The 115,343-nt window shown below is 40.1% G+C and carries 105 protein-coding genes and 1 tRNA gene (2 of these 106 cut by a window edge); 66 read left to right on the top strand and 40 right to left on the bottom strand.

All coding sequences use genetic code 11. The features are described from left to right. The 5 genes from H5120_RS08050 to H5120_RS08070 form a co-directional block, all read left to right on the top strand. Window positions 1-1,602 carry the 3' portion of a hypothetical protein gene (locus tag H5120_RS08050; protein ID WP_182674054.1) on the top strand. The gene continues 1,110 nt to the left of window position 1, outside the view, so only the last 1,602 of its 2,712 coding nucleotides appear in the window; the start codon falls outside the window, past its left edge; its stop codon occupies window positions 1,600-1,602. Further along, entirely contained in the window at window positions 1,595-3,637 is a 2,043-nt protein-coding gene (locus H5120_RS08055; RefSeq protein WP_182674055.1) for an integrase, read from the top strand. The genes H5120_RS08050 and H5120_RS08055 overlap by 8 nt, the downstream gene beginning before the upstream one ends. Window position 3,638: 1 nt before the next feature. Further along, the gene (locus H5120_RS08060) at window positions 3,639-4,025 is read left to right on the top strand and encodes a DUF6262 family protein (RefSeq protein ID WP_182674056.1); all 387 of its coding nucleotides are present in this window, start codon (window positions 3,639-3,641) and stop codon (window positions 4,023-4,025) included. A 229-nt stretch (window positions 4,026-4,254) separates the two neighbouring features. Then, the gene (locus H5120_RS08065) at window positions 4,255-4,833 is read left to right on the top strand and encodes a hypothetical protein (protein ID WP_182674057.1); all 579 of its coding nucleotides are present in this window, start codon (window positions 4,255-4,257) and stop codon (window positions 4,831-4,833) included. A gap of 109 nt (window positions 4,834-4,942) precedes the next feature. After that, entirely contained in the window at window positions 4,943-5,344 is a 402-nt protein-coding gene (locus H5120_RS08070) for a hypothetical protein (protein ID WP_182674058.1), read from the top strand. A 97-nt stretch (window positions 5,345-5,441) separates the two neighbouring features. Here H5120_RS08070 and H5120_RS08075 read toward each other — a convergent pair whose 3' ends face one another. Next, window positions 5,442-6,839 carry a heavy metal sensor histidine kinase gene (locus H5120_RS08075; protein ID WP_182674059.1) on the bottom strand — a complete coding sequence of 466 codons (1,398 nt, stop codon included), beginning with the start codon at window positions 6,837-6,839 and terminating at the stop codon, window positions 5,442-5,444. After that, a complete protein-coding gene (locus H5120_RS08080; RefSeq protein WP_010388408.1) occupies window positions 6,829-7,515 on the bottom strand; it encodes a heavy metal response regulator transcription factor in 687 nt (228 codons plus the stop codon). Before H5120_RS08080 ends, H5120_RS08075 begins: the two co-directional genes overlap by 11 nt. Before the next feature lie 166 nt (window positions 7,516-7,681). Between H5120_RS08080 and H5120_RS08085 the strand changes: the two genes are divergently transcribed. The 8 genes from H5120_RS08085 (at window position 7,682) to H5120_RS08120 (ending at window position 14,162) form a co-directional block, all read left to right on the top strand. Next, window positions 7,682-9,505, top strand: a complete 1,824-nt coding sequence (locus tag H5120_RS08085; RefSeq protein WP_182674060.1) for a copper resistance system multicopper oxidase — start codon at window positions 7,682-7,684, stop codon at window positions 9,503-9,505. Beyond that, window positions 9,502-10,365, top strand: coding sequence for a copper resistance protein B (locus tag H5120_RS08090; RefSeq protein WP_182674061.1), 864 nt, complete (start codon window positions 9,502-9,504; stop codon window positions 10,363-10,365). Before H5120_RS08085 ends, H5120_RS08090 begins: the two co-directional genes overlap by 4 nt. 22 nt (window positions 10,366-10,387) lie before the next feature. Further along, the gene (locus H5120_RS08095) at window positions 10,388-10,795 is read left to right on the top strand and encodes a copper resistance CopC family protein (protein WP_010554094.1); all 408 of its coding nucleotides are present in this window, start codon (window positions 10,388-10,390) and stop codon (window positions 10,793-10,795) included. A gap of 11 nt (window positions 10,796-10,806) precedes the next feature. Beyond that, entirely contained in the window at window positions 10,807-11,715 is a 909-nt protein-coding gene (locus tag H5120_RS08100; protein WP_182674062.1) for a copper resistance D family protein, read from the top strand. Window positions 11,716-11,738: 23 nt separating this feature from the next. Next, window positions 11,739-12,227, top strand: a complete 489-nt coding sequence (locus tag H5120_RS08105; RefSeq protein WP_165723891.1) for a DUF4440 domain-containing protein — start codon at window positions 11,739-11,741, stop codon at window positions 12,225-12,227. 10 nt (window positions 12,228-12,237) lie between these two features. Then, the gene (locus H5120_RS08110) at window positions 12,238-12,756 is read left to right on the top strand and encodes a DUF411 domain-containing protein (protein ID WP_024591412.1); all 519 of its coding nucleotides are present in this window, start codon (window positions 12,238-12,240) and stop codon (window positions 12,754-12,756) included. A 133-nt stretch (window positions 12,757-12,889) separates the two neighbouring features. Next, window positions 12,890-13,402: a DUF305 domain-containing protein gene (locus tag H5120_RS08115; RefSeq protein WP_010388415.1), complete on the top strand. Its 513-nt coding sequence runs from the start codon at window positions 12,890-12,892 to the stop codon at window positions 13,400-13,402. A gap of 28 nt (window positions 13,403-13,430) precedes the next feature. Then, complete coding sequence (locus H5120_RS08120; protein ID WP_002963060.1) at window positions 13,431-14,162, top strand: MauE/DoxX family redox-associated membrane protein; 732 nt, start codon at window positions 13,431-13,433, stop codon at window positions 14,160-14,162. A 477-nt stretch (window positions 14,163-14,639) separates the two neighbouring features. On the opposite strand, the gene cadR is transcribed toward H5120_RS08120, so the two are convergent. Beyond that, window positions 14,640-15,029 (bottom strand): Cd(II)/Pb(II)-responsive transcriptional regulator, encoded by a 390-nt coding sequence (cadR, locus tag H5120_RS08125; protein ID WP_182671357.1) that lies wholly within the window; start codon window positions 15,027-15,029, stop codon window positions 14,640-14,642. Between the two features lie 81 nt (window positions 15,030-15,110). Between cadR and H5120_RS08130 the strand changes: the two genes are divergently transcribed. From H5120_RS08130 to H5120_RS08160, 7 genes are all read left to right on the top strand, one after another. After that, the gene (locus tag H5120_RS08130; protein ID WP_182671358.1) at window positions 15,111-15,746 is read left to right on the top strand and encodes a cation transporter; all 636 of its coding nucleotides are present in this window, start codon (window positions 15,111-15,113) and stop codon (window positions 15,744-15,746) included. After that, window positions 15,743-16,102 carry a DUF3703 domain-containing protein gene (locus tag H5120_RS08135; RefSeq protein WP_058549645.1) on the top strand — a complete coding sequence of 120 codons (360 nt, stop codon included), beginning with the start codon at window positions 15,743-15,745 and terminating at the stop codon, window positions 16,100-16,102. Before H5120_RS08130 ends, H5120_RS08135 begins: the two co-directional genes overlap by 4 nt. After that, window positions 16,095-16,979 (top strand): cation diffusion facilitator family transporter, encoded by an 885-nt coding sequence (locus H5120_RS08140; RefSeq protein WP_058549644.1) that lies wholly within the window; start codon window positions 16,095-16,097, stop codon window positions 16,977-16,979. Before H5120_RS08135 ends, H5120_RS08140 begins: the two co-directional genes overlap by 8 nt. 87 nt (window positions 16,980-17,066) lie before the next feature. Further along, the gene (locus tag H5120_RS08145) at window positions 17,067-17,462 is read left to right on the top strand and encodes a hypothetical protein (protein WP_182671361.1); all 396 of its coding nucleotides are present in this window, start codon (window positions 17,067-17,069) and stop codon (window positions 17,460-17,462) included. A gap of 73 nt (window positions 17,463-17,535) precedes the next feature. Next, window positions 17,536-18,858, top strand: coding sequence for a TolC family protein (locus tag H5120_RS08150; RefSeq protein ID WP_182671362.1), 1,323 nt, complete (start codon window positions 17,536-17,538; stop codon window positions 18,856-18,858). Further along, window positions 18,855-19,793: an efflux RND transporter periplasmic adaptor subunit gene (locus H5120_RS08155; RefSeq protein ID WP_182671363.1), complete on the top strand. Its 939-nt coding sequence runs from the start codon at window positions 18,855-18,857 to the stop codon at window positions 19,791-19,793. The genes H5120_RS08150 and H5120_RS08155 overlap by 4 nt, the downstream gene beginning before the upstream one ends. 53 nt (window positions 19,794-19,846) lie before the next feature. Then, window positions 19,847-22,960, top strand: coding sequence for an efflux RND transporter permease subunit (locus tag H5120_RS08160; RefSeq protein WP_182671364.1), 3,114 nt, complete (start codon window positions 19,847-19,849; stop codon window positions 22,958-22,960). Window positions 22,961-23,375: 415 nt separating this feature from the next. Here H5120_RS08160 and H5120_RS08165 read toward each other — a convergent pair whose 3' ends face one another. The 3 genes from H5120_RS08165 to H5120_RS08175 all read right to left on the bottom strand — a co-directional run bounded on the left by H5120_RS08165 (window position 23,376) and on the right by H5120_RS08175 (window position 25,862). Then, window positions 23,376-23,825, bottom strand: coding sequence for an antitoxin Xre/MbcA/ParS toxin-binding domain-containing protein (locus H5120_RS08165; RefSeq protein ID WP_182674063.1), 450 nt, complete (start codon window positions 23,823-23,825; stop codon window positions 23,376-23,378). A gap of 82 nt (window positions 23,826-23,907) precedes the next feature. After that, window positions 23,908-25,341, bottom strand: coding sequence for a DEAD/DEAH box helicase (locus H5120_RS08170; RefSeq protein ID WP_182674064.1), 1,434 nt, complete (start codon window positions 25,339-25,341; stop codon window positions 23,908-23,910). Then, window positions 25,338-25,862: a hypothetical protein gene (locus tag H5120_RS08175; RefSeq protein WP_182674065.1), complete on the bottom strand. Its 525-nt coding sequence runs from the start codon at window positions 25,860-25,862 to the stop codon at window positions 25,338-25,340. Before H5120_RS08175 ends, H5120_RS08170 begins: the two co-directional genes overlap by 4 nt. A 100-nt stretch (window positions 25,863-25,962) precedes the next feature. Between H5120_RS08175 and H5120_RS08180 the strand changes: the two genes are divergently transcribed. Next, a complete protein-coding gene (locus tag H5120_RS08180) occupies window positions 25,963-26,196 on the top strand; it encodes a helix-turn-helix domain-containing protein (protein ID WP_182674066.1) in 234 nt (77 codons plus the stop codon). A 9-nt stretch (window positions 26,197-26,205) separates the two neighbouring features. On the opposite strand, the gene H5120_RS08185 is transcribed toward H5120_RS08180, so the two are convergent. From H5120_RS08185 to H5120_RS08200, 4 genes are read right to left on the bottom strand one after another with little or no spacing between them, the layout of a single operon-like run. Continuing rightward, entirely contained in the window at window positions 26,206-26,706 is a 501-nt protein-coding gene (locus H5120_RS08185) for a Mov34/MPN/PAD-1 family protein (RefSeq protein WP_182674067.1), read from the bottom strand. Then, window positions 26,690-28,468, bottom strand: coding sequence for an E2/UBC family protein (locus H5120_RS08190; protein WP_182674068.1), 1,779 nt, complete (start codon window positions 28,466-28,468; stop codon window positions 26,690-26,692). Before H5120_RS08190 ends, H5120_RS08185 begins: the two co-directional genes overlap by 17 nt. A 7-nt stretch (window positions 28,469-28,475) precedes the next feature. Further along, complete coding sequence (locus H5120_RS08195; RefSeq protein ID WP_182674069.1) at window positions 28,476-29,777, bottom strand: CBASS cGAMP synthase; 1,302 nt, start codon at window positions 29,775-29,777, stop codon at window positions 28,476-28,478. Between the two features lie 30 nt (window positions 29,778-29,807). Next, window positions 29,808-30,863, bottom strand: coding sequence for a CBASS cGAMP-activated phospholipase (locus H5120_RS08200; RefSeq protein ID WP_182674070.1), 1,056 nt, complete (start codon window positions 30,861-30,863; stop codon window positions 29,808-29,810). A gap of 681 nt (window positions 30,864-31,544) precedes the next feature. On the opposite strand from H5120_RS08200, the gene H5120_RS08205 reads away from it, so the two are divergent. From H5120_RS08205 to H5120_RS08235, 7 genes are all read left to right on the top strand, one after another. After that, window positions 31,545-32,234 (top strand): DNA-3-methyladenine glycosylase I, encoded by a 690-nt coding sequence (locus H5120_RS08205; protein ID WP_182674071.1) that lies wholly within the window; start codon window positions 31,545-31,547, stop codon window positions 32,232-32,234. 166 nt (window positions 32,235-32,400) lie between these two features. Further along, window positions 32,401-32,571 (top strand): hypothetical protein, encoded by a 171-nt coding sequence (locus H5120_RS08210; RefSeq protein WP_404936369.1) that lies wholly within the window; start codon window positions 32,401-32,403, stop codon window positions 32,569-32,571. An 11-nt stretch (window positions 32,572-32,582) separates the two neighbouring features. Then, on the top strand, window positions 32,583-33,992 hold the full coding sequence (locus H5120_RS08215; RefSeq protein WP_182674072.1) for a YdiU family protein: 1,410 nt from the start codon (window positions 32,583-32,585) through the stop codon (window positions 33,990-33,992). Between the two features lie 390 nt (window positions 33,993-34,382). Continuing rightward, window positions 34,383-35,444, top strand: a complete 1,062-nt coding sequence (locus tag H5120_RS08220; protein WP_182671867.1) for an OmpA family protein — start codon at window positions 34,383-34,385, stop codon at window positions 35,442-35,444. Between the two features lie 292 nt (window positions 35,445-35,736). Continuing rightward, a complete protein-coding gene (acnB, locus tag H5120_RS08225) occupies window positions 35,737-38,334 on the top strand; it encodes a bifunctional aconitate hydratase 2/2-methylisocitrate dehydratase (RefSeq protein WP_039488618.1) in 2,598 nt (865 codons plus the stop codon). A gap of 200 nt (window positions 38,335-38,534) precedes the next feature. Further along, window positions 38,535-39,167: a 2OG-Fe dioxygenase family protein gene (locus H5120_RS08230; RefSeq protein WP_182674073.1), complete on the top strand. Its 633-nt coding sequence runs from the start codon at window positions 38,535-38,537 to the stop codon at window positions 39,165-39,167. Window positions 39,168-39,178: 11 nt separating this feature from the next. After that, window positions 39,179-40,414, top strand: coding sequence for a cysteine desulfurase-like protein (locus tag H5120_RS08235; RefSeq protein ID WP_182674074.1), 1,236 nt, complete (start codon window positions 39,179-39,181; stop codon window positions 40,412-40,414). 21 nt (window positions 40,415-40,435) lie between these two features. Here H5120_RS08235 and H5120_RS08240 read toward each other — a convergent pair whose 3' ends face one another. Then, window positions 40,436-41,140: a 2OG-Fe(II) oxygenase gene (locus tag H5120_RS08240; RefSeq protein WP_182671869.1), complete on the bottom strand. Its 705-nt coding sequence runs from the start codon at window positions 41,138-41,140 to the stop codon at window positions 40,436-40,438. Between the two features lie 33 nt (window positions 41,141-41,173). Between H5120_RS08240 and H5120_RS08245 the strand changes: the two genes are divergently transcribed. The 7 genes from H5120_RS08245 (at window position 41,174) to H5120_RS08275 (ending at window position 52,161) form a co-directional block, all read left to right on the top strand. Further along, a complete protein-coding gene (locus H5120_RS08245) occupies window positions 41,174-41,572 on the top strand; it encodes a thioesterase family protein (RefSeq protein WP_182671870.1) in 399 nt (132 codons plus the stop codon). A gap of 200 nt (window positions 41,573-41,772) precedes the next feature. Beyond that, complete coding sequence (locus tag H5120_RS08250) at window positions 41,773-42,747, top strand: aldose epimerase family protein (RefSeq protein WP_182674075.1); 975 nt, start codon at window positions 41,773-41,775, stop codon at window positions 42,745-42,747. 187 nt (window positions 42,748-42,934) lie between these two features. Continuing rightward, window positions 42,935-45,682, top strand: a complete 2,748-nt coding sequence (locus H5120_RS08255; protein ID WP_182674076.1) for a TonB-dependent receptor — start codon at window positions 42,935-42,937, stop codon at window positions 45,680-45,682. A gap of 192 nt (window positions 45,683-45,874) precedes the next feature. Further along, the gene (locus tag H5120_RS08260) at window positions 45,875-47,401 is read left to right on the top strand and encodes a tryptophan halogenase family protein (RefSeq protein ID WP_182674077.1); all 1,527 of its coding nucleotides are present in this window, start codon (window positions 45,875-45,877) and stop codon (window positions 47,399-47,401) included. Window positions 47,402-47,413: 12 nt separating this feature from the next. Beyond that, window positions 47,414-48,175, top strand: a complete 762-nt coding sequence (locus tag H5120_RS08265; protein ID WP_182674078.1) for a SapC family protein — start codon at window positions 47,414-47,416, stop codon at window positions 48,173-48,175. 53 nt (window positions 48,176-48,228) lie between these two features. After that, a complete protein-coding gene (locus H5120_RS08270; RefSeq protein ID WP_182674079.1) occupies window positions 48,229-49,707 on the top strand; it encodes an SLC5 family protein in 1,479 nt (492 codons plus the stop codon). A 321-nt stretch (window positions 49,708-50,028) separates the two neighbouring features. After that, window positions 50,029-52,161, top strand: a complete 2,133-nt coding sequence (locus H5120_RS08275; RefSeq protein ID WP_182674080.1) for an alpha-galactosidase — start codon at window positions 50,029-50,031, stop codon at window positions 52,159-52,161. 160 nt (window positions 52,162-52,321) lie between these two features. On the opposite strand, the gene recG is transcribed toward H5120_RS08275, so the two are convergent. The 3 genes from recG to asnC are packed head-to-tail and all read right to left on the bottom strand — an operon-like array spanning window position 52,322 to window position 55,648. After that, on the bottom strand, window positions 52,322-54,403 hold the full coding sequence (gene recG / locus H5120_RS08280) for an ATP-dependent DNA helicase RecG (RefSeq protein ID WP_182674081.1): 2,082 nt from the start codon (window positions 54,401-54,403) through the stop codon (window positions 52,322-52,324). 58 nt (window positions 54,404-54,461) lie between these two features. Continuing rightward, on the bottom strand, window positions 54,462-55,148 hold the full coding sequence (trmH, locus tag H5120_RS08285; RefSeq protein WP_007580009.1) for a tRNA (guanosine(18)-2'-O)-methyltransferase TrmH: 687 nt from the start codon (window positions 55,146-55,148) through the stop codon (window positions 54,462-54,464). 41 nt (window positions 55,149-55,189) lie between these two features. Further along, complete coding sequence (gene asnC, locus H5120_RS08290; protein ID WP_024595831.1) at window positions 55,190-55,648, bottom strand: transcriptional regulator AsnC; 459 nt, start codon at window positions 55,646-55,648, stop codon at window positions 55,190-55,192. Between the two features lie 197 nt (window positions 55,649-55,845). Between asnC and asnA the strand changes: the two genes are divergently transcribed. Further along, complete coding sequence (asnA, locus tag H5120_RS08295; protein WP_182674082.1) at window positions 55,846-56,841, top strand: aspartate--ammonia ligase; 996 nt, start codon at window positions 55,846-55,848, stop codon at window positions 56,839-56,841. 39 nt (window positions 56,842-56,880) lie between these two features. Here asnA and H5120_RS08300 read toward each other — a convergent pair whose 3' ends face one another. The 5 genes from H5120_RS08300 to gmk all read right to left on the bottom strand — a co-directional run bounded on the left by H5120_RS08300 (window position 56,881) and on the right by gmk (window position 62,558). Beyond that, window positions 56,881-58,488, bottom strand: a complete 1,608-nt coding sequence (locus tag H5120_RS08300) for a DUF342 domain-containing protein (RefSeq protein ID WP_182674083.1) — start codon at window positions 58,486-58,488, stop codon at window positions 56,881-56,883. Window positions 58,489-58,639: 151 nt separating this feature from the next. Beyond that, window positions 58,640-59,032, bottom strand: a complete 393-nt coding sequence (locus H5120_RS08305; RefSeq protein WP_002958826.1) for a RidA family protein — start codon at window positions 59,030-59,032, stop codon at window positions 58,640-58,642. 12 nt (window positions 59,033-59,044) lie between these two features. Beyond that, a complete protein-coding gene (gene spoT / locus H5120_RS08310) occupies window positions 59,045-61,150 on the bottom strand; it encodes a bifunctional GTP diphosphokinase/guanosine-3',5'-bis pyrophosphate 3'-pyrophosphohydrolase (RefSeq protein ID WP_002958827.1) in 2,106 nt (701 codons plus the stop codon). Between the two features lie 387 nt (window positions 61,151-61,537). Continuing rightward, entirely contained in the window at window positions 61,538-61,813 is a 276-nt protein-coding gene (gene rpoZ / locus H5120_RS08315; protein ID WP_002958829.1) for a DNA-directed RNA polymerase subunit omega, read from the bottom strand. Between the two features lie 124 nt (window positions 61,814-61,937). Continuing rightward, on the bottom strand, window positions 61,938-62,558 hold the full coding sequence (gmk, locus tag H5120_RS08320; RefSeq protein WP_024596677.1) for a guanylate kinase: 621 nt from the start codon (window positions 62,556-62,558) through the stop codon (window positions 61,938-61,940). A gap of 239 nt (window positions 62,559-62,797) precedes the next feature. Between gmk and H5120_RS08325 the strand changes: the two genes are divergently transcribed. After that, window positions 62,798-64,273, top strand: a complete 1,476-nt coding sequence (locus H5120_RS08325; protein WP_182674084.1) for an NAD(P)H-hydrate dehydratase — start codon at window positions 62,798-62,800, stop codon at window positions 64,271-64,273. Between the two features lie 22 nt (window positions 64,274-64,295). Here the strand turns inward: H5120_RS08325 and H5120_RS08330 are convergent, their stop codons facing one another. The 5 genes from H5120_RS08330 to H5120_RS08350 all read right to left on the bottom strand — a co-directional run bounded on the left by H5120_RS08330 (window position 64,296) and on the right by H5120_RS08350 (window position 68,107). Beyond that, a complete protein-coding gene (locus H5120_RS08330) occupies window positions 64,296-64,727 on the bottom strand; it encodes a VOC family protein (RefSeq protein WP_182674085.1) in 432 nt (143 codons plus the stop codon). Window positions 64,728-64,927: 200 nt separating this feature from the next. Continuing rightward, window positions 64,928-65,341 (bottom strand): nucleoside diphosphate kinase regulator, encoded by a 414-nt coding sequence (rnk, locus tag H5120_RS08335; RefSeq protein WP_010555031.1) that lies wholly within the window; start codon window positions 65,339-65,341, stop codon window positions 64,928-64,930. A gap of 193 nt (window positions 65,342-65,534) precedes the next feature. Beyond that, window positions 65,535-67,184: a chaperonin GroEL gene (gene groL, locus H5120_RS08340; protein WP_182674086.1), complete on the bottom strand. Its 1,650-nt coding sequence runs from the start codon at window positions 67,182-67,184 to the stop codon at window positions 65,535-65,537. 48 nt (window positions 67,185-67,232) lie between these two features. Then, on the bottom strand, window positions 67,233-67,520 hold the full coding sequence (locus H5120_RS08345; protein ID WP_002958836.1) for a co-chaperone GroES: 288 nt from the start codon (window positions 67,518-67,520) through the stop codon (window positions 67,233-67,235). A gap of 110 nt (window positions 67,521-67,630) precedes the next feature. Then, window positions 67,631-68,107, bottom strand: a complete 477-nt coding sequence (locus H5120_RS08350; protein WP_182674087.1) for an FxsA family protein — start codon at window positions 68,105-68,107, stop codon at window positions 67,631-67,633. A gap of 178 nt (window positions 68,108-68,285) precedes the next feature. Here H5120_RS08350 and cutA point away from each other — a divergent pair, with 178 nt between their 5' ends. From cutA to accC, 5 genes are all read left to right on the top strand, one after another. Continuing rightward, on the top strand, window positions 68,286-68,606 hold the full coding sequence (cutA, locus tag H5120_RS08355; RefSeq protein WP_002958839.1) for a divalent-cation tolerance protein CutA: 321 nt from the start codon (window positions 68,286-68,288) through the stop codon (window positions 68,604-68,606). Beyond that, a complete protein-coding gene (locus H5120_RS08360) occupies window positions 68,606-70,435 on the top strand; it encodes a protein-disulfide reductase DsbD (RefSeq protein ID WP_182674088.1) in 1,830 nt (609 codons plus the stop codon). The genes cutA and H5120_RS08360 overlap by 1 nt, the downstream gene beginning before the upstream one ends. A gap of 228 nt (window positions 70,436-70,663) precedes the next feature. Beyond that, window positions 70,664-71,116 carry a type II 3-dehydroquinate dehydratase gene (gene aroQ, locus H5120_RS08365; protein ID WP_002958841.1) on the top strand — a complete coding sequence of 151 codons (453 nt, stop codon included), beginning with the start codon at window positions 70,664-70,666 and terminating at the stop codon, window positions 71,114-71,116. A gap of 38 nt (window positions 71,117-71,154) precedes the next feature. Beyond that, a complete protein-coding gene (accB, locus tag H5120_RS08370) occupies window positions 71,155-71,619 on the top strand; it encodes an acetyl-CoA carboxylase biotin carboxyl carrier protein (RefSeq protein WP_002958842.1) in 465 nt (154 codons plus the stop codon). A gap of 26 nt (window positions 71,620-71,645) precedes the next feature. Further along, a complete protein-coding gene (accC, locus tag H5120_RS08375; RefSeq protein WP_002958843.1) occupies window positions 71,646-72,986 on the top strand; it encodes an acetyl-CoA carboxylase biotin carboxylase subunit in 1,341 nt (446 codons plus the stop codon). A 208-nt stretch (window positions 72,987-73,194) separates the two neighbouring features. On the opposite strand, the gene H5120_RS08380 is transcribed toward accC, so the two are convergent. Then, complete coding sequence (locus tag H5120_RS08380; protein ID WP_024596672.1) at window positions 73,195-73,896, bottom strand: FadR/GntR family transcriptional regulator; 702 nt, start codon at window positions 73,894-73,896, stop codon at window positions 73,195-73,197. Window positions 73,897-74,095: 199 nt separating this feature from the next. Here H5120_RS08380 and H5120_RS08385 point away from each other — a divergent pair, with 199 nt between their 5' ends. Both H5120_RS08385 and H5120_RS08390 read left to right on the top strand, forming a co-directional pair. Then, complete coding sequence (locus H5120_RS08385; RefSeq protein ID WP_149601989.1) at window positions 74,096-74,854, top strand: SDR family NAD(P)-dependent oxidoreductase; 759 nt, start codon at window positions 74,096-74,098, stop codon at window positions 74,852-74,854. A 3-nt stretch (window positions 74,855-74,857) separates the two neighbouring features. Next, window positions 74,858-75,808 (top strand): 2-dehydro-3-deoxygalactonokinase, encoded by a 951-nt coding sequence (locus H5120_RS08390; RefSeq protein WP_182674089.1) that lies wholly within the window; start codon window positions 74,858-74,860, stop codon window positions 75,806-75,808. A 59-nt stretch (window positions 75,809-75,867) separates the two neighbouring features. On the opposite strand, the gene glpD is transcribed toward H5120_RS08390, so the two are convergent. The 7 genes from glpD to galE form a co-directional block, all read right to left on the bottom strand. Further along, the gene (gene glpD / locus H5120_RS08395; RefSeq protein ID WP_002958847.1) at window positions 75,868-77,373 is read right to left on the bottom strand and encodes a glycerol-3-phosphate dehydrogenase; all 1,506 of its coding nucleotides are present in this window, start codon (window positions 77,371-77,373) and stop codon (window positions 75,868-75,870) included. A gap of 210 nt (window positions 77,374-77,583) precedes the next feature. Continuing rightward, window positions 77,584-79,083: a glycerol kinase GlpK gene (gene glpK / locus H5120_RS08400; protein WP_033013631.1), complete on the bottom strand. Its 1,500-nt coding sequence runs from the start codon at window positions 79,081-79,083 to the stop codon at window positions 77,584-77,586. Between the two features lie 207 nt (window positions 79,084-79,290). After that, window positions 79,291-80,613 carry a dienelactone hydrolase family protein gene (locus tag H5120_RS08405; RefSeq protein ID WP_182674090.1) on the bottom strand — a complete coding sequence of 441 codons (1,323 nt, stop codon included), beginning with the start codon at window positions 80,611-80,613 and terminating at the stop codon, window positions 79,291-79,293. A 29-nt stretch (window positions 80,614-80,642) separates the two neighbouring features. After that, the gene (locus H5120_RS08410; protein ID WP_182674091.1) at window positions 80,643-81,647 is read right to left on the bottom strand and encodes a Gfo/Idh/MocA family protein; all 1,005 of its coding nucleotides are present in this window, start codon (window positions 81,645-81,647) and stop codon (window positions 80,643-80,645) included. Between the two features lie 19 nt (window positions 81,648-81,666). Next, window positions 81,667-82,815, bottom strand: coding sequence for a galactokinase (galK, locus tag H5120_RS08415; protein WP_182674092.1), 1,149 nt, complete (start codon window positions 82,813-82,815; stop codon window positions 81,667-81,669). After that, window positions 82,805-83,869 (bottom strand): UDP-glucose--hexose-1-phosphate uridylyltransferase, encoded by a 1,065-nt coding sequence (locus H5120_RS08420; RefSeq protein ID WP_182674093.1) that lies wholly within the window; start codon window positions 83,867-83,869, stop codon window positions 82,805-82,807. The genes galK and H5120_RS08420 overlap by 11 nt, the downstream gene beginning before the upstream one ends. A gap of 1 nt (window position 83,870) precedes the next feature. Then, window positions 83,871-84,884 (bottom strand): UDP-glucose 4-epimerase GalE, encoded by a 1,014-nt coding sequence (galE, locus tag H5120_RS08425; protein ID WP_149601995.1) that lies wholly within the window; start codon window positions 84,882-84,884, stop codon window positions 83,871-83,873. A 261-nt stretch (window positions 84,885-85,145) separates the two neighbouring features. Between galE and H5120_RS08430 the strand changes: the two genes are divergently transcribed. After that, the gene (locus H5120_RS08430; RefSeq protein WP_182674103.1) at window positions 85,146-85,982 is read left to right on the top strand and encodes an SDR family NAD(P)-dependent oxidoreductase; all 837 of its coding nucleotides are present in this window, start codon (window positions 85,146-85,148) and stop codon (window positions 85,980-85,982) included. Further along, the gene (locus tag H5120_RS08435; RefSeq protein ID WP_182674094.1) at window positions 85,982-86,338 is read left to right on the top strand and encodes a putative quinol monooxygenase; all 357 of its coding nucleotides are present in this window, start codon (window positions 85,982-85,984) and stop codon (window positions 86,336-86,338) included. Before H5120_RS08430 ends, H5120_RS08435 begins: the two co-directional genes overlap by 1 nt. A 62-nt stretch (window positions 86,339-86,400) precedes the next feature. Here H5120_RS08435 and H5120_RS08440 read toward each other — a convergent pair whose 3' ends face one another. Continuing rightward, entirely contained in the window at window positions 86,401-86,643 is a 243-nt protein-coding gene (locus tag H5120_RS08440) for a YdcH family protein (protein WP_182674095.1), read from the bottom strand. A 549-nt stretch (window positions 86,644-87,192) separates the two neighbouring features. Between H5120_RS08440 and H5120_RS08445 the strand changes: the two genes are divergently transcribed. The 8 genes from H5120_RS08445 to speD all read left to right on the top strand — a co-directional run bounded on the left by H5120_RS08445 (window position 87,193) and on the right by speD (window position 95,029). Then, window positions 87,193-87,774 carry an aminodeoxychorismate/anthranilate synthase component II gene (locus H5120_RS08445; RefSeq protein ID WP_024596662.1) on the top strand — a complete coding sequence of 194 codons (582 nt, stop codon included), beginning with the start codon at window positions 87,193-87,195 and terminating at the stop codon, window positions 87,772-87,774. Window positions 87,775-87,817: 43 nt separating this feature from the next. Then, complete coding sequence (locus H5120_RS08450; RefSeq protein ID WP_002958858.1) at window positions 87,818-88,978, top strand: HDOD domain-containing protein; 1,161 nt, start codon at window positions 87,818-87,820, stop codon at window positions 88,976-88,978. Between the two features lie 378 nt (window positions 88,979-89,356). Beyond that, on the top strand, window positions 89,357-90,562 hold the full coding sequence (locus tag H5120_RS08455) for an aspartate aminotransferase family protein (RefSeq protein ID WP_002958859.1): 1,206 nt from the start codon (window positions 89,357-89,359) through the stop codon (window positions 90,560-90,562). 85 nt (window positions 90,563-90,647) lie between these two features. Beyond that, window positions 90,648-91,664, top strand: coding sequence for an arginine N-succinyltransferase (gene astA, locus H5120_RS08460; RefSeq protein ID WP_002958860.1), 1,017 nt, complete (start codon window positions 90,648-90,650; stop codon window positions 91,662-91,664). 15 nt (window positions 91,665-91,679) lie between these two features. Continuing rightward, window positions 91,680-93,149 carry a succinylglutamate-semialdehyde dehydrogenase gene (astD, locus tag H5120_RS08465; protein ID WP_182674096.1) on the top strand — a complete coding sequence of 490 codons (1,470 nt, stop codon included), beginning with the start codon at window positions 91,680-91,682 and terminating at the stop codon, window positions 93,147-93,149. Window positions 93,150-93,281: 132 nt separating this feature from the next. After that, window positions 93,282-93,629 (top strand): DUF3802 family protein, encoded by a 348-nt coding sequence (locus H5120_RS08470; protein ID WP_002958862.1) that lies wholly within the window; start codon window positions 93,282-93,284, stop codon window positions 93,627-93,629. Window positions 93,630-93,714: 85 nt separating this feature from the next. After that, on the top strand, window positions 93,715-94,128 hold the full coding sequence (locus tag H5120_RS08475) for an OsmC family protein (protein WP_182674097.1): 414 nt from the start codon (window positions 93,715-93,717) through the stop codon (window positions 94,126-94,128). An 88-nt stretch (window positions 94,129-94,216) separates the two neighbouring features. After that, window positions 94,217-95,029, top strand: a complete 813-nt coding sequence (gene speD, locus H5120_RS08480) for an adenosylmethionine decarboxylase (protein WP_024597058.1) — start codon at window positions 94,217-94,219, stop codon at window positions 95,027-95,029. A 103-nt stretch (window positions 95,030-95,132) separates the two neighbouring features. Here the strand turns inward: speD and H5120_RS08485 are convergent, their stop codons facing one another. Next, window positions 95,133-96,416, bottom strand: coding sequence for an aromatic amino acid transport family protein (locus H5120_RS08485; protein WP_182674098.1), 1,284 nt, complete (start codon window positions 96,414-96,416; stop codon window positions 95,133-95,135). A gap of 453 nt (window positions 96,417-96,869) precedes the next feature. On the opposite strand from H5120_RS08485, the gene H5120_RS08490 reads away from it, so the two are divergent. Then, complete coding sequence (locus H5120_RS08490; protein ID WP_182674104.1) at window positions 96,870-97,667, top strand: alpha/beta fold hydrolase; 798 nt, start codon at window positions 96,870-96,872, stop codon at window positions 97,665-97,667. Between the two features lie 236 nt (window positions 97,668-97,903). Beyond that, entirely contained in the window at window positions 97,904-98,680 is a 777-nt protein-coding gene (locus tag H5120_RS08495) for a hypothetical protein (protein ID WP_182674099.1), read from the top strand. A gap of 127 nt (window positions 98,681-98,807) precedes the next feature. Here H5120_RS08495 and cysQ read toward each other — a convergent pair whose 3' ends face one another. Genes cysQ through cysG form a run of 6 tightly spaced genes read right to left on the bottom strand, consistent with a single transcriptional unit; the run spans window position 98,808 to window position 105,770 of the window. Beyond that, window positions 98,808-99,578, bottom strand: a complete 771-nt coding sequence (gene cysQ, locus H5120_RS08500; RefSeq protein ID WP_002958869.1) for a 3'(2'),5'-bisphosphate nucleotidase CysQ — start codon at window positions 99,576-99,578, stop codon at window positions 98,808-98,810. Window positions 99,579-99,587: 9 nt separating this feature from the next. Next, window positions 99,588-100,181, bottom strand: coding sequence for an adenylyl-sulfate kinase (gene cysC, locus H5120_RS08505; protein WP_010555008.1), 594 nt, complete (start codon window positions 100,179-100,181; stop codon window positions 99,588-99,590). Window positions 100,182-100,213: 32 nt separating this feature from the next. Then, complete coding sequence (locus H5120_RS08510; protein WP_182674100.1) at window positions 100,214-101,938, bottom strand: SLC13 family permease; 1,725 nt, start codon at window positions 101,936-101,938, stop codon at window positions 100,214-100,216. A 31-nt stretch (window positions 101,939-101,969) separates the two neighbouring features. Beyond that, window positions 101,970-103,394, bottom strand: a complete 1,425-nt coding sequence (gene cysN / locus H5120_RS08515; RefSeq protein ID WP_182674101.1) for a sulfate adenylyltransferase subunit CysN — start codon at window positions 103,392-103,394, stop codon at window positions 101,970-101,972. Beyond that, entirely contained in the window at window positions 103,394-104,293 is a 900-nt protein-coding gene (cysD, locus tag H5120_RS08520; RefSeq protein ID WP_002958873.1) for a sulfate adenylyltransferase subunit CysD, read from the bottom strand. The genes cysN and cysD overlap by 1 nt, the downstream gene beginning before the upstream one ends. Window positions 104,294-104,342: 49 nt before the next feature. Further along, window positions 104,343-105,770: a siroheme synthase CysG gene (gene cysG, locus H5120_RS08525; protein ID WP_024603341.1), complete on the bottom strand. Its 1,428-nt coding sequence runs from the start codon at window positions 105,768-105,770 to the stop codon at window positions 104,343-104,345. A gap of 450 nt (window positions 105,771-106,220) precedes the next feature. Between cysG and deoC the strand changes: the two genes are divergently transcribed. The 10 genes from deoC to rpoC all read left to right on the top strand — a co-directional run. Then, on the top strand, window positions 106,221-106,964 hold the full coding sequence (gene deoC / locus H5120_RS08530; protein ID WP_182674102.1) for a deoxyribose-phosphate aldolase: 744 nt from the start codon (window positions 106,221-106,223) through the stop codon (window positions 106,962-106,964). A 148-nt stretch (window positions 106,965-107,112) separates the two neighbouring features. After that, window positions 107,113-107,189, top strand: a tRNA-Trp gene (locus H5120_RS08535). Window positions 107,190-107,321: 132 nt separating this feature from the next. Next, complete coding sequence (gene secE / locus H5120_RS08540) at window positions 107,322-107,699, top strand: preprotein translocase subunit SecE (protein WP_002958877.1); 378 nt, start codon at window positions 107,322-107,324, stop codon at window positions 107,697-107,699. Window positions 107,700-107,703: 4 nt separating this feature from the next. Continuing rightward, the gene (gene nusG / locus H5120_RS08545) at window positions 107,704-108,267 is read left to right on the top strand and encodes a transcription termination/antitermination protein NusG (protein WP_002958878.1); all 564 of its coding nucleotides are present in this window, start codon (window positions 107,704-107,706) and stop codon (window positions 108,265-108,267) included. Between the two features lie 214 nt (window positions 108,268-108,481). Further along, complete coding sequence (gene rplK, locus H5120_RS08550) at window positions 108,482-108,910, top strand: 50S ribosomal protein L11 (RefSeq protein ID WP_002958879.1); 429 nt, start codon at window positions 108,482-108,484, stop codon at window positions 108,908-108,910. Window positions 108,911-108,913: 3 nt separating this feature from the next. Next, the gene (gene rplA, locus H5120_RS08555) at window positions 108,914-109,618 is read left to right on the top strand and encodes a 50S ribosomal protein L1 (protein WP_002958880.1); all 705 of its coding nucleotides are present in this window, start codon (window positions 108,914-108,916) and stop codon (window positions 109,616-109,618) included. A gap of 323 nt (window positions 109,619-109,941) precedes the next feature. Further along, window positions 109,942-110,436 carry a 50S ribosomal protein L10 gene (gene rplJ / locus H5120_RS08560; protein WP_002958881.1) on the top strand — a complete coding sequence of 165 codons (495 nt, stop codon included), beginning with the start codon at window positions 109,942-109,944 and terminating at the stop codon, window positions 110,434-110,436. A 76-nt stretch (window positions 110,437-110,512) separates the two neighbouring features. Beyond that, complete coding sequence (gene rplL / locus H5120_RS08565) at window positions 110,513-110,875, top strand: 50S ribosomal protein L7/L12 (protein WP_002958882.1); 363 nt, start codon at window positions 110,513-110,515, stop codon at window positions 110,873-110,875. A gap of 271 nt (window positions 110,876-111,146) precedes the next feature. After that, window positions 111,147-115,172 (top strand): DNA-directed RNA polymerase subunit beta, encoded by a 4,026-nt coding sequence (gene rpoB, locus H5120_RS08570; protein WP_149602005.1) that lies wholly within the window; start codon window positions 111,147-111,149, stop codon window positions 115,170-115,172. Between the two features lie 104 nt (window positions 115,173-115,276). After that, on the top strand, window positions 115,277-115,343 hold the start of the coding sequence (gene rpoC / locus H5120_RS08575; RefSeq protein WP_149594507.1) for a DNA-directed RNA polymerase subunit beta'. 4,109 nt of this gene lie beyond the right edge of the window; 67 of the gene's 4,176 nt are visible here — the first part of the coding sequence; the start codon lies at window positions 115,277-115,279; its stop codon lies beyond the right edge, outside the window.

Raw genomic sequence — 115,343 nt, forward strand, 5'->3', positions numbered from 1 at the left:
GATAAAAATAGATACATCCAATGCGACTTTACTTCGATAAAATCTATTTCTGAGCGTGTTTATGATGACTTTGTTCTGTTGTTAAATGACTTCAAAGCGAATATAGATCAAAAGAATATTGCAATGATTTCGGTATATCATAACTATCAGCAGTTAAAGGCTTTGTTAAACAAGTATAGTGATTCCTTCACACAGGCACATCTTGATGTATTGATTTTGCATGGTATTAAAGGTTTTGCTACTAACAATGGATTCATTCAAAAACATTTACTTGCAGAGTTACAATCAAGTGCTAATGACAATTCATTAGCTCGCAAAACTGCATTAACTTACCGCTCTAGCTTAGTCTGGTTAATGCGGGAGTTCGACATTCCGTTCAATGATATTTATCCCATCAAAGTAACCAAAATGGCTAAGCATAATCAGCGGCTTAATAGTGATAGTTTCTATTCTGAGACGGAATGTAGAGAGTTAGCTTTTTACATTGAGAAGCTATTACGTGATGAAAATACTAGTGTTTATCGGAAGATTTTATTGTGTTTTGGTAAGGTGATATTAAAAACAGGTTGGAATATTAACCCTTTGCTCAATTTGGAATGCGAGGATATTATTGAAACAGTATCTCCCATATCTAATAAAACTGAGTATGCCGTGGTACTTCAAAAAGCACGAGGAGGCTATCGGAATGATACATATTCATTTGATAAAAGGGATTTAAAAAACGATACCATAAAAAGTGCTATTTCAGATCTGTTGATTGTCCGAGATGAATTAACCGCAGATATAAGGTTACAAACACGGCACGGTAAATATTTATTTATCTATCCTCAGCGTGGTCAAGTCTTCAAACTAGAATATTCATCTGTTAATCAATTATCGAGCATATTAAGAAAATCAGGCTGTCGTATCAATTTTGTCGCACAAAAAATACGTAAAGGTGGAGTTAATCATATATACCGAGAGGTAAATAAAAACATCAAGAAATATACAGATACGGTAAAGCATTCATTTGACGTATTTGAATCATATTACCTTCGTATTGATCCCGACCAGTCACGCTATTCACTTAATCAAGCAACAAAAATAATGGGGGATTATTTTACGGGCAAAGAAATATCATCTGAAATTCATATAATTACCGACGAGTCTGCAAATCAGCACCAAGTAGTACCATCAGGTACTTGTGCAGCTAAAGCTGATAACAAAGAAGCAAATCGTTACGAGAAAGAGCATCGCAAACTTCGCCAAATCACAGGTGATAAAGGTAGCAACGTATGCGCAGATTTTTTAAGTTGTGTGTGGTGTAAATACTTTCGGGTGGTTGTTGATGCTGAACATATTTGGAAACTTTTGAGTTATAGAAATTATATCTTGTTGGGCATGGAGATGTCAGTCGAAAATCCTAATGATAGTAACGATCAGATTATAAACATTAATATTTTAAAACAACGTGTAGATGACATTATCGAAAACCTAAGACAAAGAAATAGTAAAGCTGTTAAAGATGGATTTATGCTATTAAAAGAACAAGGATTACATCCTGATTGGGAGTTTGCTTGCCCATCTATGGCAATGTTCAGAGAGGAAAACAATCTTGGCTGATATTCACGATATAATTACACGGGCGATTACAGTTGATTGCAGCATTTCAATCAAACCACTATCAAAGGTAGAAATTGAAAGATTATCAAAGTTAGTCGTATGGGATATGAAGGCACCTCATAACAAACCAATGTACTTCGGGGGTAATTACTTTAAGCGAGTTGATACAGATAAAAGTGCTATCTTAATTGATACTGGCTTAATGGAGTTTGATTTTGAGCTCAAAGCAATAATGATCGCTGCATTACATTTAGGTACTGTTGAGGGGAGCATACCGTATAAATGGTTTTCAGTAGCTACACGGGTGCGCGCATTAAGAACATTTTGTGTTTTTCTTCAATCTAAAAAATACAAAAGCTTTCGAGAGCTAAATAATGTAGAAGAGCTAAAACTAAGGAATATTCTTCAAGATTTCCTATACCTTCCTAAACTACAAGGAGGTATGCATGTAGGTAAATACACGTCTGCAGCTAAGTCACTTCGTGAAGCACTCACTTTTCTATATGTCTATGGTCTAGTCAATAAAGAGCCTTTATCAGCATTAATCGATGAACTTACTTTATCCAAAATTACGAAGCATGAGACAGAAAACCGATTAAAGCACTCGATAATTCCAACGAGTATTATGAAGTCAATCATTTCTACTTCAACAGAATACATTCAAAAGGCAAAAGACGATTCTAAAAAGTTTATTGATATTCATTCAAAAGCCAATAGCAGAATAAAGTTCAGTAAAGCAAAAAGGTTATGCCATATCTCAATTAAACAAAATAAAGATTTGATGAATGATTTAAGAGAGATAAAAAAGCGTATAAAAGACCTAAACCTCCATGTCTATACTCTAGTGGTAGCGTTTACTGGGATGCGTGACAATGAAGCATACGCACTGAAAAACCACAGTCATGCAAAAAGAGTTGAGACTGGAGAGCTTGTATATACGATAAGCAGTCATTTATCTAAGACAACAGAGGGCTTAGTAAAGCTCGACTGGGTAGCCAATCAAATCATTTATGATGCTGTTAATTTATTGAGTAGAGTTAACGAAGTTTATTTGGAAAGAGCAAGACTAATACTCAAATATCATAAGAACATCTTATCTGAACAAGATACTCGCAAACTGCTACGAGGTATTGAAAATAATCGTCTATTTGGGATTCAACATACGAGTCACACAGTTAGATTTATCCATGCAGCTAGAGGATCAGATACAGGAGGTTCAGTTTCATTAGAACGCCACAAAATTAAAGTGACCGCTCAGGATATAGAACAGCTTGAAAAGATGGGCTGTAATTATCAATCTGTTAGTCAAAATAGTGGTAAACGCGGCTTAAAATATAAAGTTGGTGATTTTTTTAATTTAACTGCTCACCAGTTTAGACACACCTTTGCATGGTTTATTATTGCGAATCGTTTAGGCGATCTGGATGATATTAAATATCAATTCAAGCATATCAAACGAGTGATGTCATTGATTTATTCTGAGCGTGGTTACGAATCGTTAAATGAATTACGTACAGTGATTGAATACTTTGAAAAACTAGTCAATAAACAGGCTATTGAAGATATTGTTGGTTCAGCAAAGAAAGCTCAAATTACAGGAGGCGGAGGTGATAGACTTTCTAAACTTCTTACAAAGCTTAATTCAAATGAAGATCACGTAATTTACACTTCAGCACAGCAGCCTCACTTTAATAATACTCAAGAGTTAATAGACTTTGCGACTAAAAATAGTGACAGCGTTAGGGGATTGCCACATGGCTATTGCACAAAGGGATTAGGGTGCAAGATAAAAAATGTATCAGATCCTTCCCATTGTTTATATTGTGATACTTACTATGTAACCCCAAAACATTTACATTATTGGAAAGCAATCAAACACAGCTGTGAAGGAAAAATAGAGCGTATTCAATTATTACCCGATATAGCGCGTTATCAGTCACTTCTTACTGGATTAAAAGATAACCTAAATGCAGCAAATGAAGTTATTGATAAGTTAGTACTAGCTCATAATTTAAAATCAAATATCGAGAACTAATATGCCTACTCGAGAACTATTATTATCTTGTGTAAGAGAATTTAAACAAAGTAATGAGCGGATCACTATTAAAAAAGTAGCTGATAAATGCGGAGTTTCTCACTCTTTAATATATAACCGCCATCCAGATATTAAAGAAATGATCAACAACCTAAAAAAAGAACAAAAAAAACAAGAGTTAGTGGAACAACAAAAATCTCAGACGGAGGTGTTACTTAGGCGCAATGAAAACCTTAAAAATAAACTATTCCAAGCAAAAAAAAATGATGATAAAGAGACCATTGCTATGTTGATGATCCATATTCAAGAGTTATATTCAATGTACGATTCCCTATTGGAGGAACGCAATGCCTTTGCTAATAGGCTTTTTGATTTAGAAAATAGCTAATTTCTAAATGAGTATTCTAAAGTTAAGGCAATATGGGGAAGCTAATATTTGAGTTTACATTTTGAAGATTAAGTTTGAGCTAGTGCACTTAATTAGTATCTTAGTTAATAAGAAGCCTGTTTACTTACTATATTAGTAAAGACTAATTTACTTTAGGTTTCAAAAGGCTGTTTGGGCTTCCCAGTTTCTACCAGATAGTTTTACCTTGTTATATATCTTTGGAGTATTAGTGTTTAACTTTCAATTTCTTATTGGTTCTATTGTTGGTTTTTTTATTGCCTTTGTGTTATTTGTTTCTCTTCTTTTAACTGACGTTAATCTTGATGTTGGGGTTGCAACAAATATATTTATTGCTTTAGCTACAGCAGTTGCAACTGCTATTCATTACAGCTCAATTCAAAAACAAAGAAAAGATCGTATTTGGGAAATGAACAAAACTGTTTTGTTAGATTTAAGTCATTCATTATCGTTAGTAATACAGGCATCATACTATTATCAACAATTAGAGTATGCAAAGCACAAAGTTGAAGATGAATCTACCGAGATGGATAGACCTAATCCAAATGTATTTAAGGACTTCAAAGAAAAACAAGAGTATGCGATTAATGTTTATAAAACACTTATGGACAAGAAATTAATTAGTAGTATTCAAAAAGCTAAAGAAGTTAATGAAAATATCGATAAAGCAGTTAATGAAAATGTTATTGATTACATTCCTGCTTATGACCGCTCAATTAGAGCCAACAAAGAGCTTCAAAAAAAACTTGAGGAATTTATGGCTGAAATGTCTGGTGTAAATGATATATAACGCCAAAAAATAAACTCAAAATAAAACAGTAGGTTATATCTCTATTTGCTACACATTATGACCCAGCATTTTAGTCCGCTTATTGCGGCGTTATGATTAAAGGAAAGTTATGCGTAATATTATATTTATATTATTTTTTCTACCAGCATTTGCTTTTTCTATGCAAGGTAATGAAATAATCCAACAACTAGACAATATATTCGAATCTGAAAGCTTTAAGTCTAAGAATAGAGAAGTTCAAAAAATAGCTAATTGCATTGCTGTTAATCATTTTGTTAAGAGTGATGGAGCAAAATTATCTACCCAAGATTCATTAGTATATTCAATCAGAATGTCAGATTACGTCAAATCAGAGGGGCTTGAGTTAATGGTTCTTCAAAATGCTTACACTCATACTTTAAGCCATAATTACGCAATGTTATGGAGTATGAAGCGAGTCGGTCAAACCAAAATGTTAAAAGCTATGATGTCAGTGGTTAGCGATGAATGTCCAAAGTATCCAGCAATTTAATCATAACAAGTGGCTATGTTGCCACCGACCGCTCATGGCACTTAGCTGAACTTCGCCAAAGAGCTACAAGCAAACATTGAGTTATTGGTTTTAATAATTAGCTTTTAACTAAATTTAAATAAACTTTAAAGCTGGTAGTTTGATTATTTGAACTGACCTCTATATCTCCACCGTTTGCTTGCGCTAGAGCTTTAACTATTGCAAGCCCTAAACCTGCTCCGTCGCTGTGTCGTTGCCGCGACTTATCAGGTCGATAAAAACGGTCAAATAAATAAGGTAAATGCTCAGAAGGTATTCTCTCCCCTGTATTAATCACTGAAATGCATATTTTTTCAGCGGTGGTCATTTCACTGTTTACAGTGATTGATGAGCCTTTTGGGGCGTACCTAATTGCATTGGATAGTAAGTTTGATAATAATTGGCGAAAGTGTAATTTGTCACAATAAAAACAAAGGTTTTCACCTTTTTTATCAAATGCAATCAATAAGTCTTCAGCCAAAGCGTCAAAATACTCAAATAACACTTCAATTTCATCATGGCTTTTTAGAGTGTTTTGAACGGGTTTAATTAGCCCATTTTGAGTTTTTGCGAGCCAAAGCATATCACTAACCATTTTAGTTAATCGCTCAAGTTCTTCTAAGTTAGAAAACAATAATTCTTGATACTCTTCCAACTGCCTTTTTTTAGATAATCCAACCTGTGTTTGAGTAATTATATTTGTTAGTGGAGTTCGTAGTTCATGAGCAATATCACTAGAAAAATTTGATAAGCGAATAAATTCACCCTGGAGCCTGTCGAGCATTGAGTTAAACGACTGCACCATATTAACAAGCTCAATAGGCACTTTATTTTCATCGAGCCTTACATCCATTTTATTAGTTTGGATATCGTGTATTTTCTGACTTAAACCTCGTAAAGGGTTTAATCCTTGATGTATAGCAAACCAAGCCACCAATAAAATGAGTACCGCTGAGCCAAACATAATGGCCCAAAGGCTTTGCTGAAATTGATTGAGAAAGTGTAAATGAAAGCTCATGTCTATCGCTGTAGTAATTTTGTATTGCTGTTGCCCAGTACTTAAATTACTCACCAGAGCTCGGTAGGTGTGGGTATCATTTTGCCATGAGGTAATGTTGTTACGGTTAAAGCCAGTTGAAGCCTTAGCACTCATTACAAAATCACTAAAATCTCGTTCAGAGCTTTGAAAAATGAGATCTCCTTTTGCGGTATTTACCTGATAGTAAACACCGTGATGACCCGCTACAGCGTTAGATAATTCATTTTTAAGTTTCAGGTTTGATTTATAGTGTTGTGTTAAAACTAATTCAATAGATTGATTAATAACATGCAGTTCACTACTATCTTGCTGGAAAAAATGATGTTTTATCGAACTATTTATTAAGGTGGCAACTAAAGTTAAGCACGCAATAACGGTTACAGCCACAAACAACACAACACGCATCGTAAGTGATAAAGGCCGTGACTTAATAGCCATCAGTTTCAACCTCTAATTTATAGCCCATACCGCGAACTGTATGAATTAATTTAATAGTAAAGTCATCATCAACTTTTGCTCTTAGCCTACGAATGGCAACATCAATCACATTGGTGTCGCTATCAAAATTCATATCCCATACTTGAGAAGCAATTAACGAACGTGGCAGTACTTCACCTTCGCGCCGTAACAATAGTTCAAGTAAGCTAAACTCTTTATTACTCAATAAAATACGCTTGCCTGCACGTTGTATTTTTCGCTTTGGAATATCCATTTCTAAATCAGCAACGATCAGTATATCGTCAACTGTTTGTACTGCACCACGGCGAATAAGAGTGCGTACTCTTGCTAAAACTTCAGCAAAAGCAAAAGGCTTTATTAAATAGTCATCAGCACCAAGTTCGAGCCCCTTTACTCTATCGTCTATGCTATCGCGAGCAGATAAAAATAGTACTGGGGTTTTGTTATCTGCTTCACGTAGCGACTGTAAAATTTTCCAACCGGATACGTCAGGTAACATGACATCAAGTATTATTACATCAAATAATTCGGTCATTGCTAGGTGATGACCGTCAAGACCATTGCGCGCCAAAGAAACCTGAAAACCAGCTTCACTTAGTCCCTGTTTTAAATAATCTCCCGTTTTTGCTTCATCTTCAACAACTAATAAGCGCATACAATTCCTTCATTAAAGTCCTAACAACTACCTCTGCAAATATTATGCAGTATCTGTCACTACAGCAACATGACACCAAGATTACAACTTTGTAATGTTCGCGTCATGTTGAAGACAGGTCTATTTTCTATACTCAATACATATTCTGCTATGAAGGAGTAAGGAAATGGGGTTTAAAAAGTCATCACAACAGGTTAGCACACCACGAAGACGATTTGTTCAAGGCTTAATTGCAGGAGGTGTACTTGCTGCTTTTCCGAGTGTATTACATGCTGCATCATCTTTAGTAGCAGGAACAATAACAGGCACTGTGCCCGAACTTAGCGGCGAAGTAATTGATCTGGTTATAGATGAATCGCCGGTTAACTTTACTGGCGTAGTACGTATGGCGACAACTATCAATGGATCTATACCCGCTCCTACCTTGCGCCTCAAAGAAGGCGATGACGTTACTATTAGAGTAACAAATAAGTTATCAGTACCGAGTTCAATTCATTGGCATGGCATTATTTTACCGTATCAAATGGATGGCGTACCAGGTATCAGCTTTAAAGGCATTATGCCGGGCGAAACCTTTGTTTATAAATTTAAACTGCAACAAAGCGGTACATATTGGTATCACTCACATAGTGGCTTTCAAGAAATGACAGGCATGTACGGTGCATTAATTATTGAACCGCGAGAAAACGATATTATTAGTGCAGATAACGAGCATGTTATTCAATTATCTGATTGGACTGATGATGACCCAATGGCGCTGTTCCGTAAATTAAAAGTACAGAGTGATGTATTTAACTTCAATCAACCCACTGTCCCAGAGTTTTTCGATGACGTTTCAAGCAGCAGTATTTCAAATGCTCTACAGCGCCGAAAAATGTGGAATCAGATGCGAATGAATCCTACAGATTTAGCTGATTTATCTGCATCAGCAATGACTTTTTTAATGAACGGTAGTACTCCAATGGCAAACTGGCGTGGATTATTTAAAGTTGGTGAAAAGCTTAGGTTAAGGTTTATTAATGGCTCTAGTAATAGCTTTTTTGACGTGCGTATCCCCGAGTTAAAACTAACGGTTGTACAAGCAGATGGGCAAAACGTTGAACCAGTGACAGTTGATGAATTTAGATTCGGCCCTGGTGAAACCTACGACGTAATTGTTGAGCCTAAAAATGATGCCTATACGATTTTTGCTCAAAGTATGGATCGCTCTGGTTACGCAAAAGGAACTTTATCAAGCTCGCCTAATATTGATGCGCCAGTACCTGCACTTGACCCTGTTGAATGGTTAACGATGACCGATATGATGGGCAATATGACCCACGGCGGTGAGCACTCAGCAATGGCTGGTATGGCAGGCATGTCAGGTATGAACTCTAAAGAAATGGATCATAGCGCTATGGGCCACGGTGCAATGGCGATGGATCATAGCAAACATGGTATGTCTGAAAACCCATTAGCGGTTGCCAGCTCTAAAGTGCGTCATGCAAAAACGGAGTATGGAGCTTCAGTTGATATGCGCGTTGATATGCCTAGAACAAATCTTAATGATCCTGGTATTGGTTTACGTAAAAATGGTCGTCGTGTTTTAACACTTGCAGATTTACACTCACTTGAAGGGATCACTAACCAGCAAGAGCCAGAAGCTGAAATTGAGCTGCATTTAACCGGAAACATGGAGCGTTATAGCTGGTCATTTGATGGCTTAGAATTTGGTAAAAGCACGCCAGTGCATATGAAGCATAACCAACGTTTAAGAGTTATTTTACAAAACGATACCATGATGACGCACCCTATGCATTTGCATGGTATGTGGAGTGATTTAGAAAACGAGCAAGGTGATGTGCAAGTGCGACGTCATACGATACCTGTTCAACCCGCACAAAGAATCAGCTTTTTAACCACCCCTCACGATGTAGGTCGCTGGGCTTGGCATTGCCATTTATTATTCCATATGGATGCCGGTATGTTTAGAGAGGTAGTCGTATCATGAAACAATTAAAACTATCTAAATCATTCGGTTTATTAATGTTAACAGGGGCTTCATTAATTAGTTTCCCTTTATTAGCGCAAAGTGAAATGGCACAAATGAATAGCGCTAAGATGCAACCACAAGGAGGAAGTGCACCTAAAGATGCAAGAGACCCCCATGCTTACTCTGCGGGAACAACTTTAACAGAAGGCCCATATGCGCTTGAGGGCAATGAGCGATTAACACTCGCTGATGAGCATCCATTTTACGCATTACTAGGCGATCGTCTTGAATATAACGAGCAAGCCAACGCAGGTGTATTTGACTTACAAGCATGGTACGGCACTACCTTTGATCGATTGGTAATTAAAACCGAGGGTGATTTCAGCGAAGGAAGTATTGAAGAAAACCAAACCGATATTTTATGGGGGCATGCCGTATCAGCATATTGGGATACTCAAGCAGGTGTTCGTCTTGATTACAATAAAGAAGGTGAAAATCGGCAATGGTTGGCTTTTGGCTTACAAGGTTTAGCCCCTTACTGGTTTGAAATTGATATGACAGCGTACGTGGGTGAGCGAGGCAATACCGCATTTACGTTAGAGGCAGAGTACGAACTATTACTCACGCAAAAGCTAATTATACAACCGCGAGCCGAAATTACACTTTATGGCAAAAACGATAAACAAAACGAACTTGGAAGTGGCCTATCAAGCAGCGCGATTGGCTTTAGGGTTCGTTATGAGTTTACACGCCAGTTTGCGCCCTATATTGGCGTTGAATGGAGCAATAAATTTGGCAATACCGCCGACTATGCCACATCAAGTGGACAAAGTAGCAACAACACCGCATTTGTTGCGGGTATTAAATTTTGGTTTTAATCATTTTAAATAAGAGGTAATTATGAAGTTTTTTAATTCTGCAGTAGCTATTTTAGGTTTAGTACTTACATTTTCCGCATCAGCGCATATATCACTCAAGCAATCAACACCTGCGCAAGAAGCCATGTTAATGAAAAGTCCAGAGCAACTTTCGTTAACTTTTGGTGGTGAAGTAAGGCTAGCAAAAGTCATCATCAAAGATGAAAAAAATAAATCAATAAACTTTGATTTCAAACCCAGCTCCACCCCAAGCACAGACTTTAGTTGGTCATTGCCGAGCTTAGCCCAAGGCACTTACACGGTTAAATGGACAGCACTCGGTGGTGATGGACATAAAATGACCGATACGTTTAGATTTATGGTACACAAAAGTGAATCGCATAAAATGATGCAGGAACAATCTAATACCCACAGTAAACATAATCATTAAGTAGCAACATAATGCAATTAAGTGAATGGTCAGTACTCTTACTATTATTAAAACTAGCAAGCTATATCGCAATTGCAGGGCTTGCGGGCACTTTATTAATGCGCTTTATGTGTGGCAACAGCAATGTTGCAGGGCATCACTTAATTAGCTTTTATCAGTTCTTAAAACGTTGGCAAATTACGTGTGTAGTTACAGGTAGTATTGCTGCACTTTTACAAGTACCAATAGAAGCTGGAGCAATGGCTGAATCAGGCTTTATGGGAATGTTTGACCCCTTTATGCTTGAAATTGTTTGGCAATCAGTCATAGGTGACCAAGCAACGTTTAGAATACCAGCGCTTATTATTGCTCTAATTAGCGCATGTATGTGGAGTGTGGAATCAGATGATAACGTAGCAGGTTATAAAAACGGTGCCGTTATACTAATCATGCTTGGGTTTATCGCTTATAGCTTCACTTTTACTGGGCACAGTGCAAATGAAAATGGGTTAGTGAAAAGTATTTTAACCTTTCACCTTATTGCCATTGCGAGCTGGTTAGGGTCATTGTGGCCGCTTTACAAAAGCTGCACTTTACTACCTACCAGTGAAGTAAAGCGGTTAATGCATTACTTTGGTCAACTCGCTATTGTTATTGTATTTGTACTACTTATTTCGGGCTTAACTCTGCTCCTGCAGTACCTAGAGTCATTTTCTGCATTGTTTACATCAAATTATGGGCAACTAATTTTATTAAAGCTGTTACTCGTCTGCGCGATGCTGTTACTAGGTGCATGGCATAAGCTTTTTTTAGTCCCGCAAATCACTCAACAACACCATATAAGTATATTAAAACGCTCGATCACTGTTGAAATATTAATTGCCCTATTTGTACTTATTACAACAAGTGTATTTACAACACTTGTTGGTCCGCCTATTTAACGATTAATAAAAAAGGAAAATGTATGTTAATTAAATCCTCTAATTTAAAAATTTTATTGCTACTAATCTTTAGCGCTGTTAGTTCTTTTGCTGTGAACGCACACACCCATGAAGAGCACACAAAAAAAGGCTGGGTCTTTGTTAATGTTGATAGCGAAGCTGCAAAGGCAGTTAGCTTATTTCATGCATCCCTAAAACAAGGCGATGCCAAAGGTGCCCGTAAATTACTGGCCGACGATGTCGTCATTTTTGAAGGTGGAATTGTTGAGCGTTCTGCAGATGAATACGCGAACCATCATATGATAGCGGATATGAAATTCTTAAGTGCAGTTGATAGTGAACTGCTAGAGCATCAAGTTCACACAAATGGAGACATAGCTTACTCAATTTCAAGAAGTAAAACTCAAGGAAAGTATAAAGGGAAAGATATTAAGTCTACGGGAATGGAATCAATCACATTAAAAAACACCGATAAAGGTTGGAAAATCACTCATATTCACTGGTCTAATTAAGGAGTTAACAATGCGAGTAATCTACATTACCTCAGCGTTTTTTTTATCATTAACTATGTCATTTTCGGCAATGAGTATCGAAAAACAGCATAAAACATCAATAATCTATGAAAATTCAGAAAAACCTGAAATTGAGCTTACCGTTTATAAAAGTAAAAATTGTGGATGTTGTAATAAGTGGATTGCTCATTTGAGTGAAAACAATATTCAAACAAAAGCAATTAACGTTAATGACATGGGGTCGATTAAATCTCAGTATCAAATAAAACCTAATATGCGCTCATGCCATACAGCCGTGTCAGCCGATGGATTTGTATTTGAAGGTCATGTTCCCGCTAAACATATAAAACAGTTTTTATCTGGGCAACACGCTCCGCACATTACAGGCTTAAGTGTACCAGCCATGCCTATTGGCACTCCCGGAATGGAAATGGAGGGTATATTTCACAAATATAATATTGAACTACTCACTGACAACTCAAATGAAGAAACCTACAGATACATAAGTAAATCCAGCGAGCAATTTTAGCCTAACGGCATAATTTTTGATTTAATTGTTAAATACCCATTTTACACAACAGGAAACACTGATTTGTGAGCTTGATAGTGTAAAAATTACTCACATGTAAAAACAAAATACAAAACTTTTAAGGAGCAATACAATGTCACACTATTCAAAATTTTTTTTAATGATAGCAACATCCACAATAACCATGTTTGTATTGATGTATTTGAACACCTACCAACTTAGTCATGTTTATTTTAGTGAAACTCGTACTTATATGGCGCTTTATATGGGAGCCACGATGGCAGTGATAATGCTACTTTTCATGCTCAATATGTATAAAGATAAAAAGAAAAATATAACAGTACTCATTGCTAGTGTTGCCGTATTTGCAGGAAGTTTATTTTTAGTTCGCTCACAAGTGACTGTTGATGATAGCTCATGGATGTCGGCGATGATCCCACATCATTCAATTGCCATACTCACCAGTGACAGGGCAAAAATCAAAGATAAACGCGTTCAAAAGCTAGCTACAAATATAATTGAAGCCCAAGAGCGAGAAATAAAAGAAATGCAATGGCTCCTAAAAGATATAGAGCAAAACGGCATTGCACAAACCAATGCTCAAGCACAATTAAGAGCTGTTCCAGATTTCAATTCAAATAAATAAATAAACCGCATAACATAAGGAGTAAAGCATGAGTAAATCAGCCCAACTTTTTAGAATGGCAACAGATGAGCATATTTGTCCGTTTGGTTTAAAATCAAAAGACCTACTAGAGCGAGAGGGATATACAGTTGATGATCAGCTTTTAACTTCTCGAGAGCAAACAGATGAATTTAAAAAACAACACAGTGTAGAAACTACACCTCAAGCATTTATTGATAATAAACGTATAGGTGGCTACGACGATTTACGTGATTACTTTAATAAGCCACAAGCAGCCCAAGAAGGTACAACTTACACGCCCGTGATTGCGATTTTTTCGGTTAGTTTTTTGCTTAGTGTGGCATTTAGTTTTGCATCGGATAATAGCTTATTATCAATGCAAACCGCTGAACTGTTTGTAGCCCTAACAATGGCAGTGTTAGCAATACAAAAGCTTCAAGACTTATTTAGCTTTACTAATTCATTTATAACCTATGACTTAGTCGCTATGAAAGTAGTCAGGTACGCTTATGTTTACCCATTTTTAGAAGCATTTGTTGGCATTGGAATGATAGCCGGATTACCAGCCTATATTATTGCCCCTATTTCATTATTCATAGGTGGGGTTGGTGCTGTTTCAGTGATAAAAGCAGTCTATATAGATAAACGAGAGTTAAAATGTGCGTGTGTAGGCGGTGACAGTAACGTACCACTAGGGTTTATCTCTCTAACAGAAAACTTATTTATGATAGCTGCCGGTATTTGGATGTTTGTTAGGTAAATAACAGCTTTAATTTAAAATATGATGACGAGCTTATTTATAGCACGAACCAGACTCAGTAGTTGAGTCTGGTTCTGCCTGAAATTAAAACGCCATCAATTTGCTCTGGCTTCTCTAAGGTATCTTGAAGTTACAATGAGACTAAAGTTTTTTATTAATTGCATGATTTAAAAAAGCACTAGCCCTCTAACTTTATTAAATAGATCTAATCTAAATTTGATTCCAGGATTCTTTTGGCAATAAATTTTTAATCATCCTAGTGTTTAAGAATTAATAAATTTAATTAATAAATTTTGTGAAATTTTTTCTAGTCCGCTTAGAGCGATCAACGGACATTCGACCTACCTCAGTCGAACGACTGCTTAGCCCAAAAATGCGGACATAGCTATTTATTCTTTATCTAATATCAATTAGCGAACCATGTACAATTATGAAACCTTAGGCAAACGTAAACTACAAGACTTGTAGATATAAGTATCACTCTTCAAGCAACTGCAATACCCCACATTCTTTAACTTTTCTATCATCTGTGCATGCCGAGGCTATCTCAGATAGGGTAGCCTTTAGCTCCTCAAGCTCTGCAATGCGATGCGTGACGTCAACCATATGTTGATGGATCAAATTGTTCACACTAGAACAACTTTTATCGGGATTATTTTTTGTATCCAACAGCTGTTTAATTTCTATTATGGTCAAATCTAATGAGCGACATTGTTTAATGAATCGCAGTGCTCTCAACGATGATGCGTCGTAAATTCTGTAGTTGCCTTCACTGCGATTGCAAGCCTCAAACAAATCCTGTTTTTCATAAAAACGGATCGTCTGAATAGAACACCCACTTTTTTTTGATAGCTCACCTATTTTCATAAACGTGCCTTTGTGTTGTTGACTCTATACTAGGTATAGACTTTACACTGTACCTATAGTTTTGGGAATAAGAGTTGAACAATGAGTGGTTGCGGCTGTGAAGTGGAAATCAAAGATGCCTCACAAAAACGGGTTCTGTATTGGCTGCTCGGCATCAATGCGACGATGTTTTTCGTTGAGATGACCGTGGGTATTTTGGCTGACTCTACTGCTTTAATAGCAGACTCTATGGACATGCTAGCGGATGCCGTTGTATACGGCATAGGTATTTATGCTGTGGGCAAATCTATACTTCACAAAGCCAAAGCTGCGAAAATCAGTGGTTACTTTCAGCTATTGCTGGGCGTAATTATTCTTATTGATATTACCAGAAGGTTATTCTTGGGCAGTGAGCCTATCTCATCACTAATGATAGGAATGGGGTTCATTGCACTAATTGCAAACGTCGTTTGCTTGGTGATCATTCGTAATCATAAAAACGACGAAGTACATATGCGAGCCAGCTGGATTTTTTCGGCCAACGATGTCATCGCCAACATGGGTGTCATTATCGCCGGAGTTTTAGTGGTATGGCTTGATAGCAGAGTACCGGATTTGGTTATCGGCTGTATTGTGTCGATTGTCGTGCTGCGCGGAGCGTGGATGATCCTCAAAGATGCCAAGCAGGAAGTACTTAATAGCGAAGTACAGAAAGGTAAAGCGGGTGATCCACTATGACATACAACAAAGCGGTTAAGCCACATATCGATTCCAAATTAACAGATTACTCAGATGCAATGTCTAACAATAATGAGAGGCAGGCATTTGCAGCGCTGGAGGATGCGCATGTAATTGGTCAGCACTCTACTTATTATCATTGTTTAATTCATTGTAAAATGCTGCGACACGGTCTTCTAAACAAAGATTGGAGAGCCGTTTTTGGACAAGTAATAAGAATAGTTGGTGCTGCAACCAAAACAGCTATCGGCCTTGTACCTAAAGGGAATACGGGTGGCACTGACATCAGCCCCTTTAAGCGACTGCCAATCAGTGCTGAAAATCAAGCGATATTGGACAAAATCAACCATGCATAATCATAACCACAGTCACAGTGATAACAGCGCATCAAAACGTATTGGCTGGGCATTTTTCTTGAATGTCGTGTTCACTATCATTGAATTTATCGGCGGGTGGCTGACAAACAGCACGGCTATTATGGCCGACGCAGTGCATGATTTGGGCGATAGTTTATCCATTGGCACCGCTTGGGGCTTAAATAAACTCAGTGATAAACAAGCAACCAATACATTTTCCTATGGCTATAAACGCTTTTCACTTCTTGGTGCATTGATTAACGGGTTAGTGTTAACGACTGGCTCAATATGGATCTTATTCGAAGCTATCCCAAGGCTTTCTGCACCCGAAATGCCGCAAGTCGAAGGCATGATACTCCTGTCAATTTTTGGCATCGCCGTTAATGGATTTGCTGCGTATAAACTTAGCGAAGGGAATTCCTTAAACGAACGTATTTTAAACTGGCATTTGCTTGAAGATGTTTTGGGTTGGGTGGCAGTGCTGATCGTATCGATCGTGCTGATGTTTAAGCCATGGCCAATTTTAGATCCTATCTTATCCATTGGCTTCACGTTATTCATTTTATTCAATGTAGTTAGAAATCTAAAAGAAACCTTATTGTTATTCCTGCAAGCCACGCCCGATGCTAAGCAGATGGAGGAAGTGCGTAAAGTACTCATGTCATTTGATGATGTGGCGGATATACATCATTTTCATATCTGGTCTTTGGACGGTGAACATAGCGTCATGACGGCACATGTGGAGTTGAAACAAGATGTTTCGGTTTCTCAATTGAGAACACTTAAAGACGAACTTCGCCAAGGTCTTGATGAGTTTGATTTTGTGCACACTACCATTGAAATTGAATTTGCCAATGAAGATTGTCGTGATGAGTAATGTAATGATTGAAATACTTTGTTTAGGTTGGTCGATTGGTCTTAGTTCGATTACCTGTTAATATGAAAAAGATGAGAGTAGATAGATATGTTTAGTGTAAGGGTGACAAGTTACCTGCTGATTTCGCTGATTTTGTTTCAGTCGTTTTCTGCTGTCGCCAATACATTGGATTCTCATACTGTCGACTCACAACATCTAAATGAAATACACGAACATCAATTGGGCGATAACATCGCTACTGAACATGCGCAGGTTCAACTAAAATCTAGCGAACAACCTGATGCTGATAACGTCCCCGTAGATAAATCTCACAATCCTGCTGATTGCCACCACTGTGGCCATTGTCACGGAACCCATGCTCAATGGATTGTAAGCACCAATGGTATCGAACTCGATTCTGTTGCCACCCATCACAATTTCTATTACTTATCAAAAGTAATAGATGCACCGATCACGCAATTACTACGCCCACCTAAAGCATAACCCTGAACTAATCAAACACCGTTCGCCAACAGTTTGGCGATATATATTTTTTTGATAATTTAGGAATAAAACAATGATGCATTTTTCATTGAGTCGCCCTATGCGTGTGCACGCTTGGGTGATTTTCACGATGCTTGTTCTTTTGACAACACACACCGTGGTAGTAGCACAAACAAACAGTATCACCAATCGCGAAATGACCTTGCAAAGCGCCATACAGCGAACATTAGCGAATTCACCCGAGTTGCATGAGTTCACATATAGGCAACAAGCGATTGAGGGAGAAATTAAAACTGCTTCTCTCAAACCAGCCCTCAACGTAGGCATTGAAATGGAAAACTTCTTAGGAACAGGCGAGGTCTCTGGCATTAAGGACACCGAGTTGACTCTCACATTGTCGTCGGTCATTGAATTGGGCAATAAACTCAACTCACGTAAGGCGTTTGCTAAGGCGCAATCCACCTTAGTCGAAGCGCAAAAACAAGTGCACACCTTGGATGTACTGGCTGAAGTGACACGTCGCTACATCGATGTATTGGCGCAACAAGCGTTAATTGACGCGCAACAAGAGGCAGAAACACTTGCTCGATATACCTATCAGGCTGTCACAAGACGCGTGGATGCAGGTGCTTCCCCTGCATTTGAACAGAAACGCGCTGAAGCAGCGCTAGCAAGAGCTAGACTGGATGTGGTGACGGCACAGCAAACTAAGCAAGGCATGATAAATAGTCTGGCTATTATGTGGGGGGAAAAAGATCCCACTTTTACTGATGTGGAGGGTGACTTATTTGCGCTGCAATCGTCTCCTTCGTTAACCGCGCTTTTCACCACTCTATTGGACAGTCCCAATCTTGAGGTCTATACGCAAGGTTCGAGATTGCAGGCTTCCCAAGTCCGCCTTACTCAAGCAGCTAATCAATCGGATTTAAGCTGGACGGCCGGTATCAGGCGCATGAATGGCATAGATGAAACAGCCTTTGTAGCAGGCGTGAGTATGCCTCTGTTTGCCGGTGACCGAAATCTTGGCGAGTACCAAAAGCAGCGAGCAATTCAGGCACAGCTGGAACAACAAAAAGAGTCAGCGACGCAAAACCTATACCATCAGCTAAATATGGCCTTGATGGTCAGAAACAATGCGTTGCTCAATGTACATACACTGCAAAACTCTATTATCCCACCCTTAGTTCAAGCGCTGGAATTAGTAGAACAAGCCTATATCAACGGTCGATTCAGCTACCTTGAATGGGTGAGTACACGTCAAGAACTACTCAATGCCAAACAAGCCTTAATTCAATCAGCGAAGCAAGCTCATCAGCGCGGTGCAGATATCGAATCACTGACTGCACAGCCACTTGTGGATACGATCAACACCTCTTTTTCGAGAAAAACAAAATGAACAAAAATATATTAAATGAGAAGCAAAACGCTCTGTTAGTTTTCATTGTTTGCAGTGCGTTGGGATTTTTTTCAAGCACCACAATACAAGCATCAGAAGGCGAACATGGTAAAGAGGAAGCCCATAAGGATGAACGCGTATTCATGTCAGATAGCATGGCGCAAAAAATGGGCGTAATGACGCAAAGTGTGCAAACGGGTAGTCTCAATATTACCACCACTGTCTACGGAAATATCGTGACCGACCCTGCTTCACTGAGTCATGTGCGTGCACGATTCGACGGTATGGTGACCAAGGTCAATGCAAATTTAGGTAAAAAAGTTAAAAAAGGCGAGACACTGGCGGTAGTTGAATCCAACGAAAGCCTGAAAAGTTATCCCGTTGCCGCGCCGTTTTCAGGCACCGTGATTGCCAGACATGCCAATGAAGGCGAGTTATCTAATGGCCAAGTGTTATTTTCAATCGCAAACTATGATGACGTGTGGGCACAGCTTAAAGTCTTCCCACAACAGCTCTCTGATATTGCAGAGCAGCAAAGTGTTCAACTTAGTGTGGCAGGCTCATCGTTAGAAACCACTATCCAGCATATCTTACCCTCGCCAGATGAAAAACCGTATGTATTGGCGTATGCCAAAATAGCTAATACCTCAGGTCAGTGGCCGGTTGGCGCGGCTATCAAAGGGCTTGTCACAATCAACAAACTTGATGTCGCCATGATGGTGCCTAAAGCGTCGATTCAAGAGTTTGAAGGGGCTTCTGTCGTGTTTGTCAAAGAAGGTGATGAATACCGTCCCGTGCCCGTTACCTTAGGTCAACAAGATAACTACAATATTGAAGTGTTATCAGGTCTGCACATTGCAGATGTGATTGTCAGCCAGAACAGCTACCTGTTTAAAGCCGATTTAGAAAAGTCGGAGGCCGGTCATGACCACTAATAACTCAATGCTATTTACTTGGTCATGCGTCTCAGTTATTGGGGGACGAACACATGATTGAATCCATATTACGTTTATCCATAGAGCGACGAGGGATAATGCTGATGTTGATCTTCCTTGTGCTGGGCATGGGGATATTCAGTTATCAAAAATTACCTATCGATGCGGTACCCGATATCACTAACGTGCAAGTGCAAATCAATACACAAGCACCGGGCTATTCGCCTTTGGAAACCGAGCAGCGGATCACATTCGTAGTAGAAACAGCACTGGCGGGATTACCTGACCTGTCCTACACCCGCTCTTTATCACGCTACGGCCTGTCTCAGGTAACAGCGGTATTTGATGAAGGCACTGATCTGTATTTTGCGCGTAATCTCATCAATACGCGATTAGGCGCAATCAAAAGTCAGCTACCAGAAGGGTTAGCGCCTGAAATGGGACCTATCGCTACTGGGTTGGGCGAAATCTACATGTATACCTTGCGAGCCAAGCAAAATGCGATGCAAAAAAATGGTGAGCCTTACAATGCAATGGCGCTTCGCGAGATACACGACTGGATTGTAAAACCGCAGCTCGCACTGGTTAAGGGGATCACTGAAGTCAACGCCATTGGAGGCTATGTTAAGCAATACCATGTGAATCCTGAACCACAGCTTATGCTGAATTTTGACATTAGTCTAAGCGATATCCATCGTGCTCTGGAGCGAAACAACACCAATCAGGGGGCGGGGTTTGTTGAGCGAAATGGGCAACAAATACTGGTGCGCTCACAAGGTCAACTTCAAACACTTAGCGATATCGAAAATGTGGTAATAAAACGCATTAATACTGTCCCCGTTGCGGTGAAAGACATTGGCAGTGTGGCTATTGGTAAGGAGCTGAGAACTGGTGCGGCAACGCAGGAGGGTGAAGAGACCGTTTTAGGTACAGCAATGATGCTAGTCGGCGAAAACTCACGAGCCGTTGCTCAATCCGTAGCCAAAAAGGTGAAGGACATTCAATCCAGCTTGCCTGATGGTATTGTCATTGAGCCAGTCTACGACCGTACCCTACTGGTCGATAAAGCTATCGAAACGGTTCAGAAGAATTTAGTGGAAGGTGCGTTATTAGTCATAGTGATCTTGTTCATATTGCTTGGCAATATTCGCGCCGCGCTCATCACTGCGGCAGTTATACCGCTAGCGATGTTGGCGACCATCACTGGGATGGTCAATACCGGTGTGTCTGCCAACCTAATGAGCCTTGGGGCATTGGATTTTGGATTAATTGTCGATGGTGCGGTGATCATCGTAGAGAACTGTATCAGGCGGTTATCCGAGTCTCAGAAACGCACAGGTGGAGTCTTGCCACTAAAAGGGCGGCTAGAACTGGTTTTTCAAGCGACCAACGAAGTCATTCGTCCTAGCTTATTCGGTGTATTGATTATTACTGTCGTGTATATCCCGCTGTTCTCATTGACAGGCGTTGAGGGCAAGATGTTCCAACCAATGGCGGCAACGGTCATCATGGCGCTGATAGCAGCGATGCTGTTCTCCATTACCATTGTACCGGCGGCAGTCGCGATGTTTATGGCAGGTAAAGTCAGTGAGAAAGAAAGCTTCATTATTGTTGCAGCTAAATCCGCCTATCGTCCTATCATTAATCTTGCACTGAAATTACGCTGGATAGTGCTTTTCGGCTCAGTCGTGCTGGTAGTGGGCAGCTTATGGTTGGCAACGCGATTAGGCTCTGAGTTTGTTCCCCAGCTTGACGAAGGAGACATCGCACTGCACGCCATGCGAATACCGGGCACAGGTATTGAACAAGCCGTCGCAATGCAAAAAACACTTGAATCTACCTTGATGGAATACGAACAGGTACTCACAGTGTTTGCGAAAACCGGTACCGCAGAAGTAGCTACCGATGCGATGCCGCCCAACGTAACCGATACCTTTGTGATGCTAAAACCACGAGCGCAATGGCCTGATCCTGACCTATCAAAAGCTGAATTCGTGGAAACCCTTGAGCGAGACTTACAAGCGGTGACAGGTAATAACTATGAGTTTACCCAACCTATCCAAATGCGCTTTAACGAGTTGATTAGTGGGGTAAGGGCTGATCTTGGTATAAAAGTCTTCGGAGATGATTTAACCACGCTTGTTGCCTCTGCAAACGACATCTTAACAGTTTTGCAATCAATTGACGGCGTGGCGGATGCACGACTTGAACAGGTCGATGATATCCCTATCTTCACTATTAACCCCAAGCCAGTCGAGTTGGCACGTTATGGATTGGACGTCGCCGATTTACAGGAGTGGTTGGCGTCAGCTATCGGAGGTAATACCGCAGGCTTAATTTTTGAGGGAGATAGACGATTCGAGTTGCTTGTGCGATTTGATGAAGGTATCCGCACAAACTTAGATGCCATTGACAGCACTCCTATTATTACGTCCGATGGGGAATTTGTGCCGTTATCAGAAGTCGCTACGCTGGGTTATTCGTCTGTTCCCAATCAAATCAGTCGAGAAAACGGTAAGCGCAGAGTCGTGGTTACCGCCAATGTCAGAGAGCGCGACTTGGGGAGTTTTGTTGACGAAGCCAAAATCAAAATAACCGAACAGGTAGCTCTACCAGCAGGCTACTGGCTGGATTATGGCGGCACGTTTGAACAGCTTGAAAGTGCCAGTCAGCGACTGTCTATCGTGGTGCCGGCCACGCTTTTCCTGATACTTGTGTTACTAGTGGTGGTGTTTGGCTCATTTCGTGATGCCTTGATCATCTTCACTGGTGTGCCTTTAGCCTTAACAGGAGGTGTTTTCGCACTCTGGATGCGTGACATGCCACTGTCTATATCTGCCGGAGTCGGGTTTATTGCGCTCTCTGGCATTGCGGTACTAAACGGCTTAGTGATGTTGTCATTTATTAAACAGCGAGTACTAGAAACAGGTGACTTGATTAACTCAATCGTTGATGGAGCTATCACAAGATTGCGTCCGGTTCTGATGACGGCACTGGTAGCAAGTTTAGGTTTCATCCCCATGGCACTGAATGTCGGGACTGGCGCTGAAGTGCAAAGACCGCTTGCAACGGTAGTGATTGGCGGGATCATCTCGTCCACCATCCTAACATTGGTCGTTTTGCCTATTTTATATCGGATGATGCACTCGAAATTAACTAAGGAGTGAATGTTGGGCACCGTATTGCAGAAAATACGGTGCTCTTCGTCTGGAAATTTAAAACAACTGAAAATGATTACTGAACTGTATATTCACCAATAAGAAGCTGATTGTCCGGAATACTACAATTACCACCAATTCAATCAAGGTCGAATGATGATCTGCAAATGACACAAATTTAACAGTCAGGTCTAACGTTCGACTGTCCGCTTATAGGCTCAAAGCAGACCGTCAGAGAATTTCTGCTCAACAACTGCAATTGGCACAAATGCGACTATCAGAGAAAATTGAGTCATTAATAAGCTCAAATCAACGTTTTAATCTCTAAAGTGATAGCTTCTTGTTAAGTTAAGAAAAGGATAGAACTTGGTTTCATGTTGGCAGTCTGTTGATCGTGCGCTTTACGTCCTAAGACACTTTACTCTTAGGCGTTATAGCCATATTTGAGCCTGTTTACGGTATTTTTAATTAATTCACGGCCAGCTATAGTATCTATAAATGTTAAAGGTTTTTTAGAGTCGAATTGGAGTGAAGGGATATTTAACCAAATATTAAAACGTTCTATATTTTCAAAGTAATCAAGACAAAAAGAACAGACTTTTGCAATTTCAAATGCATTTTCACTTAAAGTGGTATTTAAAGGCTTTAATTCTTTTTTATAGCGTATATATGAGCTATTGCTGGTTCTAATAGCTGAAGAAAATGCTCGTATATCCCAGCCTAACTCTATCCTTAAATGCTCAGCATTTTTGATATCTACACCTTGATTTATAAAGTTAACTTTCTCTAGATGGCTTGAACCTTCACAGATCTTTCTATTGGTTAGAATCTCTATAAAGTCTATTTTTTTATGAATTTTTGAGAAGCTATACATTGCAACTCCTTAAATTAAGTTATATTTCCTCGTGCAACTGAAATCGATGTTACCTGTAAAGTTCTATTTGAGGCCTTAAATTCTAGCGTAATTCACTTAACCCTAAAGCAATAGCCTCTTGCTGAAAGCGGCCTGATATATTAATAATTCGCTCATAAGCACCGGTTAAAAAATGTTCCTCTGTCGCTTCAGGCCTATTGCTCATACCTGGCTGCTCAAAAAAGTCAGCAAAGTTATCAAAATCGAACTGGGTTTTGGAAGGTTTTTTACTTTGTTTATTAAAAGTAATATCGCTTGAATTTTCATCTACGGTATTATTTCCAGCAACAGTTTCAATCTTTTCAAACTTAACTACATCAGCTTCAAATGGAACATCTTGATTAACCCTATACGCATACTCTAAAAGCTTAGGTTCGGCGGGCATGTACATAATAGCTTCTTGGTTTTTAGAGTTTGTTATCCTCAATATACGGCCCAATATTTGTCTAAAATGCATTTCTGTTTTTATGTTTGTAAGGTGACAGCAAACCTGTAAACGAGGGATGTTTGTACCTTCGCTAATCATACCAACAGAAACAATCCACTTAGTTTGTGCATACCTAAACTGCTGAATAATACTTGTAGGTTCATTTTCTCGGTAGGTTACAACAACGCTATCCTCGTCAAAGTAAGTTCGCATTAACATAGAGATTTGACGGGCATGCTCAACAGACGATGCAACAATCAACCCCGCTGCATCGGGGTTTTTCAATCTGATTGAAGCCAGCTTTTTTTGAGCGGAAGAAATCATGTATTTTATTACCGCTTCATTTTCAATAATTTCTTGATAAGAAACGCCAGAGTCGCTTAATAACGCTTTAAAGCTGTTAAATGTCTTGGTTTCAGCGTCATCCACAACTGTAATACGGCTATTATCAACAGCTACTATTTGTGGAACCCGACAAACATTATCTCCAATAGCCTCAGAAAGCCCGTAAACGTAGTCGCACGCTATTTTATTGTTAGGCTGTTGATATGATGAAAGAACAATAGGAGCAGCGTCAGAACGCCAAGGAGTGCCTGTTAAGGCTAATGTGTACTGTGCTTTATTTTGAATGTTAAGTATTATCTGCTCACCCCATGCATTTGCATTGTCAATATTAGAACCTGCACAATGATGAACTTCATCAAATATTACAAAAACACGGTATCGTTCAAATAACTGCCAAAAGTGCATATCTAAATACTGTAAGCTTTGATATGTTAAAGTTCTGCCTTTAGAGCCTATAAGTCCATCAAAACGTTCATTCGTTTTTAGTTGTAAGCTTTCCTTAAAATCTTGAGATACAATTGAAGACGGTGAAAAGCAAATAATCAAATCGACTATGTGCTTTTTTAATAACTGGTGAGCTAATTCCGAAGCCATCAAGGTCTTACCTGCGCCAGGAGTCGCTAAAGCTAAAAAGTGGCTATTACCATTCTGGTATTGTGTAAGTGCTAAATTAATGCACTCTGCTTGCCATAGTCTTAGTTTCATATTTTCTCTAATGCATTGTTTTGCTGCAGTAAGCCTTCAATTGCTCTAATTTTGCCAAGTATTCTAGTGTTGTTGTCCCTAGCTTTGTTGTATTGTGGCTGTAGCTCATCTACTAATTCGGGCGATTCTAAGTAAAGTTCTTTATATGCCTCAGACTCCCCCATATTCAATAATAACTCTGCTTTGTAATGATTTAACTTACTAAGCAGAAGTGCGCGTTTATCATCTACTTTTTTTGCAATAGAAATAGGTATAGAGCTAGCTAATTTACTAATAACTTCAATGTTAAAGTTTTCTGTTTTATTGAATCGTGTAAATCCTTTTTTATTCGATACCAACTTTTTCAGCCAGCCTTTTTTAACAAGCTTGAGGAGTTCTGCATATATACTTCGCCTAACTATTGTAGGTACCAAAGAAGTATCGTTTTTTAATGCTAAGTACGCCGAGCGTACATCACTAGTTGTAAAGTTATCAAAATTTGATGCAACAATAATTTGAGCTACGAGAGGGTCAAATTTCAAAGTAAATCCTAATAGACTTCTTATAATAATGGGTATTATAGGGCGTGGTAGTAAAGCGCTCAACATGAAAATCTAATCATTTTTCCTTGAGGAAGATCAGGTGAGTGATTTAGTTAAAAATTTTGGTGAAAAGCTACGAAAAAAACGCAAAGAAGCAGGTTATTCGCAAGAAGGTTTTGCCACTTATGTCGGTATAGAGCGCGGTAACTACGGAAAAATGGAAAGAGGTAATGTTAATATTAAGCTCGAAACCCTATACAAGTTAGTAAATGCGCTAGACTGTGAATTTGAAGAGGTGCTACCGACAAGACAAAAGTATAAAGCCGAACTTTAATAAAATGCTTTATTTTGGTAGAAGCTGTTTTATATTACTTGATAAATCAACTTCACGCATTTCGCGTATTTTATTGCCTTCTTTACGAGCGATCCATAAAGCCTTCCGACCAAGAATAATTGCAAGCATAGGAACATCTGCTACCAGATTTTCTTTCCATGATTGTTTATCCAAAAATGACGGAGAGGGGTGGTCCTCTGGGTGTGTATGCCACTCTCCAATATATTGTTGAAAGCCATTTGATGAATAAAAGCACTCAATAACTTTGCTCTGGTGATGCTTCCCTTTTCTATCAACTCGATACCTACTTCTGATATCTCCAGTATTGGGCACTGATAAGTCGCATATTATTAGATGTGAACCTCTTCTTTCACCAACTAATACACCTGCAGCCTCTAATGAGGTAGGAGTTAATTGGCGATAATCTAGCATGGTATTAAATACATGCTCTAAGATAACGACAGTATTACCAACTTCATCCTCAAAAACTAATTCACATACTGTCTTCATAACAAATAGGACATTCTGGTTGCCTTTTTAATATTCTTCGTTTGCCGGTACGAAACTGCTCATCTAAAATAAACTCACTATAGCTCCAAGGTAAACTACTCTCTAAAGTATTCAAAACTGCCTCTTGAGCAATTGCTGCAGTTATATGGCTCACTGAAGCATCATAAATTGTATATGTATTACCACAACTTACTTTACGTGCAGACTTATCAATAATGTTAGAGGCAAAACGTGTATCACCATTTCGTTGGTGGATAGTCTTGTCTATAGTCATACACTTGTAGCAACTATGACCTATATCTACAAGCACTTTAGAAGCGCGCCCATTTCCGTCATTAAATGCATGTATTACATTCGGTCTTTTTAGCTGTGGTAATAACCTAACTACATGCGAAAGCCTTTTTGAAAAAGGAGGCCGACCAGTTGCATCAATAATAATATCGTATTTAGATAAAACATTTTCATTTAATGGAAACGAACTAGCAAAACCATGAACTGATTTTACAGTGTGTATTGACTGAGTTAAATTGTTGGCTAGTTCCACAGCTTTGTTTTTTCCAAAGCTAGAGGATGTTAATACGTGCCGTGAGAAGTTGTGTGGCATCAAAATATCATCGTCATAAAGATCAAATTGCTTGTTACTACAACCTGCACCATTTCTAATTAACAAACTAGCTAAGTAACCACCAATAGTGCCGCATCCAATAAGGGCTACACGCTGAGAGTTAAGTTGAAGCTCTCTTTTTTTATCTCGACTTTGTAGCGTTGTTGTATCAGCTTTAATAACAGAAAAACGTTTGAAGTGATTACAAAATTTATTGCTGCGTACAACAGCTAAAAGAGAGTTAAAAGAGATCTTATTTTTTTTCTTTTTGTTAGCCCTTCTGTTGAAGTCAAATGCTTGTACATTTAGTTCGATATGAACCGCAATCGGATCTTGCTTATCAATATCAAGTAACAAAATATGTTTCTTTTCTTTCTTACTCGTTAAGCTATATATTAGATGATCGCGAGCACTACAATTAACCTCCTCTAGCCAGTTTATGAGGTGTCCCAAGTTATTTGGGGGCCAATTTATACCAGCTAGTTTATCGGGAGATACCGAAACATAATGAGTTTTTATTCCAAAATTATTTTTATTATCTATCTTTAATTTTCTTTGTGATAACCATTGATTTAACTCATGGTCCTCAAAATATTCATCGGGCTTTTTATTTCCAATGTTTATAGTAATGAACTCATAATCGCCCACACTTTTTTCATCGACGGATGTACACTGAATAGTAATGAAATTAAAAGATTTATCTCTATGACTTAATAAATATAAAAAATTATCAGATGGCCAATATGACACAAACTCATTTTCAAACTCAGAATCACTCTCTGATTGATTTTGAAAAGATTTAATTAATGTTGATTGGATTTGAGAATCTATATTTTTGTATAGGGTATCCAGATCATTAGGGTCCCAGTCAGCCTCTTTTTGTTCGACATAACATAAATACCCTTCGTGAGAGATGTGTGGAATTAGCTTGTCTTTGTATATATCAGGCATACTAATAACGTATGCTGATGGAAGTTTAATATGTGGATCATTAGGTATAATCAGAGCAATGATAAAAAGCTCACCATTTACTATAAACTCCTTAATATAAGCACCATTATTAAGATTAAAGGGCTTTCTAATTAATTCTCGAGAAAGCTTCCTTGAGTTTACAAATTGAAACTCTAGATTTAGTAAAATATGATGAACTAGTTCCATTTATAATTTATCCACTAACCATTGTTGTGCTTATTTTCGCAGGTGAGTTTGCTTGAGCCGGTTCAGATTCAAATGCTAAAGCGGCAGCTTTTACTTTTATTAAGCTTATATTTTTAACGCGCTCTCCAAAAACTTCTGAGAGTATATTCAATGCAGATAGTTTTGTTTCAGCATTTTCAGCTTTAGAAAGCAAGGTAGATAAATCTTCCAGTTTGCAAATGATATTTTTTTCTCTGTCGTTGTGCTCTGATTCAGGCGGAAAAAGAGGTCTTTCGTCTGTATCATCAGGGCTCTCAACTCCCTTTCTGAATTCGTAGGGAAGGTTTTCTGCAACAATTTTAACCACTGAAGCAATATCGCTAGTGTCATGAGCTTTTTTATTAAGCACTTCTACCGTCGCTGCCATTAAACAAATAGAACTAGGTCCGCCTAAGTTCCATTGAGCATCACGCCAAGCCTTCATGAACCTACAAATATCTCGAAGATGGAACCCTATACGTCGACACTCTCCAATAAACCAGTCCTCAACAACCTTAGGATCACTATTCATCCACTTTGGGCTTCCAGGCTTGTCATCTCTTAGTGCTAGATTTACACAATCAGAGTCTAGCCTACGGTATGATTCTTCATCTTTTAAATTAGCTTTAGATTCAATTATTTTACGATTAGAATCCATTGAAAGCATAGACGCGGCCTCTTTCTGAAGAAATTGCTCCCGTGGTATTGCATACATAGGGACATCAATATGGGTACGTTTGTCAGTAATCTTTATACGTCCACATGTTCTTTTAGCTTCAAATTTCCAACCTCGGTTTTCATTTGCTAAAGATTTGAGTGCACTATCAACTAATAAAGTTAAAAGCTGATGTCCAATCTTTGGCTTTGATTCAAATATAGGCATTGGTAGATAAGTACCATCATCAATATCCATTTCTTGACCAGGGTGAAATGGCTTATTCAGAGTTTTATATTGGAAGCTTCCTTGCGTCATGAATCTTGGTTTTAATTGTATAAATTCTTTGAGTGTTTCAAGATCCATTTCGTTGATTAGTTCAGCAACAGTATTTTGCTCTTCGGGTGATAAGTGTCGAATAAAAGTACTTTGCAATTTGAAGCTAACATTATTAATAGTTAGATTGTTTTTAATAATTTCTTTCGCAATTGCGATTGCCTCATTAAATACTAAGGTAATACGTTTTCGGACAATGTGACGTAATTCTTTAAGTTTCGTTTCTTCTTCATCAGACAGTACAAGTTGACCAATCAAACCTGTTTCTCGGTTGGTGTAAAATGAATGTAGGTTCCACATAGCTATTTTTTCCTTCTTATATATGGTTTTTTAAGTTTTGAATGGGAGTGCCTGCTTTAAGAAGAAGTTTCTTAAAGCAGAGTTTTTAGCATATTCTTCAGTAACCAGTTGTTGGCCTCGTGTAGCAAGATTGTCTAGCGCGGACCTTGATGAATTATCTAATGTAATTTCACTAGCTGCTTCATTTGGAATCTTGCAGTCAAGTTGAACTAGGTTTTCAGCACAACCTTTTGCAGTAAGTTCTCGATTGAGCATGTATTGATGAAGTAATTGATTCGATGTCATTGTTGTATGAACTAATTTCTCACCAGTTCCCCATAATCCCCAGTATCCTTTTTTTCTTTTGGAGAATAAGGTGTCTGGGCTTATTGCATATTCTTCCCCCATTGTTCCTACATTTAAAATATTAATATTAGAATGAGTTGCGTCAGGAAAATCTGATTTCATATCTCCAAAAACTTCATGTAAACCAATAAAACTAGGATTATTAGCGACTAAACCTCCATCTGCAAAGTAGGCACCTAAATCTGGCCAAAAATGTGGTGCAAAATAAGTTGGGGCAGCTGACGTAGCCATTGCGGCATCAATTAACTTTAGACGACCATCTCTTGTAAAGTTTGGATTGTGCGGAGTCTTAAAAAATTGAGGGCGACCTGTTGATAAGTTAACGGTAGGGATCATAACTCTTCGAGTTAAATCACTAAACTTAAGGTTTTCACCGATCATTTTAACTATTGTTTCTCGGAGAGGATCACTTTTGTATAAAGGTGCTATTAATCTTTTTATAAATTTAATTTTTGTGTCAAAGATTTTGTACTTTGGAAATATATAGCTGCCACTATCAAAAAATATTTCTTTCAATTCTCGTGCGGATTTCCCTTGGGCAAGTGCCAGAGCAAGAATTCCACCGATAGATGCACCCGTAATTAAATCAAAATAGTTTCCAATTCTGACATCTGTGCTTTGAGATTTATCTTCAATAATTTGTTCTAACTCAGCTAAAACACTAATTGTAAAAAGCCCACGTATACCTCCCCCATTTAGACTCAAAATTTTAATTTTATTTTCGTTTTTATTTACTTCCACGTTTTCCGCCTGTCTATTAGGAAAGCATATCCGATGTACTAGTTCTTAGTTGAAATAGTAATTTTGAACTCGATATGGACATACTTAAAATTTATTTCTATTAAAAGCATTATAGGTAGCCTCTTAGTAGTGAGATACTATATATAGTGCTTTTTGATTTTGTAAATACAACATAGTGTGTTTTTTGTAATGATTCAAGAATCTTAGCATTTTTTTTTGGTTAATTTTTTACACGTTTTAGTTTGTAAGTACTTACCCTCATCTTGTGTTCTGCTTTTTAGATTCTGCATAGCATTACAGTATTAATTGTAAGAATTTAACTAATTAAATGAATAATGTTTTAGGACGTTACAGATGAGAGCATTTTAGCTTTTTTTGTTAATTTAGGGTGTGAGGAATCAGGAATTTGGATTGCCGTTAAATAAATTCAGTTGCGAGAGATTACAAACTTTTAATATTGTATTGTTCTAACATTCTAAATTAAGTCTGATATACCATGTATGGTTTATGCGTAAGTTTAAAAGGGATTTTGTTACCTTGCTCTTAGGCCATTAAAGTACGGTGTGAAGAATAATTAATAGCACTCATAAACAAAAATAAAATCTAGACTTTTATATATCATCAGTAACAAGTAGACTTTATTTACTGATAAATCAAGCACATAATTTGAGGCAAATTAGAATGGAAAACTTCGAAAAACTATATTTGCGAGCTGTAGATAGAAAAGGTGGCGAACAAGCATTATTAAGTTTAATAAGTAAGCCTTTAAATGCAGATGAGCTGCGTCACATTTCTAATGATCGAGTTTTATCTGAAATGACTAAGAAGGTTTTTCAATCAGGATTTGTCTGGTCCGTTGTTGAGAAAAAGTGGGAGTCATTTGAAGATGTATTTTGGGGATTCGATATTGAAAAATTAATTATGATGCCTGATGACATGCTTGAACGTAAAGCCAAAGATCCTGCAATTATACGCAATTACAATAAGGTAAGAACGATTCGGGAAAATGCATTCATGCTAAAAGAAATTAGCGATGAATATGGCTCAGTTGGAAAATGGCTTGCTGAGTGGCCTGATAAAAACATCATTGGATTATGGGCATACTTAAAAGCTAATGGTAGCAGGTTGGGAGGCAATACTGGGCCTTATGCTTTACGTAAACTAGGTAAGGATACTTTTATACTTAGCAAAGATGTAGAAGCATACTTTAGAAGCTATGGACTAATAGATGGGGGCCTTACTACTAAACGAAGTTTAAATACTATCCAAGAAACATTCTTGAAATGGCAGTCCGAATCGAAGCTTAGTTTGCAAGAGATAAGTCAAATTGTTGCGTATTCCATAGGTGATAACCATGTTGGGTTATCCTAAATAACTCGGATTAAAAATAGTAACATTGCTTCTGAAAAATAATGTGAAATTAAATAATGCCTTCATTTTTACAACAGTTTTTGTTACTAAGGCTAAAACCGCATTAAACATGATTAGTAACATTTTAAAGAAATTCATAGATGTGATTAGAGACTTAGAGAATTATTTGCGTGCCCATAAAATTATAGACGGCGGCTTACAAACTAAAAAGTCACTAAATGCAGCCCAAGCTTTTTTTAACGAAATGCAAAAGCAAAGCGGCTTAAGTATGCAAGAGTTAAGCTTAATTGTGGCTTATGGCGTAGGTGACAACCGTGTTGGTATAAGTCAGCAATAATAGGAATTACCATGAAATTAGTGCCAAGATACACAGATATTGCGGAAAACTTCGCAATAGAAGATTTCCCTGCAAGTGTCGCCTCTCCTCAGCTATTACTGTGGAATGAGAGCTTAGCAATACAATTTAATATTAACGTTGCGGCTGATTTGCGTGCCAGCACTTTTAGCGGTAACGAAAAACAGGCGATTCCTGCAGTAGCACTTGGTTACTCTGGGCACCAATTTGGACATTTTTCACCACGCTTAGGCGATGGACGAGCGCACTTACTGGGCGCTATTAGTGATGATGAAAACCAGTTATGGGATATTCAATTAAAAGGCTCTGGTGCTACTCCGTACTCAAGAGGTGGGGATGGACGTTGTGCTCTTGGCCCTGCTATTCGTGAATACGTAATGAGCGAGGCAATGCATGCACTGGGAGTTAAAACCACACGCTGCTTAGCGGTTGTTGGCAGTGGCGAAACGGTTTATCGTAATCCGCCACAAGCAGGGGCTATCGTTACGCGTGTAGCAACGAGCCATATTCGTGTTGGTTCATTTCAATATTTAGCGACGCAAGGCGATGTTGAAGGGCTTAAAAATTTAGCCGATTTAGCTATAGAGCGACACTACCCAGAAATAACCGATACAGGTTCGCAGCGATACTTAGCATTTTTAGGCGCTGTGATTAAAAACCAAGTTAAGCTAGTTGTGAGCTGGATGCGTGTTGGCTTTATTCACGGAGTAATGAATACAGATAATACGCTAGTTAGCGGAGAGACCATTGATTACGGCCCGTGTGCCATGATGAATAGCTTTGATTTTGATACCGTATTTAGCTCTATAGACAAACAAGGCCGCTATGCATTCGGTAATCAACCTAATATAGCTAACTGGAACTGCGCACGCTTAGCTGAGAGCTTAATACCGCTTATTAGCGATGATGACGAGCAAGCGGTTTCATTAATGACGCCATTTATTAATAGTTTTGCTGAGCAGTTTAATACTGAGTTTACGGCTATGTGGGCACAAAAACTGGGTTTAAATGAATCTAGCGATAGTAGTGGCGAGTTAATAGCAGAGTTGTTAACGCTATTAAAAGATAATCAGCTCGACTACACCAATACCTTTGATGCGCTTACTGAATCCTTAAAAGGAGAAAAAAGCGTACCTGAGTCGCTAATTGAATGGAGAGCTAGGTGGGTAAGTTTAACTGACGATAATAGTTATGAAGTAATGAGAGCTGCAAATCCTCGTGTTATACCGCGAAATCATGTGATCGAAGAAATAATTGCACAATATAACGCTACAGGATCCAGCGAGTTACTACAGCGCTTTATAAAAATAGCCGGTAATCCATACTCTTACGGTGAAAAGTTATCAGAGTTTTGCTCTCCACCGACGAATGATAATGACTACCAGACTTTTTGTGGTACTTAATACTTAACTTTAAATATAACCGCATGATTAAAAAGAGTCATTTTTTAATCAAACATGCGCATATACCTAGGGGAATGCTAATTCTGGTGGTATTATGCGCACAATTAAAACCAAGCAATATTTCTTTGCATTTATAAGTGCATTTAATTTAATTGCTCTTACATTCCTTGCTAAGTACTAATTTACAAAAAACTACTATATTTATTTTTCAATAAAGTTTTAATTTCGCCTATAGTAAGTGGATGTGTGTTGCGACAAGGCATAGAAAAAAGTAATAAACTTTATTTTTCGTTAAGTATTGATTAACAAAGGCTCAGTTAGTCTATATAAAACTGATTGAGCTAGTATCGATTAGCTACAATTTAAAATTGTTCAAATGGGAAGAAAACAATGAAATTAAAATCACTTACAATTGCAATCGCGTTGGCTGCAACTAGCGCATCTACATTCGCTGCTGATAAAGAAGAAGGTTTCTACATTGGCGCATTTGGCGACTACTATGACGCATCTTGGAAAAACATGCGTGACCAAGCCGGTCTTGATGTAAACGAATCAACTGGCTGGGGTGTTGAAGCAGGTTACCGTTTCAGTGATTACTGGAGCGCACGTCTTGAATATGCAGACATGGATTTTAATGCTTTTGATAAAGTTGCTGGCAACCGTAACAATATTGATGGCGAGCGTTACGGTATTGATGCTCTTTACCATTTAGACGGCGGTCCTTTCTATGGTCTTTTCGGTATTAAAGAAATTGACGTAGTTGATGACAACACATTCTTAAATGCAGGTGTTGGTTACCAACATTTCATTACAGATGGCTTATTTGTAAATGCTGAAACAGCTGTATACCAAGGTCTTGACCGTGGTTACACAGATGTTGGCGCTAAAATTGGTATTAACTACTTATTTGGCCAAAACTCTGCTCCTGTAGAGCCAGTAAAACCAGCTCCAGAGCCTAAAGTGGTTGAAGTAGCTGTAGCTCCTGTAGACAGCGACAACGATAACATTCTTGACGCAGATGATAAGTGTCCTAACACACCTATGACTGATGCTGTAGATGGTACTGGTTGTACTTTATATGAAGATAAAGAAGTAACAGTAAGCTTATTAGTGACTTTCCCTAACAATGCTTCTGCAGTATCTACTCAATACTTAAATGATATTGAAAAAGTATCTGCATTCTTAAAAGAGTACCCAGATACAACAGTACTATTAGAAGGTCACACTTCTGCTGTAGGTAAAGCAACTTACAATAAATGGTTATCTAAAAAACGTGCTGATGCTGTAGCTAAGCAACTTGTTGCTGATGGTATTGCTGAAGACCGTATTACTACAGTTGGTTTAGGTGAAGAGCGTCTTAAAAATGATGCAAACACTAAAGCTGCAAACGCAGAAAACCGTCGTGTAGAAGCGCATATCAAAACTATCAAAAACGTTAAAGTTTTACGTTAATTAAATAGTTTGTAATAAAGACCCAGCCAAGTGCTGGGTTTTTTTATGCCTGTAATAAATTAATATTAGTTAATGGTAATGATTCTTACTTAATAAGTATTCATGAAAATAGTTTTTACCACAACCACTATTCATAGTATTTATAATCGGTATAATCAGTTGCGCAACTGGATGGATTTTCATCTATCCATAAAAGCTTTATAATTACGCGTTAGAATACTATAAGTATTGGGTAACTTATTTGCGCCCAAAGCGCTACCGGATACTTTCACGTCACCAAGAGGGCAATATTGTGCTACAAGAATATCGTAAACACGTAGAAGAACGTGCCGCGTTAGGTATCGTACCAGCGCCATTAGATGCTCAGCAAACTGCTGATCTTATTGAATTAATAAAAAACCCACCTGCAGGTGAAGAAGAATTCATTTTAGATTTGTTCATTCAGCGTATACCAGCTGGTGTTGATGATGCTGCCTATATTAAAGCGGGATTTTTAGCAGCTGTAGCTAAAGGTGAAGCTAATTCTCCACTTGTTTCTAAAGAAAAAGCGGCAGAATTATTAGGTACAATGCTGGGCGGTTACAATATCGCGCCAATGATTGACCTACTTGATGACGAAACACTTGCACCAATCGTAGTTAAAGGCCTTTCAAATACATTACTTATGTTTGATGCGTTCTACGATGTTGAAGAAAAAGCAAAAGCGGGTAATACATTCGCTAAGCAAATTATTGAGTCTTGGGCAAATGCAGAATGGTTTACTAATAAGCCAGCTGTTGCTGAAAAGATCTCAGTTACTGTATTTAAAGTAACTGGCGAGACAAATACTGATGACTTATCACCAGCACCAGATGCATGGTCTCGTCCAGATATCCCACTTCATGCTTTAGCAATGCTAAAAATTGAACGTGATGGAATTACACCAGACAAGCCAGGCGAAGTAGGTCCAATCTCTCAGCTTGAAGAATTAAAAACTAAAGGCTTACCACTTGCATATGTAGGTGACGTTGTTGGTACTGGTTCTTCTCGTAAGTCTGCAACTAACTCTGTACTTTGGTTCATGGGCGATGATATCCCATTCGTACCAAACAAGCGTGTTGGCGGTGTATGTCTAGGTAATAAAATTGCTCCAATCTTCTTCAATACAATGGAAGATTCAGGTGCATTACCAATTGAATTAAATGTTGATGAGCTTAACATGGGTGAGCAAATCGATATTTACCCGTACGAAGGTGTTGTTAAGAGCCACGGTACTGACAAAGTAATCTCAACTTTTGAACTTAAATCTGATGTAATTTTAGATGAAGTTCGTGCTGGTGGTCGTATACCACTTATCATTGGTCGTGGTTTAACTGATAAAGCACGTACATCACTTGGCTTAGGTCCAACTGATGTGTTTAAAGTACCAACAGTGACAGAAGTGTCTGAAAAAGGCTTCACACTAGCGCAAAAAATGGTTGGTAAAGCGTGTAACGTTCCAGGTATTCGCCCAGGCCAATACTGTGAACCTAAAATGACAACTGTTGGCTCGCAAGATACAACAGGTCCTATGACACGTGACGAACTTAAAGACTTAGCATGTTTAGGTTTTTCTGCAGATTTAACAATGCAGTCTTTCTGTCATACGTCGGCTTACCCTAAACCAATCGATGTAAACACTCACCATACGCTTCCTGATTTCATCATGAACCGTGGCGGTGTGTCACTTCGCCCAGGTGATGGTGTAATTCACTCATGGTTAAACCGTATGTTATTACCAGATACTGTAGGTACTGGTGGTGATTCACATACACGTTTCCCATTAGGTATTTCATTCCCAGCAGGTTCGGGTGCAGTAGCATTCGCAGCAGCTACAGGTGTTATGCCTCTTGATATGCCTGAGTCAATTTTGGTTCGCTTTAAAGGTGAAATGCAACCAGGTATCACTTTACGTGACCTTGTACATGCAATCCCTTACTTCGGTATTAAAGAAGGTTTATTAACAGTTGAGAAAAAAGGTAAAATTAACGAATTCTCTGGTCGTGTACTAGAAATTGAAGGCGTTGAACACCTAACTGTTGAGCAAGCGTTTGAACTATCAGATGCATCTGCAGAGCGTTCTGCAGCAGGTTGTGCGGTTAAACTTTCTAAAGAGTCTATCGCAGAATACCTAGAATCAAACATTGTTATGCTTAAATGGATGATCTCTGAAGGTTACGGCGATGTACGTACTATTGAGCGTCGTATTACTGCAATGCAAGATTGGTTAGCTAACCCAGAACTAATGGAAGCTGACGCTGATGCAGAGTACAAACATGTACTTGAAATCGATTTAGCAGATATTAAAGAACCAATCCTTTGTGCTCCAAATGACCCTGATGATGCACGTTTATTATCTGATGTTACTGGCGAGAAAATCGACGAAGTATTCATCGGTTCTTGTATGACTAACATCGGTCACTTCCGCGCAGCAGGTAAGTTACTAGATGGCTTTAAAGGTCGTATCCCAACTCAGCTTTGGGTTGCCCCGCCAACTAAGATGGATAAAGATCAGCTTACAGACGAAGGTTACTACGGTATCTTTGGTCGTGTAGGTGCACGTATCGAAACTCCAGGTTGTTCACTATGTATGGGTAACCAAGCACGTGTTGCAGACAAAGCAACGGTTGTGTCTACCTCTACACGTAACTTCCCTAACCGTTTAGGTAATGGCGCGAACGTATTCTTAGCTTCAGCAGAACTTGCTGCAGTAGCGGCTATTTTAGGTAAACTACCTACTCCAGCTGAGTACCAAGAATACGCAGCGAAGATTAATGCAACGGCTGCAGATACTTACCGTTACTTAAACTTCCACCGTATGCCTGCTTACACTAAAAAAGCAGACAACGTGATTATTCAACAAGCTGTATAACTTTTAGAGTTTGTTTAAAAACCCGCTTCGGCGGGTTTTTTATTGGCTAAAATAAATATTAGATAGTTCATGCTTCTTTTTTTGTATTATTGTATTAACTCTAGTCTTAAATTGCTTTTAAAGTAATTAATCGCGCAAAAATTCCTATCAAAATGCATTAAAATCCTTATCAATATTCTCATTATTTTAGGCGAGATTTTATGACAGCATTAAACAACCAGAATTTATTGCAACTACGTTTTGTTAACCAAGCAAATATTGATTTGGTAAAACCTTCTTTTGATAACCTTCCTGCAAACCTTTATGCAGATGGTGCCTTTCGTAAACGCCGTTATTCAGTAGTAAAAATGCAAAATGGTGAAATAAAGCTACAGCAAGCCAAAGCATTTGTTCAAGATGATTCAATTAATACTTTTCAAGGTAATGTAGAGCGTACTTACGAAAATTTAGAGCAAAGTTTACTTGAGTCAGAGGGCATGAAAAGCATTGTAAATGAGTTTCGCCAACTTACCGGTATTGATGAAGAACGTAATATTGAAATTCATCAGTTCCGCATGCTTGCGATTGATAGCGATACACCTGCAGCGCCAGAAGGCGTGCATCAAGATGGTTTTGACCATGTATGTATATGCGGTGTTTCTCACGAGAACTTAGAAGGTGGCGAACTGCTTGTATACGAAAACAAGCAAGCTGAGCCTTGTTTTAAAATGGAAATAAAAGACGGCATGTTTGCATTAATAAACGACCGTCAAGTGTGGCATAACGCAACACCTATGAACAAAATTGATGCTAGCAAACCAGGTTACCTGGATTGTTTTGTATTAACGTCTTAAGGAAGTTAGGCATGAACATAACGCAATTACGTGAGCAGTTTCCAGCATTAATGCAGAACGTTGATGGTAAATCGCCAATATTTTTAGACGGACCAGGTGGCTCGCAGGTACCAACATCGGTGCTTACTGCGATGACAGCTTATTTAGGTCATTATAATTCGAACTTAGGTGGCGCGTTTTTTTCAAGTGATAAAACGGTTGAGTTGATGGCGAATGCGCGCCAAGCCGCTGCTGATTTACTTAATGCACCTAGCTCACAACAAATTGTGTTTGGTCCAAACATGACCAGCCTTACGTTTAGTTTTAGCCGTGCAATTTCACGCGACTGGCAGGCTGGCGATGAAATAATTGTAACCAATGCCGATCACTTCTCGAATGTATCGTCGTGGCAACAAGCTGCAGAAGATAAAGGCGTTAAAGTCAATACGGCTTTAATTAACGAAGCTGATTGCAGCTTAGATATGGTGCAATTTGAAAGCTTATTAAACAGCAACACTAAGCTTGTAGCGGTCACTTATGCTTCAAATACCACAGGTTCAATTAATAATATTAAACGTATTGTTGAGCTTGCTCACGATGTAGGTGCACTTGTTTATGTTGATGCCGTACATTATGCACCGCACGAACTTGTTGACGTGCAAGCACTTGATTGCGACTTCTTAGCGTGCTCTGCGTATAAGTTTTTTGGCCCGCATTTAGGTATGGTTTACGGTAAAAAAGAACATTTAGACGGGTTTACGCCTTACAAGGTTGAGCCAGCTAAAGACGTAGCACCAGGTCGCTGGGAAACCGGCACGCAAAGCTTTGAAGCAATGGCTGGTTTTATCGCAGCTGTTGATTACATTGCGGCGATTAGCGAACTTGATGATAGCCATTCACGCCGCGAAAAGTTAAGCGTTGCTTTTGCTAAAACTAAGCAGCACGAAATGGCGCTTAGCGAACACTTTTTAACGCGCTTAGTTAATTATCCACGTATTAAGTTATTTGGTATTGATGATTTTGATCGCCTTAATGAGCGTACACCTACTTTTGCTTTAATTTTTAAAGGGCTTGAGCCGCGCGCCGTTTCAGAATTTCTAGGTAAGCAGCATATTTGCGTGTGGGATGGTAATTTTTACGCGCAAGGGTTGTGCAAGCAATTAGATGTGCTTGATAAAGGCGGTGTAGTGCGCATTGGTTGTATGCACTACAACACCATTGAAGAGCTAGATCAGTTGTTTAATTTATTTGATGAACTGCTTGGTTAAATAATACTGATTTTTGGTGCGCTAACTCTTAGGCGCACCATATATTTGTTCTGCACGGTTAAACAGTACCCACGAGGTTAAAATATACTTATCGTTTGATACTGGCTTATTGCCTCTATGAGTATGTGTAAAGTAGCCAGGTGCTATTACCATAGTGCCTTTTTGAGGGGCGATTTTACGGTTTTGATAATAAAACTCTGTTTCACCACCTTCTTCTACATCGTTTAAGTAAAACATAAATAACAACACGCGATGCAAAGCTTCATTGTGCTGTAGCTGCGGATAAACTTCACTATGCCAGTAAGGATAGCCACCTTTGTTTACTTCGTATTTTTGCGCTTGAATATTACCAAGTCTAAAAATTTGCTGAACTAGCAAAGGTAATTGCGGTTTACCCACTTCTTCAAAATTTTCTTGGGTTAAATCGACTACTTCGCCTGTTTTTGGATGATAAACCTTTAAGCCAAACGCCCCAATCATCATAAAAATATGCTCTTCAACATACTTAAAAACATGCTGTGCAGTCGTTTGTTGTATATGTTTTAATTGTTGTGCATATTCGGGGTGATTATTTAAGTGTAGGTCGTGGCTGTCTTTTTTCTTTAAGTCGACACCGCCCGATGTTACCCCTTGTCTTACATGCGGGCTTTGCGCGAATGTGGAAATAAATTCATCGCAAAACTCATCGCTTAATGCGTTATCAATAACGCGTATAAAGTCCGTCATGGTTTACCTTTATATAATTATTATTGGATTTTTATGTTTATTGAAAAAGTGATGCCGCGCTTTAGCGAAACAGATGCACTCGGACACATCAACAATACCGTACTCCCTGTATGGTTTGAAGTCGCGCGTGGACCTATTTTTAAGTTTTTTACACCAGACTTAAATCCACATGATTGGAAATTGATTATCGCCAAAGTTGAAGTGTCGTTTGTAGGCGAATTATTTTATGGCCACGAAGTGACAGTTAAAACCTCTGTAGAGCATATAGGCACTAGCTCTTTTACACTTAGGCAAGAAGCATGGCAACACGATAAATGCTGCGCAATAGGCAAAGCTGTGATGGTGAGGTACGATTTTATTGCTAAATCAAAGCAAGCGCTTAGCATTGACGAAAAAACGGCGCTTAACGAGCATATTTACCAAAGCAGTTAACTTTACGAGGCTTATATTTTACATAAGCCCATACTGAGCTGAATTATTGTAAATATATGATGGCAGCTGTAAATTTTTGTCGTGATTTTTTAACGCATTTAGATTGAGTTACAGGCTTCAATTATATACTATTTATATTATATATTGTTGCGCCGTTATAACAGGAAATGTTAATTCGGTAATTTGATTGGAGAATGCGTGTGACATCTATTGCCAATAACCAACCTTTACAAGTTATTCAGCTCAGTGATGGTCAAAATTTAACAGCTGAAATTTTGCCATTTGGCGCAATAATAAAAAGCATTAAATTCAAAAAACATGAAATGACGCTTAGCGTTGATGACCCGCAATACTATCTTGAAAACCCATTTTACTTAGGCGCAACTGTCGGTAGATACGCTAACCGCATTGCTGGTGGACGTTTTAGTCTATCGGGTACTGAATATCAGTTAGATACTAATAACGGACCTAATAGCCTGCACGGCGGCGTTAAAGGCTTTAATAAAGTACTTTGGCAAGTAAGTAAACAAACTGAAAGTGAAGTTGAGCTTTATTATTGCTCGCCCGACGGAGAACAAGGTTTCCCCGGGGAGTTGCAGGTTTGGCAAACGATTAGCGCTAAAAACGGCGAGCTTACTCTGCACTTTAAAGCGATAACGAATAAAGAAACGCTCGTTAACTTTACTAACCATTGCTACTTTAATCTTGATGGCAGTGAATCAATTAATGAGCACCTTGTTCAAATTAATACCGATCGTTACCTCCCTATTGATACAACTAGTATTCCACTTAATGAACCCGCTTTAGCTACAGGCACCTGCTTTGATTTTACTAAGCCAGCTCAAGTTGGTGAGGCCTTAAGCGCCGTTCACCCTCAGCTAGAAGCTGGTAATGGCTTTGATCACTGCTATATTTTCAATGATGACAGCAGTTTAAAAACGATGGCTACATTAACTTCGCCACACACGAACGTTAGTTTAACCCTTAAAAGTACGCAGCCAGGCATGCAACTTTATACCGCAAACTTTGTAGGTGCGCCTTTTAAAGCACGGCAAGCTTTGTGTTTTGAAGCGCAAAATTGGCCAGATGCGCCAAACCGGACAAATTTTCCAAAAGCTAATTTATTGCCGGGAGAGGATTACGAACAGGTTATTATTTACTCTTTTTCTGAGTGAATACAGCATTCTAATGTTAATTTAAAGAAAATTAAAAGCAAAAATATAGTGATTAAATGCTATCCATAATTCAGGAAAAGGTTGCACTTTTTGCTGGTTTAAAGTATTTATAATATAAATAGTATTTGAAACTATATGCACTACCACAACGACACAACGACTACACACAATCAGGAGTTTTTAAAAAATGATAATTAACAATAAGTTATCGTTCAACAAGAAAACCGCGCTCAGTATTGCTATCACTGGTATATTGGCAAGCGGAAGCGTTGCAGCTCAAGGCGCTGAAGGCAATACGCCTACAGTAGTAAATGAAGATGTTGAAGTTATCGCAGTAACGGGTATCCGCAGCAGCTTACGTTCATCAATGTTAGATAAAAAAGCATCTAATGTTGTTACAGACGGGATTAAAGCAGAAGATCTTGGTAAATTTCCTGATTTAAACGTAGCAGAGTCTCTGCAACGTATTACAGGTGTAGCAATTGACCGTAGTGGTGGTGAAGGCCAAGCGGTAACTATTCGTGGTTTTGGTCCACAATTTAATACTGTACTTGTTAACGGCCGTCAAATTGCGACAGACAGTGCAGGTCGTGAATTTAATTTTGATGTATTAGCGGCAGATCAAATCACCGGTGCTGATATTTATAAAAGTAATACAGCAACGCTTCAAGAAGGCGGCATTGGTGGTACGGTTAACGTAACTACTGCTCGTCCTTTTGACTTTGGCGGTTTACATGTTTTAGGCTCTGTTAAAGGCATGTACGAAAGCTTATCTGAAGAAGTATCTCCATCAGCATCATTTTTAATAAGTAATACGTTTAACGATGACAAGCTAGGTGTGCTTTTTGCCATCACTAATCAACAACGTAAGCTTCAAAATAACCAAATTTTAACGGCAGGTTGGCGCGGCGGCCAAACAATTTCTAACCCTACTGATGGTGTACTGTTTGAAAATGCATACATTCCACGTAACTGGGATCAAGTCGTTGATGAGCAAGATCGTGAACGTACAAACGCAAGTTTAGTGCTTCAATATGCACCATCTGACGATGTTACAATTACTGTTGATGGAATGATTTCAAAATTTGAAGTTGATTCGTCAGTGCGTGATTTAGCATCTTGGTTTGAACCAGACCGTGTAGGCAGTGCAACAATTGATGCTGAAACAGGTACGCTTTTAACTTTCTCTCAAGATGTAGGCCTAGGCGCACCAAGTGGCGACCCTGCAAGTGACTTTGTATCGCATACACGTAACTCACGTGATGTAACTAACAAAGCATTTGGTATCAATGTTGATTGGCAAGTAAACGAGTCACTAAAAGCAAAATTTGATGTATCTCGCTCAACAGCTGAAAACGACCGTGCAGGTAATGATCGCTTTAACGTTGTAGGTATGATTAACAGCTACAGCTTTGACGGTACTGGCAGTATTCCTACCGTACAGCATGATGGCTTTGAAAATGGGTCATTGCCAGATCCAAGCCTAGCGCGTCTTCACTACAATGAAATTGGTAACCAATTTACTGATGAAGATGAAATCACTGAAGTAAAAGCCGACTTTGAATACGTACCAGATAAAGGTCCAGTAGAGCGTATTAACTTTGGTGCTTATCGCCAAGAGCGTGAAAAATCTAGCTTCCAAATTTTTGGTAGCCAATGTCAATTTTGTGGTTACGGTACACAAGCACCGCTTGATGAAATTGATTTTGAAGCGTACACAGCGAGTAACTACTTCCCTGGTTTAATCGATACATTTTATAGCTACGATGGCGATAAAATGCTTGATTACTTAGCGGATCAAGGTTTCCCAGTAGAGCCAACACTACAAAATAACCGTTACACAATTAACGAAGACATCACTAGCTTATACATGGACTTTACGCTTGGTTTTGACCTAGCAGATATGCCAGTAACCGTTAATATGGGTGCTCGTTATTCTGAAACTGATATTGAAGTTGCTGCAATACAAAGCTTTATTAGCGATGTAGTTCCAACGTCAGATGCGACATTGTTTGCTAATGTATTTGGCCCTGCGACTAATATTGAACAAGGTACTAGCTACTCAAACTTACTACCGTCTTTCAACGTTAAGCTTGAGCTACAAGATAATATGATTTTACGTTTTGCCGCGTACGATAGTATTACTCGTCCAACTATGTCTCAGTTATCTCCAGCAACAAACTTTAACGAGCCACGTCGTCAAAACTTAACAGCAAGTGGTGGTAACCCAGCGCTAAAACCATTCCAATCAGAAAACTGGGATATCTCTTACGAGTGGTACTACAACGATGCTAACTTATTTAGCTTTGCTGTATTTAGTAAAGAAGTTGACGACTTTATTGTTACGTTAACAGGTGCTGAAACATACGATATGACAGACCGTTCAGGTCCTGATTTTGCGTGTACTACATGTACAGACCAAACAGATGACGAACTTATTGGTAGCTCAGAAGTTTACACTGTAAGCCGTCCTCAAAATGGTGAGTCTGCAACTGTAACCGGCTTCGAAGTGGGTGTTACTCACATGTTTGAAAATGGCTTTGGTTTTATCGCTAATGCGACTGTTGTGAATAGCGACATTAATGTAGGTGATGATACAACTCAAACATTTGCACTTGAAGGTTTGGGCGATTCACAAAACTTAGTATTGTTTTATGAGCAAGACAACTGGCAAGCACGTGTTGCATTTAACAACCGTGAAGGCTTTTTACGCTTAGTTGATAACGGCTTCAATGGTGAACCAGTGAACGTAGAAACGTACGGCCAGTGGGATATTAGTGCAAGCTACGATATTAACGAAAACTTCACTATTTTTGCTGAAGGCATCAATATCACTGAGGAAGAGTTAGTACAAACAGGTCGTTTTGCTAACCAAATTTATTCAGTGGAAGATAATGGCTCACGTTACGCGTTTGGTATTCGCGGATCGTTTTAATTAATGTTTGAGGCGAATTTCTCGCCTCTTGTTTCATTGCAGCACATTAGTGCTAATACCAATTAGGTTAATTTAACAGTAGTGTATATTAGTTAACCTAATTGGCTAAAATGAAACCACATTAAATCCAAGTGCCCTACCGGGCATTTGTTGTATAAAACGTTATCAAAGATACTCAAAGAGTAGTCCATTATGAATAAAACAATAAAAACAATCGCAGTAATTGGTGGCGGCACAGCAGGATGGTTGAGCGCTGCAATTATAGCTTCGTATCACCAAGGTAAAAATGGTGATGGCTTAAAAGTGATGTTGGTTGAATCGTCAGATATTCCAACAATTGGTGTAGGTGAAGGTACCTGGCCCACTATGAAAAACACACTTCAGCAAATAGGTTTGCGTGAAGTTGATGTATTTAAAGCCTGTAACGCTACCTTTAAGCAAGGTGGTAAATTTGTAAATTGGACGCACGGCAACTACGACTTTTACTACCATCCATTTACTGTACCGCTAGGCTACGGCCGCATAGATTTAGCCCCTTATTTAGATAATGTTGAAGATTTTGCACAGCAAACTAATTTTCAACATGATATTTGCGAAGCAAGCTTAGCCCCAAGAGGTATAGCTCAGGGTGAATATCAAGGTAACTGTAATTACGCTTATCACTTAGATGCCGGCGCTTTTGCAGAAATGCTTAAACAGCATTGTAAAAGTAAGCTTGGCGTAGAGCATATTGTTGGTACTGTTGATCAGGTAAAACTTGATGACGATGGTGCAATAAATAAGCTTACTCTAAAAGATCAAACCCGCATTATAAGCGCCGATTTATTTATAGACTGTACTGGTTTTTCATCATTGTTATTAGGCCAAGCGCTCAAGGTACCATTTAAAAAAATGGACCACGTGCTATTTAACGACAGCGCACTGGCGATGCAAGTCCCTTACGATGAAAACGATGACTCCTTAGCAAGCCATACCATAGCAACAGCGCAAAACGCTGGATGGATATGGGATATAGGTTTAACGCATCGTCGTGGTGTAGGGCATGTATATTCAAGCAAATTTTTATCAGACGATGAAGCAGAGCAAAACTTACGTAACTATTTAGGTGATGCTGCAAACGGCTTAACCGCCCGTAAAATTAGCTTTGAGTCGGGCTACCGTGAAAAGTTTTGGCATAAAAACTGTGTGGCTATTGGTATGTCAGCAGGGTTTGTAGAGCCGCTTGAAGCAACCGCTATTATGCTTGTTGAAATTTCAGCACGCTTTGTAGCAGAGCATATGCCAGCAGATACACAAGTAATGCCTATTGTAGCTAAACGCTTTAACGAGCAAATGGACTACCGCTGGCAGCGCATTATCGACTTTTTAAAGCTGCATTACATGTTAACCAAGCGCCCAGAACCTTACTGGCAAGCACATGTGCAGCCCAATACTATTCCACAAACCCTGCAAGAAGATTTACTTCTTTGGGGAAGCCGTGGCCCGCTTATTCAAGATTTTCATGGCGCATTAGAGTTATTCCCAGCCGCCAGCTACCAGTACGTTTTATATGGCATGGGCTTTAAACCAGATTTTACTAAACAGGCTTATTTGTATTCACAAGACGCGCAAGCCAAACAAATAATTGAACGTAACAGCCAGCTTACACAGCAGATGTTGCAAACTTTGCCGCCACACCGCGCTTATATTGAGCAGTGGTTAGCGGCTAACCCAGTTTAAGGATGTGTAACTATGGCTATTAGTGAACTAGTAAACACCAAACATCAAACATTAAAAATTAACCCCAATGCAGCCGTTGAATACGCAAAAACGCAGCATTTAGTTAATTTAAGAGCTAACGAAGTGGCAAAAGCTGCATGCGACTTACCTCTATTTTTAGCGCGAAATACGCAAAACGGCAGTTATACCGTATCGGGTTTAACAAGCTTTAGTGCTGGGCAAAGTTTATTGGTTAATAACGACCAGTGGCAGGCGCTTTACACACCGGTATGTATACAAACTCACCCTCTTTATTTAATGACCCGTGAAGCAAATAGCAGCGACTACTTTATTGCGATTGATGATCAAAGCTCAGCCATAAACACCGAGCAAGGTGAGGCACTATTTGATGCTAAAGGTAACCCAAGCTTATTTTTAAATTCACAGCAAAAGCTACTTGAGAGCGATTTAAAAAATGATTATCAAACGTATCAATTTACTCAAGAAGTAGCGCGCTTAGGGCTTATTAAAAACATAGATATTGTATTGCAGTTTGAACAAGGCGAAACCCAAACTATTCAAGGTTTGAGCACCGTTGATGAAGACAAACTGCAAACTTTAGATAGCGATACCGTTGCAAACTTACACAAGCAAGGTTACCTAAGTGTGCTTAACAGTATGCTTATTTCACTGTTTCAGTTAAATGCATTGGTAAAGCTGCACAACCAACGTCCCGAACTTATGCCTTTAAAGCAAATTAAGTTAGAACTAAGTCGAGATGCGCACGCGCTGTAGCGTGCACTTTTTTATTACACAGACATTGCGCGTAACGCGCAGGAGACACACACATGTCAGACAACATTTTACAGCTGGTGGTTTTTGTTTTTGTCACCGCTTTAATCGGTGGCCTTACTTATTGGAAATGCCGAGGCCAAAATCGTAATAACGGACAAAGCCAAACCAAAGAGTATTTTTTAGCGGGCGGTGGCCTTACTTGGATGTTTGTTGCAGGTTCAATCACATTAACTAATTTAAGTACTGATCAGCTTGTAGGTATGAATGGCAACCAAATGGCTTTGCTTGTTTGGTGGGAGCTTGCAGCAATTATAGGTTTGATTATTTTAGCCAAAGTGTTCATTCCTGTTTATTACAAATACAATTGTACTACCACCACAGAGCTTTTAGAAAAGCGCTATAACAACAAACATATTCGCGCTGTTATTGGGGGGTTATTCTTTTTAGGTAATGCACTTATTTACATGCCGGCTGTAATTTATTCTGGTGCGCTGTTTATGCAAACCATGTTTAAGGTTGATATTCCCCTAATGTATATTGCCACTGCATTTGCCATTGTAGGTGCTATTTATGCGTTTTTTGGTGGTCTACGTGCAGTTGCAGTGTCTGATACTTACAACGGCTTACTGGTACTGGGTATGGCTGTTTTAGTGGTGTTTTTAGCACTAAATGCCATTGACTATGACTTCTCGGGCATTCCAGAGGAGCGCTTAACACTCATCGGCGATGCTGATTCACCTATTCCATGGCCGACACTTTTAACCGGTATGATCTTTATTCAAATGTATTACTGGGGTACTAACCAAACAATTACGCAACGAGCAATGGCTGCTCCTAATGTTAAAGAAGCGCAAAAAGGTATATTTGCAGCTGCGGGTATTCGTTTTTTAATCGTCCCTGCAATTGTGGTATTACCGGGTATTATTTCGTTTAAACTTTACGGCGATATTGGCGACGCTGCTTATGGTCGAATTGTAGGTGATGTAATGCCAGCATGGTTAACCGGTGTGTTTGCAGCGGCAATGGCAGCCGCTGTACTCTCTACTTACAACAGCTTATTAAATTCAGCTACAGCACTATACGTGTGTGACATTCACGAAGCTTACTTTAATAAAGAGCCAAGTGTTGTAAAGCTAAGTGGTTACGTAACATTGCTACTAACAAGCTTAACACTGGTACTTGTACCAATTTACCAGCAAGCAGACAGTATTATTAACTTGCTACAGCAATTAAATGGCTTATTAAGTATGCCTATATTCTCAATTTTTGTAGTGGGCTTATTATTTAAAAATGTTGATGCACGTGCAGGTATTGCAGCAGTAATTTTAGGTGTTGTAATGTACGGCATGCTTACGTTTGCAAACTCGCCACTACATACTGACATTCATTACATTCACTTAATGCCAATTACACTGATTGTATGTGTAGCTTTTGCATTGATAGTAAATAAAGTGGTATTTGGTTTGAATGCGCAGTGGGCAGGTAAAACACCGGCACTTGATGACGCAGGACAAGTACAAGTACAAAAATAGATTGTAAATAGTTTAAGCTGACAAAATCGGTCATGGGGCAACTCTGGCCGATTTTTTATATATATTAAAAGCAATAATAGAGCTTTAAAGTGAGGGTTGGTTTAATACTTTTTATTACAGTGGTACTTCCAGTGAGTTTATCTGACTATTTGCGATGTAAAGACTATCAAAACCTAATTTGTATGATATATACTATTATTGTTGAGTGTCACCATCTGATAGATTGTGGCTCAAGCAAAGAGATACATTTAGTAAATAGTGTAGCTTACTAATTTTCGTTATATTTATAACTCACACAATGAACAAGAGGATAGGAAAATCATGGCCGACACTAAATCATTTTATCGATTAGACAGTGTAAACAGCACCGTTATTTTCGATTGCCAGAGCAAAACACCAGCGTTACTGTACTTTGGTAAACGCCTATCTGAGCAAACAACAGAAACAATGCTTACTCAGCTTGCTACCCGTCAAGAAGTAAAATGTGCCGTGGTTGAAGAAGCGCCTATTTCTCTATCTCCTTTATTAGGCGAAGGCTTTACTGGCGCGCCAGGGCTTGAGCTAGTAAATGATTCAATTGCATGGTCAGTTGGGCCAGAGCTTCAAGAAGTGCGTCAGCCTTCAAGTGCGACTGTTGAGTTTGTAAGTGTAGATAAGCTTCGTGGTATTGAAGTCGTGCACAGCATTACGCTTGACAACAACAGTGACGTACTAAGTGCACACACTGTATTAACTAATTTAGGTGACTCACCACTGAGCGTTAATTTTTGCGCTGCGCCAACATTTCAATTGCCAGATAGCGTAAGCAAAATAGTGAGCTTTGAAGGTCGTTGGTCAAACGAATTCCAGCGTCAATCTGTTGATTTAGTGCTTGGCAGCTTTGTACGTGAAAACCGTAAAGGCAAAACATCACACGATGTGTTTCCTGGTTTATTAGTGCATAACGAAAATGCAGGCGAGCAACACGGCGAATGTTACGGCTTTCATTTAGGTTGGAGCGGCAACAATAAACTACGCGCAGAGCTTCTAGCTGAAGGTCGTCGTTATGTACAAATGGGTGAGCTATTACTTCCTGGTGAGCTTACGCTTGCTAAAGGTCAAACGTATCAAAGCCCGAGCATTTATGGCTCGTTTTCAAGTGAAGGTTTTAGTGCACTTTCTCGTAATTTCCATCGTTTTGTTAAAGCTAATTTACTTAGCCAAGCACAGTGTGAAAAAGCGCGCCCTGTGCATTACAACACGTGGGAAGGTATTTACTTTGATCACGACGTAGACACGCTTAAGCAGTTAGCCGACAAAGTAGCGCCGTTAGGTATTGAGCGTTTTGTACTTGATGATGGCTGGTTTAAAGGCCGCCGTGGCGACAATGCAGGCTTAGGTGATTGGACTGTAGATTACAAAATTTACCCAGATGGCTTATCGCCAGTCATTGATCATGTAAACAGCTTAGGCATGGAGTTTGGTATTTGGTTTGAACCAGAAATGGTAAACCCTGATAGCGATTTATACCGCGCGCATCCTGATTGGGTATTAGGCTCTCAAAACAACGAACAGTTAAGCTTTAGAAATCAGCTCGTACTTGATTTAACGCGCTCTGAGGTTGTTGAGTACCTATACAAAGCGATTGACGATATTTTAGTTGAATACCCAACTATTAAGTACATTAAATGGGATATGAACCGCGATATTAACCATGCGGGTAATTTTGATGGCAAGCCTGCTGTGCATCAGCAAACATTGGCACTTTATCGTTTAATTGACCGTATTAAAGCGGCGCACCCTGGTCTTGAAATAGAAAGCTGTTCGTCAGGTGGTGCACGTGTAGATTACGGCGTACTTGCACACACAGACCGTGTATGGACGTCAGATTCAAACGATGCGCTTGATCGCCTTGAAATACAGCGTGGATGTTCGTTCTTTTTCCCATCGTCGGTAATGGGTGCACACGTAGGCCCACGCGATTGTCATATCACAGGGCGTAATGTAAGTATTGAAATGCGTGCTGCGGTATCAATGTTTGGCCACATGGGTATCGAAATGGACCCACGAGAGCTGACCGATCACGAATACAATGCACTTAAAGCGGCAATAGCACTTCACAAAGAGCATCGTGAATTTATTCATGCTGCCGATTTATACCGCCTAGATAGCGACGATTTATCAATTAACTTTGGTTTAATCGATGAGCAAAAAACAAAAGCGTTATTTGCTTATAACAGCGTTCGCGAAACACCGCGTACAGCGCCTAATAAGCTTCGTTTTGTTGGCTTAGATGCCGATGCGCAGTACACACTTAATTTAGTGTGGCCGGTAAATTTTGAAGAGTATCGTCCATCTTCTATTGCTGCGGTAAGTGGTCAAACATTTACAGGTGAAGCGCTAATGCAGTTTGGTTTACAAATGCCAATATCATTCCCGCAAACATCGCTTATATTTGAGCTTAACAAAGCTTAAATTGAACTAAGAGCAGTAAAGGGCGCTAATCGCTTTTATGCTGCTCTATTTAGATATCAGCAGTCAGCTCTATATTGTTTAGAGCTGACTTTTTTATATCCTTAGTAAGCTAATTTAGTAAATTAACTTAGTAAACTCAAAAGTATAGAAAATAAAGTGGTTACGCTTGCGCGTAATTTTGCTTGTTACCCAACCAACGTTGAATTAGTGGGTCAACAACCTCTGGATGTTGCTTAAGCATTTGTTGTGCAATTGGCCTTACTTGATTAAGTATGTGCTTATCACGAGTAAGATCGGCAATTTTAAACTCGGCTAACCCTGTTTGTTTTGTACCGAGTACTTCACCAGGGCCACGAATTTCTAAATCGCGCTCTGCTATCACAAAACCATCGTTACTATCGCGTAGTACACCTAATCGCTTTTGAGCAGTATGAGACAGTGGTGCGTGGTATAAAAGCACGCAATGCGATGCCGTAGCGCCACGGCCAACTCGCCCACGTAACTGATGCAGCTGTGCTAAGCCTAAGCGCTCAGGGTTTTCTATAATGATTAAGCTCGCATTAGGGACGTCTACACCAACTTCAATAACCGTAGTGGCTACTAATACGTGTATGTTTCCTGCCTTAAACTCGCTCATAATGGCTTGTTTTTCAGCTGATTTCATTCGCCCATGTACTAAGCCTACGTTTAGCTCTGGTAGCGCTTCTTTTAACTGCAGTGCGCTGTCTTCGGCGGCTTGGCATTGCAGTACTTCAGATTCATCAATAAGTGTACACACCCAATAAACTTGGCGGCCTTGCTCGTTACACGCTAATTTAACGCGGGCAATAATATCGTCTCTGCGAGTATCAGGAAGTGCCACTGTTGTGATTGGCGTACGCCCAGGTGGCAGCTCATCAATCACAGAGGTTTCTAAGTCGGCATAGGCGGTCATAGCGAGTGTACGTGGAATGGGTGTTGCGGTCATGACTAGTTGATGAGGGTAACAATCACCAAACTTACCTTTTTCACGCAGTGATAAACGCTGGTGGACACCAAAGCGGTGTTGTTCATCAATAACGATAAGCACTAAGTTATTAAACTTAACTTCATCTTGAAATAAAGCGTGAGTACCTACAATCATTTGCGCTTCACCAGAGGCTATTTTTTCAAGTGTTGCTACGCGCTCTTTGCCTTTTGTTTTACCGCCAAGCCAAGCAACTGTTATACCTAGTTGATTAAACCACGTTGTAAAATTAACACCATGTTGCTCTGATAAAATTTCAGTAGGAGCCATTAAAGCGACTTGAAAGCCCTGCGCAATGGCTGTTAGTGCACTAAGTGCTGCTACTAGGGTTTTACCTGAGCCTACATCGCCTTGTACTAAACGCATCATGGGATACGCGTGTTGCATGTCACCTTTAATTTCAGCAACTACGCGGTTTTGCGCATTTGTGGGTGCAAAAGGAAGTTGCTCTAAAAATTGGCTTTCTAATGTGTTTACCGGATTTAATGCCACGGCTTTAACTTGTTGCCCTTGCTCTCGTACTTTTAATAAGCTGAGGTTTTGAGCAAGTAACTCCTCAAATACAAGGCGCTGTTGAGCAGGGTGAGTACCTTGCTCTAATGCAGTTACATCAACATCATTTGGTGGGCGGTGCAGTAATAATAGTGCGTCACTTAGCGGCATATTTGATGGCTGCCACTGTGAAGGCAGTAGTTCTTCTACTGAGTATTTATTTAGTAAATCAATAGCCTGTTCGCTTAAAGCTCTAATCGATAGTTGCTTTAAGCCTTCGGTTGTTGAATAAACGGGCGTTAATGTTGTCGCTACCGGCTGCTCGTTAGAGGTATCGCTGATGCTGTATTCAGGATGACTCATTTCAAAGCCAACACGGCCACGGCGCACTTCACCAAAACAACGTATTATTTTACCAGCGCTAAATGCGTTTTTTTGTGCGGCGGTAAAATTAAAAAATCGTAGTGTTAGCCTGCCAGTACCATCATTGATTTGGCAAACAAGCATGCGCCTTTTTCCAAACGTGATTTGGCTTGTTTCAATTGTTGCTTCAACACTCACGTGGCTATGTAGTGACAACTCATTAATCGCGTATAAGCGAGTGCGATCTTCGTAGCGAAGTGGCAAATGAAAAAGCATATCTTGCACAGTTAAAATACCTAGCTTTAACAAACGCTCAGCCATTTTTGGGCCGACCCCTTTGAGCTCTGTAATTGGGTATTGATTTAAGCTAGGTTTAGACAAATTATATCAATCTTATTATTTGTGAATAAGTTAAGTGTACTTACAGAGCTTTAGTCCATCAAGTATGTTTTAAAGCTTGCCAAAATTGCTCGTCAGCGACTATTTCGCCGTTTTCATCAAGTGCAGGATAAGGTAATTTTTTTTGTTTACACTGCCTTGCGATAATAGGGTGGCAGCCTTCAAAGTAAAGTGGATGTTTAACTTCGGCGCTCAACATATCCCTATTATATAAACCAGCCAGCTCGCGTTGGCGCTGTGCTTCAAATAATATTAGCGCAGCAGCAACTGAAACATTTAGCGATTGCACCATGCCTTGCATTGGAATAATAATATTTTGATCGGCATATTCTAGGGCTTTTTCTGAGATCCCCGTTTTTTCTTGTCCAACAATAATAGCCGTTGGCTTGGTGTAATCTACTTCTCTAAAATCAACGGCATCTTCTGATAAGTGAGTCGCTAATATTTGTATTTCTGGATTGCGTTCACGCATTGCAGTAACTGCATCATCAATATTTCTATGTAAGTGCGTCTCTAGCCAGTTTTTACTGCCACCTGAGGTGTTATTTGTTAGCCATTTTTGCTTTTCAGGCCATACAGCATGTACGTGATGGCAACCAACCGCATCAGCACTTCGTACTATTGCAGATAAGTTATGGTGTTTGTGCACGTCTTCTAAACACACGGTTAGGTCTGTTTGACGGCGCGAAAGTACGTCTTCGATTCTTTGGTAGCGAGTTTGCTGCATGGTTATCCTCTTTTTTCGGCAATTATACGAGATTTTTGCAGTTAAGGCATTACCGTACGGCTAATTGGATTTTGTAGAGAAATAAGAGTTTCTGTTGATTGAATGGCTTCTATTGCCTGTATTTTATTAATCAGCACATCTTGTAAGTGATCAATAGATTTTGTCATTACCTTTATAAATATACTGTAGTTACCTGTTGTGTAATAAGCCTCTACCACTTCCTCCAATGCTTCTAGCTTTATAAGTGTTTGTGGGTAATCACGTGCGTTATTTAAATTAATACCTATAAAGCAACACACATCGTAGCCTAACTGTTTAGTATTAATCGTTAATTGGGTGCCTGTAATGATCCCTGCTTGCTTCATTTTTTCAATTCTTACGTGAATTGTCCCTGCGCTTACATTAAATCTTTTTGCTAATTCGGCGTACGCAGTACGGGCATTTTCCATTAATGCATGAAGTATCTGTTTATCGAGATTATCGATTAAATAATTTTCCATTATATTTTTCTCATAAAATTATCGAATATATGATTTTTATACCACTTAATTGATGGTTTTAATATGTTAAAGCTATTTTTGTTATGGGATATTGAATTAATTAATCAAATCGTTACATTAACCTCATTAAAGGCGCTCATTAGGGTGCTTTTTATCAATTAAGCAAGTAACAATAACTGGGAATGAGGCCAATTATTATGAGTTCACACTATGTGCAGCAACAGCAGCAAATAAGTAAAGTTAAGCAATTTTTTTCACAGCAACTAGAAACCCAACTTGGGCTGGTTGAGGTTCAAGCCCCTATTTTGGCTAAAGTAGGTGACGGCACGCAAGATAACTTAAGTGGCCATGAAAACGCAGTTGCTGTAAATGTAAAAGCGATTACAGATAGCCGCTACGAAGTGGTGCATTCATTGGCTAAGTGGAAACGTAAAACACTCGCAACTTATGGCTTTGGTGTTGGTGAGGGTATTTACACTCAAATGAAAGCTTTGCGCCCAGATGAAGATTCATTAAGTCCTATTCATTCTGTATATGTTGATCAATGGGATTGGGAAAAAGTAATTAACGAAACCACAGAGCGTTCGCTGGCAACACTAAAGCAAACTGTTCAATCTATTTATAAAGGGATAAAAGAGACGGAAGCTTTTGTAAGTGAGTCTTATGGTTTGATGCCTTTTTTACCGGACGACATTAAGTTTGTGCACAGTGAAGAGCTACGTAAAATGTACCCTGACTTTAGCGCTAAACAACGCGAAAAAGCCATTGCACAAGAATATGGTGCTGTATTTTTAATTGGTATTGGTGGCGCGCTTGGTGATGGCAAAATCCATGATGTAAGAGCCCCAGATTACGATGATTGGTCTACGCCGACATGCGAGCAATACATGGGTTTAAATGGTGATATTTTAGTATGGAACCCAGTACTTGAAGACGCCTTTGAAATTTCATCAATGGGTATACGCGTAAGTCCTGAAGTTTTAAAAGCGCAGTTAAGGGTTACTGGAGATGAAGAACGCTTAGAGTTTGACTGGCATAAAGCGCTACTACAAAGTAAATTTCCGCAAACAATTGGCGGTGGAATAGGGCAGTCGCGCTTGGCTATGCTCTTGCTACAAAAGCAGCATATTGGTCAAGTACAAGTGGGTGTATGGCCGCAGCAAACACATGCTGAGGTAAGCGGTTTACTTTAAATGTGAATAAATTTGAGTGCTCAATAGAGCACTCAGTTATTAGCTTGTTTTGAACTCTATTTCAATTTTGTTATTCAAAAGCTTAACGTTGCACGGAGGGTAATTGCGGATTGTTTTAAGTACTTTATCAAAAATATGAATCTCTACACCTGAATGCAAAACAGAATTTACCGCTAAATTAGCGTCGTTAAGTAAATCGTGTAAGTCGTGATCTAAGTTTGAAAGACGTTTTTCTAATTGCTCCGCCTGCTCACAATAATGCTTTTGAGTAGCACCAATTTTAGTAATTAATAGTTTTTTCTTTTCGGCATCTTTCACTAAATCAGTTTTTTCTAGTGCTGCTTGCAACGTGTCTAGCTGTGCATCTGTTTTAGCTAAGTCTTTAAAGCAATTATCAGTATCAGCGGTTATTTCGGCGCCAGAAGCCGCTAGGTTAATAATCATTTTAGCGCCTGATTCATTCCCTATTTCGCCAGCAATGAGGGTCGTTGCATCGAGTATTTCGCCACCAAATATTTTACCCTTAGGTAAGTCGGATTGACCAACTTGCAGTAAGCGTTTAGCTTTCATTACACAGTGGCTTGTTTGGCGATCAATAAAAATATTATTTGCTTCTAGGTAGCAATACTGTGAATGGGATACGTGAATATCACCTTGTGCAATAAGCTTACAAGACAGTGATTGTTCGTCGGCTTTTTGATGGCCAATAATGCCTTGTTTAACGGTGATGTTTCCGCCTGCGGTAAGCTCTCCTGATTCAACAGTGCCAAATATAGTAATATCGCCTTTGGCTGTTACTTTCATTCCAGGGTCTATATTACGGGTAACAATAACACTGCCTTGAAAGTCAATGTGGCCGCTTTTTACGTTTACATCTGAAATGGTAAAAATATCGTCGACACGCATACCATTATTAATTTCAACCGGAACACCCGCAATAGTAGAGACTAGTTCAAGCGGATTCAGCTTTGATATTTCGGTGCCTTCGCCTGCCACTAATTGTTTATTTTCTCCGGGTTTTGCGGGCAGTATGTCACCTATTACGGTAAAGCCTTCTTTACCAGGAGTTGCTGGTTGTTGGCGAATAAGCACAGAGCCTGGTTCTACACTTGCAAGCTTGCCAAAATCGCGCATATCCACGCTGCCATCTTCTTTGAGCTTGGGGGTTTTTAAACGGTCTTTTAAAGTCTCTACGGTTGTTATTAGTTTAGTAGCTAAACCATCACTTGGTAGTCTGCCTTTAGCTAATACTCCCTTAACGACAGAACCCGGTGTATGATCAAACTGTTTTTGCAGTAGCAACTCTAAAAATGCTTGCTTATAGCCACGCACAATTCCTGCTTTAACGAGTTGTTTTTTTGCATCTTCTAAACTTAATAATTTTCCGCCTTGGGCAAGGGTTAGCTCGCCAATGGCCAGCATTTTATCGTCGCTAATTGTTACATTTAAAGTGGCATTGTGTTTTGTTGCTACAACCAGAGTGTGTTGTGTGTTTTCGTTTTTAAAAAAATCATTAATAGCGTCATGATCTATTTTGCAGTCGCAAAAAGCTGACTTTTCGAGAGCCTCTAAAATAAATGCAGCGCTGGGAGGAATATGTTCTTTTACATCAAGTAAAACATTTCCATTGTTGGCAAGCTTAAACACGAGTTAATCCTTTTTTACTACTTAAGTTAAGTTTGTTTTTTTAAACACAACTACAGATTGCTAGAAATTTACATTTGAGTCAAGATGTCACAGAGAACGAAGTGCTAAGAGGGAAAGAAAGGCTATAGAGAGGCTCTATAGCCTGTAATACTTAATTGGTAGAAGGAAGTTCCATTATTCCATCTATTTCAACTTGTGCACCTTTTGGAAGTGCACGAACACCTAATGCAGCTCTCGCTGGGTAAGGTTGCTTAAAGTATTGGCTCATAACTTCATTTACAGTCGCGAAGTTAGATAAATCAGTTAGGTAAATATTTATTTTCACTAAATCTTGAATTTGCCCGCCAGCTTCTTCACATACCGCAGTGATATTTTTAAATACCTGATGCGTTTGCTCACTAAAGTCTTCTGAAATCATTTCCATCGTTTCTGGCACTAATGGAATTTGACCAGATAAATAAACAGCGGTGCCTACTTTAACTGCTTGGCTGTAAGTGCCAATGGCAGCAGGTGCTTTGTCGGTAGAGATAAATGCTTTATTCATGTGTTTCCTATTTTACTTTTTACGATAGACTTTTTGTACATCAGGCATAACGCGAATGCGGCGCATAATGTTAGCAACGTGGATACGGTTTTTAACGGTAACCCCTAAATCTATCACGTATAAATTACTTTCTTTTTCATCGGTGGTAATTTCTACAATATTGGCTTGGGTTGTAGTAACAACATTGGTTAATTTAGCCAGAGCCCCTTGATGATTAATAATTTCAACTCTCAGAGCTGCAATATATTCTTTCTCTGGGTTATCGTCCCATTTTACAACTAAGTATTTAGAGCGCTCATTTTCCCAGCCACGGATGTTTTTACATTCTTGGCGGTGAACGGTCAGGCCCTTACCTTGGCTTACATGAGCTGTAATAGCATCGCCAGGTACAGGTCGGCAACACTTAGAGTAATTAACTAGCATGCCCTCAGTACCAATAATGGTCGCTTTGGCTTGGCTGGTAATATCAGTTAAGTCGTCACTGTCATTTTGTAATAGGCGTTTGGCAATTAACATGCTCATTAGGTTACCAGAGCCAATTTCTACAAGTAATTCAAGGAGCGTTGTTAGTTCGTGCTCCTCAAGTACTCTCGCTATATTTTCATCAGCAATGCTATCTAGTTTGTTTTCACCTAATGCTGAATCAAGTAAGCGGCGCCCTAAAAGCATAGCTTCTTCATGATGCTGGCTTCTAAGGTAGTTACGAACGCCCAAACGCGCTTTACCAGTAACAATAAAGTTCAGCCATGTTGCATTAGGGTGGGCACCTGAGCTTGTTATTATCTCTATAGTTTGCCCTGTATCTAAGGGCCTACTTAAAGGGTGCGGCTTGCGATTAACGCGCGCGCCTACGCAGGTGTTGCCTACATCTGTATGCACGGCATAAGCAAAATCGACTGCGGTAGCACCCATCGGTAGCTCAACAATACGCCCATCTGGTGTAAATACGTAAATTTCTTCTGGGAATAGCTCAGTTTTTACATTTTCAATAAATTCAAATGATGAACCCGCACTTTGCTGAAGCTCTAATAAGCTCTGCATCCACTGGCGAGCACGTTGCTGCGAAGTATTACCTGCACCATCACCTGCTTTTTTATACATCCAATGCGCCGCTACACCTTTGTCGGCCATATGATCCATATCGTGAGTACGAATTTGAATTTCAACAGGTATACCGTGAGGACCAACTAATGAAGTATGAAGCGATTGGTAACCATTCGTTTTTGGTACTGCAATATAATCTTTAAAGCGTGTTTCAATAGGTTTATAAAGACTATGAGCTACACCTAATACACGATAACACGTATCCATAGAGTCAACTGCAATTCTAAACGCGTAAATATCCATAACTTCGTTAAATAGCAGTTCTTTATTAAGCATTTTTTTATAAATACTATATAAATGTTTTTCACGGCCTGACACAGTTGCTTTAATGCCTGATTCTTCAAGACGTGCTTCTATTTCATGTTGGATATTAGTAATAACTTCTTTGCGATTACCGCGTGCTTTAGCAACTTCCGATTTAAGTGCGCGATGACGCATAGGATATAAAGCTTGAAAACCTAAGTCTTCAAGTTCATTTTTAATATCGTGAATACCTAAGCGGTTTGCAATTGGTGCGTAAATTTCTAGTGTTTCACGCGCTATTCTGCGGCGCTTATCTGGGCGCAATGCGCCTAAAGTACGCATATTGTGGGTTCTATCAGCAAGCTTGATTAAAATGACTCGAATATCCTGAGTCATTGCCATAATCATTTTGCGGTAGTTTTCAGCTTGGAATTCTTTTTTATCTTTAAAGCTAAGCTTATCGAGCTTACTCACACCTTCAACTAGCTCTGCAACAGTTTCGCCAAATATCTCGGCTAAATCTTGTTGACTAAAATCAGTATCTTCAATTACATCATGCATTAGCGCGGCCATGAGTGTTTCATGGTCAAGATGCATGCCTGCAAGAATTTGGGTTACTTCTACTGGGTGCGTTATGTAAGGTTCGCCACTCGAGCGAGTTTGTCCTTCATGGGCCTCTCGGGCTACCACGTAAGATTTTTGAACCAGCTCTACATCAGCAGCGGGCAAGTATTCTGAGATTTTCTTTTTAAGACCTTCAAAAAGATACATTCACACTCCAATGTTCTAGGGCCTGTTGACCTTTCAGGATTAAAATTTGTTCAATCTAGGGGCGATTTAATCGCGGCGCGAGGTTTTTAGCCTAGCGGGCTAAGCAAAAACCGAGCAACAAAGAGTAAAGCGCCCCTAGGCAGAACCCTTTAGGCAGCGCATGTTTTGCATTTATGCTGCGTTATCGCCTATTTATGGGGAATAACCACACTACATAGGCTCTGCCTTGCCTAAATACCAAACATACTACTGCAAATTTAACCTCGAAAGATAAACAGCCCTAGTGAAGCAAATTAGGTAAGCTACGAATATACGATGAAAAGAGAGGATTGCCAACGGCTATAGTAGAAATACTGCGCCGTTGGCTAAATCAGACCGGGAGGTCGATTATTGGTTGCCGCCAACAATAGCAGCAACAGCAGCTAATTCAGCTGCTTCTTGGTGTTGTTGTTCTTCACGGTCAATTAAGTCCATTGAAGAGCTATCAACTAAACCTAGTTCAATTTCACGTAAAGCAACTACCGTTGGCTTATCGTTTTCAGGGTCTACTAGTGGAGTTTTACCACCAACAGCAATTTGGCGGGCACGACGAGCCGCAACTAAAATTAAGTCAAAACGATTACCAACTGCATCTACTGCATCTTCAACTGTTACGCGGGCCATCACAGCACTCCAAAAATAATTTAAATCAAAGACGTAGTTTACTGCAAGCAGCCACTTTCGCCAATAGCCAGTGTTCAATTTTTATCAGTTTTACTTGTCTAAGCCTGATTTAAATAGACTTAAATTATTTAAGCAGGCTATTTAGTAAAACTTGATGGCGTTCTTCTTGCGCTTTTAGGGTTAAGCGCTGAGCCATTACAATCATTTCTATGTCGCCAAGCGCGCTCTCAAAGTCATCATTAACAATTACATAGTCGTATTCGTTATAATGTGATGTTTCAGATTGTGCTTTTGCCATACGAGAGGCAATAACCTCAGCCGAATCTTGGCCACGATTATTTAAGCGTTGCTCTAACTCTTCTTTTGAAGGAGGTAGTATAAAAATAGTTTTTACGCTTGGCATTATTTCGCGCACTTGTTGCGCGCCTTGCCAATCAATATCTAAAAACACATCAATACCCGCATCAAGTTGCGACTCAATAGCCTGCTTTGATGTGCCGTAGTAATTGTCAAATACTTGGGCCCATTCAAAAAAGTCATCTTTGGCAATAAGCGCTTTAAACTCATCTGTAGATGCAAAGTGATAATGCACACCATTTTCTTCGCCTGGGCGAGGGGCGCGAGTTGTATGTGATACAGATACTTTCATATCAGCGTGTTTTTTTAATAACGCATTGATTAAGCTTGATTTACCAGCACCTGAAGGGGCTGATAAAATAAATAAGTTACCGCGAGTTTGTGCCATGCTTTTCTCTACCTAAAAATAAACAGGCTTGGATTACAAGTAAACCAAGCCTTTAATTAACTGCATTGTACTTTAATTAGCTCACCTTGCTCAAGTTAGACGTGCTCAAGTGAGCCATGCCCAAATTGAAGTGGGAGTGTTAGACTTTAAATAAAATTGCAATTTAAAATTGCCAACAGAACTAGCCGCTAGATATAAGTATTTGATAAGGTGAACTATCACCTATTAAAGGAGCCTTTATGCTTAATAAAACCTTATTTACCGCACAACAAGTAAGAGATAATGAAGCTTTAGCGGCTAAAAATAGTCATTGCGATTTATTTACCCTAATGCAGCGGGCAGGAGAGGCTGTATATAAGCAATGGCAGTTATTTGATGCACAGCATACATTAGTCATTGTTGGTCATGGTAACAACGCTGGAGACGGTTACGTTGTAGCTAGGCTTATTATGCAATCAGGTAAAAAGGTAACGGTATGCGCTGCTGAACCTGATAAAGCATTAAACGGTGATGCTGCAAAAGCGCAGCATCTATGGATAGAAGCGGGTGGGGTGGTTTCTCATTTTACAAAAGATGCTCTTAATGAGTGCGATATCGTTATTGATGCGCTCCTTGGTACTGGGCTTAATAGCGCCGTGCGCGATAATTTTGCGAATATAATTAACGCGGTAAATAACAGTGATAAGCCCGTAATAAGCATTGATATACCATCAGGTATTGAAGCAAATACAGGCCAGCCTTTAGGATGCGCAGTACAAGCGACTTCAACCGTTACTTTTGTGGGTATAAAGCAAGGGCTCACAACGACTGCAGGTAAACAATATACTGGTAAGTTAGTATTTGATGATTTAGCAATTGGTGATGCGTTTACCTGTATAGCTCAATCATCAGGTACCTTAATAAATATTAATAGCTTTAAAGGAATAGCCACGCGGGCAATCAATAGTCATAAAGGCAGCCATGGCAAGCTTTTATGTGTTGGTGGTAATCAAGGTACTGCAGGTGCAATTAGGTTAAGTAGTGAAGCAGCTCTTAGAACGGGTGCTGGTATGGTAAGGGTGTATACACACGAAAGCTCAATAACACCTATTAGTATTGGCAGACCAGAACTTATGGTAAGCAGTAATAACTTACATCAAGCGCTAGAGTGGGCAAGCTGCGTTGTTATTGGCCCAGGGCTTGGGCAAGACGAGTGGGCACAACAAACATTCGATGAAGTAATGCAATATTGCCAAAACAATAAAATGCCATTGGTTATAGATGCAGACGCCCTTAATTTACTCGCTAAGCAAGCTTCATCGTATATGTTAGAGCAATGCGTACTTACGCCACATCCAGGCGAAGCTTCGCGTCTGCTAAGTGTTAGTACTAGCGACATAGAATCAGACCGTTTTAATTATGCCCGCCTTTGCGCCAAGCGCTATAACGCGACTTGTGTATTAAAAGGCGCTGGAACATTAATAGATAATGCCCAGCACACGTGGGTATGTGAAGATGGCAACCCAGCACTGGCAGTTGGCGGCAGTGGCGACGTACTCACTGGTATTATTGGGGCATTACTTGCTCAAGGTTTAACTATTGATGAAGCAGCACGCTATGGTGTAACACTGCACGCTAAAGCTGGTGATATCGCAAGTGAGCGAGACGGGCAAAGAGGAATGCTACCCAGTGATTTATTCCCAGTTGTAAGAGAGTTAGTTAATAAAGTGACGTGAGTTCAAGCGTCACTTTACATAACTAATTATTAAGCTGCAGTAAATCCCATTTTGTACCATATAGGTCTTCAAAAACCACTACGGTGCCATAGGGTTCTACTCTAGGCTCTTCGTTAAATGTAACGCCTTTAGAAAGCATTAAATTATAATCTCGCCAGAAATCATTAGTATGCAAAAATAAAAACACGCGACCACCCGTTTGATTACCAATAGCGCTAATTTGTTCGGGCGTTGTGGCTTTAGCAAGCAGTAGATTAGTCCTGCTCGAATTAGCTCTGTTTGAACAAGCCCCGTTTGAATTTGGAGGTGAAATTAATACCCAGCGTTTACCATCTCCTAAATCAGTATCCTCGACTAACTCAAAGTTGAGCTTTTGAGTATAAAACTCAATGGCATCGTCGTAGTCCTTAACAACTAATGCAATGCCGCTTATATGCTGTTGAACGTTAGTCATGTTTGGTTTACTCCGTACTATTAAATAAATGTACTTTTTATCATATTTAGTAAACGATCAAGTAAGGTATATGCTCGCAGTATGTGGCTTATTTATAGGTATAAATTAAACAGTAACAATCTGGTTTATAATAAAAAGCAAAACCCAGCCGAGGCTGGGCTTACTTTAAGTCGAGTTTTAGCGTTAAATGCATAAAATGTTTATCTGTGTAATTCACCAGCACGTTCTGGTTGATAGGTTACTTCTTTTATTTTTACCTTTATTAAGCCGCCACTCGGTTTAGGCCACTCAATTTCGTCGCCTTGGTTTAGTCCAAGTAATGCGCTACCAACGGGGGATAATATCGATATTTTATCGCCGCTAGAGTCACTGTTTTTTGGGTACACTAAGGTTAACGTAAATTCTTCTTTAGAAGACTCAACAATAAAGTTTACAGTTGAGTTCATTGTTACAACTGACGATGGCATATCTTTAGGTTCGACTATTGTCGCTCGTGCCAGTTCAGCTTCCAATTCTTCTTTATTAGCAAAGCTACCTGCAGGCAATGATTCCATTAAGTCATACAATCTATCTGCATCGAGTGATGAGATGATTAGTTCAGGTTTTTTATTCATCTTAATATCCTTAATAATTTTTAATAAATAAAATTAACTCTGAGTATGGCTTGGCATGCATTTAAGAAGCAAAGGGATACGCGAAGTCATTTTATTAATTAGCCACACCTGTGGCTTTTACTTTATTTGTGCCCAATAGCTAAAAACCCAGCCGAAGCTGGGTTTTTATTTGAGCTAGGTGTTTAGGGGATGATTACATCATGCCGCCCATACCACCCATTCCACCCATGCCGCCCATATCAGGTGCACCAGCAGATTCGTCTTTAGGGATTTCAGCTACCATTGCTTCAGTAGTGATCATTAGACCCGCAATAGACCCTGCAAACTGTAGCGCAGAGCGTGTTACTTTAGTTGGATCTAGGATACCCATTTCAATCATGTCGTTGTATTCGCCAGTTGCTGCGTTGTAACCGTAGTTACCATCGCCGCCTTTAACTGCGTTAATTACAACTGATGCTTCGTCGCCTGCGTTTGTTACGATTTGACGAAGTGGTGCTTCCATCGCACGAAGTGCAACTTTAATACCGTGGTTTTGATCTTCGTTGTCGCCAACTAAATCAGCTAGCTTGCTAGCAGCACGTACAAGTGCAACACCGCCGCCAGGTACTACGCCTTCTTCAACCGCTGCACGAGTTGCATTTAATGCATCTTCAACGCGGTCTTTTTTCTCTTTCATTTCGATTTCAGTAGCAGCACCTACTTTGATTACTGCAACACCGCCAGCTAGTTTAGCCATGCGCTCTTGAAGTTTTTCTTTATCGTAGTCAGATGTAGCTTCTTCAATTTGTGCTTTAATTTGAGAAACACGACCAGTAATACCTGCTTCTTCACCAGCACCATCAATGATAGTTGTATCATCTTTAGTGATAATTACGCGTTTAGCTGTACCTAGGTCTTCAACTGTTGCTTTTTCAAGCTCTAAGCCGATTTCTTCAGAAATAACAGTACCGCCAGTTAATACAGCGATATCTTGTAGCATTGCTTTACGACGATCGCCAAAGCCAGGTGCTTTAACAGCTGATACTTTAACAATACCGCGCATGTTATTAACTACTAATGTAGCTAGTGCTTCGCCTTCAAGGTCTTCTGCAATGATTAGTAGTGGTTTACTTGCTTTAGCAACCGCTTCTAATGTTGGTAATAATTCGCGGATGTTAGATATTTTTTTATCTACAAGTAGAATAAATGGGTTATCTAGTTCAACAGTGCCTTTTTCTGGGCTGTTGATAAAGTAAGGAGATAAGTAACCACGGTCAAACTGCATGCCTTCAACAACATCTAGTTCGTTTTCAAGTGATTGACCTTCTTCTACAGTAATAACACCGCTGTTGCGGCCTACTTTTTCCATTGCTTGAGCAATGATATTACCAATCTCTTGATCAGAGTTAGCTGAAATAGTACCTACTTGTGCAATTGCTTTAGTATCAGAACAAGGAACAGATAACGCTTTAAGCTCTGCAACAGCAGCAATAACTGCTTTGTCGATGCCGCGCTTAAGATCCATTGGATTCATGCCTGCTGCAACAGCTTTAAGGCCTTCATTAACAATAGACTGTGCAAGTACTGTAGCGGTAGTTGTACCATCGCCGGCTGCATCATTTGCTTTAGATGCAACTTCTTTAACCATTTGTGCGCCCATGTTTTCAAACTTGTCTTCAAGTTCGATTTCTTTTGCTACAGATACACCATCTTTAGTGATAACTGGAGAGCCAAATGATTTGTCTAGTACAACGTTACGGCCTTTAGGACCTAATGTAACTTTTACTGCGTTTGCCAGGATGTTTACGCCAGTTAGCATTTTAGCGCGTGCGTCACCTGCAAAAAGTACTTCTTTTGCTGCCATGTTTTAAATTCCTCTAAATTCTTAAATGTTTATAAACGAAAAGTAGGTTTAGCCTACAATGCCTAAAATATTATCTTCACGCATGATCAGGTACTCTTGACCTTCGATCTTTTCAACTTTTTCAACATATGAGCCAAATAACACAGTGTCACCGGCTTTAACTTCTAACGCTCTCACGTCACCGTTATCTAAAACGCGACCATTACCTACGGCTACAACTTCTCCGCGAGTTGATTTTTCAGCTGCAGAGCCAGTTAATACAATACCGCCAGCAGATTTTGTTTCTTCTTCTAGACGTTTAACGATTACGCGATCTTGTAAAGGACGAATGTTCATGTTTTTTAGTTCTCCTAACAGTTTCTGAACAGTACAGAAAAAAGCTTTTCTAATTTGCATTCATTAATGGGGGTAGAGTGTAAAATTCCAAGAGAAAAAATGATAAATTTTTAATCTTTTCGCTCATATTCGCCATCAATAGTCGTTGGTCGTTCCATTTGCCCTTGCTCTCGTTCAGCATGTTGCTGCCCAGCAAACGGCAATGGCCCTTGTTGCCTACCTGCGCTCATTCTAACAGTTGCTTGGCTAGCAAGGCCTGCGGCCAGTTTGTTACGAATTGCAGGCGTTAATAATAGTAACCCAAACACGTCGGTCATAATGCCAGGGGTAAGTAATAATACCCCTGCAATTACAACGCATATTCCGGTAAATAATTCTTTGGCTGGCATTTGCCCTTGCGCCATTTGCGCTTGTACGTTTTGCAGCGCACCCATACCTTGTGTTTTAACCATTTTGGCACCTAAAATCGCGGTAATAACAACAAGTGCAATTGTTGCAAATCCGCCAATCACATCGCTTACTTGAATCAGCAAAGCGATTTCGATAATAGGGATGATGATAAACAACACAAATAAAAATCTAAACATAGCGCTCTCTAAATAATGACACTCAAAAGAGTTGATGAAATATAAATGAGGGTGACTAGGTCTCTTTTCAAGGTTAGGGCATAGGTATAGTCATTTTACTGATATTTTAGCGTCTACACATTGTATCGGCTATCAGATACTATGAAGCTAGACACTGTCCAATAAGTATAGGTTCATAATGACTACGCATTTTAAAATGATTTTTACGACCTGCAAAGATGAAGCAGAAGCACGCAGCCTAGCAAGGGCGTTGGTAGAAAAAAAGCTAGCAGCTTGTGTAAATATTTTACCTAACATGGGCTCTATTTATATGTGGGAAGGCGAAGTTGCAGAAGCAACTGAAGCCAAACTACTTATAAAAACAAAAGCAGATAAAATGAACGATGTGTTTTTAACAATAAAAGAGCTACATAGCTACGAAGTGCCAGAGATTCAGGTTGTAGAAGTTTCAACTGGTAATTTGGCGTATTTTAATTGGATGGACGAGGTACTGAATTAATGCGTTTTTTCTTTTTATTGTTGGTTACATTATTAACCGTACCCGTAAAGGCTGCGACTAATAATGTGCTTGGTGATCTACTTGGGCCTCCTCAACAGACTTTTTTACCTGTAGACCAAGCGTTTATTTTTGATTTTGACCAACAAGGCAGTACCTTGTTTGTAGGTTGGGATATAGCGCCAGACTATTATTTATATAAAAAGAAAATAGAAATTATCGCCAAAGGTGCAAACATTCAAGTAGGCGACTCTGGCAGTGGCGAAATTATTGAAGATGAATTTTTTGGTAAAACAGAGGTTTTTTTTAACTCCGCGAGTGTTATTAGTAAGCTAAGTAATGTAACCGAAGGCGCCGTGGTTAAAGTTCGTTACCAAGGCTGTGCAAAAGCAGGGCTTTGCTATCCACCAGAAGTAATTAGCATCCCACTTAGTGTTATTAGTGGCGCACAGATTAAAAATGTAGATCAAAATAGCGCCACCGATGAAGCGGCAACTGCGCAAAGTACACTTGCAGCACTCAACGAGCCAACTACTGAACCTCCAACAAATTCGGATGATGCCGAAAAAGAGCTTACTTTTACTGAACAGTTAGCAAGTCAGGGCTTAATAACTAATTTACTCATATTTTTTGTTGTTGGTGTAGGCCTTGCTTTTACGCCCTGCGTATTCCCTATGTTTCCTATTTTGTCGAGCTTAATTGCGGGTCAGCAAAACCTTTCAACTAAAAAAGCGTTTGCGTTGTCGTTTGTATATATACAAGGTATGGCAGTTACCTATGCAGCGCTTGGTTTAGTTGTTGCGGCGCTTGGTGGGCAAGTTCAGGGGTATTTACAGCATCCATTTGTACTAGTTAGCTTTAGTTTACTATTTGTATTATTGGCTATGTCGATGTTTGGTTGGTACGAAATAAAACTGCCAAGCAGTATGATGAGCAAGCTAACTCAGGTAAGTAACAACCAAAAAGGCGGCAACTACGTTGGCGTATTTTTAATGGGCGTACTGTCGGGATTAATAGCATCACCGTGTACTACTGCGCCACTGTCGGCAGCGCTCTTATTTGTAGCGCAAAGTGGTGATTACTTAGTAGGTGGTTTAACGCTATACGTGCTTAGTTTAGGTATGGGGTTACCACTTTTATTACTTGGTACATCTGGTGGTAAATTACTGCCTAAAGCCGGTGGTTGGATGGAGCAAGTTAAAACTTTGTTTGGCTTTGTAATGCTTGTTGTGCCGCTTATATTACTTGAGCGACTAGTAAGCGCCGACATTATATTATTAATGGCTGGTGTGCTTGCATTAGCAACGGCACTTTACCTACATCACTGGCAAAGTAGCCAAACACAAAGCAAGTTAAAAACTGTATTATGGTTTGCTGCAACGCTATTAGTTATGACTGGTTTTACGTTAACTAAAAACTACTTTTGGCCAGTACAAGCTGCGCAAGTAAGCTCACAAAGTAATGAGTTTAAAAAGGTGGCGGATTTAGCTGAGCTAAAAGAAGCCGTAGCGCAAGCGAATAATGAAGGTCGAATGGTTATGGTCGACTTATATGCTGACTGGTGTGTGGCGTGTAAAGAGTTTGAGCATTACACGTTTCCAGATGCCAAAGTGCAAAGTGAATTTAGCCATTATCAGCTAATTCAAGTTGATTTAACTAACAGTGACAATAAAACAATTGAGTTAATGGAAGAGTACACCGTGTTTGGTTTACCTAGTATTTTGTTTTTTAACACCCAAGGTAAAGAGCTAACTACACAACGTGTAACCGGCTTTTTAAACGCAGAAGATTTTGCTAAACACCTTGCTACAGTGCGCGCCAGCGCACAATAATAGTGCAATAGAGCCACTTGGATATACCAAGTGGCTTACGACTCCCTCCTAGTTATTTGTTCCCAAAATAGAGATTGGACCAGTATTTTGCTGCTATTTACATCGAAATCACTATAATAGTTGGTTAACGTGAGAATTTGTTGCTACATTACTTTTTTCTGCTTACTTAAAAGCGAAAAACTACTTAGCAACCGCTTAACTCATTACTTATAGGATATATCGCGTATTATGGCTGCAAAATTTAACCTTTTAGTTATAAATGGTCCAAATTTGAACATGCTTGGCAAGCGTGAACCGGATAAATACGGTTTTCAAACGCTAAGTGAAATTATGAGCGAACTAACCAGTGCCGCTGATAGTCTAGATGTTGAGTTAGCACATTTTCAAAGTAATAGTGAGCAAGCCCTCATTGAGCGAATACACAGTGCTTGGCAAGCGGTTGATTACATAATAATTAACCCTGCTGCATTTACGCATACAAGCGTTGCATTACGTGATGCATTGCTAAGTGTTGATATTCCGTTTTTTGAAGTGCACTTAAGTAATGTGCACGCACGTGAAGCCTTTCGTCATCATTCGTATTTTTCTGATGTGGCACAAGGCGTGATATGTGGATTAGGTGCAATGGGTTACCACGCAGCATTAAATGCCGCTGTGAGCCGGTTGAAAAACTCGATTTAATTTTAAATTAACACACAAACAAATAGGCGGGTCGTGTAATGGATATTCGCAAGATAAAGAAGCTTATCGAATTAGTAGAAGAATCAGGTATTGCTGAGCTAGAAATCACTGAAGGTGAAGAATCAGTACGTATTAACCGTAACAACATGAGCGCAGGCCCTGGTTACCCGCAATTTGCTCCACAGCAATATGCACCGGCGCCAGCAGCCCCAGCTCCAGTTGCAGCAGCTCCTGTAGCAGTTGAAGCAGCAGCTCCAGCAGAACCTACTGGCCATCAAGTTAAATCACCAATGGTTGGATCTTTCTATGCAGCAGCGTCTCCTGAAGCTCCAGCGTATGTAGAAGTTGGTCAGCAAGTTAAAGTTGGCGATACGCTTTGTATTATCGAAGCTATGAAAATGATGAACCAAATTGAGTCAGATAAAGCCGGTACAGTAAGAGCTATCTTAGCTGAAAATGGCGAGCCAATAGAATTTGATCAACCTCTATTCATCATTGAATAATAGCGTAACCTAAAAGGCCAACTCTAATGTTAGATAAAGTAGTCATTGCAAACCGAGGTGAAATTGCACTTCGTATATTGCGCGCCTGCAAAGAGCTTGGGATCAAAACGGTTGCTGTGCATTCAACGGCGGATCGCGATCTTAAGCATGTATTGCTTGCAGATGAAACCATCTGTATTGGTAGACCATCAGCAACTGAAAGTTATTTAGATATCCCGCGCATTATTGCTGCGGCTGAAATAACTGACGCTGTAGCGATTCATCCAGGTTACGGTTTCCTTGCAGAAAACGCTGATTTTGCCGACCAAGTTGAGCAAAGTGGTTTTGTATTTATTGGTCCAAAAGGTGACACTATTCGCCTTATGGGTGATAAAGTTTCTGCTATTTCAGCAATGCGTAAAGCAGGCGTTCCATGTGTACCAGGGTCTGATGGTCCGGTATCAGATGATAAAGAACGTAACATGCAAATCGCTAAACGAATCGGTTACCCGGTAATCATCAAAGCCGCTGGTGGCGGTGGTGGTCGTGGTATGCGTGTTGTTCGTAGCGAATCTGAACTTATTGATTCAATTGCATTAACACAGCAAGAAGCTAAGCAGTTCTTTGGTAATAGCATGGTTTACATGGAGAAATTCCTTGAAAACCCACGCCATATCGAAGTTCAAGTATTAGCAGATGGCCAAGGTAATGCAGTACATTTAGGTGAACGTGATTGTTCTATGCAACGTCGTCACCAAAAAGTAGTTGAAGAAGCACCAGCTCCAGGTATTACTGCAGAAACACGTAAATTTATTGGTGAACGCTGTACACGTGCATGTATCGAAATCGGTTACCGCGGTGCAGGTACGTTTGAGTTTTTATACGAAAACGGCGAGTTTTACTTCATCGAAATGAATACACGTATTCAGGTTGAACACCCTGTAACTGAAATGGTTACTGGTATTGATTTAATCAAAGAGCAGTTAAAAATTGCTGCGGGTCAACCATTATCATTCACGCAAGACGACGTTGTTATTCGTGGTCATGCTATTGAGTGTCGTATTAATGCTGAAGACCCTGAAACGTTTATCCCTTCACCGGGTAAAATTACACGTTTCCATCCTGCTGGTGGCTTAGGTATTCGTTGGGACAGCCATATTTACGCTGACTATACGGTTCCACCACATTACGATTCAATGATTGGTAAGTTAATTACTTACGGTGAAAACCGTGACGTAGCTATTGCCCGCGCGCGCAATGCACTTAACGAGCTAGTAATTGACGGAATTAAAACTAATACTCCTTTGCATAAGAGAATTCTTGCAGATGAAAACTTCCAAAATGGTGGTACTAACATCCACTATCTTGAGAAGAAATTAGGATTGTAATTCTAGCCTGTAAAAAGGCGTTTTATCTTAGTTAATAACCCGAGTTATTAAGCTGATTTAAATAATTAAAAATCCGATATCAGGAGACTGATATCGGATTTTTTAATGCCTGTAATTTAAGTTTTATAGGCAATAAAAAAGTCCATAAAATATACTACAAAGAGTAAATTCGATGGACTCAATATTTATATAATATGTTGAACTAACATTACACTAATTTAGATTCAATTAACTGTAGTGCTTCTTCTAAAATTGTTTCTACTGCTTTTTTAGCGCGCTCAGGGTCGCGTGACTTTATGGTCTCTAAAATATCAGCGTGCTTAGCAACATCTGCGCCCGGTACACCTTTAATGTGGTTTGTATAACGAATACTTACTCTAAGGGCTGTACTAATAAACTCAGTTAACTGCACAAAAAAGCGATTGTTACTGGCCACTAATATGCTGGTATGAAAAGCAATGTCGGCTTCTAATGGGTCGTCTAAACCTTCGTCTGCTTCAGCCATACGGGCTAAGGCACTATCTATATCAGCGAGTTGTTCAGCAGTTGCATTTAGTGCTGCAAGAGCGGCTGCTTGTGGTTCAAGGGCTACGCGTACTTGAGTAAACTCTTTTAATAACGACAGTGATGGCTTGCTGCTTAAAATCCAACGTAGTACGTCGGTATCAAACATGTTCCAGCTGCTTTCAGGTAATACACGAATACCTTGCTTAGGACGCGATGAAATTAACCCTTTAGCAGAGAGCATTTTTACCGCTTCGCGGGTAGCGCTGCGACTTACATCATACTTTATACATAAATCGGCTTCAGAAGGCAGGCCTTCGCTTACAGGGTAAACACCACGCACAATAGCAAAACCCAAATCGTGGGTTAACTGTTGTGTTAAATTTTGACGGGGTTGGCTTTTCATTGCGCAGGATTCCGAGTTGATATATTGCTTTATTATATATCATATATCATATTAATGTACTTAAGGATATGATATAAACTTTTAATTAGTTAAATATTTTAGCACAGCAATAACAACTTAGTTTGGCTCTTTATACTGTAAATGTAAGTTTATAAAGGGTTTAATTAAAATTGAAAATGCGCTGTATGGAGAGTTGAATTTGAACACCCTAGCTCAATATCATAGTCTTTCTGGTAAAGTTATTTTTATTACAGGCGGTGCATCAGGCATTGGTAGAGCAATGGTTAAATCCTTTGTAAACCAAAATGCAAAAGTGGCATTTATAGATATTGATGATAAGGCAGCGCAATCGCTTATTCGTGATTTACCCAATGCAAAACTATGGTATAGGCAAGTTGATGTAACTGACTCTCATGCACTTCAGCAATCACTTGTAGATGCATGCGCCGCTTTTGGTGCCATTAATGTACTAGTTAATAATGTAGCGAACGATCGCCGTCAAGCAAGCGAAGACGTTACAGTGCAAGACTGGGATCAGTGCTTACAAATAAACTTAAACCCTGCATTTTTTGCCTCTCAAGTTGCTATGTCTTTTATGAAGAGCGATGGAGCGGGCAGTATCATTAACTTTAGTTCTATTAACGCTATTATGGGGCAACCTCAAATGGCAGGCTATGTAACCGCAAAAGCAGGCCTAATTGGTATGACTAAGGCATTGGCTCGCGATTACGGCGAGTTTGGTATTCGCGTTAACGCTATTTTACCAGGGTGGGTGGCCACCGACCGTCAACTAGCAAGCTGGTTTACCGAAGAAGAGCAAGTTAAGTGGATGGAAGCCATGGCGCTTAAAAAATTAGTAACACCTGAAGATGTTGCTAATTTGGCACTCTTTTTAGCCGCCGATGAAAGCAGTATGATCACAGGGCAAAGTATTAAAATTGACGGTGGGAGGCTTTAAAGCTTGGCTACTTCATCTCTTTTTATTGCTGTTGACTGGGGCACGAGCCATTTACGCGCTTATTTGTGCGAAGTACGAGCGCAATCAACACTTAAACTATTAGCACAACGTGATGGCCCTGGTGTTGTTAAGGCAAATCAAAATTTTGAGCAAACCCTAATCGACACCATTGCGGTGTGGAAGCAAGAATATGGCAGCTTACCTATATATATTGCAGGACAAATTACCTCAAGCATCGGCTGGCACGAAACGCCTTATTTAGAATGCCCAATTAATCCCGAAGGGTTACTTAATGCTGCTGTTAGCTTTGATTGCGATGGACATATTACTAAAGCGTTACCTGGCACAAAGTGTACGCTGCAAAATGGCTTGTTTGATGTAATGCGCGGCGAAGAGCTGCAAATTTTAGGGTTTTTAAAGAAAAACCCAGAGTATCAACAAGGTAAAATATTACTCTGTTTGCCTGGCACACATACCAAATGGGTGCTTATAAACAATGGCGAAATCATTTGCTTTAAAACAGCCATGACCGGTGAGTTATATGATTTGTTATGTCATCAAAGTGTTTTAATTCCTAATGACTGCGCAGAAGGTGAGTTTGACTTTAAAGCATTTGAGCAAGGCTGTGAGCTAACTTTAGGTAGTGATAGCGGTAATTTGGCACATGGTATTTTTAGTGTACGTACCCGCCAGCTTTCAAAGGAGTTAACGCCAGTACAAGCTAAAGCCTATTTGTCGGGTGTATTAATTGGCAGCGATGTACGAGCAGCTCGCCACGCTAGCGAATGGCAATTATTAAGTGATACACAAGTTGTGGTGATTGGCACAAAGCAGCTGAATAAGTGTTTTACTACGGCGCTTAACCAAATAGGTGTGAAGTGTGTTGAGTTTGATATTAAATCAGCGACGCTTAGCGGCTTTAATTACTTATTTAATTTAGAGTCAAAAAAATAAACCCCTTTATAACGGTTAAATTATAAAGGGGTTAATAGGAAGCTATTATAACTTGATAGTTAAGCGCTTTTAGCTGCTTGGTTATGCTCAATATAATCATTAAGCGCAGCAACTTGCGCCTCATTAAAACGTAGTCCTAATTTACTGCGGCGCCATAAAATATTGTATGCGTTTTCTGCCCACTCTTCATTTAGCAAGTAATCTACTTCTGCTGCAAATAAACCATGGCCAAAATCTTGGCCTAAATCACTCAGCCCAGTTGCACTACCTAAAATATGTTTAGCACGAGTACCATAAGTGCGTACAAAGCGTTTAAGTGTTATTTCAGGTAGCCATTCGTATTTTGCTTTTAGCTCTGATTTAAGTGCTTCTACAGAGCTAAAATCACCACCAGGGAGCGGACTATGTTTGGTCCACGCATTGCTCATTTGCGGATAAAAATCTTCAAGCTTATTAACCGCAGCTTCGGCAAGTTTGCGATAAGTTGTAATTTTTCCGCCAAACACACTCAGTAGAGGTGTTTGTTTAGCATCACTCGAAAGCTCTAATTTATAATCGCGAGTAACGGCTTGTGCATTAACTGATTCGTCATCAAGTAATGGGCGTACACCAGAAAAGGTATGTACTATGTCTTCGCGTTTAATCGGTTGTTTAAAGTAGGTATTAGTAATATCAATTAAGTAATCAATTTCTTCATCACTAATTTTAACGTCTTGTGCTTCACCTTTGTGCTCTACATCGGTTGTGCCAATAAGTGAGAAGTCATCTTCAAACGGAATAACAAACACAATACGCTGATCTTTATTTTGTAAAATATAAGCTTGTTTTTCATCGTGAATGCGAGGCACTACAATGTGGCTACCTTTTACAAGGCGAATATTTTGTGGTGATTTTTCTGTTAGTGCTTCGTCAAATAATTTAGCAACCCAAGGACCCGCAGCATTAACAATGCCTTTGGCAGAAATGGTGTATTTAGCTTTGCTCTTTTGCTGCTCAAGCGTTACTTGCCATTTACCTTGCTCACGTTTAGCATTTACACACTTAGTTTGCGTGGTAATAACAGCACCTTTTTGTTGCGCTGCTAGGGCGTTTAAAACGACTAGGCGAGAGTCATCAACCCAGCCATCTGAGTACTCAAAACCTTTAGTAATAGAGGGTTCTAAAACGCTATTTTCACCAAATTTAATGCTTCGAGAACCCGCAAGTGTCTCGCGTTTTGCTAGGTTGTCATACATAAACAAGCCAATACGAATCATCCAAGCTGGGCGCAGGTGTTTTTGATGCGGCAATCTAAAGGTTAGCGGCCACATAATATGAGGTGCGTTTTTAAGTAGTACTTCTCGCTCTGCTAAGGCTTCTTTTACTAATCTAAATTCGTAATGCTCAAGGTAGCGCAGACCGCCGTGGATCAGCTTAGAACTGTTTGAAGATGTTGCACAGGCAAGGTCTGATTGTTCGCACAATAGAACTTTTAACCCTCTGCCAGCTGCATCAGCCGCTATTCCAGTGCCGTTTACACCGCCACCGATGACTAGTAAGTCATATTCGTTATCTGCTAATTCCACCGAGCTAACCTTTTTATTTGTAATATAAATAAGACATAAGCATCATAAAGCTGCTGTTTTCATTTGACAATAGAAAACCCAGTTTTTGTTCGTTAATTTTGACGCTAATCCATTTTCAATTTAAAGCAGTAAAACATGCCTTTTAAATCTAGCATTTAGCTAAGTTAAAAAAGCAAAGTGGCTAAAGTATTAGCCTTAGCCACTTGGTATTTACTGCGGGCAGTTTTTATTCGTTAAGCAGACTTGGGCTACGCAGTGCTGCCATTTTGCGTATAGATCGTTACGCTCGTCGGCACTCATGGTGGGCTCAAAGCGACGGTCGCATGTCCACATTTTAGATAACTGTTCAGTCGACTCGTACACACCTGCTTGCAAGCCAGCTAAATAAGCGACCCCTAAAGAAGTGGTTTCGGTCACTGTTGGGCGCTCAACTGTTGCACCTAAAATATTAGATAAGAAAGTCATAACCCAATTATTTTTTACCATACCGCCATCTACACGAAGCACACTTGGGCGAAGGCCATCACGCTCCATCGCTTTTTGTAAATCTTTGGTCTGGTAGCCAACTGATTGCAGCGCTGCAGCAACAATAGTGCTAATACCAGAGTCGCGTGTTAACCCTAAAATAGCGCCACGTGCATTAGGGTCCCAATAAGGAGCGCCTAAACCAGTAAACGAAGGCACTAAAAATACACCATGATCGAGCGGTACATCTTTAACCATTGACTCACTTTCACCAGCATGGCTAAGTAGTTTTAAGCCTTCAACAATCCACTGCATAGTTGCGCCAGCCATAAATATACTGCCTTCAATGGCATAAGTTGGCTTGCCGTTTAATCTGTAGGCAACAGTGGTCAGTAAGCGGTTTTCTGAGGTCAGTGCTTTTTCGCCAGTGTTAAGCATTAAAAAACAGCCAGTACCGTAAGTACTTTTAGCCATGCCTTGTTCAAAACATGCGTGTCCTACAAGCGCAGCTTGTTGATCGCCTGCAATACCACATACGCGAATTGGCGCGCCAAAAATATCAGCGCTGGTTGAACCAAACTCGTCAGCTGAATCCATTACTTCTGGCAGCATAGATTCTGGAATATCGAATAACTCTAAAAGCTCTTGATCCCACTGCTGGGTATGAATATTAAATAACATGGTGCGCGATGCATTGGTTGCATCGGTGCGGTGCTCTTTACCGCCAGTTAGCTGCCAAAGTAGGTAAGTGTCAACCGTACCGAAGGCGAGCTCACCTGCAAGGGCTTGTTCGCGGGCGCCTTCAACGTTATCTAAAATCCAACGAACTTTAGTGGCCGAAAAATAAGGGTCGAGCAGTAAGCCTGTTTTATCGCTTATTGTTTGGCAAAGCTCATCAGTTGTTAGGCTTTCGCAATAGTCACTGGTGCGACGGTCTTGCCATACAATAGCGTTATAAATTGTTTTGCCTGTTTTTTTGTTCCATACCAAAGTGGTTTCGCGCTGATTGGTGATACCAATGGCAATAATTTCTTCAGGCTTTACATCGTTTTTAGTTAAGACTTCGCGACTAGTGCTAAGCACTGTTTGCCAAATATCGTTAGGGTCGTGTTCTACCCAACCATTTTGTGGAAAATGCTGCGAAAATTCTTGTTGTGCTGTACCAAAAACGTCTGCATCTTTTGTAAACAAGATGGCCCGAGAGCTTGTGGTTCCTTGATCAATTGAGAGTATGTATTTGGACATGATATTTGTGTTATTTATCTTATCTTATATATGACTAGATTGCCTTTAACCGAAGTTAATGGCAATGGTTTTTTCTTAAAATAGCAGATTAAAAAATAAACACGCTAATATTTGCTGGTAACTCTTTTATATAAAAGGCGTTTTATTTTTGCATTATTTTAAGGGCGTATGCGGCTATTGATTAAAACAACCGCTTAAAGCTTATTATTACTTGGTGTGAGGTTTAGCTTGTAGCCAATCCATACCGGTAGAAAAGCGATTATCAAACCCGCGCCACTGTGGCAGCGGCTTACCATCAACAACAGCTTGGTCGCCGTTTTGTGGTAAATCTAAGTATTTACACTCGCGGTCTATGCCTTTTACGTGGCAATCCATCATGGCAAGTACAAAGTGTTTGTTGGTCTCGTTTAGTGTGCGCATAGACCACGAAGGCTCGTAGTAATGGCCTATATCTAGCTCACTGCTGCTTTGTGCAATAGCAGGGGCTGGGTGTGGTGCTATATTATGGCGTGCATTTTTGTAAGTAAGCATGTACTTATCTTTGCTGCCTGTTTGTTCATAAAGACTTTTAATGCCTTCATAGCCTGAAATGTCATCTAAGTCACCAGCTACATAAAGCGAAGGTACTTTAATATTTGCCATTGCTTTGGCATCAAATATAGCGTGCTGTCCGCCCCATGGTGCAAAGGCCACCATCGCTTTTATACGAGAGTCTACTTTTGGGTTCTGGTATTGTCCACCAGCGCAGCTGTTTAGTAATTGCTGTACTTTTTTAATTTGAGCTGGGTCTTTCATACCCGTAAACATAGCCGTAGTTTGCTCATTAAAAGCGTAACAACCACCTATTGTATTTACCGCGCCATAGCCACCCATTGAGTAACCAATTACACCTGCGCTTTTGTTATCTACTTGCTTGCTGGCAAAGTTGTTTTGCTCATTAAAGTAATTAATTACAAACTGCTGATCGCGTGAGCGATTTATAAGCGTGCTAAAAAAGCCAGAAAACGGTGCGTTTTCAAAATCAACATCGGCATTGGTTGAGTCAGTATGGTCAATAGCTACCACAATGTAACCGTGCGACGCTAAATGCTCGCCAAGGTAGTACATAATTGTACGGTAACCGGTATAACCGTGCGAAAGCACAATGACAGGGTAGTGTTCTTTATTATTAATGGCGACATCACGCATTGCATCGGCTTGCAAAGTAAACTCTTTACCTGAGCGAGTTTCATCTATGTAGCTGGTAAGTGGCGCTGTTGCTGTATTTGCAGCCGGATACCACACTTCTACTTTTAAAGGACGATCTTTTTGACCTTGTGTAGCGGGGTCAAATTGCGCAGGGTTAACTAAATCAAGTGTTTGCACACCTACATTGTAGCTACCTTTAGCTGCAAGCTCTGGCAGTACTTCGCTAGTGATTGGCGGGTATAGCTGCTCTGGTTTATTAGATTCAGCAACAGCTACACTGGCAGATAAACTGCACGTAGCAAGTAATATGGCTTTTGAAAGCGCCTTGAGTGTGTGTGTCATTGTGTGTCCTTGTTGTGTATTTTTATTTTTTAATTTGTCAGTTCAGCCGACTCGACGACATTGCTATATTGCAGCTGCCACTGTGCTCGCAAGGTATCCATTATGTTCATAACTCGTAAGCTAGTACCGAGGGACAACACGCTGCTTTGAGTTTGTTTTTGTAATATACACTGCGTGACATGTGCAATTTCAAACTTAAAGTTTTCATCGTCACTAAAGTTGTATTCAAAGTACTGAGGGTCTTGGTCTTTTATGTGTAGTTCTAGCGTTTTTGCACCTACAAACTGAGGTATTCGAATATAGCCAAGCTCACCATTAATACATGCTTCTGTTGGGCCATTTTGCTGCAGTGCGCTGGCAAGAGATGCAAATTGCCCGTTACCGTAATCAACTATAGCAGTGCTTCGCTCATCAACGCCGGTTGTGCTTTTATGTACAAAGGATTTGATGTGTTCAGGGGTTTTATTAAATACCACATCAGCAATCGAAATAGGATAAATACCTAAATCGAGCAGGGCGCCACCCGCTGTTACAGGGTTCATTAATCGGTGAGTGTCGGCAAAGCTGCCAGGTAAACTAAAGTTGGCATTAACACTGTGCACATTACCAATAACACCTTCACTTAGGAGCTGTTGTAATTTTACTATGGCGGGTAAAAATCGCATCCAAACGCCTTCCATTAAAAAGCAGTTTTGTTGTTTTGCAAGCTCAGTGAGACTTTGCAACTGCTTAGCATTAACGGTAATTGGTTTTTCGCTTAACACGTGCTTATTGTGTTTTAAGCATTGGGCTATCGTTTTAAAGTGTTGATCGTGCGTATTGGCAATATAAATAGCATCTATATTTGGGCACTGCATAAGAGCTTGATAGCTCTCGTAGCCTTGAATATTGTACGGTGTTGCAAATTCTTTAGCGCGCTGCATACTCGTTGAAGCTGCGCCAATAAGCTGTGCATCACTACAATGCGCAATGCTTTTAGCAAAGGTGTGAGCTATATTGCCACACCCAATAATTCCCCAATTAACCTTTGCCATGCTTATTCCTTAAGTTTATTTAAAAAGACGTAATTTGTAATCCTGAACCCGCTGAACATACGTAAATATCAGCATTTAAATTAAAGCGTTCAAAGTAATGCTTTTCTACCGCTGCTTTAATAAGAGGTACTTCAGCATCACGACACAAACATACAATTGCGCCACCAAAGCCGCCACCTGTCATACGAACTGCGCCAAGCTCGCCCATCGCTTCTTTACAAATTTCTACTAGGCCATCGGTTGCAGGTACGGTTACTTCAAAGTCGTGTTTAAGTGATTGATGCGATGCAGCCATTAGCGTACGAAGTGCATCCATATCGTTATTTTGTAGTGCAGTAGTTGCTGCAATTACACGGTCGTTTTCGCTAATTACGTGGTGTGCACGTTTATATTCGTTTTCGCTTAATGTCGCTTTTACTGCTTGCAGGCCAGCCATGGTGGCTTGGCGAAGTGTTTCTACACCCATTTTTACAGCAGCTTGTTCGCAGTCAATGCGGCGCTGGTTGTATTCGCTATCAACCAACTTACGCGGGTAGTTTGAATTAACAATAACAATATTTAAATCATCAGGAACTTTAACTGATTTAGTTGCGAGGTTTTCACAGTCGATTAATAGTGCATGACCGTTCTCGCCTTTAGCTGAAATAAGCTGATCCATAATGCCGCATTGGCAATGCATAAAGTCGTTTTCGGCTTCTTGGCCAAATAGCGCAATTTGCTCTGGCGGTAAACCAAGCTGTGCAATATGGTTAAACATACCGCCTACAGCAACTTCTAGTGCGGCCGATGACGACAAGCCACTACCTTGCGGTAAGTTGCTGTCAATTAGTAGGTCGGCACCACGCAGTGTGTAGCCCGCTCTTTTAAGAACATAAGTAACAGCACGAATGTAGTTACCCCATTGCGACTGGCCTTCAGTGATTTCTTCATCAACACTAAAGCTGTCTTTTTCGCCTGGGTAATTTAAAGAATGCACAGTAATAATATTGTCGTCGCGCTCTTTAAACATCACTTGGGTACGAAACTCTAACGAACAGGGTAAAACAAAACCGTCGTTGTAGTCGGTAAATTCGCCAATAAGGTTTACACGCCCCGGTGCTGCTGCAATACCTTGAGCAGGCGCACCATACAGTGACAAAAATTGTTGTTGGAATTCGTTAAGCTTCATCTGTGTGTCCTGCTGTATCTTTATAGTGTGTTGTACTGGCTGCTTTTAAAATAGAAGCAGCGGTTTCTGCGCTTAAATCGCGTTGGCTTTCGCCTAGCATTTCGTAGCCTACCATGTGTTTTTTAACAGTAGCAGAGCGAAGTAGCGGCGGATAAAAATGGGCATGCAAACGCCAATGTTGCTCATCAGAGCCTCTGTTAGCCGGTGCATTGTGCCATCCCATTGAGTATGGGAAGCTGCAATTAAATACGTTGTCGTACTTAGTGGTTAATACTTTAAGTGCCTGTGCCAAAGAGTCGGTTTGGACATCGTTTAGCTGGCTAAAGTTTTGAATATTATCTTTAGTTACTAGCATTGTTTCAAACGGCCACGCAGCCCAAAATGGCACAACAACAAGCCAATGTTCGTTTTCAAATACAACACGTGTTTGATCTGCTTGCTCTTTTTGTGCGTAATCGGCAAGCATAGCTGTGCCATGCTTTTTATAATAAGCAAGCTGCTGGGTATCTTCGGCTTCTATTTCGGTTGATAAATGCGAGTGGGCCCATACTTGGCCGTGAGGATGAGGTTGCGAACAACCCATTATCTCGCCTTTATTTTCAAAAACTTGTACGCATTCGTACTGCTGTGCAAGCTCTGTGTAATTTTGTTTCCAGGTTTTCACTACTTCGTGCAATGCGTTTTGGCTAAGCTCTGGTAGTGTTTTATTATGCTCTGGAGAAAAACAAATTACGCGGCATTCGCCACTGGCTTCGTCGGCAATAAATAAATCACTGTCTGACTCTAAGCTTTGTAATTGCTCGCTGGCATTAGGTGTGAGTGCACCAAAGTCATTTCTAAATACGTGTGTGTATTTATAATCTGGGTTACTGTCGCCATTTGCACGGGTATTACTTGGGCAAAGTGGGCAGCTTTCATCGTGTTTTGGTAATACGTTTTCGTTAACGGCTTCTGTTGCGCCTAACCATGGGCGGTTATTACGATGTGGTGACACTAATACCCAACGACCCGTTAGCGGATTTTTACGTCTGTGAGTACTTTCTAATAAAGCCATGTTAACTCTCCAACCCACTTGGGTAATTAGTTTGCCAGCGCCATGTGTCGTTTGTCATGTCGCTAAGTGTTAGTTCTGCGTACCAGTTAAGTGTGTTTTGCGCTTTTGTAGCATCGGCGTAGTTACAGGCAATATCACCTGCTCGGCGCGGTGCAATCTTATACGGAATATCTTTATTGGCTGATGCGCTAAATGCGTTGATCATATCAAGCACAGAATAACCTTGCCCTGTGCCTAAGTTGTAAGCATGAAATGCGGTATCTGTTTTATGCTGCATAAATGCCGCAACATGACCTTTAGCTAAATCTAAAACATGAATATAGTCGCGCACACCTGTGCCATCTTCGGTGTCGTAGTCGTCACCAAAAATATTAACCACGTCACGTTTACCTACTGCAGTTTGGGCAATAAATGGCATTAAGTTATTAGGAATACCATTAGGACTTTCACCTAATAAACCACTTGGGTGTGCACCTACTGGGTTAAAGTAACGAAGCGCAATACCCATAAATTGACTGTTGGCATTACATACGTCTTGCATGGCTTGTTCAACCATGACTTTAGTCCAACCATAAGGGTTCGTTGCGCGTATAGGGTGCTTTTCGTCAATAGGGAGGTAGTCTGGCTCGCCGTATACTGTAGCCGATGAGCTAAATATAATATGGTTAACGCCTTCATCTTGCATGTTTTGTAGCATGCTTAATGTGCCCGACACGTTATTTTGATAATAACGCAGCGGTTGCTCGGTAGATTCGCCAACGGCTTTTAAAGCTGCAAAGTGAAAAACAGCTTCGGCTTTAGTGTGTTTTAGAGCGAGCTTAAACTGTTGCTCGTCTTGTATGTCGCCCAAAATAAACTCAAACCGAGTACCCGTAATCTTTTCGAGTTGGTCAAGTACCCGCGCACTTGCATTAGACAAGTTATCATAAATAACAGGCGTAATACCTGCTTCATGCAATGCAATACATGTGTGGCTACCTATGTAACCCATGCCGCCAGTAACTAAAACTTTCATGTTATTTCTCGAAAAGTGTATTTATATGATAAATACTACTATTAAGGTGGTTTAAAAACAATAGTTATGATTGCTGAGTAATTCAAATAAAAGCATAAAAAATATTCAGCTTAAACACTCATCTGCCTTTTAAAGGAATGCTTTTATATTAACTAACATAGGCTTAGCTTTATCAATTAATTCTATAAACTGATTCAACTATTAGCCTAATTATCAGCAGTAAGTCGGGGTGCTAATATAGCGAAAATAAAGTAAGGAGAGATCAACACGAACAAAACAATTTTACTTACCGGCGCAACCGATGGCATTGGGCTAGAAACGGCAAAGATGTTATTAGCACAAGGTCACACCGTATTATTACATGGCCGCAGCCAAGCAAAGCTCAATGCGCTACAAGTAGCTTTAACCGAGCAATACCCAAATGCAAGTACACATACTTATATTGCTGATTTAAGCGATATGAGCCAAGTTCAAACTTTGGCAAAATATGTATTAGCCGATTTGGCCGAAAATAATAACCAGCTTGACGTACTTATTAATAATGCAGGCGTTTATCAATTAGTTGATGCTACAACAATTGATGGCCTTGATGCTCGCTTTGTTGTAAACACGATTGCGCCATATCTTCTTACAAAACTATTGTTATCTGTCCTTGGTCATGATTCGCGAGTGGTTAATGTATCATCAGCTGCGCAATCAAGCGTTAACTTAAATGCACTTATAGGTAACACTGAACTTTCTGATAGTGCGGCTTATGCACAAAGTAAATTGGCTATTACTATGTGGTCGCGTCATTTAGGGCTTGAGCTTAAAGATACTGGGCCATTAGTTGTATCGGTAAACCCTAAATCATTACTGGGAAGCAAAATGGTAAAAGACGCTTACGGTATAGATGGTGGGGATTTAAAAATTGGCGCAGATATTTTTTGTCGCGCAGCGCTTAGTGATGAATTTAAAGATGCCGCAGGCCTGTATTTTGATAACGATACAGGACGCTTTGCGCCTCCTCATGTTGATGCACTTGATAATGCTAAAAATCAACAACTAGTAGATACGTTAGACAGTATTTTAGCACAGCTTAAATTGGGTAAAGCATAATGAAAGATCATGTTACCTGGACAGTACAAGGCCAAATTAAAGAAGGTAAATACGATGAGTTTTTACTGGTAATGGCACAATTAGTTACTTTGGCTAAAAGTGAAGCGGGCACTTTAATGTATGAGTGGACAGTAAGTGAAGACAAGCGCAATGTACATATTTACGAGCGTTACCAAGATGAAGATGCTGCTAAAGCGCATCTTGCTGGTTGGGGCGAAAGTGGCCCACTATTTTTAAGCGTAGTTGATATGGATAAAGTAAGGGTATTTAGTCAATTATCAGAAGAGTTTGCACAAGCCTTTGCAGGCCCAAGCAGTGTATTTATGAAACCTGTGGGTGGCTTTGTAAAGTTTTAGAGAAAATACCCATTGTTGATCTAAAGAGCTCACCTCATCAGTGAGCTCTTTTTTTAGTTGCATTACTGCTCTTGCTGCAAGCGTTCGTATAGCCAATCTTTTAGTTCTGTACGTTCGTGTTTTAATAGATGCATTTGTTCATCGCTTATGGGCGCATCTTTGAGCTCTAACACTCTAACCTCTTTATCTAGCTTGTCGTACTTATCTGCTTTTTTTGCAAATTCAGTATCGCTTTCATTTAACTCGGCAATGGTCTTTAAGTACTCTGGAAAGTCATTTGTTAATGAGTGATCTTCGCCTAACATATTCGCTCCTTAGTAGGATATAAATGAGCTCACAAGTAAGTGAGTTGTATAAGTGGATTACTGCCTTTCATATAATACACTGGGGCTTACATAGATATAATTCAACCATCGAGCCACTAATTTGATGTAGCACAAGCAATCTGTTTATTTTGCTCAGTAAGGCATTTCACCAAAGTATTTAATAGTGCGATCAATAAATGCACGTACTTTAGAGGTCAATAATTTATTGTTGGGGTATACAGCCTACGTAGGTGTATTAACTAATCGTAAAAAGCTTAGGGTTCGATATTATTGTTCAAGGTGCAAGGAATCTCTGGCTAGAGAAAATAAATTTAAATATCATCATGATTCAATACGTTAGTAAATCTCTTAACCAGAGTTCAAGTTAGTAAACCAATACCCGCTAAAGGCTTTTAAGCATTTTAGCTAAAAGAGTTAATTTTTAACGCTTTTTGCTAATTTATGTTGGTTAATTAATAGTGGTAGAATGCAGCGCTTAGTACCACTTGTGTAAAGTAGTGGTCAATAATTTATAAGGTCTGTTGTGTAATGCTGTTAATGATCGATAACTACGATTCGTTTACTTACAACTTAGTGCAATATTTTCAGCGTTTAGATCAAGACGTTTTAGTAAAACGTAATGATGAGCTAAGCATTGCACAAATAAAACAGTTAAACCCGCAGCACATCGTGTTATCGCCAGGGCCATGCACCCCTAACGAAGCGGGTATTTCACTAAATGTTGTTGAGCAACTAAAAGGGCAATATCCTATTTTAGGAATTTGCTTGGGACATCAAACTATCGCGCAAGCTTTAGGAGGAGATGTAATTCGTGCTAAAAAAGTAATGCACGGTAAAACATCACCCATAGTTCATACTAATAAAGGGGTGTTTAAAGGCTTAGCTAATCCGTTAACGGTATGTCGTTATCATTCTTTAGTGGTTAAAGCGCAAACTTTGCCTAAAGAGCTTGAAGTAACCGCATGGACTCAAACTGAGCAAGGAGAGTTTGACGAAATTATGGGGTTGTTACACAATGAACTTGCTATCGAAGGTGTGCAGTTTCACCCCGAAGCTATTTTAACTGCTCAAGGCTTGGAGCTGCTTGATAACTTTTTAACTCGCTTCTAATGTTATAATACACATAGCATTTTATACTTTATTAATGGATGTCATGACTGAACTTGTAGCCCAGCAGCGTACTGCCAAAATACTAAGCCAACGAGCTCATGACTTATTGCTTGGGCATAGCTTTGCGCATCAGCAAATTGGTTTCATTCATACATTAGATATAGATTACGGCGAACCCATGAAGCAGCGCACCTTGCTTCAGGTTGAAGTGGCCGCACAGAATAAACGCCAGCAAAGTAGTACTGCACATCATAAGTACCGCGCTCAAGCGAGTGAACAGCTGCACAAAACAATTGAAACAGCTATATATAAGCAGCTCGAAGATATAGATGGCGTAATTCATAGCACCATAGGTATTGAAGATGGTATTGCCAATATACTCGATATATTAGCTGTAAAGTCAGCGTCGGTAGGGCGTTTAGAGCCACTGGTTAATGATATAAGCTGGTTGGGTAGGGAGTTAGTAACGCTCGTTAATTTACCTTACTATCGTAATCAACGTAGTAAAAACACGTCTGTAAAAGTAGATAAGCCATCGCTCGCCCTTCGTTATATTGGCCTTGATAACTTACAGCTAGTTATTCCTACATTTGCTGCCCGCCATTGGATGCCACATAGCACCGAACCATTTTCGTTATTAAAACGTCGTTTACGTGACAGTGCCATGGCAAACGCCATTGCTGCGCAAAAAATTGCACAAATTAATAATGTAAATGACGTTCATGCATTTACCCTTGGGATGCTTTTAGATGTAGGGCGAATTGCATTAGTGCGCTTGTACTTAAAAACGTTTGAGCAAATATGGCAACGTAAAGTACAGCTAGCCCGAAATGAAAACCAAAAAGATTTACACACCGCATTATTAGAGCTTCAGCCCGACCCGCTATTTTTAACTACTCTACTTAGCAATAAATCGATAGAAGTAAGCGCTAAGGTAATAGACAAAATGGCTTTTAAATATTTACCGTTTAAAGGGGTAATGCAGCAGCTAGTAAATGGGGTAGATAAGGGCGATACATTACTGCCATTAACAGAAGTAATGCTAAAGGCACGGTGCTATTCTCAATATCTTAATTTAAAAGAACATCAACTTATTGAACCTGATGAAGCTCTAAGCTGGTTTTCGCACTTTAAGTTCACTAAAACGGAACTAAAAACCCTCCAATCGAGTAATTTTACCAATTTAGCTATTCAAATTGACTAAAATCTGAATTTTTTGTTAATTTTTTTGCGACTAACCATTCATTCTCATCTTATTGTTATATTACATATTTGCCGATTAAAGCGTGTGCGCCTCTGTACTCATGCGGTTAGTTGCCTAAAAATAAGCATAAATAGCTATGCAAATAGTTATTCACTATCTATGAAATAATATCTTTAGCCCTTTATTTTCAAGGGATACATGAAAGTTTTTAACGAGACAGATATAAGTAATTCTGAAATAATGTGCGTCTGAAAATTGAACCACAAAGCAATTTTGCGCAATTATCAGGTTACTGATCTTGCCTATAAAGTTGGTTACAAATATTAACCAAACACCTATTTTGATGTTTTGTGTTGCTCACAATTAAGAGGAAATAAAATGACAGTCAATCGCGAATTATTTGATCACGTAATGGTTCCTAACTACGCACCTTCAAGCGTAATTCCTGTTCGAGGCGAAGGCTCTCGCGTATGGGATCAACAAGGTCGAGAGTTTATCGACTTTGCTGGTGGTATTGCAGTTAACTGTCTTGGCCATTGCCACCCTGCATTAGTAGGCGCATTAAAAGAGCAAGGCGAAAAAATCTGGCATCTATCTAACGTAATGACCAATGAGCCGGCACTTCGCCTAGCTAAAAAAATGGTTGATGCGACATTTGCTGAAAAAGTTTACTTTGCCAACTCTGGCGCAGAAGCAAACGAAGCAGCACTTAAATTAGCGCGTCGTTTTGCACTTGATAAATTTGGCGCAGAAAAATCACAAATTATCGCGTTCAACAAAGGTTTCCACGGTCGTACATTCTTTACCGTAACTGTTGGCGGCCAAGCTGCATATTCAGATGGTTTTGGTCCTAAGCCTGGCGACATTGTACATTGCGATTACAATGACCTTGCTGCATTTGAAGCACTTATTAGCGACAAAACATGTGCCGTAATGATGGAACCTCTACAGGGTGAAGGCGGTATTGTTTCACCAACTGATGAGTTTGCTCAAGGTGTTCGCGATTTATGTACTAAACATAACGCACTGCTTATTTTTGATGAAGTTCAAACAGGTGTTGGCCGTACTGGCGATTTATACGCATACCAAGGCTTAAACGTAGTACCTGATATTTTAACTTCGGCTAAAGCACTTGGCGGCGGTTTTCCTATTGGCGCTATGATCACAACAACTGAAATTGCACAGCACCTTAAAGTAGGCACACATGGTTCTACTTATGGCGGTAACCCGCTTGCGTGTGCTGTTGCAGAAGCTGCATTTGATACAGTAAATACCCCAGAAGTACTGGCTGGCGTAAAAGAAAAAGCCGCATTATTTAATGAGCTACTTAGCGCGGTTAACGAAAAATACAACGTATTTAGCGAAATCCGTGGCCAAGGTTTATTAATTGGTGCAGTAGTGAACGAGCAATACAAAGGTCGTGCAAAAGAGTTTTTAGTGGCAGGTACTGAGCAAGGCCTTATGTCACTAGTTGCCGGTGCAGACGTAGTACGTTTCACTCCATCTTTAGTAATTCCTGAAGCGGACATTCGCGAAGGTATGGCACGCTTTGAAAAAGCAGTAGCAAGCGTAGTAAACGCATAAGCGACGTAAGCCAACCAATTAAGGGCAAGCACCGCTTGCCCTGCAATTCCTATTTACCGTTATTTATAAGGGAGCAAGCGGACTCATGATGATCCTTCGCCCAATCCAGCAAAATGATTACTCAGCATTACTGAAAATTGCCCACGAATCTGGGCATGGTTTTACGTCTTTGCCATTAAACGAAGAACTATTGCAAAAGAAAATAGACCATTCAGTAAGCTCTTTTGCTAAACAAACGTCACAACCCGGTGACGAAGGCTACCTGTTTGTTCTTGAAGATAGCGAAACCGGTGACGTTGTAGGAACATCTGCAATTGAAGCTGCGGTAGGGCTTGATGATGCATTTTATCATTATCACTTAAGTAAAGTGATTCACTCTTCGCGCACATTAGACGTATACAAAGCGGTTGATATTTTAACGCTATGTAACGACTACACAGGCGCTACAGAGCTTTGCACATTGTTTTTAAAAGATGGCTATCGTAAAAATTGTAACGGTAAGCTACTTTCAAAAGCGCGCTTTATGTTTATAAAGCAGCATCAAGAGCGTTTTGCACAAACAGTGATTGCAGAAATGCGCGGTGTGTCTGACGAAAACGGCAGTAGCCCTTTTTGGCAGTGGCTTGAAGAGCACTTTTTCTCAATGGATTTTCCAACAGCTGACTACCTAACAGGTATTGGCCAAAAGGTTTTCATTGCTGAACTAATGCCTAAATACCCAATTTATGTAAATTTGCTGAGTAAAGATGCGCAAGCCGTAATAGGTAAAGTACACGACAACACACGCCCAGCAATCGAGTTATTAAAAAGCGAAGGCTTTACGTTTAATGGCTACGTAGACATTTTTGACGGCGGCCCAACGGTTGAAGCAAAAGTAGATAACATTGCGACGATTCGTAATGCAAATAACTTTAACGTTGAAATTGGCGAAATGACTGGCGACACCATGGTGTTACTAGCTAACGAAAAGCTTGAAGATTTTAGAGCAACCGTTGCACCAATGACATTTGACGAGCGCGCAAAAAGCCTTATTTTATCGCAAGAAGTAGCAGATGCATTGCATTTGCAAACTGGCGATATTGTTAGTGCAACCACGATTTAATTTAGGAGAAAGTATATGACTCATCCTGCACAATTTATTAATGGTCAATGGTCACAAGGCCAAGGCACAGAATTTAATTCAGTAAATCCTGCAAATAACGACGTTATTTGGAAGGCATCATCAGCAACTGCGGCGCAAGTAGACACCGCAGTAAATGCAGCGCGCGAAGCGTTTTATGCATGGGCTGATAAAAGCTTTACTGAGCGTTTAGAAATAATTAAAGCATTCGCAGCGCAATTAAAAGAAAACAGCGAAGAGCTCGCTATTACTATCGCACAAGAAACAGGTAAGCCACTGTGGGAAACTCGCACAGAAGCGGGTGCTATGGTTGGTAAAATTGCCATTTCTGAAAAAGCATTTTTAGAGCGCACTGGCGATGTTGAAAACGCAATGCCACTTGGGCGTGCGATGATTCGTCATAAGCCACATGGGGTTGTAGCCGTATTTGGTCCGTATAACTTTCCGGGTCACTTACCTAATGGCCACATTGTGCCAGCGCTTTTAGCAGGTAACACGGTTGTATTTAAACCGTCTGAACTGACTCCTAAAGTTGCCGAGCTTACGCTTAAACTGTGGGAAAAAGCAGGCTTACCAGCTGGTGTAATTAACCTAGTTCAAGGTGAAGTAGAAACGGGTAAAGCCCTTGCTGCTCACAAAGGGATTGATGGCTTGTTCTTTACGGGTTCTTCGCGTACTGGTCATATTTTACATGAACAGTTTGCGGGTCAACCGGGTAAAATTTTAGCGCTAGAAATGGGTGGTAATAATCCACTTATTATTACTGACGTTGAAGACACTAAAGCAGTTGTTCACGATATTATTCAATCAGCGTTTATCTCAAGCGGCCAGCGTTGTACATGTGCACGTAAATTGTTTTTACCTAAAGGTAGCAAAGGCGATGCAATTTTAGAGCGCCTTATCACTGCAACTAAAGCGATTAAAGTAGGCAACTACGATGATGCAGACCAGCCATTTATGGGCTCTATGATCTCATCAGCGGCAGCTGCAGGCATGGTTAAAGCGCAAAACGAGCTTGTTGAGCTTGGCGCTCAAGTATTAGTAGAGCTTGAGCACACAGCCAATACCGGTTTTGTAACACCAGGTATTATTGAGTGTACAAATATTAGTGATTTCCCAGATGAAGAACATTTTGGACCACTTTTAAAAGTATTCCGCTTTGACGACTTTGACCAAGCCATTGATAAAGCAAACGATACAACCTTTGGTTTATCGGCTGGTTTATTAAGTGATAGTACAGCAGATTACGACCATTTTTTACGTCGTATTCGCGCTGGTATTGTTAACTGGAACCGCCCAATTACTGGCGCATCAAGCGCAGCACCATTTGGTGGTATTGGCGCATCGGGCAATCACAGAGCAAGCGCGTATTACGCAGCTGATTACTGTGCATACCCAGTTGCTTCAGTAGAGCTTGAAAAAGTAGCGATGCCAGCAACACTAAGCCCAGGCTTAAAAATAGATTAAGTAGTAATACTACTTAATTATTATAAAAGCAGCTTCGGCTGCTTTTTTTGTATTGCTATCGTACAAGGCTAGTAATTATCGACTCTTTCTGCTTAAATCAGCATAATTAAATATATTTAGGTGGTTCGCATAATGGTTTTAGATAGGCAAGGGTACGATGATTTGATCATGTATCTAACTCAAAATTTAGCATTGTTTGAGAAGCCAGGCGAAATAAAACCAGGCGCTCCAACAGTAATGGAATTAATCGAAGACGTTATTGCACAAAATGTGATGCTTATTTGCGAGCAGCACACAGACCTCAACACAGAGCAGCGTAGTCAAATTGTACGTGAAGTTGATGGCATAGTTTACGATTTAGAAGAAGTCCTCAGCAGCATCACCTCACAGCCTGTCACGGTTGAACAGCATGCCTTTATAGATGAATTTGCAGGTTTAGTGAAAAACCTCTTTGATAGCGCTTTAGCACAACAATCTTAGCCATTTTATAGCCCTGCGTTGCATTTTCATTTGCAACTACGGCTAAGTTGCTTACAATCAAGAAAATATTTTTTGAGATATAACAATGCAAGCAAATGTAAAATGGGTTGAAGGCGATACGTTTATTGGCCGTTCTAATTCTAACCACAATGTTGTGTTTGATGGCGGCAGCGATAGTGCAGCACCAAGCCCAATGGAAATGGTTTTAATGTCAGTTGGCTGTTGCTCATCAGTTGATGTGGTTAGTATTTTAAAAAAAGCTAAACAAGATTTTTCAGACGTACAAGTGCAACTCTGTGCAGAACGCGCCGAAACAGCACCGCGCGTGTTTACCAAAATCAACTTACACTTTGTTGTTAAAGGCAATAATGTGTCTGAAAAGCACCTTGCACGTGCAGTTTCACTCTCTGCTGAAAAGTATTGCTCGGTTGCATTAATGCTTGATAAAACAGTAGAAATTACGCATAGCCACGAAGTTGTGCAAGATCAAGCAAAATAACGCTTTTTCCACGAGGAAAATTCGTATAAAATCCGCGAACTTTTCATTCTGCAGGTGCAGAACCCACTAATTTATAGGTTGGTTTATTATGAACAAACCCTTCGATAAACTTAAACTTCATGGCTTTAACAATTTAACCAAAAGTTTAAGCTTTAGTATTTATGATATTTGTTACGCAAAGACCGAGCAACAACGTAAAGAATATATTGAATATATCGATGAGCAGTACAGTGCAGATAGACTAACCGATATTTTAGGTGAAGTTGTTGATATTATTGGTGCTAACATTTTAAATGTAGCGCGCCAAGATTATGAACCGCAAGGCGCAAGTGTAACTATTTTGGTTTCAGAAGAACCAGTAGAAGAGCAGCAAAATTACGATGCTGACGAAGCACCAGGCCCATTACCTGATTCAGTTGTTGCACACCTAGATAAAAGCCATATTTGTGTACACACATACCCAGAAGCTCACCCTGATGATGGTATTTGTACATTCCGTGCTGATATTGAAGTATCTACCTGTGGCATTATTTCGCCACTTAAAGCGTTAAACTTCTTAATTCATAGCCTTGAGTCAGACGTAGTAACAATAGACTACCGCGTTCGTGGTTTTACCCGCGACATAAACGGTGTTAAGCACTACATTGATCATGCTATTAGCTCGATTCAAAACTTCATGACAGAAGATACAAAAGAAGCGTACCAAATGATGGACGTGAACGTGTATCAAGAAAACCTGTTCCATACTAAAATGATGTTAAAAGAAACCGACTTAAATACCTATTTATTCGGCCTTTCTACTGATGAGTTATCGGATGAAGAAGAAGACGAGATCCGCTCTAAGCTGACTCGCGAAATGCAAGAAATATTCTATGGCCGTAACCTGCCAGATACAGAATAATAGCAACCAATTAAATTAAAAATGGCGCTCAGTGAGCGCCATTTTTTTATGCCTAAAAAAGCCCAGCTAATTAACTTAGCTGGGCTTTTGAATATATAGCGTATTAATTAATCATGCTGTAAATAAGTGCAAATACAGCAAGTGAGCCAACCGCTAATATAAATAGCGTGCTTAAACGGTTGCGGTATTTATGAAGTGCAGGCACTTTATAAACTGCAATCATTGGCATGATGAATAAAATCATCGCGATGATAGGGCCCGATAACTGATCCATCATGTCTAAAATACTTGGGTTTTTAACAGCGCAAAACCAAATAGCTAAAAACATAATTAACACACCAATTTTATCAGCCGCTTTTGCGCTTAAGCTTGTTTGTTTAGTTACTAAACCCGTAAAGCTCTCACGTGCCCCTAAAAAGTGACCCAAAAACGACGATGTAATAGCAATAAAGGCAACAAGCGGCCCAAGTGTGGCAATAAACGAGTTATCAGTAATATTAGCAAGGTAGGATAAAACCGATACGTTAGCGGCTTTAGCAGCGGCCATTTGCTCGCCTGTAAGCGACAGCACGCAAGAGAAAACAAATAATAGTACAAAGGTAATAAGTAGTAAGCTAGTGCGCTTTAAAATCGCCTCAGCCTTATGTGTAGCTTGCTCGCCGTAGTGACCGCGTTGCACGTTTACAAAGCTTGAGATAGCCGCTGCGTGGCTAAACGAAAACACAATAATAGGAATCGATAACCACAACGTTTTACCAAAGCTGCCCATTTCAGGCAGTGTCATATCTGGCATTTGCCAGCTTGGGATTAAATAAAGTGATAAAAAGAACAATATACCCACAAGCGGGTAAACTAAAATAGCAAAGGCACGCAGCATTAAGCGCTCGCCGCCCATCATTAAGCTAATCATACCTGCAACTAATACACCTGAAAGCAACACGCGAGAAGGTGATTCCATCCCCATTTGATTAACCATAAAGCTATCAACGGTATTGGTTAAGCCCACACCGTAAATAAGCAAAATTGGGAATATAGATAAAAAGTACAATAAAGAGATTAACCGCCCGGCAGTCACACCAAAGTGCTCTTCAACTACATCGGTAAAATCAGCATCTTTATTTTTTGATGACAGTACAAAACGCGCTAATCCACGATGTGCACAAAAGGTCATTGGAAATGCTAAACATGCCAAAATAATTAACGGCCAAAAACCGCCAATACCAATGTTAATAGGTAAAAATAAAATACCCGCACCAACGGCGGTACCAAAAAGACTTAAAGTCCACTGCGTATCGTGCAGGTTCCATTTAGAAGTGGTTGTGTTTGCAGGTGTGTGTGCACCTGTTGTTGATGCATTTGAATGCGTTGCATCTTGAGATGTTGTCATGTGTGTATTTATCCATTATTTAAATAATAATCGCGCGCAAGAATATAGTTTTTAGCTAAAAATTTCATGTTTTGAGAGGATTTGTAGACTAATTAATTAGACCAAATTGGAGGGTAAGTGTCATGAATACGAAACAGCGGTGTAAAAGTGAGCAAACCCTTAAGCGCCAACACCACATTATAATTTTAAAGTAGGTTGGTTAGAGCGCAGCGAAACCCAACACGCCATAGCGTCACGCCAGCAGCAAAGCCAAGATCTAAGATAGGCAGTTCTCATAACGTAAAAATAGCGGCTGGTCATTTTTTATTGGTTTTCATTTAAAAATCAAAGTCTGCTCTCAAAAGCTGTTAAGTAGAAGCCATTGATCTGAACTTCATAGGAGATTTTTATTAAACTCCGTTATACTTCCTGCAATTGAATATGCCAAACGAAGTAAATAGGCCGCTAACTGTAATGAGCAAAGACATTCTTTTCCATACTACTTTTGCGCACGAAACCAGTAAAACATGGGTTGTATTTGTCCATGGAGCAGGTGGTAGTTCGGCAATTTGGTTTCGTCAGCTTAAAGCCTATAAAAAAGAATATAATGTGTTGTTGCTAGATCTTCGTGGTCACGGTAAATCGAATAACTTAGTACAAAACTTTGTTGATAATAATTATTCATTTAATAATGTCTCTAAAGACATTATCGATGTGTTAGATCATAACAATATCACCAGCGCACACTTTGTTGGTATTTCATTGGGCACAATACTCATTCGAAATATTGCTGAAATTGCGCCGCAATATGTTTCTAGCATGGTACTAGGTGGAGCGGTTACTCGTTTTAATACTCGCAGTAATACATTGGTTTATTTAGGTAATACTTTTAAACACTTCTTGCCTTATATGTGGCTGTATCGCTTATTTGCTTTTATTATGATGCCTAAAAAGCGCCATAAAGAATCTCGACTTTTATTTGTTCGTGAAGCAAAGCGCTTGTGCCAAAAAGAGTTTATAAAATGGTTTAAACTAGCCATGGACGTAAACCCCTTAATGCAGTACTTCAAAGAAAAAGACATTGATATACCCATTCTTTACATAATGGGTAAGGAAGATCATATGTTCCTTGGCCCAGTTAAAGAAATGGTAAAGCGCCATAAAAACAGCGTACTGCAAACTATTCACCATTGCGGCCATGTCTGTAATGTAGAGCGCCCTGACTTATTCAATCAGCACTCGCTTGCATTTATCGCCCAGCAAAATCGTTAAAGGCTATCGGTTTTAAAAGCGTTCAATTAATGGCAAGTAGTTAGAAACAAATGTTTAGTAGCATCATAAGAGAATAGGAACAGATTACTTTTTGTCTTTTCCCTAAACTAAAAACAAGGCCTGATCCTAAATGGTAAATTGTATATAACTACTTTTTATATGTTGAGCACAGTACTAAAACTTTATGAAGTTGGTTAGTTAAGCATTTGTAATACTAAATGGAGATTGGTGAAGTTATGAAATTGTCTAATTACTTTCACATCAATGGCGAAAAGGCCTTACATAAAAACTTTTTGTTTTGGTTGGCGACTATATCACCATTGATTTTAGCTTTGTTCTTTGCGTATCCCTTAATTGATAGGCTTAAGTTGTCAGGGACAGCGGACGCGTATTCTAATTTTATTTCAATATTTAAACTACCTCTCTGGATTGCGTCTGGAAGTCTGATATTTGGGGTAACAGTTAGTAGGTTCCATAGTTCAGAACAACGAGCAATTACAATTAAGCAAAGTATAAATCAAAATAATTTCTCTAATTACTTGAATCATCGAGATCATTTTCAGAAATACCTAACCTCAATATCTGCGACTTTTGATATAGAGGTAGATTCCTTTAAGATATACGGAATAATCTTTAGCAGCTCTACTCCATATAATGCGAATGTAATGCTATCTTCTGGTATATCTGATTTCGTTTGTGAAAAATTTGAAACCGAGTTTTGGTCAAAAATGAAGTTTACTGCGCCAAACTTTACTAAGAAAGAGGTTAATATTTATTTTCCTAGGTTTGCTAAATCAATTGGAATTAATGCAGAGCATATAACACTGGATGACTTTGAGGAGTTAAAGTCATTATTAGTAAAAACTCGCAAAATCTATCGCCGCGCAATGGAGTATGGAGTGACTAGGGAGCAATCTGAATCTTTTCAAGAAATAGAAGAATCTGGATTTTCTATTCTAATAGGTGAGTTTAGTGAGTGGGCTAGTGAAAACAATTTTAAAGGCCGATGGTAAAAATGCTTTTATCTCCTCAAAAAGTAACCGTTCTCTCACTGCTTATTTAATATCTCCAGATTGCACTTAATATGCAGGCTATCACTTGTCTTGCTGACAACTGATAGCTAACCACTTAAAGCTGCTGTTACTCTTCCACCGCACTCACAATAAAATACGGATTTAAGTATTCATCTTTGGTGTTATAAATAAGCGGGCTGCCATCAAGCTTAGTGACTTTTGCACCGGCTATTTCGGCGATGGCGTGGCCTGCGCCTGTATCCCATTCGCAAGTTGGACCTAAGCGCGGGTAAATATCGGCGCTGCCCTCAGCGACTAAACACAGTTTTAGTGAGCTGCCTTTAGACACCATTTCAACCTCATCAAAGCGTTTCACAAACTCGGCTAAATCGGGTGATGGGTGCGAGCGGCTGCCTACAACTCGAATTAACCCTTTGTTAGGTTTGGTAGTTACCTTAAGCTCAATTCGCTCATCGCCTTTATCTTTAAATGCGCCAATGGCTTCGGCAGCTAAGTACGATACACCAAGGGCAGGTGCATCAACTACGGCCAAAATAGGAATGCCGTTTTTAATTAGGGCGATGTTTACGGTAAATTCACCGTTCTTTTTAATAAATTCTTTAGTGCCGTCGATTGGGTCAACTAACCAGTAGCTTTTCCACGTTTGGCGTACATCCCAGCTTATGTCGGCGTTTTCTTCACTGAGTATTGGAATATCAGGTGTGAGCTGTTGAAGCCCTGCCACAATCAGTTTATGAGCTGCTAAATCGGCGTCGGTTACGGGGCTTTCATCGGCTTTGTACTCAACGTTAAAATCCTTTTCGTAAATTCCCATTATCGCTTGGCCTGCTTTACGGGCAAGGATGAGGGTTTCTTCTAGCAGTTCGGTTTGATTCATGGGGTTAACCTATATTATGTGCTTTTGTTTTAGATACGTTATCAGTTGTGTAACCGATTGGTCTAGGGTGTTTTTACTTGTATCTAAAATTATTTCTGGATTGTTTGGCACTTCGTAGCTTGAATCGATACCAGTGAAGTGTTTTATCTCTCCAGCGCGGGCTTTTTTGTATAAGCCTTTTGGATCGCGGCTTTCGCATACATCCAGTGGGGTATCGATAAATACTTCAATAAATTCGCCGTCATCTACTAGGCTGCGCACCATGTCGCGTTCTGCTCTAAAAGGCGATATAAACGCAGTAAGTACTAACAAACCAGCGTCGGTCATTAGTTTTGCGGTTTCGCCTACGCGGCGTATGTTTTCAATGCGGTCTTCGTCGCTAAAGCCTAGGTCTTTACATAAACCGTGGCGTACGTTGTCGCCATCAAGCAGGTAAGTGTGCGTACCTTGCTGATTAAGCGCGGCTTCTAGTGCGTTTGCTACGGTACTTTTGCCAGAGCCTGAAAAGCCGGTAAACCATAAAATAGCGGGCTTATGTTTTTTTTGCTCACTACGCTGTGCTTTTGTAGTTGCGTAGTTATGCCAAACTATATTTTCATCCATAGTGAGAGTCTCTTATGCTGTGAGCGCAGGTATTAAAACGGAAATACCAGCGGGATCAGGGTTAATACCGTGATTGAATAAATAATAGAAAGGGGTAAGCCCATCACTATGTAATCTTTTAAGCGATAGTTACCCGCGCTATAAACCATTAGGTTAGTTTGATACCCAAATGGCGATATAAAGCTGGCTGATGCGCCAAAGGCAACCGCCATAATAAACGGTAGTGGGTCTACATTAAAACCAACCGCGAGCGAGTAAGCAACAGGGAACGATAAGGCAGCTGCTGCGTTATTAGTAATAAGCTCGGTAAATAATACGGTCATTAAAAATATAGCTATAAATGCGCCGTATGGGCCAAAGTCGCCAAGTACCATAAACATGGCGTCGGATATTTGCCCGGCAAGTCCGGTGCCTATCATTAATTTAGCAAGGCCAATGGCGCTACCTACAACTACGAGTAACTCGATAGGAAAACGGCGTTTTACTTCGTTAAGTTTTATGGTGCCGCTGAGCATTAAGCCAATCAGTAATACTAATAAGCCTTTAACCAGCGGCACTATGCCAATAATGCTTAAACCCAGTACTGCGGCAAAGCTTAGTAGCACAATATTTGATTGCTTAGGTGCAAGGTGGGCTTGTAAGTCAAACCCTGAAATATACACAAATTCGCGCTTTAAATTAGGCAAGGTGTAAAAGTTTTTGCCTGGTGCGAGTATAAGTGAGTCGCCAGCTTGTAATTGCACTTGCCCAAGGCCACCTTGTAAGCGGTCGTGTCCACGGCGAATGGCAATAACAGCAGCATGAAACTGCTCTCTAAAGCGGGCTTCTTTTACGGTTTTACCAATAAATTTTGAAGATTGACTTACGACTACTTCTACTAAGTGCTCTATGTCTTTTTGATGATTCTCGTGCACTACTTTTAAACCGTCGAAACGGGTAAGTAATGGCACCGATTTTATGTCACCTACAAACAGCAGCACGTCGTCTTTTTGAATAATTTGCTGTGGAGTGACTGCGCAAATTCGGCTCCCGTCGCGAATGATTTCAGCAAGGAATAAGTCTTTTAAATCACGCAGGCCGTTTTCTTCTACGGTTTGGCCTATTAATTTTGAGTTTGCTTGTACTTTACCTTCTAGGTAAAAAGGCACGACTTCTTGGTCGCTTTTACCATTGTCGGGTAAGTATTTAAGCATTACTAAAATAGTAATTAGGCCTACGCTTAGCGCGCCTAAACCTACTAAGGTAAAGTCAAAAAAGCCCAGCGGTTCCATGCCCGCATCTACTGCAAAGCCATTAACGATTAAGTTGGTTGATGTACCAATAAGCGTAATAGTGCCGCCCAAAATAGCAGTGTACGACAGCGGTAATAATAGCTTTGAAGGGGAGTGATTAGGATTGTCTTTAATCGCTGTAATAAGCGATGCAACAACGGCGGTATTGTTAGTGAACGACGATAAAAAGGCGGTTGATAAGCCCAATTTTGTTACCGATTTTACTAAACTACCTTTAGATAGCGATTGCGCTAACTTTTGAATTAGGGTGGTTTTTTCTATTGCGGTCGACACTAACACCAATAGTACTAAAGTGATAAGCGACGGGTTAGCGTAGTTAACTAACATGCTTTCAAGATCGATTAGCCCTGCTAAGTAGCTGGTGCCAATAGCGCTTACAAATAACCATGCTGGATTAATACGGGTGCCAAAAAGGCACCCGACTAAGGTAAGCATAATGCCTGTTAAAACGAGCTGTTCTACCATGCTTTTAAATTCCTAACAGGCTAAAGTTAACTTATAACTTAGAGATATCAAGCGCTTGCCAATGCGGGAAGTGCTTGCGTACTAAGCTGTTAAATTCAACTTCAAATTCGCTAAAGTTACTTTGCTTTGTTTGGCTTTGCAGTACTTGCTCAATCATACCGGCAGCAACAGTTAAGTTTGATAAGCGATCGATTAGGATAAACGAGCCTGTTTCGTGATTGCTGTGGTACTCGTCTGCCAAAATAGTTTCGGTTAGTTCAAGCGTTACAATCGCAATTTCGTTTAACTGCAGTGTGTCGCTAGTGCCGTGCTCAAGCGTGTTTACATCAATTGTGTAGTCAATCTTTTTAACAATAGCTGAGGTGTTTTTGCTGCCTAGTTTTAGGTTATAGCTTTTACCTAATACTAATGGCGATTCATGCATCCACACAATTTTAGCTTGCAGCTGGTTAGTAACAGCGGCCGTTGAATTTGCAGGTACGATTACATCCCCTCGGCTAATATCAATTTCGTTATTTAGGGTAACGGTAATTGCTTGGCCTGCTTCGGCGCTGTCTAGGTTGCCATCAAAGGTAACAATTTCTTTAATGCTTGATGTTTTACCCGACGGTAATACTTTTATAGCATCGCCTACGTGCATCTTGCCCGATGTAAGTGTGCCCTGAAAACCACGGAAGTTTAAGTTAGGACGCACGACATATTGCACCGGTAGGCGCGCTTCAAAGCCTGTATCTGTTTCGGCTGCTGGCGAATCTTCTAGTAATTCAAGTAGCGGCTTGTCGGTGTAATACGGTGTATGTGCAGAGCGTGTTACTACGTTGTCGCCTTTAAGCGCCGACATAGGCACAAACTTAATGTTTGATACGTTAAGTTGCTCAGCAAATTTAAGGTAATCAGCCTTAATTTTTTCATACACGGTTTCGTCAAAATCAACGATATCCATTTTATTAACGGCAACAACAAACTGTTTAATGCCCAGCGAGTCACAAATAAAGCTATGGCGCTTAGTTTGTACTTGTACGCCGTAACGCGCATCAACCAAAATAATGGCGACATCGCTTGTTGATGCACCCGTTACCATGTTGCGGGTGTATTGCTCGTGCCCAGGCGTGTCGGCAATAATAAATTTACGCTTAGCCGTTGAAAAGTAACGGTACGCTACGTCAATGGTAATGCCTTGCTCACGCTCAGCTTGTAGGCCATCAACTAATAATGCAAGGTCAAGATCTTCACCTGCGTTACCTACTTTTTCGTTATCTTTATGAAGGGCAGCTAGCTGATCTTCATAAATTTGGTGGCTGTCGTGCAGTAGGCGGCCAATCAATGTTGATTTACCGTCATCTACGCTGCCACAAGTAAGCATGCGTAATAAGCTTTTGTCTTGTTGGCGTGCTAGGTAGGCGTCTATGCCTATTTCTTTTACTTCGTTAAATGTATCGTTATTTTGGCTAGACATTAAAAATACCCCTCACGTTTTTTCTTCTCCATTGAGCCGGCTGAATCATGGTCAATAACACGACCTTCACGTTCAGATGACGTAGATAGCAGCATTTCTTCGATGATTTCGGTTAGAGTACTGGCTGTTGATTCAACTGCACCGGTAAGTGGGTAGCAGCCTAATGTACGAAAACGTACAGATTTCATTTGCGGTACTTCACCTTCATTAAGAGGCATACGCTCATCGTCAACCATAATCAAAGTACCGTCGCGCTCAACTACTGGGCGATCTTTAGCTAGGTACAATGGCACCATTTCGATGTTTTCTTGATAAATGTATTGCCAAATATCAAGCTCAGTCCAGTTAGATAATGGGAAAACACGAATGCTCTCACCCGGATTAACTTGGCTGTTGTAGGTATTCCAAAGCTCTGGGCGTTGGTTTTTAGGGTCCCAACGGTGGTGTTTGTCGCGGAACGAATAAACACGCTCCTTTGCGCGTGACTTTTCTTCGTCGCGGCGTGCGCCACCAAATGCAGCATCAAAGCCGTATTTATCTAGCGCTTGTTTTAAGCCTTGGGTTTTCATTATGTCGGTATGTTTACCCGAGCCATGCGTAAACGGGCCTACGCCCATTTCAATGCCTTCTGGGTTTTTGTGTACCAGTAGGTCAAAGCCGTATTCTTTAGCTATACGGTCGCGAAACTCAATCATTTCACGAAACTTCCAGTTGGTGTCTACGTGTAATAACGGAAACGGAATTTTTGCAGGGTAAAATGCTTTACGCGCTAAGTGCAAAAGTACCGACGAATCTTTACCAATAGAGTAAAGCATTACTGGGTTCTCAAACTCAGCGGCGACTTCGCGCATGATTTTGATACTTTCAGCTTCAAGTTGCTGAAGGTGAGTTAAAGCCATTGTTAGTCGTCCTACTAAAATGATTAAAAGTTACAAATTTAAAATTCGGTTATGTATTTGATACATCTGTTAGCGGCTGTGCAAAGCTGCTTGTTTGCTCGTTTTTCCCAAACCACGCTAGTTGCGAGTGCAGGGCAGCTACTTCACCAATAATGAGTAGCGCAGGCGATATAATGCTGTTGCGTTCAATTAAGTCGGCAAGTTCGCCTAATTGGCCTGTTACTACACGCTGATTTTTGCGTGTACCGTTTTCGATAATGGCAACAGGTGTGTCGGCTTTGCGGCCATGCTTTAAAAGCTCGCTTTGTATGTGCGGCGATTTAATTACGCCCATGTAAATAGCCAGCGTTTGATTTGCTTTTGCCAACGATTGCCAATCAAGTTCTTGGCCGTCTTTTTTACAGTGGCCAGTTACAAATTGAATGGCTTGTGCATGGTCACGATGCGTTAGCGGAATGCCCGCATAAGCACTACAACCTGCAGCGGCTGTAATACCCGGTACAATTTGATAATTTACGTTGTTAGCAGCCAGTACTTGTACTTCTTCGCCACCACGGCCATAAATAAACGGGTCACCACCTTTAATGCGGCATACCTTTTTGCCTTGTTTAGCAAGGTCGACCAGCATTTGGTTGGTATCTTCTTGAACAACACTATGATCGCCCAAACGTTTACCTACACAAATAAGGTCAGCATCGCGGCGCACTAGTTCCATAATCTCGTCAGAGACTAAAAAGTCGTAAACGACGACGTCGGCTTGTTGCATAAGTTGCAGTGCTTTAAGTGTTAAAAGCTCTGGGTCGCCAGGGCCTGCACCTACTACGTATACTTCGCCTTCAGGTTCTGCTTTTGCATCTAGCATTTGCTCTAGTTGCTGCTGTGCGGCTTGGGTATCGCCGGTTTGTACTTTACTCACGACAGATGAGTCGAACACGCCTTCCCAAAATTGGCGGCGGTCTGAAAAATGCTTAAAGCGTTTTTTTACTTTGTCTCTAAAGCCACCGACAAGTGTTGCAAGTGGGCCAATATGATGTGGAATAAGAGTTTCGAGCTTTTCGCGTAAGCGACGTGCAAGTACGGGCGCTGTGCCAGCACTTGATATAGCAATCGTAATTGGGTCACGGTCAACAATGGATGGGAATATAAACGTACATTTAGGCTGGTCATCAACCACGTTTACAAACACATTGCGGGCATTGGCAAGTTCAAATACGTTGTTGTTTACTTCATCGCGGTCGGTTGCTGCAATAACAAGCATTTTGCCATCAAGGTGCGATTCATCAAAATAAGCATCAATAAGCGTTACTTCATTATTATGTGCATGCTCTTTTAGTTCGTCGCAAAACCAAGGTGCTACTAAAGTAACGCTTGCTCTCGCTTTTAAAAACGCGCGACATTTGCGTAATGCGACCTCTCCACCGCCAACAACCAATACTGGTTTGTTGTCGAGTTTGGTAAAGATAGGTAAATACTGCACGTTAATAAGACCCCTAAACAAATTCAAATATAAGAAAACGCTTTATTCTGATAAGCAGAATATAGCGGCTATCAATAAGTAAAAAATAATTAAAACCAAGTTGATATAACCAAAAGTTATAATAGGTGGGCTTTTTAGGCCTAAGAGCTAGTTAACAAGGGATTGCGCCGAGTTACAAGTAAAATAACCAGCTTATAGTGTTTGGTTATGAGCTATAGCGAGTTTGGTTTAATTTGTTAATATGGAGGCATATCAAATTTTGTACTTATACCAATTGCATTAAATTAGTGATCTATTATAGCGACGAGAAAATAGCTCAATAACAAGGCTAAAATTATGATACATAGTTGTTCTATATAAATAGTTTTTAACGTAGTTAGTGCGTTATTTAATACGCTAAAATGATCATATTTTTAATAAAATTGGTATTACATAAGCAACGGAGCTCTAATGACACAACACCAAAAAGATGCCGCATTAGCAGTCGCACTGATGGATTTAACAAGCTTAAACACCAGCGATACCACCAAAAGCATTCAAGCACTTGTTGATAGCATAAATCCTACCTTAGGCACGCCTGCCGCAGTATGTGTTTATAGCAATTTTGTTGATGATGCAAAAATAGCACTCGCAGCGCGTGAGCTTAACCACGTAAAAGTCGCAACAGTCACTAACTTTCCTACGGGTGATGCTCCACTGAGTGATGTAATTAACGAAACACTCATTGCTATAGAGCGCGGCGCAGACGAAATTGATTTGGTTATTCCTTATAAAAAACTCATAGCAGGCGATGCTCAAACTGTACTTAGTTATGTAAGCGAAAGTAAAAAAGCGTGTGGGTCGCGCGCGCAACTTAAAGTAATAATAGAAAGCGGTGAGCTAAAAACCGACGCGCTTATTACTCAAGCCACTGAGCTTGCAATTGAAGGCGGTGCTGATTTTGTAAAAACCAGTACGGGTAAAGTGGCCATTAATGCGACCCTTGAATCAACAAAAATTATGCTAACAGCCATTAAAAACTCAAACAAACGTGTGGGCTTTAAAGCGGCCGGCGGTGTTAAAAATGTTGCCGATGCTAGTGATTATTTAGCGCTAGCACGCGCAATAATGGGTGATGATTATTTGCAAGCAAATACATTTAGGTTTGGTGCTTCAAGCTTGTTAAGTGACGTTTATAAAACCATAGGGAAATAATCAATATCTTTGGATTATAGGTTTATCTAACCGATTAAATTATTAGCAGTTTAAACAATAATGTAATTAATTAATTAGATTTTCCAATGTGGGTATCTTTTAGGCTTGTGTTAATGAACTGCGTAAGTATAATAGGCATCCACTTTGCAGGGGCGTAGTTCCAATTGGTAGAACAGCGGTCTCCAAAACCGATGGTTGGGAGTTCGAATCTCTCCGCCCCTGCCAGTTTTACTTGTTATTTGAGTAGTCTGAGATTAAAAACCGGTTTAAATTAAGTCTGTTTTTAAGTTTAGATTTTAATGGATTAACCCTGCCGTAGTGTAGGGTTGTTGTGTCTGTAGTTAAGGTAATAATATTATGAGCACGAATGTAGAAACACCATCAAGTGCGATGGAGTCAGTAAAGTGGTTAGTAGCAATCGCGCTACTTGCAGGCGCAGTTGTTGGTAATCACATGTATGCAGATCAATCTGTATTACTACGTGCTATTGGCGTTGTTGTTGCAATAGCGGCCGGATTAGCAATTGCCTCGCAAACATTTAAGGGACGTAACTTTCTTGCTTTCGCTAAAGAAGCTCGAATTGAAGTACGCAAAGTTATTTGGCCAACGCGCCAAGAAACTACCCACACGACATTAATTGTAATGGTTGCAACAGTGATTATGGCACTTATCCTTTGGGGATTAGATGGCATTTTATTCCGCGCTGTAGGCTTTTTAACTGGATTGGAGATCTGATCCCATGTCGGATGAGAACGAGAACAAAGAAATTAAGTTACGTTGGTATGTAGTACAGGCCTTTTCTGGTTACGAAAAGCGTGTAGCTCAAACGTTAATTGAACATATTAAAATCGAAGGTCTAGAATCGAGCTTTGGTGAGATACTAGTACCAACTGAAGAAGTTGTTGAGATGCGCGCTGGCCAAAAGCGTAAATCTGAGCGTAAATTCTTCCCAGGTTATGTATTAGTACAAATGGATATGAATGACGCAAGCTGGCACTTAGTGAACAGCACAGAACGCGTTATGGGCTTTATTGGTGGTACGTCTGATCGTCCTGCTCCTATCAGCCCTAAAGAAGCTGAGCGCATTCTTAATCGCCTACAAGAAAATGCTGAAGCACCTAAACCTGCTACATTATTTGAACCAGGTGAAGTTGTACGCGTTACAGATGGTCCATTTGCAGATTTCAGTGGTGTAGTTGAAGAAGTTGACTACGAAAAGAGCCGCGTAAAAGTATCTGTACTTATTTTTGGTCGTTCTACGCCAGTTGAGCTTGAATTCGGTCAAGTTGAGCAAGATAAGTAATTGATTAAAAAAGCTTCGCTAATTTTTATTTAAATTTTGGCATGAAGCTTGAAAAAGGCCGCTGATTAACTTATAATCAGCGGCCTTTTTGTATTAAGGTAAAATTTATTTTTTACTGTACAAAAAGTACGAAACCAATTTTTAAACTGGGAAGCCGTTAGAGTACGCGTCCTCGCGCGCACAAGGCTGAGACCCACCAAATGAGGTATTTATAATGGCTAAAAAAGTTGAAGCTCTAATCAAGCTACAAGTTGCCGCTGGTATGGCTAATCCTAGTCCTCCAGTAGGTCCTGCACTAGGTCAACACGGTGTAAACATCATGGAATTCTGTAAAGCGTTTAACGCACGTACAGAGTCTATCGAAAAAGGCGCTCCAGTTCCTGTAGTGATCTCTGTTTACGGTGACCGTTCATTTACGTTCGACATGAAAACGCCACCTGCTGCTTACTTACTTAAGAAAGCTGCTGGTATCAAGTCAGGCTCAGGCCGTCCTAACACTGATAAAGTAGGCACAGTAACTCGTGCTCAACTTGAAGAAATTGTTGAGACAAAACGAACTGACCTTACAGCTGCCGATATGGACGCAGCGGTTCGCACTATCGCAGGTTCTGCGCGTGCGATGGGCTTGAACGTAGAGGACTAAGAAATGGCTAAATTAACTAAACGTATGCGTACTATCCGCGAAAAAGTGGAAGTAACTAAAGATTACGAAATCAATGAAGCAGTTGCTCTTTTAAAAGAGTTAGCGACAGCTAAATTCGTAGAAAGTGTTGACGTTGCCGTTAACCTTGGTATCGATGCTCGTAAATCTGATCAAAACGTTCGTGGTGCTACTGTACTACCTAACGGTACTGGTCGTGACGTTCGTGTTGCTGTATTCACACAAGGCGCTAATGCAGAAGCTGCAAAAGAAGCCGGTGCTGAATTAGTAGGTATGGAAGATCTTGCTGAACTAGTTAAAAAAGGCGAGATGAACTTTGACGTTGTTGTTGCATCACCAGACGCTATGCGTGTTGTTGGTCAACTAGGTCAAATCTTAGGCCCACGTGGTCTAATGCCAAACCCTAAAACTGGTACTGTAACGCCTAACGTTGCAGAAGCAGTTAAAAATGCTAAAGCAGGTCAAGTACGTTACCGTAATGACAAAAATGGCATCATCCATACTACTATTGGTAAGGTTGATTTCACTGCAGAGCAGTTACAACAAAACCTTGAAGCTCTAATTGTTGCGCTTAAGAAGGCTAAACCTTCTCAAGCTAAAGGTGTTTACTTGAAGAAAGTAACTATCTCTACAACAATGGGCGCAGGTGTTTCTGTTGACCAAAACACTTTAAGCACTATTGTTGCTTAATTGAGTGTTTACATGGCGTGAAATTTGTACTATAATTTCGCGCCATTTTGTTGATTAATTTATTAATTTGCAAAGTAAAGAATTCGGGTTGAAGTCCATAATTTCGTTAAGCCTTCGGGGTTAACGATAAATTGGGCTTCCGTCCAAGACCGTAGGTGGCTTCGGCCTTAATATTCACCTACGTAGACGGTGTAGACCCCAGATAGATTTTTCCTAATCCTTCTGGCTCTCGCCGTAAAAAGCATCTCTACCTTGTTTGGTAGGGAAGAGTAGAACAGGGGAATCCGATAATCGGTACCCCCATTAAACCAGGAGTAACACCCATGGCTTTAAATCTTCAAGGCAAAAAAGCAATAGTTGCTGAAGTCAACGAAGCAGCCAATGGTGCTCTATCTGCAGTTGTTGCAGATTCTCGTGGTGTAACAGTTGGCGCAATCACTGCCCTTCGTAAAGAAGCTCGTGCAAATGGTGTTTGGATGAAAGTTGTCCGTAACACTTTAGCAAAACGTGCTCTTGAAGGAACAGATTTTGAGTGTCTTTCTGATTCATTTGTTGGTCCAAGCTTAATCGCTTTCTCATCAGAGCACCCAGGTGCTGCTGCGCGTATCTTTTCAGATTTCGCGAAAAAGAATGAGAAATTCGAGCTTAAAACGGCCGCTTTTGAAGGAAATGTTGTTGATGCAGCAATGCTTGCTACATTACCTACATACGATGAAGCTGTTGCACGCTTAATGAGTGCTATGAAAGAAGCGTCTGCTGGCAAATTGTGTAAAACAATTGAAGCAGTACGTGTACAGAAAGAAGAGCAAGCTGCTTAATTTTAAGCTGTTTAATCTCACTTTCGGTGTAAAATTTATTTGGACTTAATGTCCGTTAATTATTAGGAAATTTGTAATGTCTGTATCTAAAGACCAAATCCTTGACGCAATTGCTGAAATGTCAGTAATGGACGTTGTTGCTCTTATCGAAGCAATGGAAGAAAAATTCGGCGTAACTGCTGCAGCTGCAATGGTAGCTGGTCCAGCTGCTGAAGCTGCTGAAGAGAAAACAGAATTTGACGTAATCCTTACTGGCGCTGGCGCTAACAAGGTTTCTGCAATCAAAGCTGTTCGTAGCGCAACTGGCCTTGGCCTTAAAGAAGCGAAAGCTCTTGTTGAAGCTGCTCCTACACCTGTTAAAGAAGGTGTATCTAAAGAAGAAGCTGAAGCACTTGCAAAAGATCTTACTGAAGCTGGTGCTGAAGTTGAGGTTAAGTAATTTAGCTTTTGCTAAGTTCGCTGCCTGAGAAATCAGGCAAGGGCTGGTGATTATTTAATCACCGGCCTTTTTGCGCTATAGAGTGATGCACTCTTTTAGTTCAAATAAAATCTGATTTTTTCTTTACTTTCAACGCTTTATAGTTTGCTAGTGTTAAAGTGGGATCTAATTAGAACAACAGTTAAATGTTGTAAAATCTTGGCATAGCTGCCAGTTAAGTCTGTTCTTACAAGAACAGGTCGGGTCAAAGATCAGCAAGCTGAGGAACCCCATGGCTTACTCTTATTCTGAAAAGAAACGTATCCGTAAGGATTTTGGTAAACGTCCACAAGTTTTGGATATACCTTTTTTACTGTCTACACAGTTAGAATCGTTTAAAAAATTCTTAGTGCCGGACGCTGATGGCGATCATGGTTTGGAAGCTGCCTTCCGTTCTGTGTTCCCTATTAAAAGCTACTCGGGAAATTCTGAGCTTCAATACGTAAGTTACCGTATTGGTGAGCCAGTTTTCGATGTAAAAGAATGTCAAATTCGCGGTGTGACTTATTCTGCTCCACTTCGCGTGAAACTGCGTCTTGTTGTTATGGACAAAGAAGCACCAGGCACAGTTAAAGACATTAAAGAGCAAGAAGTTTACATGGGCGAAATTCCGCTCATGACAGATACCGGTACTTTTGTAATCAATGGTACAGAGCGTGTTATCGTTTCTCAGCTACACCGTAGCCCTGGTGTATTCTTTGATAACGACCGCGGTAAAACCCATTCATCGGGTAAAGTATTATATAACGCACGCGTTATACCTTACCGTGGTTCATGGTTAGACTTCGAATTTGATGCAAAAGATAACTTATATGTACGTATTGACCGCCGTCGTAAATTACCGGCGTCTATCATCCTACGTGCACTAGAGTATTCTAGCGAAGAAATCCTAGATATGTTCTTCGATAACACTACGTTTGAAGTAACGAATGGTAAAGTTCTTATGGAACTTGTACCTTCGCGTTTACGTGGTGAAACTGCCGCTTTTGATATCAAAAGCGAAGACGGTGAAGTATTTGTTGAAAGCGGTCGTCGTGTTACGGCTCGCCACATCAAGAGCATCGAGAAGAAAGGCATTAAGCAATTAGAAGTACCACATGAGTACATCATTGGCCGTATTGTAGCTAAAAACTATGTTGATGAGTCAACTGGTGAAGTTATTGCAAATGCAAATGACGAGCTAACTCTAGAGCTAATGGCTGAATTGGTTAAAGCCGGTCACACTAAAATTGATACGTTATATATCAATGAAGTGGACAGCGGTGCTTACATGTCAAATACATTGAACATTGACTCTTCAAGCAGCCGTTTAGAAGCACTAGTAGAAATTTACCGCATGATGCGCCCAGGCGAGCCACCGACGAAAGACGCGGCTGAAGCCTTATTCCAGAACTTGTTCTTCTCTGAAGAGCGTTATGACTTATCTACTGTAGGTCGTATGAAGTTCAATAGCCGTGTTGGTTACGATACAGACACAGGCCCAGGCACATTAAGCAAAGAAGACATCGTGTCTGTTATGAAAGTATTAATTGCTATTCGTAACGGTCAAGGCGATGTTGATGATATCGATCACTTAGGCAACCGTCGTATACGTAGTGTTGGCGAAATGGCTGAGAACCAATTCCGTGTTGGTCTAGTACGTGTTGAACGTGCTGTACGTGAGCGTTTAAGCTTAGGTGACCTTGACGCGATAATGCCACAAGATCTTATTAACGCTAAGCCTATTTCGGCAGCGGTTAAAGAGTTCTTCGGCTCGTCTCAGTTATCACAGTTTATGGACCAAAATAACCCACTATCAGAAGTTACGCATAAACGTCGTATCTCTGCATTAGGTCCGGGCGGTCTAACTCGTGAACGCGCAGGCTTTGAAGTACGTGACGTTCACGTAACTCACTATGGTCGCGTATGTCCAATCGAGACTCCTGAGGGTCCAAACATCGGTCTAATTAACTCGTTGTCTACGTACGCACGTACAAATGACTACGGTTTCTTAGAAACACCTTACCGCAAAGTGGTAGATGGTGTTGTAACTGATGAAGTTGATTACTTATCAGCCATTGAAGAAGGTCAGTTTGTTATCGCACAGGCGAACTCAAACTTAACTGAAACCAATGAGTTTGTTGATGAACTTATTCCATGTCGTCACAAAGGTGAATCTACCTTTATGGGTCGCATGGACCAGCAGTATATGGATGTATCACCACAACAGGTGATCTCTGTAGCGGCAGCACTTATCCCGTTCCTAGAACACGATGATGCTAACCGTGCATTGATGGGTTCAAACATGCAACGTCAAGCAGTACCAACATTGAAAGCGGATAAACCGTTAGTAGGTACTGGTATTGAGTTAACACTAGCGAAAGACTCTGGTGTAACTATCGTTGCTAAACGTGGTGGTGAAGTAATGTATGCTGACGCAAGTCGCATCGTTGTAAATGTACATGAAGAAGAACGCATCCCTGGTGAAGCGGGCATCGACATCTACAACTTAACCAAATACACACGTTCTAACCAAAATACATGTATTAACCAAAAACCAACTTGTATGGTTGGCGAACCGGTTACTCGTGGTGACGTGTTAGCAGATGGTCCTTCGACTGACTTAGGTGACTTAGCCCTTGGTCAAAACCTTCGCGTGGCATTCATGCCATGGAACGGTTACAACTTCGAAGATTCAATCTTGTTATCAGAGCGCGTAGTTGAAGAAGATCGTCTAACGACTATCCATATTCAAGAACTACAGTGTGTTGCCCGTGATACTAAATTAGGTCCTGAAGAGATCACTGCAGATATCCCGAATGTGGGTGAGTCTGCGCTAGGCAAGCTTGATGAATCAGGCGTTGTATATATTGGTGCTGAAGTTAAAGGCGGCGATATCCTAGTAGGTAAAGTGACTCCTAAAGGCGAGACACAGCTTACACCTGAAGAGAAGCTACTACGTGCTATCTTCGGCGAAAAAGCGTCTGACGTTAAAGACAGCTCTTTACGCGTACCAAACTCTGTAACTGGTACTGTAATTGACGTGCAAGTTTTCACCCGTGATGGTGTTGAAAAAGATAAACGTGCGTTAGAAGTTGAAGATATGCAGCTTCGCGAAGCGAAGAAAGACTTCAACGAAGAGTTCCGTATTTTAGAAGCAGGCGTTTTAGACCGTGCACGCAAGCTACTTATAGCTGCTGGTTTTGATGAAGATAAACTTGCATCTCTTAATGCTGAAAAAGTACTTACGCAAAGCCTTGCTGAAGAAGACAAGCAAGCTGAGCTTGAGCAACTAGCTGCACAGTACGATGAGCTTAAAGCTGAATACGATAAAAAGTTTGAAAACAAACGTCGTAAAATTACTCAGGGTGATGATTTAGCACCAGGCGTACTTAAGATTGTTAAAGTATACCTAGCTGTTAAACGTCGTATCCAACCGGGTGATAAAATGGCGGGTCGTCACGGTAACAAAGGTGTTATCTCGACTATCGTACCAGTAGAAGATATGCCTTACGATGACAAAGGTCGTACGGTAGATATCGTATTGAATCCACTAGGTGTACCATCGCGTATGAACATCGGTCAGATCCTTGAAACACATATGGGTCTTGCTGCACGTGGTATCGGTGAACGTATTGAAGAGATGATGAAAGAACAACGTGAGCTTCATGAGCTACGTGAATTCATCAAGCAAGCTTACGAAATTGGTGAATCTCGCCAAGTTGTAGACATTGCTAGCTTCACTGATGACGAAATTCGTCGTCTAGCTGAAAACTTAAAAGGTGGTTTACCAATAGCTACTCCTGCATTTGATGGCGCGAAAGAAAACGAAATCAAAGACATGCTTGAGCTTGGTGGATATCCTCGAAGTGGTCAGGTTACACTTTATGATGGCCGTACTGGCGATCAGTTTGAACGTCAAGTAACTGTTGGTTACATGTACATGCTTAAACTTAACCACTTGGTTGACGATAAGATGCACGCACGTTCTACTGGTTCTTATAGCCTTGTTACTCAGCAGCCGCTGGGTGGTAAAGCACAGTTCGGTGGCCAGCGTTTTGGTGAGATGGAAGTATGGGCACTTGAAGCTTACGGTGCTGCTTACACTCTACAAGAAATGCTAACAGTGAAATCGGATGACGTGAACGGTCGTACTAAGATGTATAAAAACATCGTTGATGGTAACCATAAAATGGAACCAGGTATGCCAGAATCGTTCAACGTATTGTTGAAAGAAATCCGCTCACTGGGTATCAACATCGAGTTGGAAGAAAATTAAGCCAATTAGATGCTGCAGTTAACGCTGCAGCATCTGTTACGGCTGAATAGAATGTAGGGACGAGACTATCCGTCCTCAAGATTAACTCCGACAGGAGAGCTAAGGTGAAAGACTTACTTAAGTTTCTGAAGCAACAAAATAAGACCGAAGAATTCGATGCAATTCGCATTG

The sequence above is a fragment of the Pseudoalteromonas sp. SR43-2 genome, from assembly GCF_014163885.1.
Taxonomy (GTDB): domain Bacteria; phylum Pseudomonadota; class Gammaproteobacteria; order Enterobacterales; family Alteromonadaceae; genus Pseudoalteromonas; species Pseudoalteromonas distincta.

Coding starts and splice junctions, on each gene's coding strand:
- H5120_RS08140 (WP_058549644.1), top strand. CDS start 16,095: ATGCATAATCATAACCACAGTCACAGTGATAACAGCGCATCAAAACGT.
- H5120_RS08090 (WP_182674061.1), top strand. CDS start 9,502: ATGAAACAATTAAAACTATCTAAATCATTCGGTTTATTAATGTTAACA.
- astA (WP_002958860.1), top strand. CDS start 90,648: ATGATGATCCTTCGCCCAATCCAGCAAAATGATTACTCAGCATTACTG.
- H5120_RS08445 (WP_024596662.1), top strand. CDS start 87,193: ATGCTGTTAATGATCGATAACTACGATTCGTTTACTTACAACTTAGTG.
- H5120_RS08190 (WP_182674068.1), bottom strand. CDS start 28,468: ATGGAACTAGTTCATCATATTTTACTAAATCTAGAGTTTCAATTTGTA.
- gmk (WP_024596677.1), bottom strand. CDS start 62,558: ATGGCACAAACTCGCGGTAACTTATTTATTTTATCAGCCCCTTCAGGT.
- H5120_RS08115 (WP_010388415.1), top strand. CDS start 12,890: ATGTCACACTATTCAAAATTTTTTTTAATGATAGCAACATCCACAATA.
- asnA (WP_182674082.1), top strand. CDS start 55,846: ATGAGTTCACACTATGTGCAGCAACAGCAGCAAATAAGTAAAGTTAAG.
- rpoB (WP_149602005.1), top strand. CDS start 111,147: ATGGCTTACTCTTATTCTGAAAAGAAACGTATCCGTAAGGATTTTGGT.
- galE (WP_149601995.1), bottom strand. CDS start 84,884: ATGAAAGTTTTAGTTACTGGCGGCATGGGTTACATAGGTAGCCACACA.
- accC (WP_002958843.1), top strand. CDS start 71,646: ATGTTAGATAAAGTAGTCATTGCAAACCGAGGTGAAATTGCACTTCGT.
- speD (WP_024597058.1), top strand. CDS start 94,217: ATGAACAAACCCTTCGATAAACTTAAACTTCATGGCTTTAACAATTTA.
- cadR (WP_182671357.1), bottom strand. CDS start 15,029: ATGAAAATAGGTGAGCTATCAAAAAAAAGTGGGTGTTCTATTCAGACG.
- H5120_RS08120 (WP_002963060.1), top strand. CDS start 13,431: ATGAGTAAATCAGCCCAACTTTTTAGAATGGCAACAGATGAGCATATT.
- H5120_RS08345 (WP_002958836.1), bottom strand. CDS start 67,520: ATGAACATTCGTCCTTTACAAGATCGCGTAATCGTTAAACGTCTAGAA.
- H5120_RS08230 (WP_182674073.1), top strand. CDS start 38,535: ATGACAGCATTAAACAACCAGAATTTATTGCAACTACGTTTTGTTAAC.
- rplL (WP_002958882.1), top strand. CDS start 110,513: ATGTCTGTATCTAAAGACCAAATCCTTGACGCAATTGCTGAAATGTCA.
- H5120_RS08075 (WP_182674059.1), bottom strand. CDS start 6,839: ATGGCTATTAAGTCACGGCCTTTATCACTTACGATGCGTGTTGTGTTG.
- H5120_RS08135 (WP_058549645.1), top strand. CDS start 15,743: ATGACATACAACAAAGCGGTTAAGCCACATATCGATTCCAAATTAACA.
- rplK (WP_002958879.1), top strand. CDS start 108,482: ATGGCTAAAAAAGTTGAAGCTCTAATCAAGCTACAAGTTGCCGCTGGT.
- H5120_RS08215 (WP_182674072.1), top strand. CDS start 32,583: ATGAAATTAGTGCCAAGATACACAGATATTGCGGAAAACTTCGCAATA.
- deoC (WP_182674102.1), top strand. CDS start 106,221: ATGACACAACACCAAAAAGATGCCGCATTAGCAGTCGCACTGATGGAT.
- H5120_RS08410 (WP_182674091.1), bottom strand. CDS start 81,647: ATGGCAAAGGTTAATTGGGGAATTATTGGGTGTGGCAATATAGCTCAC.
- H5120_RS08195 (WP_182674069.1), bottom strand. CDS start 29,777: ATGTGGAACCTACATTCATTTTACACCAACCGAGAAACAGGTTTGATT.
- H5120_RS08450 (WP_002958858.1), top strand. CDS start 87,818: ATGACTGAACTTGTAGCCCAGCAGCGTACTGCCAAAATACTAAGCCAA.
- H5120_RS08510 (WP_182674100.1), bottom strand. CDS start 101,938: ATGGTAGAACAGCTCGTTTTAACAGGCATTATGCTTACCTTAGTCGGG.
- H5120_RS08470 (WP_002958862.1), top strand. CDS start 93,282: ATGGTTTTAGATAGGCAAGGGTACGATGATTTGATCATGTATCTAACT.
- H5120_RS08305 (WP_002958826.1), bottom strand. CDS start 59,032: ATGAATAAAGCATTTATCTCTACCGACAAAGCACCTGCTGCCATTGGC.
- glpK (WP_033013631.1), bottom strand. CDS start 79,083: ATGTCCAAATACATACTCTCAATTGATCAAGGAACCACAAGCTCTCGG.
- H5120_RS08495 (WP_182674099.1), top strand. CDS start 97,904: ATGAAATTGTCTAATTACTTTCACATCAATGGCGAAAAGGCCTTACAT.
- H5120_RS08105 (WP_165723891.1), top strand. CDS start 11,739: ATGTTAATTAAATCCTCTAATTTAAAAATTTTATTGCTACTAATCTTT.
- H5120_RS08475 (WP_182674097.1), top strand. CDS start 93,715: ATGCAAGCAAATGTAAAATGGGTTGAAGGCGATACGTTTATTGGCCGT.
- H5120_RS08185 (WP_182674067.1), bottom strand. CDS start 26,706: ATGAAGACAGTATGTGAATTAGTTTTTGAGGATGAAGTTGGTAATACT.
- H5120_RS08095 (WP_010554094.1), top strand. CDS start 10,388: ATGAAGTTTTTTAATTCTGCAGTAGCTATTTTAGGTTTAGTACTTACA.
- H5120_RS08165 (WP_182674063.1), bottom strand. CDS start 23,825: ATGTATAGCTTCTCAAAAATTCATAAAAAAATAGACTTTATAGAGATT.
- aroQ (WP_002958841.1), top strand. CDS start 70,664: ATGGCTGCAAAATTTAACCTTTTAGTTATAAATGGTCCAAATTTGAAC.
- H5120_RS08245 (WP_182671870.1), top strand. CDS start 41,174: ATGTTTATTGAAAAAGTGATGCCGCGCTTTAGCGAAACAGATGCACTC.
- rpoZ (WP_002958829.1), bottom strand. CDS start 61,813: ATGGCCCGCGTAACAGTTGAAGATGCAGTAGATGCAGTTGGTAATCGT.
- H5120_RS08435 (WP_182674094.1), top strand. CDS start 85,982: ATGAAAGATCATGTTACCTGGACAGTACAAGGCCAAATTAAAGAAGGT.
- trmH (WP_007580009.1), bottom strand. CDS start 55,148: ATGCAGCAAACTCGCTACCAAAGAATCGAAGACGTACTTTCGCGCCGT.
- cutA (WP_002958839.1), top strand. CDS start 68,286: ATGACTACGCATTTTAAAATGATTTTTACGACCTGCAAAGATGAAGCA.
- H5120_RS08490 (WP_182674104.1), top strand. CDS start 96,870: ATGAGCAAAGACATTCTTTTCCATACTACTTTTGCGCACGAAACCAGT.
- rplJ (WP_002958881.1), top strand. CDS start 109,942: ATGGCTTTAAATCTTCAAGGCAAAAAAGCAATAGTTGCTGAAGTCAAC.
- H5120_RS08130 (WP_182671358.1), top strand. CDS start 15,111: ATGAGTGGTTGCGGCTGTGAAGTGGAAATCAAAGATGCCTCACAAAAA.
- cysD (WP_002958873.1), bottom strand. CDS start 104,293: ATGGCTTTAACTCACCTTCAGCAACTTGAAGCTGAAAGTATCAAAATC.
- H5120_RS08270 (WP_182674079.1), top strand. CDS start 48,229: ATGTCAGACAACATTTTACAGCTGGTGGTTTTTGTTTTTGTCACCGCT.
- cysC (WP_010555008.1), bottom strand. CDS start 100,181: ATGGATGAAAATATAGTTTGGCATAACTACGCAACTACAAAAGCACAG.
- astD (WP_182674096.1), top strand. CDS start 91,680: ATGACTCATCCTGCACAATTTATTAATGGTCAATGGTCACAAGGCCAA.
- H5120_RS08405 (WP_182674090.1), bottom strand. CDS start 80,613: ATGACACACACACTCAAGGCGCTTTCAAAAGCCATATTACTTGCTACG.
- asnC (WP_024595831.1), bottom strand. CDS start 55,648: ATGGAAAATTATTTAATCGATAATCTCGATAAACAGATACTTCATGCA.
- H5120_RS08110 (WP_024591412.1), top strand. CDS start 12,238: ATGCGAGTAATCTACATTACCTCAGCGTTTTTTTTATCATTAACTATG.
- groL (WP_182674086.1), bottom strand. CDS start 67,184: ATGGCAGCAAAAGAAGTACTTTTTGCAGGTGACGCACGCGCTAAAATG.
- secE (WP_002958877.1), top strand. CDS start 107,322: ATGAGCACGAATGTAGAAACACCATCAAGTGCGATGGAGTCAGTAAAG.
- H5120_RS08350 (WP_182674087.1), bottom strand. CDS start 68,107: ATGTTTAGATTTTTATTTGTGTTGTTTATCATCATCCCTATTATCGAA.
- H5120_RS08420 (WP_182674093.1), bottom strand. CDS start 83,869: ATGGCTTTATTAGAAAGTACTCACAGACGTAAAAATCCGCTAACGGGT.
- H5120_RS08070 (WP_182674058.1), top strand. CDS start 4,943: ATGCGTAATATTATATTTATATTATTTTTTCTACCAGCATTTGCTTTT.
- H5120_RS08150 (WP_182671362.1), top strand. CDS start 17,536: ATGATGCATTTTTCATTGAGTCGCCCTATGCGTGTGCACGCTTGGGTG.
- spoT (WP_002958827.1), bottom strand. CDS start 61,150: ATGTATCTTTTTGAAGGTCTTAAAAAGAAAATCTCAGAATACTTGCCC.
- H5120_RS08220 (WP_182671867.1), top strand. CDS start 34,383: ATGAAATTAAAATCACTTACAATTGCAATCGCGTTGGCTGCAACTAGC.
- cysN (WP_182674101.1), bottom strand. CDS start 103,394: ATGTCTAGCCAAAATAACGATACATTTAACGAAGTAAAAGAAATAGGC.
- H5120_RS08170 (WP_182674064.1), bottom strand. CDS start 25,341: ATGAAACTAAGACTATGGCAAGCAGAGTGCATTAATTTAGCACTTACA.
- H5120_RS08440 (WP_182674095.1), bottom strand. CDS start 86,643: ATGTTAGGCGAAGATCACTCATTAACAAATGACTTTCCAGAGTACTTA.
- H5120_RS08060 (WP_182674056.1), top strand. CDS start 3,639: ATGCCTACTCGAGAACTATTATTATCTTGTGTAAGAGAATTTAAACAA.
- H5120_RS08080 (WP_010388408.1), bottom strand. CDS start 7,515: ATGCGCTTATTAGTTGTTGAAGATGAAGCAAAAACGGGAGATTATTTA.
- H5120_RS08260 (WP_182674077.1), top strand. CDS start 45,875: ATGAATAAAACAATAAAAACAATCGCAGTAATTGGTGGCGGCACAGCA.
- H5120_RS08240 (WP_182671869.1), bottom strand. CDS start 41,140: ATGACGGACTTTATACGCGTTATTGATAACGCATTAAGCGATGAGTTT.
- rplA (WP_002958880.1), top strand. CDS start 108,914: ATGGCTAAATTAACTAAACGTATGCGTACTATCCGCGAAAAAGTGGAA.
- H5120_RS08275 (WP_182674080.1), top strand. CDS start 50,029: ATGGCCGACACTAAATCATTTTATCGATTAGACAGTGTAAACAGCACC.
- H5120_RS08455 (WP_002958859.1), top strand. CDS start 89,357: ATGACAGTCAATCGCGAATTATTTGATCACGTAATGGTTCCTAACTAC.
- H5120_RS08485 (WP_182674098.1), bottom strand. CDS start 96,416: ATGACAACATCTCAAGATGCAACGCATTCAAATGCATCAACAACAGGT.
- H5120_RS08255 (WP_182674076.1), top strand. CDS start 42,935: ATGATAATTAACAATAAGTTATCGTTCAACAAGAAAACCGCGCTCAGT.
- accB (WP_002958842.1), top strand. CDS start 71,155: ATGGATATTCGCAAGATAAAGAAGCTTATCGAATTAGTAGAAGAATCA.
- H5120_RS08325 (WP_182674084.1), top strand. CDS start 62,798: ATGCTTAATAAAACCTTATTTACCGCACAACAAGTAAGAGATAATGAA.
- rnk (WP_010555031.1), bottom strand. CDS start 65,341: ATGAATAAAAAACCTGAACTAATCATCTCATCACTCGATGCAGATAGA.
- H5120_RS08085 (WP_182674060.1), top strand. CDS start 7,682: ATGGGGTTTAAAAAGTCATCACAACAGGTTAGCACACCACGAAGACGA.
- H5120_RS08100 (WP_182674062.1), top strand. CDS start 10,807: ATGCAATTAAGTGAATGGTCAGTACTCTTACTATTATTAAAACTAGCA.
- galK (WP_182674092.1), bottom strand. CDS start 82,815: ATGAAGCTTAACGAATTCCAACAACAATTTTTGTCACTGTATGGTGCG.
- cysQ (WP_002958869.1), bottom strand. CDS start 99,578: ATGAATCAAACCGAACTGCTAGAAGAAACCCTCATCCTTGCCCGTAAA.
- H5120_RS08155 (WP_182671363.1), top strand. CDS start 18,855: ATGAACAAAAATATATTAAATGAGAAGCAAAACGCTCTGTTAGTTTTC.
- H5120_RS08360 (WP_182674088.1), top strand. CDS start 68,606: ATGCGTTTTTTCTTTTTATTGTTGGTTACATTATTAACCGTACCCGTA.
- H5120_RS08380 (WP_024596672.1), bottom strand. CDS start 73,896: ATGAAAAGCCAACCCCGTCAAAATTTAACACAACAGTTAACCCACGAT.
- H5120_RS08235 (WP_182674074.1), top strand. CDS start 39,179: ATGAACATAACGCAATTACGTGAGCAGTTTCCAGCATTAATGCAGAAC.
- H5120_RS08145 (WP_182671361.1), top strand. CDS start 17,067: ATGTTTAGTGTAAGGGTGACAAGTTACCTGCTGATTTCGCTGATTTTG.
- H5120_RS08265 (WP_182674078.1), top strand. CDS start 47,414: ATGGCTATTAGTGAACTAGTAAACACCAAACATCAAACATTAAAAATT.
- H5120_RS08205 (WP_182674071.1), top strand. CDS start 31,545: ATGGAAAACTTCGAAAAACTATATTTGCGAGCTGTAGATAGAAAAGGT.
- H5120_RS08330 (WP_182674085.1), bottom strand. CDS start 64,727: ATGACTAACGTTCAACAGCATATAAGCGGCATTGCATTAGTTGTTAAG.
- H5120_RS08160 (WP_182671364.1), top strand. CDS start 19,847: ATGATTGAATCCATATTACGTTTATCCATAGAGCGACGAGGGATAATG.
- nusG (WP_002958878.1), top strand. CDS start 107,704: ATGTCGGATGAGAACGAGAACAAAGAAATTAAGTTACGTTGGTATGTA.